Source organism: Sphingomonas sp. BK345 (assembly GCF_014193845.1).
Taxonomy (GTDB): Bacteria; Pseudomonadota; Alphaproteobacteria; order Sphingomonadales; family Sphingomonadaceae; genus Sphingomonas.
Window position 1 is genome coordinate 115,344 of the sequence record NZ_JACHZX010000003.1, and the last position, 108,665, is coordinate 224,008.

The 108,665-nt window shown below is 70.5% G+C and carries 117 protein-coding genes, 1 tRNA gene and 1 riboswitch (2 of these 119 cut by a window edge); of the genes, 59 read left to right on the forward strand and 59 right to left on the reverse strand.

Going from position 1 to position 108,665, the window contains the following annotated elements:
• Together FHY03_RS09890 and thiC are read left to right on the forward strand one after the other, a co-directional pair.
• On the forward strand, nt 1-221 hold the final stretch of the coding sequence (locus FHY03_RS09890; protein ID WP_183922739.1) for a ferritin-like domain-containing protein. 796 nt of this gene lie to the left of the window's left edge; only the last 221 of its 1,017 coding nucleotides appear in the window; its start codon lies beyond the left edge, outside the window; the stop codon is at nt 219-221.
• A gap of 98 nt (nt 222-319) precedes the next feature.
• Nucleotides 320-431: riboswitch (TPP riboswitch) on the forward strand.
• Nucleotides 432-470: 39 nt separating this feature from the next.
• Nucleotides 471-2,396: a phosphomethylpyrimidine synthase ThiC gene (gene thiC / locus FHY03_RS09895; protein ID WP_183922737.1), complete on the forward strand. Its 1,926-nt coding sequence runs from the start codon at nt 471-473 to the stop codon at nt 2,394-2,396.
• 41 nt (nt 2,397-2,437) lie between these two features.
• Here thiC and FHY03_RS09900 read toward each other — a convergent pair whose 3' ends face one another.
• From FHY03_RS09900 to FHY03_RS09925, 6 genes are all read right to left on the reverse strand, one after another.
• Nucleotides 2,438-2,698 (reverse strand): Txe/YoeB family addiction module toxin, encoded by a 261-nt coding sequence (locus tag FHY03_RS09900; protein WP_311721359.1) that lies wholly within the window; start codon nt 2,696-2,698, stop codon nt 2,438-2,440.
• 5 nt (nt 2,699-2,703) lie between these two features.
• A complete protein-coding gene (locus FHY03_RS09905) occupies nt 2,704-2,958 on the reverse strand; it encodes a type II toxin-antitoxin system Phd/YefM family antitoxin (protein WP_183922733.1) in 255 nt (84 codons plus the stop codon).
• A gap of 42 nt (nt 2,959-3,000) precedes the next feature.
• A complete protein-coding gene (ung, locus tag FHY03_RS09910; protein WP_183930543.1) occupies nt 3,001-3,690 on the reverse strand; it encodes a uracil-DNA glycosylase in 690 nt (229 codons plus the stop codon).
• Nucleotide 3,691: 1 nt separating this feature from the next.
• Complete coding sequence (locus FHY03_RS09915) at nt 3,692-3,994, reverse strand: alkylphosphonate utilization protein (RefSeq protein WP_183922729.1); 303 nt, start codon at nt 3,992-3,994, stop codon at nt 3,692-3,694.
• A gap of 229 nt (nt 3,995-4,223) precedes the next feature.
• Entirely contained in the window at nt 4,224-5,795 is a 1,572-nt protein-coding gene (gene purH, locus FHY03_RS09920) for a bifunctional phosphoribosylaminoimidazolecarboxamide formyltransferase/IMP cyclohydrolase (protein WP_183930544.1), read from the reverse strand.
• 58 nt (nt 5,796-5,853) lie between these two features.
• Nucleotides 5,854-6,795, reverse strand: a complete 942-nt coding sequence (locus FHY03_RS09925) for an ABC transporter ATP-binding protein (protein WP_183922725.1) — start codon at nt 6,793-6,795, stop codon at nt 5,854-5,856.
• A 97-nt stretch (nt 6,796-6,892) separates the two neighbouring features.
• On the opposite strand from FHY03_RS09925, the gene FHY03_RS09930 reads away from it, so the two are divergent.
• A complete protein-coding gene (locus FHY03_RS09930) occupies nt 6,893-7,129 on the forward strand; it encodes a zinc-finger domain-containing protein (protein WP_183922723.1) in 237 nt (78 codons plus the stop codon).
• Between the two features lie 320 nt (nt 7,130-7,449).
• Nucleotides 7,450-8,865 carry a metalloprotease TldD gene (tldD, locus tag FHY03_RS09935; RefSeq protein WP_183930546.1) on the forward strand — a complete coding sequence of 472 codons (1,416 nt, stop codon included), beginning with the start codon at nt 7,450-7,452 and terminating at the stop codon, nt 8,863-8,865.
• Between the two features lie 16 nt (nt 8,866-8,881).
• On the opposite strand, the gene FHY03_RS09940 is transcribed toward tldD, so the two are convergent.
• Nucleotides 8,882-9,178 carry a CcdB family protein gene (locus tag FHY03_RS09940; RefSeq protein WP_183930548.1) on the reverse strand — a complete coding sequence of 99 codons (297 nt, stop codon included), beginning with the start codon at nt 9,176-9,178 and terminating at the stop codon, nt 8,882-8,884.
• On the reverse strand, nt 9,178-9,423 hold the full coding sequence (locus FHY03_RS09945; protein WP_183922716.1) for a type II toxin-antitoxin system CcdA family antitoxin: 246 nt from the start codon (nt 9,421-9,423) through the stop codon (nt 9,178-9,180). Before FHY03_RS09945 ends, FHY03_RS09940 begins: the two co-directional genes overlap by 1 nt.
• A 52-nt stretch (nt 9,424-9,475) precedes the next feature.
• On the opposite strand from FHY03_RS09945, the gene FHY03_RS09950 reads away from it, so the two are divergent.
• The 6 genes from FHY03_RS09950 to FHY03_RS09970 all read left to right on the forward strand — a co-directional run bounded on the left by FHY03_RS09950 (nt 9,476) and on the right by FHY03_RS09970 (nt 13,100).
• Nucleotides 9,476-10,027 (forward strand): pyridoxamine 5'-phosphate oxidase family protein, encoded by a 552-nt coding sequence (locus tag FHY03_RS09950; protein WP_183930550.1) that lies wholly within the window; start codon nt 9,476-9,478, stop codon nt 10,025-10,027.
• Entirely contained in the window at nt 10,027-10,227 is a 201-nt protein-coding gene (locus tag FHY03_RS09955; protein WP_183930552.1) for a DUF2007 domain-containing protein, read from the forward strand. The genes FHY03_RS09950 and FHY03_RS09955 overlap by 1 nt, the downstream gene beginning before the upstream one ends.
• Nucleotides 10,228-10,585: 358 nt before the next feature.
• Nucleotides 10,586-10,924: a P-II family nitrogen regulator gene (locus FHY03_RS09960; RefSeq protein WP_132908565.1), complete on the forward strand. Its 339-nt coding sequence runs from the start codon at nt 10,586-10,588 to the stop codon at nt 10,922-10,924.
• 11 nt (nt 10,925-10,935) lie between these two features.
• Nucleotides 10,936-12,357 carry an ammonium transporter gene (locus FHY03_RS09965; protein ID WP_183922710.1) on the forward strand — a complete coding sequence of 474 codons (1,422 nt, stop codon included), beginning with the start codon at nt 10,936-10,938 and terminating at the stop codon, nt 12,355-12,357.
• 268 nt (nt 12,358-12,625) lie between these two features.
• Nucleotides 12,626-12,760, forward strand: a complete 135-nt coding sequence (locus FHY03_RS21030) for a hypothetical protein (protein ID WP_258046665.1) — start codon at nt 12,626-12,628, stop codon at nt 12,758-12,760.
• A 181-nt stretch (nt 12,761-12,941) separates the two neighbouring features.
• Complete coding sequence (locus FHY03_RS09970) at nt 12,942-13,100, forward strand: hypothetical protein (protein ID WP_183922708.1); 159 nt, start codon at nt 12,942-12,944, stop codon at nt 13,098-13,100.
• A 464-nt stretch (nt 13,101-13,564) separates the two neighbouring features.
• Here FHY03_RS09970 and FHY03_RS09975 read toward each other — a convergent pair whose 3' ends face one another.
• Both FHY03_RS09975 and thrC read right to left on the reverse strand, forming a co-directional pair.
• Nucleotides 13,565-14,434 carry a class I SAM-dependent methyltransferase gene (locus tag FHY03_RS09975; RefSeq protein ID WP_183930554.1) on the reverse strand — a complete coding sequence of 290 codons (870 nt, stop codon included), beginning with the start codon at nt 14,432-14,434 and terminating at the stop codon, nt 13,565-13,567.
• A gap of 8 nt (nt 14,435-14,442) precedes the next feature.
• Nucleotides 14,443-15,840 (reverse strand): threonine synthase, encoded by a 1,398-nt coding sequence (gene thrC, locus FHY03_RS09980; protein WP_183922704.1) that lies wholly within the window; start codon nt 15,838-15,840, stop codon nt 14,443-14,445.
• Nucleotides 15,841-15,937: 97 nt separating this feature from the next.
• Between thrC and FHY03_RS09985 the strand changes: the two genes are divergently transcribed.
• Nucleotides 15,938-17,164, forward strand: a complete 1,227-nt coding sequence (locus tag FHY03_RS09985; protein WP_183930556.1) for a cyclopropane-fatty-acyl-phospholipid synthase family protein — start codon at nt 15,938-15,940, stop codon at nt 17,162-17,164.
• A 112-nt stretch (nt 17,165-17,276) separates the two neighbouring features.
• On the opposite strand, the gene FHY03_RS09990 is transcribed toward FHY03_RS09985, so the two are convergent.
• Complete coding sequence (locus FHY03_RS09990) at nt 17,277-17,711, reverse strand: EF-hand domain-containing protein (RefSeq protein WP_183930558.1); 435 nt, start codon at nt 17,709-17,711, stop codon at nt 17,277-17,279.
• Nucleotides 17,712-17,828: 117 nt separating this feature from the next.
• Between FHY03_RS09990 and FHY03_RS09995 the strand changes: the two genes are divergently transcribed.
• On the forward strand, nt 17,829-19,046 hold the full coding sequence (locus FHY03_RS09995) for an argininosuccinate synthase (RefSeq protein WP_183922698.1): 1,218 nt from the start codon (nt 17,829-17,831) through the stop codon (nt 19,044-19,046).
• Between the two features lie 272 nt (nt 19,047-19,318).
• Here the strand turns inward: FHY03_RS09995 and FHY03_RS10000 are convergent, their stop codons facing one another.
• Both FHY03_RS10000 and FHY03_RS10005 read right to left on the reverse strand, forming a co-directional pair.
• Nucleotides 19,319-20,353, reverse strand: a complete 1,035-nt coding sequence (locus FHY03_RS10000) for a GGDEF domain-containing protein (RefSeq protein ID WP_183930560.1) — start codon at nt 20,351-20,353, stop codon at nt 19,319-19,321.
• Between the two features lie 162 nt (nt 20,354-20,515).
• On the reverse strand, nt 20,516-21,058 hold the full coding sequence (locus FHY03_RS10005; RefSeq protein ID WP_183930562.1) for a peroxiredoxin: 543 nt from the start codon (nt 21,056-21,058) through the stop codon (nt 20,516-20,518).
• Between the two features lie 367 nt (nt 21,059-21,425).
• Here FHY03_RS10005 and crtY point away from each other — a divergent pair, with 367 nt between their 5' ends.
• The gene (gene crtY, locus FHY03_RS10010; RefSeq protein WP_183930564.1) at nt 21,426-22,586 is read left to right on the forward strand and encodes a lycopene beta-cyclase CrtY; all 1,161 of its coding nucleotides are present in this window, start codon (nt 21,426-21,428) and stop codon (nt 22,584-22,586) included.
• Complete coding sequence (locus tag FHY03_RS10015; RefSeq protein WP_183922690.1) at nt 22,583-24,055, forward strand: phytoene desaturase; 1,473 nt, start codon at nt 22,583-22,585, stop codon at nt 24,053-24,055. Before crtY ends, FHY03_RS10015 begins: the two co-directional genes overlap by 4 nt.
• A 279-nt stretch (nt 24,056-24,334) precedes the next feature.
• Here the strand turns inward: FHY03_RS10015 and FHY03_RS10020 are convergent, their stop codons facing one another.
• Nucleotides 24,335-24,679 carry a hypothetical protein gene (locus FHY03_RS10020; RefSeq protein ID WP_183930566.1) on the reverse strand — a complete coding sequence of 115 codons (345 nt, stop codon included), beginning with the start codon at nt 24,677-24,679 and terminating at the stop codon, nt 24,335-24,337.
• 106 nt (nt 24,680-24,785) lie between these two features.
• Between FHY03_RS10020 and FHY03_RS10025 the strand changes: the two genes are divergently transcribed.
• The 4 genes from FHY03_RS10025 (at nt 24,786) to FHY03_RS10040 (ending at nt 27,302) form a co-directional block, all read left to right on the forward strand.
• Nucleotides 24,786-25,184 (forward strand): hypothetical protein, encoded by a 399-nt coding sequence (locus FHY03_RS10025; protein ID WP_183922686.1) that lies wholly within the window; start codon nt 24,786-24,788, stop codon nt 25,182-25,184.
• Between the two features lie 60 nt (nt 25,185-25,244).
• Nucleotides 25,245-25,826, forward strand: coding sequence for a TIGR00730 family Rossman fold protein (locus FHY03_RS10030; protein WP_183930568.1), 582 nt, complete (start codon nt 25,245-25,247; stop codon nt 25,824-25,826).
• Nucleotides 25,827-25,836: 10 nt separating this feature from the next.
• Nucleotides 25,837-26,787: a phytoene/squalene synthase family protein gene (locus FHY03_RS10035; protein WP_183930570.1), complete on the forward strand. Its 951-nt coding sequence runs from the start codon at nt 25,837-25,839 to the stop codon at nt 26,785-26,787.
• A 131-nt stretch (nt 26,788-26,918) separates the two neighbouring features.
• The gene (locus FHY03_RS10040) at nt 26,919-27,302 is read left to right on the forward strand and encodes a hypothetical protein (protein WP_183922680.1); all 384 of its coding nucleotides are present in this window, start codon (nt 26,919-26,921) and stop codon (nt 27,300-27,302) included.
• 22 nt (nt 27,303-27,324) lie between these two features.
• Here FHY03_RS10040 and FHY03_RS10045 read toward each other — a convergent pair whose 3' ends face one another.
• From FHY03_RS10045 to FHY03_RS10055, 3 genes are all read right to left on the reverse strand, one after another.
• A complete protein-coding gene (locus FHY03_RS10045) occupies nt 27,325-27,699 on the reverse strand; it encodes a Rap1a/Tai family immunity protein (protein ID WP_183922678.1) in 375 nt (124 codons plus the stop codon).
• Nucleotides 27,696-28,472, reverse strand: coding sequence for a hypothetical protein (locus FHY03_RS10050; protein ID WP_183930572.1), 777 nt, complete (start codon nt 28,470-28,472; stop codon nt 27,696-27,698). Before FHY03_RS10050 ends, FHY03_RS10045 begins: the two co-directional genes overlap by 4 nt.
• Before the next feature lie 89 nt (nt 28,473-28,561).
• Entirely contained in the window at nt 28,562-28,873 is a 312-nt protein-coding gene (locus tag FHY03_RS10055; RefSeq protein ID WP_183922676.1) for a hypothetical protein, read from the reverse strand.
• A gap of 247 nt (nt 28,874-29,120) precedes the next feature.
• Between FHY03_RS10055 and FHY03_RS10060 the strand changes: the two genes are divergently transcribed.
• Both FHY03_RS10060 and FHY03_RS10065 read left to right on the forward strand, forming a co-directional pair.
• Nucleotides 29,121-30,467 (forward strand): TldD/PmbA family protein, encoded by a 1,347-nt coding sequence (locus tag FHY03_RS10060; protein ID WP_183930574.1) that lies wholly within the window; start codon nt 29,121-29,123, stop codon nt 30,465-30,467.
• The gene (locus FHY03_RS10065) at nt 30,460-31,254 is read left to right on the forward strand and encodes a 3'(2'),5'-bisphosphate nucleotidase CysQ (RefSeq protein ID WP_183930576.1); all 795 of its coding nucleotides are present in this window, start codon (nt 30,460-30,462) and stop codon (nt 31,252-31,254) included. Before FHY03_RS10060 ends, FHY03_RS10065 begins: the two co-directional genes overlap by 8 nt.
• Nucleotides 31,255-31,440: 186 nt before the next feature.
• On the opposite strand, the gene FHY03_RS10070 is transcribed toward FHY03_RS10065, so the two are convergent.
• The 4 genes from FHY03_RS10070 to gnd are packed head-to-tail and all read right to left on the reverse strand — an operon-like array spanning nt 31,441 to nt 34,341.
• Nucleotides 31,441-31,767 (reverse strand): hypothetical protein, encoded by a 327-nt coding sequence (locus FHY03_RS10070; protein ID WP_183922670.1) that lies wholly within the window; start codon nt 31,765-31,767, stop codon nt 31,441-31,443.
• Between the two features lie 25 nt (nt 31,768-31,792).
• Nucleotides 31,793-32,545: an HAD-IIB family hydrolase gene (locus FHY03_RS10075; RefSeq protein WP_183922668.1), complete on the reverse strand. Its 753-nt coding sequence runs from the start codon at nt 32,543-32,545 to the stop codon at nt 31,793-31,795.
• Entirely contained in the window at nt 32,546-33,352 is an 807-nt protein-coding gene (locus FHY03_RS10080; RefSeq protein ID WP_183930578.1) for a Cof-type HAD-IIB family hydrolase, read from the reverse strand.
• A complete protein-coding gene (gene gnd / locus FHY03_RS10085) occupies nt 33,352-34,341 on the reverse strand; it encodes a phosphogluconate dehydrogenase (NAD(+)-dependent, decarboxylating) (protein ID WP_183930580.1) in 990 nt (329 codons plus the stop codon). The genes FHY03_RS10080 and gnd overlap by 1 nt, the downstream gene beginning before the upstream one ends.
• 92 nt (nt 34,342-34,433) lie before the next feature.
• Between gnd and wecB the strand changes: the two genes are divergently transcribed.
• Together wecB and FHY03_RS10095 are read left to right on the forward strand one after the other, a co-directional pair.
• Nucleotides 34,434-35,576: a non-hydrolyzing UDP-N-acetylglucosamine 2-epimerase gene (gene wecB / locus FHY03_RS10090; protein WP_183922662.1), complete on the forward strand. Its 1,143-nt coding sequence runs from the start codon at nt 34,434-34,436 to the stop codon at nt 35,574-35,576.
• A gap of 116 nt (nt 35,577-35,692) precedes the next feature.
• On the forward strand, nt 35,693-36,472 hold the full coding sequence (locus FHY03_RS10095) for a sulfite exporter TauE/SafE family protein (protein WP_311721360.1): 780 nt from the start codon (nt 35,693-35,695) through the stop codon (nt 36,470-36,472).
• Nucleotides 36,473-36,509: 37 nt separating this feature from the next.
• Here the strand turns inward: FHY03_RS10095 and FHY03_RS10100 are convergent, their stop codons facing one another.
• The 4 genes from FHY03_RS10100 to FHY03_RS10115 form a co-directional block, all read right to left on the reverse strand.
• Nucleotides 36,510-37,310, reverse strand: a complete 801-nt coding sequence (locus FHY03_RS10100) for a glutaminyl-peptide cyclotransferase (RefSeq protein ID WP_183930584.1) — start codon at nt 37,308-37,310, stop codon at nt 36,510-36,512.
• A gap of 65 nt (nt 37,311-37,375) precedes the next feature.
• Nucleotides 37,376-37,717: a ferredoxin FdxA gene (fdxA, locus tag FHY03_RS10105; protein WP_183922656.1), complete on the reverse strand. Its 342-nt coding sequence runs from the start codon at nt 37,715-37,717 to the stop codon at nt 37,376-37,378.
• A gap of 54 nt (nt 37,718-37,771) precedes the next feature.
• A complete protein-coding gene (locus FHY03_RS10110) occupies nt 37,772-38,062 on the reverse strand; it encodes an RNA-binding S4 domain-containing protein (RefSeq protein ID WP_183930586.1) in 291 nt (96 codons plus the stop codon).
• 14 nt (nt 38,063-38,076) lie between these two features.
• Entirely contained in the window at nt 38,077-40,572 is a 2,496-nt protein-coding gene (locus tag FHY03_RS10115; protein ID WP_183930588.1) for a helicase-related protein, read from the reverse strand.
• Nucleotides 40,573-40,774: 202 nt separating this feature from the next.
• On the opposite strand from FHY03_RS10115, the gene FHY03_RS10120 reads away from it, so the two are divergent.
• A complete protein-coding gene (locus FHY03_RS10120; RefSeq protein ID WP_183930590.1) occupies nt 40,775-42,244 on the forward strand; it encodes a M23 family metallopeptidase in 1,470 nt (489 codons plus the stop codon).
• A 19-nt stretch (nt 42,245-42,263) separates the two neighbouring features.
• Here FHY03_RS10120 and FHY03_RS10125 read toward each other — a convergent pair whose 3' ends face one another.
• Entirely contained in the window at nt 42,264-42,620 is a 357-nt protein-coding gene (locus tag FHY03_RS10125; RefSeq protein WP_183922650.1) for a hypothetical protein, read from the reverse strand.
• 129 nt (nt 42,621-42,749) lie between these two features.
• Between FHY03_RS10125 and FHY03_RS10130 the strand changes: the two genes are divergently transcribed.
• On the forward strand, nt 42,750-44,213 hold the full coding sequence (locus tag FHY03_RS10130; protein WP_183922648.1) for a S41 family peptidase: 1,464 nt from the start codon (nt 42,750-42,752) through the stop codon (nt 44,211-44,213).
• Nucleotides 44,214-44,227: 14 nt separating this feature from the next.
• On the opposite strand, the gene FHY03_RS10135 is transcribed toward FHY03_RS10130, so the two are convergent.
• Both FHY03_RS10135 and FHY03_RS10140 read right to left on the reverse strand, forming a co-directional pair.
• The gene (locus FHY03_RS10135) at nt 44,228-44,755 is read right to left on the reverse strand and encodes a DUF177 domain-containing protein (RefSeq protein ID WP_183922646.1); all 528 of its coding nucleotides are present in this window, start codon (nt 44,753-44,755) and stop codon (nt 44,228-44,230) included.
• Nucleotides 44,752-45,273: a ubiquinol-cytochrome C chaperone family protein gene (locus FHY03_RS10140; protein ID WP_409314183.1), complete on the reverse strand. Its 522-nt coding sequence runs from the start codon at nt 45,271-45,273 to the stop codon at nt 44,752-44,754. Before FHY03_RS10140 ends, FHY03_RS10135 begins: the two co-directional genes overlap by 4 nt.
• 132 nt (nt 45,274-45,405) lie before the next feature.
• Here FHY03_RS10140 and FHY03_RS10145 point away from each other — a divergent pair, with 132 nt between their 5' ends.
• From FHY03_RS10145 to FHY03_RS10180, 8 genes are all read left to right on the forward strand, one after another.
• The gene (locus FHY03_RS10145) at nt 45,406-45,879 is read left to right on the forward strand and encodes an outer membrane protein assembly factor BamE (RefSeq protein ID WP_183922642.1); all 474 of its coding nucleotides are present in this window, start codon (nt 45,406-45,408) and stop codon (nt 45,877-45,879) included.
• 322 nt (nt 45,880-46,201) lie between these two features.
• Nucleotides 46,202-47,527: a glycosyl transferase family protein gene (locus tag FHY03_RS10150; RefSeq protein WP_183930592.1), complete on the forward strand. Its 1,326-nt coding sequence runs from the start codon at nt 46,202-46,204 to the stop codon at nt 47,525-47,527.
• Nucleotides 47,524-48,555: a hypothetical protein gene (locus tag FHY03_RS10155; protein ID WP_183930594.1), complete on the forward strand. Its 1,032-nt coding sequence runs from the start codon at nt 47,524-47,526 to the stop codon at nt 48,553-48,555. The genes FHY03_RS10150 and FHY03_RS10155 overlap by 4 nt, the downstream gene beginning before the upstream one ends.
• A gap of 55 nt (nt 48,556-48,610) precedes the next feature.
• The gene (locus tag FHY03_RS10160; protein WP_183922636.1) at nt 48,611-49,525 is read left to right on the forward strand and encodes a sulfite exporter TauE/SafE family protein; all 915 of its coding nucleotides are present in this window, start codon (nt 48,611-48,613) and stop codon (nt 49,523-49,525) included.
• Complete coding sequence (locus FHY03_RS10165; RefSeq protein ID WP_183922634.1) at nt 49,522-50,286, forward strand: TIGR02186 family protein; 765 nt, start codon at nt 49,522-49,524, stop codon at nt 50,284-50,286. Before FHY03_RS10160 ends, FHY03_RS10165 begins: the two co-directional genes overlap by 4 nt.
• A gap of 78 nt (nt 50,287-50,364) precedes the next feature.
• Nucleotides 50,365-52,047, forward strand: a complete 1,683-nt coding sequence (locus tag FHY03_RS10170) for an ATP-binding protein (RefSeq protein ID WP_183930596.1) — start codon at nt 50,365-50,367, stop codon at nt 52,045-52,047.
• 86 nt (nt 52,048-52,133) lie between these two features.
• Nucleotides 52,134-53,108: an aspartyl protease family protein gene (locus FHY03_RS10175; RefSeq protein ID WP_183930598.1), complete on the forward strand. Its 975-nt coding sequence runs from the start codon at nt 52,134-52,136 to the stop codon at nt 53,106-53,108.
• 61 nt (nt 53,109-53,169) lie between these two features.
• Complete coding sequence (locus FHY03_RS10180) at nt 53,170-54,579, forward strand: M20/M25/M40 family metallo-hydrolase (protein ID WP_409314185.1); 1,410 nt, start codon at nt 53,170-53,172, stop codon at nt 54,577-54,579.
• A gap of 201 nt (nt 54,580-54,780) precedes the next feature.
• Here the strand turns inward: FHY03_RS10180 and FHY03_RS10185 are convergent, their stop codons facing one another.
• The 10 genes from FHY03_RS10185 to FHY03_RS10230 all read right to left on the reverse strand — a co-directional run bounded on the left by FHY03_RS10185 (nt 54,781) and on the right by FHY03_RS10230 (nt 61,059).
• On the reverse strand, nt 54,781-55,419 hold the full coding sequence (locus tag FHY03_RS10185; protein ID WP_183922625.1) for a cell wall hydrolase: 639 nt from the start codon (nt 55,417-55,419) through the stop codon (nt 54,781-54,783).
• Nucleotides 55,420-55,591: 172 nt separating this feature from the next.
• Nucleotides 55,592-55,927, reverse strand: coding sequence for a DUF1491 family protein (locus FHY03_RS10190; protein WP_183922622.1), 336 nt, complete (start codon nt 55,925-55,927; stop codon nt 55,592-55,594).
• On the reverse strand, nt 55,924-56,385 hold the full coding sequence (locus tag FHY03_RS10195) for a PaaI family thioesterase (RefSeq protein ID WP_183922619.1): 462 nt from the start codon (nt 56,383-56,385) through the stop codon (nt 55,924-55,926). Before FHY03_RS10195 ends, FHY03_RS10190 begins: the two co-directional genes overlap by 4 nt.
• Complete coding sequence (locus tag FHY03_RS21035; RefSeq protein WP_183922617.1) at nt 56,372-56,842, reverse strand: PTS sugar transporter subunit IIA; 471 nt, start codon at nt 56,840-56,842, stop codon at nt 56,372-56,374. The genes FHY03_RS10195 and FHY03_RS21035 overlap by 14 nt, the downstream gene beginning before the upstream one ends.
• A gap of 31 nt (nt 56,843-56,873) precedes the next feature.
• Nucleotides 56,874-57,464, reverse strand: a complete 591-nt coding sequence (gene hpf, locus FHY03_RS10205) for a ribosome hibernation-promoting factor, HPF/YfiA family (RefSeq protein ID WP_183922615.1) — start codon at nt 57,462-57,464, stop codon at nt 56,874-56,876.
• 54 nt (nt 57,465-57,518) lie between these two features.
• On the reverse strand, nt 57,519-58,214 hold the full coding sequence (gene dnaQ / locus FHY03_RS10210) for a DNA polymerase III subunit epsilon (RefSeq protein WP_183922613.1): 696 nt from the start codon (nt 58,212-58,214) through the stop codon (nt 57,519-57,521).
• An 8-nt stretch (nt 58,215-58,222) separates the two neighbouring features.
• Entirely contained in the window at nt 58,223-58,816 is a 594-nt protein-coding gene (gene coaE / locus FHY03_RS10215; protein ID WP_183922611.1) for a dephospho-CoA kinase, read from the reverse strand.
• Nucleotides 58,817-58,823: 7 nt separating this feature from the next.
• Entirely contained in the window at nt 58,824-59,639 is an 816-nt protein-coding gene (locus FHY03_RS10220) for a shikimate dehydrogenase (protein ID WP_183930600.1), read from the reverse strand.
• Nucleotides 59,636-60,223, reverse strand: a complete 588-nt coding sequence (locus FHY03_RS10225) for a nucleoside triphosphate pyrophosphatase (protein WP_183922607.1) — start codon at nt 60,221-60,223, stop codon at nt 59,636-59,638. The genes FHY03_RS10220 and FHY03_RS10225 overlap by 4 nt, the downstream gene beginning before the upstream one ends.
• 5 nt (nt 60,224-60,228) lie before the next feature.
• Nucleotides 60,229-61,059, reverse strand: a complete 831-nt coding sequence (locus FHY03_RS10230) for a pyruvate, water dikinase regulatory protein (protein WP_132908428.1) — start codon at nt 61,057-61,059, stop codon at nt 60,229-60,231.
• 24 nt (nt 61,060-61,083) lie between these two features.
• Here FHY03_RS10230 and FHY03_RS10235 point away from each other — a divergent pair, with 24 nt between their 5' ends.
• The 8 genes from FHY03_RS10235 to ribA all read left to right on the forward strand — a co-directional run bounded on the left by FHY03_RS10235 (nt 61,084) and on the right by ribA (nt 67,938).
• The gene (locus FHY03_RS10235; RefSeq protein ID WP_183922605.1) at nt 61,084-61,356 is read left to right on the forward strand and encodes a hypothetical protein; all 273 of its coding nucleotides are present in this window, start codon (nt 61,084-61,086) and stop codon (nt 61,354-61,356) included.
• Between the two features lie 38 nt (nt 61,357-61,394).
• On the forward strand, nt 61,395-62,420 hold the full coding sequence (gene hemE, locus FHY03_RS10240) for a uroporphyrinogen decarboxylase (RefSeq protein ID WP_409314194.1): 1,026 nt from the start codon (nt 61,395-61,397) through the stop codon (nt 62,418-62,420).
• Nucleotides 62,421-62,435: 15 nt separating this feature from the next.
• Complete coding sequence (locus FHY03_RS10245) at nt 62,436-62,891, forward strand: CopD family protein (protein ID WP_183931305.1); 456 nt, start codon at nt 62,436-62,438, stop codon at nt 62,889-62,891.
• Nucleotides 62,892-63,049: 158 nt separating this feature from the next.
• Nucleotides 63,050-64,306 carry a transcription termination factor Rho gene (gene rho / locus FHY03_RS10250; protein ID WP_183922599.1) on the forward strand — a complete coding sequence of 419 codons (1,257 nt, stop codon included), beginning with the start codon at nt 63,050-63,052 and terminating at the stop codon, nt 64,304-64,306.
• 154 nt (nt 64,307-64,460) lie between these two features.
• Nucleotides 64,461-65,177 carry a TerC family protein gene (locus FHY03_RS10255; protein ID WP_183922981.1) on the forward strand — a complete coding sequence of 239 codons (717 nt, stop codon included), beginning with the start codon at nt 64,461-64,463 and terminating at the stop codon, nt 65,175-65,177.
• Between the two features lie 73 nt (nt 65,178-65,250).
• A complete protein-coding gene (locus FHY03_RS10260) occupies nt 65,251-65,859 on the forward strand; it encodes an outer membrane lipoprotein carrier protein LolA (protein WP_183930604.1) in 609 nt (202 codons plus the stop codon).
• A 226-nt stretch (nt 65,860-66,085) separates the two neighbouring features.
• Entirely contained in the window at nt 66,086-66,868 is a 783-nt protein-coding gene (locus tag FHY03_RS10265) for an exodeoxyribonuclease III (RefSeq protein WP_409314187.1), read from the forward strand.
• 47 nt (nt 66,869-66,915) lie between these two features.
• Nucleotides 66,916-67,938, forward strand: a complete 1,023-nt coding sequence (ribA, locus tag FHY03_RS10270) for a GTP cyclohydrolase II (protein ID WP_183922979.1) — start codon at nt 66,916-66,918, stop codon at nt 67,936-67,938.
• Between the two features lie 220 nt (nt 67,939-68,158).
• Here ribA and FHY03_RS10275 read toward each other — a convergent pair whose 3' ends face one another.
• On the reverse strand, nt 68,159-69,376 hold the full coding sequence (locus FHY03_RS10275; RefSeq protein WP_183930609.1) for a UbiH/UbiF/VisC/COQ6 family ubiquinone biosynthesis hydroxylase: 1,218 nt from the start codon (nt 69,374-69,376) through the stop codon (nt 68,159-68,161).
• A 116-nt stretch (nt 69,377-69,492) separates the two neighbouring features.
• On the opposite strand from FHY03_RS10275, the gene FHY03_RS10280 reads away from it, so the two are divergent.
• A complete protein-coding gene (locus FHY03_RS10280) occupies nt 69,493-71,799 on the forward strand; it encodes a DNA translocase FtsK 4TM domain-containing protein (RefSeq protein ID WP_183930611.1) in 2,307 nt (768 codons plus the stop codon).
• Nucleotides 71,800-71,977: 178 nt separating this feature from the next.
• Here the strand turns inward: FHY03_RS10280 and FHY03_RS10285 are convergent, their stop codons facing one another.
• On the reverse strand, nt 71,978-74,386 hold the full coding sequence (locus FHY03_RS10285) for a ligase-associated DNA damage response DEXH box helicase (RefSeq protein WP_183930613.1): 2,409 nt from the start codon (nt 74,384-74,386) through the stop codon (nt 71,978-71,980).
• A gap of 83 nt (nt 74,387-74,469) precedes the next feature.
• Nucleotides 74,470-74,649 (reverse strand): hypothetical protein, encoded by a 180-nt coding sequence (locus FHY03_RS10290; protein WP_183922580.1) that lies wholly within the window; start codon nt 74,647-74,649, stop codon nt 74,470-74,472.
• 79 nt (nt 74,650-74,728) lie between these two features.
• Between FHY03_RS10290 and FHY03_RS10295 the strand changes: the two genes are divergently transcribed.
• The 3 genes from FHY03_RS10295 (at nt 74,729) to FHY03_RS10305 (ending at nt 78,540) form a co-directional block, all read left to right on the forward strand.
• A complete protein-coding gene (locus FHY03_RS10295; protein ID WP_183922578.1) occupies nt 74,729-75,739 on the forward strand; it encodes a ligase-associated DNA damage response exonuclease in 1,011 nt (336 codons plus the stop codon).
• 123 nt (nt 75,740-75,862) lie between these two features.
• Nucleotides 75,863-77,506, forward strand: coding sequence for a S10 family peptidase (locus tag FHY03_RS10300; RefSeq protein WP_183922577.1), 1,644 nt, complete (start codon nt 75,863-75,865; stop codon nt 77,504-77,506).
• 224 nt (nt 77,507-77,730) lie between these two features.
• Entirely contained in the window at nt 77,731-78,540 is an 810-nt protein-coding gene (locus tag FHY03_RS10305) for a S1/P1 nuclease (protein ID WP_183922575.1), read from the forward strand.
• A gap of 1 nt (nt 78,541) precedes the next feature.
• Here the strand turns inward: FHY03_RS10305 and FHY03_RS10310 are convergent, their stop codons facing one another.
• Together FHY03_RS10310 and mgtE are read right to left on the reverse strand one after the other, a co-directional pair.
• The gene (locus tag FHY03_RS10310; RefSeq protein WP_183930615.1) at nt 78,542-78,949 is read right to left on the reverse strand and encodes a DUF1489 family protein; all 408 of its coding nucleotides are present in this window, start codon (nt 78,947-78,949) and stop codon (nt 78,542-78,544) included.
• Nucleotides 78,950-78,966: 17 nt separating this feature from the next.
• A complete protein-coding gene (mgtE, locus tag FHY03_RS10315; RefSeq protein ID WP_183922571.1) occupies nt 78,967-80,370 on the reverse strand; it encodes a magnesium transporter in 1,404 nt (467 codons plus the stop codon).
• 113 nt (nt 80,371-80,483) lie between these two features.
• Between mgtE and FHY03_RS10320 the strand changes: the two genes are divergently transcribed.
• On the forward strand, nt 80,484-80,939 hold the full coding sequence (locus FHY03_RS10320; protein ID WP_183922568.1) for a peptidylprolyl isomerase: 456 nt from the start codon (nt 80,484-80,486) through the stop codon (nt 80,937-80,939).
• A 255-nt stretch (nt 80,940-81,194) separates the two neighbouring features.
• Here the strand turns inward: FHY03_RS10320 and FHY03_RS10325 are convergent, their stop codons facing one another.
• Nucleotides 81,195-82,079: a LysR substrate-binding domain-containing protein gene (locus tag FHY03_RS10325; RefSeq protein ID WP_183922566.1), complete on the reverse strand. Its 885-nt coding sequence runs from the start codon at nt 82,077-82,079 to the stop codon at nt 81,195-81,197.
• A gap of 307 nt (nt 82,080-82,386) precedes the next feature.
• Between FHY03_RS10325 and FHY03_RS10330 the strand changes: the two genes are divergently transcribed.
• The gene (locus tag FHY03_RS10330) at nt 82,387-84,681 is read left to right on the forward strand and encodes a CDC48 family AAA ATPase (RefSeq protein WP_183930617.1); all 2,295 of its coding nucleotides are present in this window, start codon (nt 82,387-82,389) and stop codon (nt 84,679-84,681) included.
• Nucleotides 84,682-84,827: 146 nt separating this feature from the next.
• On the opposite strand, the gene FHY03_RS10335 is transcribed toward FHY03_RS10330, so the two are convergent.
• On the reverse strand, nt 84,828-85,163 hold the full coding sequence (locus FHY03_RS10335; RefSeq protein WP_183922562.1) for an antibiotic biosynthesis monooxygenase: 336 nt from the start codon (nt 85,161-85,163) through the stop codon (nt 84,828-84,830).
• A 151-nt stretch (nt 85,164-85,314) separates the two neighbouring features.
• Here FHY03_RS10335 and FHY03_RS10340 point away from each other — a divergent pair, with 151 nt between their 5' ends.
• Nucleotides 85,315-85,929, forward strand: a complete 615-nt coding sequence (locus FHY03_RS10340; protein WP_183922560.1) for a class I SAM-dependent methyltransferase — start codon at nt 85,315-85,317, stop codon at nt 85,927-85,929.
• Nucleotides 85,930-86,138: 209 nt separating this feature from the next.
• On the opposite strand, the gene FHY03_RS10345 is transcribed toward FHY03_RS10340, so the two are convergent.
• The 3 genes from FHY03_RS10345 to FHY03_RS10355 all read right to left on the reverse strand — a co-directional run bounded on the left by FHY03_RS10345 (nt 86,139) and on the right by FHY03_RS10355 (nt 89,886).
• Nucleotides 86,139-87,665, reverse strand: a complete 1,527-nt coding sequence (locus FHY03_RS10345; protein WP_183922558.1) for a peptide chain release factor 3 — start codon at nt 87,663-87,665, stop codon at nt 86,139-86,141.
• 480 nt (nt 87,666-88,145) lie between these two features.
• Nucleotides 88,146-88,823, reverse strand: coding sequence for an RlmE family RNA methyltransferase (locus tag FHY03_RS10350; RefSeq protein ID WP_183930619.1), 678 nt, complete (start codon nt 88,821-88,823; stop codon nt 88,146-88,148).
• Nucleotides 88,824-88,848: 25 nt separating this feature from the next.
• Nucleotides 88,849-89,886 (reverse strand): Ppx/GppA phosphatase family protein, encoded by a 1,038-nt coding sequence (locus FHY03_RS10355; RefSeq protein ID WP_183930621.1) that lies wholly within the window; start codon nt 89,884-89,886, stop codon nt 88,849-88,851.
• A gap of 149 nt (nt 89,887-90,035) precedes the next feature.
• Here FHY03_RS10355 and FHY03_RS10360 point away from each other — a divergent pair.
• Nucleotides 90,036-90,109 (forward strand) — tRNA-Gln (locus tag FHY03_RS10360).
• A gap of 271 nt (nt 90,110-90,380) precedes the next feature.
• Here FHY03_RS10360 and FHY03_RS10365 read toward each other — a convergent pair.
• On the reverse strand, nt 90,381-91,106 hold the full coding sequence (locus FHY03_RS10365) for a hypothetical protein (RefSeq protein ID WP_311721361.1): 726 nt from the start codon (nt 91,104-91,106) through the stop codon (nt 90,381-90,383).
• Between the two features lie 195 nt (nt 91,107-91,301).
• Between FHY03_RS10365 and FHY03_RS10370 the strand changes: the two genes are divergently transcribed.
• Genes FHY03_RS10370 through holA form a run of 4 tightly spaced genes read left to right on the forward strand, consistent with a single transcriptional unit; the run spans nt 91,302 to nt 95,789 of the window.
• Nucleotides 91,302-91,736: a DUF3576 domain-containing protein gene (locus FHY03_RS10370; RefSeq protein WP_183922552.1), complete on the forward strand. Its 435-nt coding sequence runs from the start codon at nt 91,302-91,304 to the stop codon at nt 91,734-91,736.
• 14 nt (nt 91,737-91,750) lie between these two features.
• A complete protein-coding gene (leuS, locus tag FHY03_RS10375; RefSeq protein WP_183930623.1) occupies nt 91,751-94,252 on the forward strand; it encodes a leucine--tRNA ligase in 2,502 nt (833 codons plus the stop codon).
• A complete protein-coding gene (lptE, locus tag FHY03_RS10380) occupies nt 94,249-94,779 on the forward strand; it encodes an LPS assembly lipoprotein LptE (protein WP_183922541.1) in 531 nt (176 codons plus the stop codon). Before leuS ends, lptE begins: the two co-directional genes overlap by 4 nt.
• On the forward strand, nt 94,776-95,789 hold the full coding sequence (gene holA / locus FHY03_RS10385) for a DNA polymerase III subunit delta (protein WP_183930625.1): 1,014 nt from the start codon (nt 94,776-94,778) through the stop codon (nt 95,787-95,789). The genes lptE and holA overlap by 4 nt, the downstream gene beginning before the upstream one ends.
• 314 nt (nt 95,790-96,103) lie before the next feature.
• Here the strand turns inward: holA and FHY03_RS10390 are convergent, their stop codons facing one another.
• From FHY03_RS10390 to FHY03_RS10415, 6 genes are read right to left on the reverse strand one after another with little or no spacing between them, the layout of a single operon-like run.
• A complete protein-coding gene (locus tag FHY03_RS10390) occupies nt 96,104-97,024 on the reverse strand; it encodes a ParB/RepB/Spo0J family partition protein (RefSeq protein ID WP_183930627.1) in 921 nt (306 codons plus the stop codon).
• Nucleotides 97,021-97,803 (reverse strand): ParA family protein, encoded by a 783-nt coding sequence (locus FHY03_RS10395; protein WP_221190119.1) that lies wholly within the window; start codon nt 97,801-97,803, stop codon nt 97,021-97,023. Before FHY03_RS10395 ends, FHY03_RS10390 begins: the two co-directional genes overlap by 4 nt.
• Nucleotides 97,803-98,411, reverse strand: coding sequence for a 16S rRNA (guanine(527)-N(7))-methyltransferase RsmG (rsmG, locus tag FHY03_RS10400; RefSeq protein ID WP_183930629.1), 609 nt, complete (start codon nt 98,409-98,411; stop codon nt 97,803-97,805). Before rsmG ends, FHY03_RS10395 begins: the two co-directional genes overlap by 1 nt.
• Nucleotides 98,408-100,120 carry a tRNA uridine-5-carboxymethylaminomethyl(34) synthesis enzyme MnmG gene (gene mnmG / locus FHY03_RS10405; RefSeq protein ID WP_183930630.1) on the reverse strand — a complete coding sequence of 571 codons (1,713 nt, stop codon included), beginning with the start codon at nt 100,118-100,120 and terminating at the stop codon, nt 98,408-98,410. The genes rsmG and mnmG overlap by 4 nt, the downstream gene beginning before the upstream one ends.
• 10 nt (nt 100,121-100,130) lie before the next feature.
• On the reverse strand, nt 100,131-101,405 hold the full coding sequence (mnmE, locus tag FHY03_RS10410; protein WP_183930632.1) for a tRNA uridine-5-carboxymethylaminomethyl(34) synthesis GTPase MnmE: 1,275 nt from the start codon (nt 101,403-101,405) through the stop codon (nt 100,131-100,133).
• The gene (locus tag FHY03_RS10415) at nt 101,406-101,639 is read right to left on the reverse strand and encodes a DUF6489 family protein (RefSeq protein WP_183922528.1); all 234 of its coding nucleotides are present in this window, start codon (nt 101,637-101,639) and stop codon (nt 101,406-101,408) included. It abuts the gene before it with no gap.
• A gap of 121 nt (nt 101,640-101,760) precedes the next feature.
• On the opposite strand from FHY03_RS10415, the gene FHY03_RS10420 reads away from it, so the two are divergent.
• Nucleotides 101,761-102,453, forward strand: a complete 693-nt coding sequence (locus tag FHY03_RS10420; protein ID WP_183930634.1) for a dienelactone hydrolase family protein — start codon at nt 101,761-101,763, stop codon at nt 102,451-102,453.
• A gap of 7 nt (nt 102,454-102,460) precedes the next feature.
• Here the strand turns inward: FHY03_RS10420 and FHY03_RS10425 are convergent, their stop codons facing one another.
• The gene (locus FHY03_RS10425) at nt 102,461-102,985 is read right to left on the reverse strand and encodes a thiamine phosphate synthase (RefSeq protein WP_260158874.1); all 525 of its coding nucleotides are present in this window, start codon (nt 102,983-102,985) and stop codon (nt 102,461-102,463) included.
• Nucleotides 102,986-103,007: 22 nt separating this feature from the next.
• Here FHY03_RS10425 and FHY03_RS10430 point away from each other — a divergent pair, with 22 nt between their 5' ends.
• Together FHY03_RS10430 and FHY03_RS10435 are read left to right on the forward strand one after the other, a co-directional pair.
• Nucleotides 103,008-103,688 (forward strand): YggS family pyridoxal phosphate-dependent enzyme, encoded by a 681-nt coding sequence (locus FHY03_RS10430; RefSeq protein ID WP_183930636.1) that lies wholly within the window; start codon nt 103,008-103,010, stop codon nt 103,686-103,688.
• Nucleotides 103,685-104,404, forward strand: a complete 720-nt coding sequence (locus tag FHY03_RS10435; RefSeq protein WP_183930638.1) for an HAD family phosphatase — start codon at nt 103,685-103,687, stop codon at nt 104,402-104,404. The genes FHY03_RS10430 and FHY03_RS10435 overlap by 4 nt, the downstream gene beginning before the upstream one ends.
• On the opposite strand, the gene pdeM is transcribed toward FHY03_RS10435, so the two are convergent.
• Nucleotides 104,366-105,043 (reverse strand): ligase-associated DNA damage response endonuclease PdeM, encoded by a 678-nt coding sequence (gene pdeM / locus FHY03_RS10440; protein WP_183930640.1) that lies wholly within the window; start codon nt 105,041-105,043, stop codon nt 104,366-104,368. The genes FHY03_RS10435 and pdeM overlap by 39 nt on opposite strands.
• A 104-nt stretch (nt 105,044-105,147) precedes the next feature.
• On the opposite strand from pdeM, the gene FHY03_RS10445 reads away from it, so the two are divergent.
• The gene (locus FHY03_RS10445) at nt 105,148-105,636 is read left to right on the forward strand and encodes an MmcB family DNA repair protein (RefSeq protein WP_260158875.1); all 489 of its coding nucleotides are present in this window, start codon (nt 105,148-105,150) and stop codon (nt 105,634-105,636) included.
• Between the two features lie 236 nt (nt 105,637-105,872).
• Here the strand turns inward: FHY03_RS10445 and FHY03_RS10450 are convergent, their stop codons facing one another.
• Entirely contained in the window at nt 105,873-106,478 is a 606-nt protein-coding gene (locus tag FHY03_RS10450) for an ankyrin repeat domain-containing protein (RefSeq protein WP_183922514.1), read from the reverse strand.
• Between the two features lie 75 nt (nt 106,479-106,553).
• On the opposite strand from FHY03_RS10450, the gene FHY03_RS10455 reads away from it, so the two are divergent.
• From FHY03_RS10455 to FHY03_RS10465, 3 genes are read left to right on the forward strand one after another with little or no spacing between them, the layout of a single operon-like run.
• Entirely contained in the window at nt 106,554-107,144 is a 591-nt protein-coding gene (locus FHY03_RS10455) for an SCO family protein (protein ID WP_183922512.1), read from the forward strand.
• Nucleotides 107,132-107,575, forward strand: coding sequence for a YcgN family cysteine cluster protein (locus tag FHY03_RS10460; RefSeq protein WP_183922510.1), 444 nt, complete (start codon nt 107,132-107,134; stop codon nt 107,573-107,575). The genes FHY03_RS10455 and FHY03_RS10460 overlap by 13 nt, the downstream gene beginning before the upstream one ends.
• A 7-nt stretch (nt 107,576-107,582) precedes the next feature.
• Nucleotides 107,583-108,305: a YgjP-like metallopeptidase domain-containing protein gene (locus tag FHY03_RS10465; protein WP_311721362.1), complete on the forward strand. Its 723-nt coding sequence runs from the start codon at nt 107,583-107,585 to the stop codon at nt 108,303-108,305.
• Here FHY03_RS10465 and FHY03_RS10470 read toward each other — a convergent pair.
• Nucleotides 108,251-108,665, reverse strand: the 3' portion of a protein-coding gene (locus FHY03_RS10470) for a transglycosylase domain-containing protein (protein WP_183930645.1). 1,775 nt of this gene lie beyond the right edge of the window; 415 of the gene's 2,190 nt are visible here — the last part of the coding sequence; its start codon lies off the right edge, out of view; the stop codon is at nt 108,251-108,253. The genes FHY03_RS10465 and FHY03_RS10470 overlap by 55 nt on opposite strands.

The window sequence follows — 108,665 nt, forward strand, 5'->3', positions numbered from 1 at the left end:
CGCTCGACGGCAGCGCCACGCTCGACGCCGGGATCGCCAACAGCGACGGCACTGCCAATCTCGTGCCGGCCGACTCGAACGCGATCGCCTACAGTCGCTCGTCGGCGCAGGTGCACAACATCGCCTACCTGCGCACCACCGCGGGGATCGGCGGCGGCTTCTTCCCGGCGGGAACGAACAATTCGATCGAGGCGCTGCGCACGTCGGGCGCCACCGCCTGACGCGAACGGCGCCGCGCATCGCGGGGTCGGAGCGAGCGAGGGACGCGTCCGCGAGTGGGACGCGGCCCTTTGCTTGTCCGCTCGATACGGCTATGACGGAGCCTTCCCCGGGGGACCGCCGATGCCGCGGTTGAGAGGAGGGTGGCAACCCTCGACCCGCCGAACCTGATCCGGTTGACACCGGCGTAGGGAGTGGAGCGGCGTCCCCTCGGGCCAACCGTCTTCCCCCACGATGAGAGGAGAAGACGCATGGCCGACGTCCCCGCCCGTACGGAAATCGGTGTCACCACCGGCCCGATCCGCGGCTCGCGCAAGATCCATGTCGGCCCGCTCGGCGTGGCGATGCGGCAGATCCAGCTCGAGCCCGGCTGCGGCGAGCCGCCGCTCAACGTCTACGACACCTCCGGCCCCTACACCGACCCGGCGGCGGCGATCGACATCATGGCGGGCCTGCCCGCGCGCCGCACCGCCTGGATCGAGGCGCGCGGCGATGTCGAGCGCTACGACGCACGCGAGCTGCGCCCCGAGGACAACGGCCAGCTCGGCCCGGACCGCTCGGGCGGGGTGCAGCCCTTCCCCAACGTCAACAAGCGCCCGCTGCGCGCGAGGGCCGGCGCCAACGTCAGCCAGATGCACTATGCGCGCCGCGGCATCATCACGCCCGAGATGGAATATGTCGCCACGCGCGAGAATCTCGGGCGCGAGATGCTGGCGAACTATGTCCGCGACGGCGAGGATTTCGGCGCCGCCATCCCGGATTACGTGACCCCCGAGTTCGTCCGCGACGAGGTGGCGCGGGGGCGCGCGATCATCCCCTCGAACATCAACCACCCCGAGAGCGAGCCGATGGCGATCGGGCGCAACTTCCTGGTGAAGATCAACGCCAACATCGGCAATAGCGCGGTGGCGTCGAACGTCGCCAGCGAGGTCGACAAGCTCGTCTGGTCGATCCGCTGGGGCGCCGACACGGTGATGGACCTCTCCACCGGGCGCAACATCCACGACACGCGCGAGTGGATCATCCGCAACTCGCCCGTGCCGATCGGCACGGTGCCGATCTACCAGGCGCTGGAGAAGGTCGGCGGCGTGGCCGAGGAGCTGACCTGGGAGATCTTCCGCGACACGCTGATCGAGCAGGCCGAGCAGGGCGTCGACTATTTCACCATCCACGCCGGGGTGCGGCTGCCGTACATCCCGATGACCGCCAAGCGCGTGACCGGGATCGTCTCGCGCGGCGGCTCGATCATGGCGAAATGGTGCCTGTCGCATCACAAGGAATCGTTCCTGTACGAGCGGTTCGACGAGATCACCGAGATCATGAAGGCGTATGACATCGCCTATTCGCTCGGCGACGGCCTGCGTCCGGGCAGCATCGCCGACGCCAACGACGAGGCGCAGTTCGCCGAACTCTACACGCTCGGCGAGCTGACCAAGCGCGCCTGGGCACAGGACGTCCAGGTGATGATCGAGGGCCCCGGCCACGTGCCGATGCACAAGATCAAGCAGAACATGGACAAGCAGCTCGAGGCGTGCGGCGAGGCGCCGTTCTACACGCTCGGGCCGCTCACCACCGACATCGCACCGGGCTACGACCATATCACCTCGGGCATCGGCGCGGCGATGATCGGTTGGTACGGCACCGCGATGCTCTGCTACGTCACGCCGAAGGAGCATCTCGGGCTGCCCGACCGCGACGACGTCAAGGTCGGCGTGGTGACCTACAAGCTGGCGGCGCACGCGGCGGACCTCGCCAAGGGGCACCCCGCGGCGAAGCTGCGCGACGACGCGCTGTCGCGGGCGCGCTTCGAGTTCCGCTGGCGCGACCAGTTCAACCTCTCGCTCGATCCCGACACGGCCGAGTCGTACCACGACCAGACGCTCCCCGCGGAGGGCGCGAAGACGGCGCATTTCTGCTCGATGTGCGGGCCGAAGTTCTGCTCGATGAAGATCACGCAGGAGGTTCGGGATTTCGCCGCGTCCCGCGCGGCGAATAGCGACCTGCTGGGAGCAGGTCGCGATCCCGAACCTCGGGACTTCGCGGCGAAGCAGAACGCGCCGGTGGCGAGCTTCGTCGCGGCGGAGGACGCCGAGGCGGGGATGGCGGCGATGAGCGAGCGGTTCAAGGAGACGGGTGGCGAGGTGTATGTCGGCGCGGGCGGGCGCGAGCACGACTGATGCCGGTGCGCGGCCGGATGGCGTCCGGCCGCGGAAAGGTGTCATCGGTAGTGGTAGCGACAGCTCAGTATCTCGAGCGCCTGTGTCGCGCCGCTACCGCTTACCCGGTAGACCAGCCGGTGCTCGCCGCTGATCCGTCGTGACCACCAGCCTCTGAGGCTCTGCTTAAGAGGCTCCGGCTTGCCAAGCCCCTTGAAGGGATGGCGTCTCGCATCCTCGACCAGCGCGTTGATCCGCCGCGCGGTCGCGGCGTCCTCGTCCTGCCACGCGATATAGTCGAGCCACGCGTTACGATCGAACACGATCCTCAAGGACGGAGCAGCTCATGCTCCTCACCCTCGCCAGCGGTGAAGCGAGCGATCCCGTCCAGCAGCCGCCTCGCATTCTCGGGAGAGGAAAGCAGGTGCATCGTCTCCTGCATGCCTTCCCACTCGCTCTGTGCCACCAGCACCACGCCCTCTCCGGCCGGGCGGACGATTTGCAGCGGGGCCTTGTCGGCGACGACCCGGTCAAGCACGGCCTTCAGATTGGCGCGCGTCTCGGACACGGTGAGTGTTTCCATGTCAGCGGCGTACAACATTTTGTACAAACCCGCAATGTGCACTCACCCCGCCCAGTCGATGCGCCCGCGCCCATGCGCCTCCAAGAACGCATTCGCCTGGCTGAACGGCCGCGCGCCGAACCAGCCCTTGTACGCCGACAGCGGCGAGGGATGGGGCGCCCACAGCACCAGGTGGCGCCCTGCCGCGTCGACCTCCCGCACCAGCCCCACCTTGGCCTGCGCGTGCGCGCCCCACAGCAGGAACACCACGGGCTCGTCCCTCGCCGCCACCGCGCGGATCACCGCGTCGGTGAACGCCTCCCAGCCGCGCGAGCGGTGCGAGGCGGCGCGGCCGCTCTCCACCGAGAGCACCGTGTTGAGCAGCAGCACGCCCTGCCGCGCCCAATGTTCGAGCGAGCCGTCGCGCGGCGGCGCGGCGCCGAGATCGCTCGCCAGCTCCTTGTAGATGTTGACGAGGCTGGGCGGCGGCTTGACCCCGGGCGGCACCGAGAAGGCCAGCCCATGCGCCTGGCCCGGCCCGTGATACGGGTCCTGCCCTAGGATCACGACTCGCACCGCCGACAAAGGCGTCAGCTCCAGCGCGCGGAACCGGGCCGCCGCCGGCGGGAAGATCGCCTTGCCCGCCGCCGCCTCGTCGCGCAGGAACGCCTGGAGCGCTCCCATGGTCGGGCATGCCAGCGCCGCGGCGAGCGGCGCCGCCCAGCTGGGATCGAGGCGCGGCGGCCAGCTCATCTCAGCGCTTGCGGACGAACTCGGCGCGCAGCACCAGCCCCCTGATGCCGTCGAACTTGCAGTCGATCTCCTGCGCGTCGCCGGTCAGCCGGATCGACTTGATCAGCGTGCCGCGCTTGAGCGTCTGGCCCGCGCCCTTCACGTCGAGATCCTTGATCAGCGTCACCTGATCGCCGTCCGCCAGCAGGTTGCCGACCGAATCGCGCACCGCCACCGTCGCCGCCGCGGCCTGCTTCTCCGCCAGCGCGGCGGCGCTGACCCACTCGCCGCTCTCCTCGTCGTAGACGTATTCGTCGTCGCTCATCATCTGTCCTCTGCGAGAAGCGCCCCACCGACGATCCCCTATTCCTCCCCTGTAAGGGGAGGTGGCAGGCCGCAGGCCTGACGGAGGGGTGTCACCGGTGGTGAGGTCAGCGACGATCGCCGGCCGGGTCACCCCTCCGTCGCGCTGCGCGCGCCACCTCCCCTTGCAGGGGAGGATCGACGGAGCGCTGCCGGAGGGCCGTTAGAACCTAGCACCTTTACCCACCACCTCAGTGGCGGAAGTGGCGCATCCCGGTGAACACCATCGCCAGCCCGGCGGCGTCGGCGGCGGCGATCACCTCCTCGTCGCGGATCGAGCCGCCCGGCTGGATCACCGCGGTGGCGCCCGCCTCGACCGCTGCCATCAGCCCGTCGGCGAAGGGGAAAAAGGCGTCCGACGCGACCGCCGAGCCGATCGTGCGCGGGCTCGCCCAGCCTGCCTTGTCGGCGGCGTCCTTGGCCTTCCACGCCGCGATCCGCGCCGACTCGAGCCGGTTCATCTGCCCCGCGCCGACACCCGCGGTGGCGCCGTCCTTGGCGTAGACGATCGCGTTGGACTTGACGTGCTTGGCCACCGTCCACGCGAACAGGCAGTCGGCGAGCTCCTGCTCGCTCGGCTGGCGCTTGGTCACCACCTGAAGGTCGGCGCGTGCCACTGCGCCGCGGTCGCGCGACTGGACCAGCCAGCCGCCCGCGATCGACTTGGCGGTCAGCCCGTCGCGGCGCGGGTCGGGCAAAGCGCCGGTGAGCAGCAGCCGCAGATTCTTCTTGCCGGCGAACAGCGCCAGCGCACCCTCGTCGGCGTCGGGAGCGACCACCACCTCGGTGAAGATGCCCGTGATCGCCTCAGCGGTGGCACGATCGAGCGCGCGGTTGACCGCGATGATGCCCCCGAACGCGCTCACCGTGTCGCAGGCGAAGGCGGCCTGATAGGCCTCGGCCAGCGTCGCGGCCGAGGCGACGCCGCACGGGTTGGCGTGCTTGACGATGACGCAGGTCGGCGCCGCCTCGCGGAACTCGGCGACCAGCTCCAGCGCCGCGTCCGCGTCGTTGTAATTGTTATAGCTCAGTGCCTTGCCCTGGACCTGCCGGGCCTGGCCGATGCCCGCGACGCCGTCCGACGACGCGTAGAAGGCAGCCTGCTGGTGCGGGTTCTCGCCGTAGCGCAGCGCCTCGCCGGCGCGGCGCAGCGTCAGCGGCAGCGTGGCGGGGAAGGTCTCGCCCTGATCGCTGCCCGCGAACCAGCGCGCGATCGCGCCGTCATAGCCCGCGGTGAGCGCATAGGCCTTGGCGGCGAGCCGCTTGCGCTCGGCGAGGTCGGTCTCGCCCCGCGCCACCAGCGCGTAATCGGCGGGGTCGGTGACGATGGCGACATAGGCGTGGTTCTTCGCCGCCGAGCGCACCATCGAGGGGCCGCCGATGTCGATATTCTCCACCACCTCGTCGCGCCCCGCGCCCTTGGCGACGGTCTGCTCGAACGGATAGAGGTTGACGACGACGAGGTCGATCGCGCCGATGTCATGCTCGCGCATCGCCTCTGCGTGCGCCGCGTCGTCGCGCACCGCGAGCAGCCCGCCGTGGACCTTGGGGTGGAGCGTCTTGACGCGTCCGTCCATCATCTCGGGGAAGCCGGTGAGGTCGCTGATATCGCACACGTCGAGCCCGGCGTCGCGCAGCGCCTTGGCGGTGCCCCCGGTCGAGACCAGCTCGATTCCCCTGGCGGCGAGCGCGGTGGCGAGGTCGACGATGCCGCTCTTGTCGGAGACGGACAGGAGCGCGCGGCGGATCGGGATGATGCTCATGCGCGCGCGCTTACGCGGGCGGGCGCGGTGGCTCAAGCGTCCGTGGGGGTGATGGCTGCTAGCGCCCGCTCGCCGCGCGGGTCAGGTTGAGGAACACGTCCTCCAGGTCGGGCTCCTTGGTCGAGACGTCGACGATGCCGTAGCCGTCGGCCTGCACCGCGCCGAGCACCTCGCCCGCGTTGACGCGGTCCTTGGCGTAGGTGATCTCCAGCGTGCGCGTGCCCTTCAGCGCGATCTTCCCGAAGCAGGCGTTCTCGGGCACCACCGCGACGTCGCGGTCGACCGTGACCGCGACCACCTTCTCCTGCGCCCTGCCGACCAGCTCGGCGGTCGGCTCGTTGGCGATCACGCGGCCGCCGCTGATGATCGCGATGCGATCGCACAGCTCCTCGGCCTCCTCGAGATAGTGGGTCGTCAGCACCACCGTCACGCCCGCGTCGTTGAGGCTGCGGACATAGGTCCAGAGTTGCTGGCGCAGCTCGATGTCGACGCCCGCGGTCGGTTCGTCGAGCACCAGCACCGGCGGGGCGTGGACCATCGCCTTGGCCACCATCAGCCGCCGCTTCATGCCGCCCGACAGCGTGCGCGCATAGGCATTGGCCTTGTCCTCGAGGTGGACCGCGCGCAGCAGCTCCATCGAGCGCCGCTCCCGCTTGGGCACGCCGTACAGCCCGGCCTGGATCTCCAGCGTCTCCACCGGCGTGAAGAAGGGATCGAACAGGATCTCCTGGTTGACGATCCCGATCGAGGCCTTGGCATTGCGCGGGTGCGCATCGATGTCGAAGCCCCAGATCTCGGCGCTGCCGCTGGTCTTGTTGACCAGCCCGGCGAGGATGTTGATCAGCGTCGACTTGCCCGCGCCGTTGGGGCCGAGCAGCCCGAAGATCGAGCCGCGCGGCACCTCGAAGCTGACCCCGTCGAGCGCGCGCTTGCCCGGCGCGCCACCGACGCCCGCGTAGGTCTTGCACAAGTCCCGGATGGCGATGGCGGCGTCGGTCATGCGCGGGAGGTAGGCGCGCGCGCGGGGCTTGCCAATCCTGCATGGGAGGGATGCGGCGGGATTGTCTCCGGCGGCGGTGCTTGCTAATCGCTCGGCCATGCTGCCGCCGCCCGAACTCGTCCGCGTCTCGCAACCCCGCGTCGCCTGCGACGGCGCGAGCGACATCCCCGGCGGCGCCGCGCTGGGGCACCCGCGCGTGTGGCTGCAGATCGACGAGCATGGCTATGTCGACTGCGGCTATTGCGACCGCCGCTTCGTGCTGATCGGCGGCCCCGCCGACGGCGCCGACCACGGGCAGCTGCCCGACATCTCGGAAGGCGCCAGCCCGCAGTAAGCGGGGTCGGTGTCGCGGGCGTGACGTTTCGAGAGCGCTCGCTTCTTTGTTGGCTGGATGCCGCCACCATCACTGTTCCGTCATCCCGGACTTGTTCCGGGATCCAGAGGTCCGCAAGAGCAACCTCTTAGGCGTGAGCGGCCCCGGTGGATTCCGGAACAGGTCCGGGATGACGGTAGATGATGCGCGTTATAAGCGTCTCGCACCGATCTCGCGGGTGAGGCGGCTGGGGCTAGCCCGAGCATCTAACCATCATCGTCAATGGGCATCGCACCACCTGACGAGTGGCGCCCGACCGGCCGCGCCCCTATCTTACCGTGATGACCGACCCGCGCTCCTTCCTCTACCGCGACACGCTCGACCCCGACGCGGCGCTGCGGCTCACCGCCGCCGCGCTCGATCGCGCCGACGACGGCGAGCTCTACCTGCAATACCGCCGCGCCGAGGCGTTCGGCTTCGACGACGGCCGGCTCAAGACCGCGAGCTACGACACGCACGCGGGCTTCGGGCTGCGCGCGGTGTCGGGCGAAATGACCGCCTTCGCGCACGCCAACGAGCTGAGCGCCGCCGCGATCGAGCGCGCCGCCGCGACGATGCGGCTGATCGATCCCTCGGCGCAGCCGCGCGCCGCCGCGCCCGCGCGCACCAACCAGCGCCGCTACACCGACGCCGACCCGCTCGACCTCGTCCCCTTCGCCGACAAGGTAGCCTTGTGCCAGGCGATCGACGCCGCGGCGCGCGCGCGCGACCCGCGTGTGGCGCAGGTCTCGGTCGGGCTGTCGGGGACATGGAGCGTGGTCGAGATCGTCCGCCCCGACGGCTTCGTCGCCACCGACGTGCGCCCGCTGGTACGGCTCAACGTCTCGATCGTCGCCGAGCAGAACGGGCGGCGCGAGACCGGCAGCTTCGGGCTGGGCGGGCGCTACCTCTACGGTTCGCTGTTCGAGCCCACGACCTGGAACCGCGCGATCGACGAGGCGCTGGCGCAGGCGTTGGTCAATCTCGAGTCGGTCGCCGCGCCCGCGGGCGAGATGACGGTGCTGCTCGGCGCCGGCTGGCCCGGCATCCTGCTCCACGAGGCGATCGGGCACGGCCTGGAGGGCGACTTCAACCGCAAGGGCACCAGCGCCTTCTCGGGACGGATCGGCGAGCGGGTCGCCGCGCCGGGCGTGACGATCGTCGACGACGGTTCGATCCAGGATCGCCGCGGCAGCCTCACCATCGACGACGAGGGCACGCCCACGGCCGAGACGCTGCTGATCGAGGACGGCATCCTGCGCGGCTATATGCAGGACCGGCTCAACGCGCGGCTGATGGGCGTGGCGCCGACCGGCAACGGCCGCCGCGAGAGTTTCGCGCACGCGCCGATGCCGCGCATGACCAACACCTTCATGAAGGCGGGGCAGGACGATCCCGCCGAGCTGCTGTCGCGCGTCAAGCGCGGCATCTTCGCCAAGTCGTTCGGCGGCGGGCAGGTCGACATCGTCTCGGGCAAGTTCGTCTTCTCCTGCACCGAGGCCTATCTGGTCGAGGACGGCCGCATCGGCGCGCCGATCAAGGGCGCGACGCTGATCGGCGACGGGCCAAGCGTGCTGACCAAGGTGCAGGGCGTCGGCACCGACTTCGCGCTCGACGAGGGCGTCGGCATGTGCGGCAAGGGCGGGCAGAGCGTTCCCGCGGGCGTGGGTCAGCCCTCGCTGCTGATCGGCGGACTGACCGTGGGCGGGACGGCGTGATCGGTCGGGTGCGGCGCTAGAAGCCCGAGATCAGCATGTCGAGCGCGGCCTTGATCTCCCACTCCTGACTCGCCGCGGAGCCGACGCGCGTGCCGAGGTGGCGCTGATCGACCGCGCGGAGGAACTGGGTCGCCACTCGGTAGCTACCCTGATCGAGTTCGATCAGTGGGTTCAGCCGGGTGCGCGATACCGCGGGGTCGCCCGCGGGGCGAAGCGGCGCCACCACGCGCGACCCCAGGTCGCGGAGCAGGTCGGACTGGCAGTCGAGCACCAGCCCGCCGCCCTCGATGCGATAGACGTCGAACTGCGCCATCACAGTGCCGGGAGGTGGCTGAGCGGTATCCCATTCTCCTCGATCCAGCGGTTGTGCGCGTCGATCCAGTCGCGATTCTCCTCGCGCCAGCGCGCCTCCAACTCGTGCTTGGTCGCCAGGCGGAGCGCCTGTTCGGTGACGCGCGACATGTTGATCCCGGCGGCACGGGCCGCGGCGAGCACCTCGGCATCGATCGAGAGGTTCACCGCTTTGCGCTTGCCCGCTGGCACGGTCTCGTGTCTCATGTGGCTGGTCTATGCGCATGACTGATGCGCGTCAAACCGGAGCCAGCTTGCCATGGCCGAGTTCTTCCCCGCGCTCACTTCCGAGCATCGCGCCTTCGTCGCGCGCCAGCCGGTGTTCTTCGTCGCCACCGCCGCGGCGGGTGCGCGGATCAATCTGAGCCCCAAGGGCATGGACACGTTCCGCGTGCTGAACGACGCCACCGTCGCCTATCTCGACGTCGCCGGGTCGGGAAACGAGACCAACGCGCACCTGCTCGCCGACGGCCGGATCACGATCATGTTCTGCGCCTTCGACAATCCGGCGCTGATCTTCCGCATCTATGGCCGCGGGCGCGCGGTGCTGCCGCAGGACGCCGAGTGGGATGCGCTCGCCCCCCACTTCACGCTGCTGCCCGGGACGCGGCAGATCTTCGTGGTGGCGGTCGAGCAGGTGCAGATCTCGTGCGGCTGGGGCGTGCCCCACATGGCGTTCGAGCAGGAGCGCGCCACGCTCAACAAGTATCACGCCGCCAACCCCGACTCGGCGCGCTTCGCCAAATTTGCGGTGCGCACCGCGAGCATCGACGGGCTGCCGGTGCGCAACCCCACCGTGGTGCCCGCCTGATGGCGCTGGTGGAGCTCGGCCGCTACGACCGCAACCTCGCCAACATCCTGGTCGGCCGGCTCGAGTCCGAGGGGATCGACGCGCTCGCGTTCGACGGCGGCGCCTCGATCGCGGACGGCAGCTGGCTGCTGATCCCGGTGCGCGTGATGGTGGACGAGGACGATCTCGCCGCGGCGCGCCTCGTGGCGGACGGTGCCTGATTTTTGGGCACGCTTGTGGCGGTGCACAAAAGTTTAACAGTGATTAATGGCACGGGGTGAGCTCCTATCCGACGCTTTCTCCTCGCCTGCTCTCCTGACGACCCTCATCCCACTCCCATCGTCATCCCCGCGCGGGCGAGGATCCAGACACGCCGACGTCGGAGAGCCGACGTCGGAAAATTGAGCTGCTACGTCAGCGTTTATGGATCCCCGCCTCCGCGGGGATGACGAAGGGCGGGGAATGGACGTGACAAACCGCCCGCCAGCCGCCCCGTTGGCCCCCGCTCCAAAGCACCTCTGTCGCCAACTGGCACGCGCTTTGCAGGGCGTCTTTCAGGGTAAACGCAGAGGGGGCGCGATGAAGCTGGTCATAGCGATCATCAAGCCGTTCAAGCTCGACGAGGTGAGGGAAGCGCTCACCGGCGTCGGCGTGGCGGGGATGACGGTGTCGGAGGTGAAGGGATTCGGTCGGCAGAAGGGCCAGACCGAGATTTACCGCGGCGCCGAGTACAGCACCAACATGGTGCCCAAGATCAAGATCGAGATCGTCTGCGGCAGCGACATCGCCGACCGCGTGGTCGAGGCGATCCAGGCCGCGGCCAACACCGGCGCGATCGGCGACGGCAAGATCTTCGTGCTCGACGTCGGCCAGGCGGTGCGGATCCGCACCGGCGAGACCGACGACAGCGCGCTGTGAGGGGGGACGGGATGACACTTTCACGCAAGATCGCCGCCGCGGGGGCGGTGGCGACGATCGCGGCGCTCGCCGCGGCGCCCGCGCTGGCGCAGGCCGCCGGACCGGTGCGCGCGCCCAACGCCGAGCAGATGGCGACGATGGTCAACAAGGGTGACACCACCTGGATGATGATCTCGGCCGTGCTCGTGCTGATGATGTCGGTGCCGGGGCTCGCGCTGTTCTACGGCGGGCTGGTGCGCACCAAGAACATGCTCAGCGTGCTGATGCAGGTGCTGATGATCGTCTGCGTCGCCAGCCTCGTCTGGGTGAGCTGGGGCTACAGCCTCGCCTTCACCGGCGGCAATGCCTTCGTCGGCGGGCTCTCCAAGGCATTCCTCGCGGGCGTCGGCCCCGGCTCGGTCGCGGCGACCTTCAGCAACAACGTCTACATCCCCGAATATGCCTTCATCTGCTTCCAGATGACCTTCGCCTGCATCACGCCGGCGCTGATCGTCGGCGCCTTCGCCGAGCGGGTTAAGTTCACGCCGCTGCTGATCTTCGTCGTGCTGTGGCTGACGATCGTCTATTTCCCGATGGCGCACATGGTGTGGTACTGGGCCGGCCCGGACTTCCTCGCCGACGCGCCGACCGACGCCGGCCTGCTGTACGGCTGGGGGGCGCTCGACTTCGCGGGCGGCACGGTGGTGCACATCAACGCGGGCATCGCCGGCCTGGTCGGCTGCCTCATCATCGGCAAGCGCCACGGCTACAAGAGCGAGCCGATGCCGCCGCACTCGCTGACGATGACGATGATCGGCGCCTCGCTGCTGTGGGTCGGCTGGTTCGGCTTCAACGCGGGCTCGAACCTGGAGGCCAACGGCGCCGCCGCGCTCGCCTTCATCAACACCTTCGTCGCCACCGCGGGCGCCGCGGTGGCCTGGGCGGTGATCGAGCAGGTCGTGCACAAGAAGCCGTCGCTGCTCGGCGGCGTGTCGGGCGCGGTCGCCGGGCTGGTCGCGATCACCCCGGCCGCCGGCTTCGCCGCGCCGATGACGTCGATCATCCTCGGCATGGTGGCGAGCGCGGTGTGCTTCTTCTTCGTCACCACGGTGAAGAACAAGCTCGGCTACGACGACACGCTCGACGTGTTCGGCATCCACTGCGTCGGCGGGATCGTCGGCGCGATCGGCACCGGCATCGTCGCGGCGCCGTCGCTCGGTGGCCAGGGTTGGATCGACTACACCCAGTTCCCTTCGGTCGCGGGCAGCTACGACATCGCCGGGCAGGTGTGGACCCAGATCAAGGCGGTGGTGCTGACGCTGGTGCTGTCGGGCGGCGTCTCGGCGGTGCTGTTCCTCGGACTGAAGGCGACGATGGGGCTGCGTCCCTCGCTCGAGGTCGAGAGCGAGGGGCTCGACATCAACGAGCACGGCGAGCGCGCCTACAATTACTGATGAGATCGCGGGCGGCGCCCCACGCCGCCGCCCGCCCACGACGTTCCTCCTGCGGACGCTCCTCGGCTCGGTATGGCGACATACCGGGCCTTTTTTTCGCTTTCGCAGCAGGCGTGTTCCTCCCCTCGCGGGAGCACGATGAGCATAGCTATGCTGCACCCATGCTGCGCCGCACGATGGTCAAGCTGACGACGGATCGCTATATAAGAGCGTGAGCCGGGCGACCCCGGGAATCGTGGCCCCGGCTCTGCAGAGGAGAGGATGTGCCATGACGACGATCAAACATGTCGGCGAGCAGGGCGCGGTGGTGGTCGGGGCGGCGGCCGCCTTCACCGCTGCCGTCTATCTCGCGCAATTCGCCGCCGACGCGGTGGTGTTCCTGGGCGAGTGGGTGCTGCGCTGAGGGCCGCGCGGTCGGGCGTAGGGAGAAGTCGCGGCTCGGGGAACGGCCTGTTAGGCGTGCATCACGCGTTCCTCAGCGGGCCCCTTCTTCGTCGTCCCCACCTCTGCGAGACCTCTGGAGAAGTAGCTGGCCGGCCGCGACTGATCTGACTCTTTCCCTGTGATGTTGAGGGGGGATGGCGATGGATCAGCGTGGTTTTGCCGAGGCGTTCCCACTGCCGGGATTTGGTCGCGACGCGCGGTTGGAGCGGATCGCCGGGCTGCTCGACTGGGCACCGATCGAGGCGCTGGTGCGGCAGGGCCGACGGATCGTCCGCCGTAACGGGCGGTGGCGACGGTGAAGGAGCAGTTGCTCCAGCAATGCTACGGGCATTTCGATCCCGGCTGCCGCACTGGCAAACCGCAACAAGGTGAGCGGCCGTCTCCGTACAGCCGTCGCGCGCAGCTTCGCGCGCCTCGAGACCGGCCCTCAGGGCTCACCAGAATGCGATACCGCAACCTCCATCGCCGCGGTCTGCTCCTGACATCGCCGCTCTCGCCGACAACCTGCGACGCGCTACCGCCTGACCCAACGCTCTCCGCGCACGAGCTCACGCGCCTACCAACCAGGCACCCGACCAGAGAACTGCCCCCCCGCCACCGCCCAGCATCACGGATAAGGCGCCATGTCGAAGAGGTCTCGCCGGCGCGGGATTGACGGAAAAAAGGAGGTCTCGCGTTCGTCAGGCGAGATGGCGCACGGCACTCGTAAGATGCGGCGTGGCCGGGTGTCCGTTCTAGTCCGATCCGCTCCGCGATCTACTCGCTACCGCGACCAGCGCGCCCAGATCGCGGTCGGCAGTGCCAGCCCGCGCGCTTCCTCGCGCACCGCCAGCTCGCCCGCCTCCACCGTGCCGGGCAGGTCGGCGAAGGCCTGGCGCAGCATCTCGCCGATCGCCAGCGCCGACATGCGCACGGCATAGACGGTGAGAAAGAGGTAGCGCGACTCGGCGTCGAGCAGCCGGCGGCAGTCGGCGATCAGGCCGGGCAGGTCCTCCTCCAGCCGCCACACCTCCCCGGTCGGCCCGCGGCCGTATTTGGGCGGGTCGAGCAGGATACCGTCATAGCGTCGCCCGCGCCGCACCTCGCGCGCGACGAACTTGGCGGCGTCGTCGATCATCCAGCGCACCGGCGCATCGCTCAGCCCCGACAGCAGCGCGTTGCTGCGCGCCGCCTCGACCGACTTCTTCGAGGCGTCGACATGCACCATGCGCGCGCCCTTGCTCGCCAGCGCCAGCGTGCCGACGCCGGTATAGCCGAACAGGTTGAGGCACTCGGGCGAGTCGTTCCCGGAGAGCCGCTCGCGCATCCACGCCCACACCGGCGCCATGTCGGGGAAGAAGCCGAGGTGGCGGAACGGCGTGGTCTGGGCGGTGAAGCGCACCTTGTTCCACGTCAGCGGCCAACCCTCGCGCGGCACCGGCTCGCTGAAGTCCCAGCGGCCGCCGCCCTCCTCGTCGCTGCCCGGCACGAAGGCGCCGTGCGCGCGCCAGTCGTCGCGCGCCGGCGCCCAGAGCGCCTGCGGCTCCGGACGGATGAAGCGGAAGCGGCCGTAGCGCTCCAGCTTGCGTCCGTTCCCCGAGTCGATCAGCCCGTAATCGGCCCAGGGCTCGCCGGTGAGCGTGACCAGCTCCACGCCGCGCCTCAGCCGCGCGGGACGGCGTGCGCCGCGACGTGCGCGCTCACCGCGGCATAGGTGGCGTCGAGCGTGACGCAGCGCTCCTCGCGCTCGAACAGGTCGCCGACGCGCGCCGGCAGCGACGGGCGCACCCCGGTCGCGCGCTCGACCGCGTCGCCGAACTTGGCGGGGTGCGCGGTCGCGAGCGTCACCATCGGCACGTCGGGGGTGAGGTGACGTCGCGCCGCCGCCAGCGCGATCGCGGTGTGCGGGTCGATCACCTGCCCGGCGCGCTCGCAGGCGTGACGCATCGCCAGCGCCATGCCGTCGGGATCGACTCGCTCGCCGGCGAACAGCCCGGCGGCGCCCTCGCGTTGAGCGTTGCTCAGCCGCATCGCGCGCTCCGCCTCGAAGCCGCGCATCTGCGTCGCCAGAGCGCCGCCGTCGCGCCCGCCGAGATCGTACAGCAGCCGCTCGAAATTGCTCGAGACCTGGATGTCCATCGAGGGCGTCGCGGTGGGCACGACCTCGCGGCTGGAATAGTCACCGGTGGTGAGCGCGCGCGCGAGGATGTCGTTGACGTTGGTGGCGACCACCAGCTTCGCCACCGGCAGCCCCATGCGCGCCGCGACATAGCCGGCGAAGACGTCGCCGAAATTGCCGGTCGGCACGCTGAACGCCACCGCGCGCGCCGGCGCGCCGAGCCGCACCGCGGCGTAGAAATAATAGACCACCTGCGCCATCAGCCGCGCCCAGTTGATCGAGTTCACCGCGGAGAGGCGGAAGCGTCCGGCGAAGGCGGCGTCGTTGAACATCGCCTTCACCAGCGCCTGCGCGGTGTCAAAGTCGCCGCGGATCGCGATATTGTGGACGTTGGGCGCGCCCACCGTGGTCATCTGGCGGCGCTGCACGTCGCTCACCCGGCCCTCGGGGTGAAGCATGAAGATGTCGATGCCCGCGCGCCCCGCCACCGCGTCGATCGCGGCCGAGCCGGTGTCGCCGCTGGTCGCACCGATGATCGTGAGATGCTCGGTCGTGCCGGTGAGGAAGCGTTCGAACAGCAGCCCGAGCAGCTGGAGCGCGACGTCCTTGAACGCCAGCGTCGGCCCGTGGAACAGCTCGAGCAGCCACTGGTCGTGGTCGAGCTGGACCAGCGGGGTCACCGCGTCGTGCGCGAACCGGCCGTAAGCGGTGTCGCACAACGCGCGCAGCTCGTCCTCGCTCAGCGCCCCGGCGACGAACGGCGCCATCACCGCCGCCGCGGTCTCGGCGTAGCTCTTGCCCGCCAGTGCGGCGATCTGCTCCTCGGACAGCGTCGGCCAGCTCTCGGGTACGTAGAGACCGCCATCGGCGGCGAGGCCGGCGAGCGTCGCGCCGGCGAAGTCGAGCGTGGGGGCGGTGCCGCGGGTGCTGACGTAGCGCATGGGAAAGGTCGCCTAGAGCGCGGCGCGCGCGGGCGCAACGCTCGCCGACTCACCGAGGCTATGGATTGCGCGATGCAACCTTATTAGCAGAGGTCGCATGGCACTCATCGACGTCTTCCTCAGCCGCGCGATCAAGCGCGGACGCCTCACCCTCACCAAGCCAGACGGCACCACCGCGAGCTTCGGCAGCGACGATCCCGCGCTCAAGCCGGTCGCGATCCGCATCACCGACCGATCGGTGTACCGCGCGCTCGTCGCCGACCCGGCGCTCGGCGCGGGCGAGTCGTTCATGGACGGCAAGCTGATCGTCGAGCAGGGCGACATCCTCGACCTGCTGTTGCTCGCCACCGCGAACAGCCGCTGGGAGAATGGCGTCAACCGGCTGGCCGCCAATCGCTGGCGCACGCTCAAGGGCCAGATCCGCCATCGCCTCACCGGCAACCAGGCCAAGGCGTCGAAGCGCAACGTCGCGCACCACTACGATCTGTCGGATCGGCTGTACGACCTCTTCCTCGACGCCGACAAACAGTACAGCTGCGCCTATTACACCGATCCGACCAACTCGCTCGAGCAGGCGCAGGCCGACAAGAAGGCGCATATCGTCGCCAAGCTGGCACTCACGCCGGTCATGCGCGTGCTTGATATCGGCTGCGGCTGGGGCGGCATGGCGCTCTACATCCACGCCAAGACCGGCGCCGAGGTGCTGGGCATCACGCTCTCCGAGGAGCAACTCAAGGTCGCGCGCCGCCGCGCCGAGGAGGCGGGCGTCGCCGACAAGGTGAAGTTCGAGCTGATCGACTATCGCGCGCTGGAGGGGCCGTTCGACCGGATCGTCTCGGTCGGCATGTTCGAGCATGTCGGCGTGCGCAACTTCCGCACCTATCTCAGCAAGTGCCGCGACCTGCTGACTCCCGACGGGGTGATGCTGCTGCACACGATCGGGCGCGCCGACGGCCCCAACTTCACGGACAAGTTCACCGACAAGTACATCTTCCCGGGCGGCTACATTCCGGCGCTGTCGGAGGTACTACAGGCCAACGAGTTTATCCGCTGGTTCGTCACCGACGTGGAGGTGCTGCGGATGCACTATGCCATGACGCTGCGCGCCTGGTACGAGCGCACCGTCGCCGAGCGCGACGCGATCGTGGCGCTGTACGACGAGCGCTTCTTCCGCATGTGGACCTTCTACCTGGCGGGAGCGATCGTCTCCTTCACCAACGGGCCGCTGGTGAACTACCAGATCCAGTTCAGCCGCGACCGGTTCGGCCTGCCGCTGACGCGCGATTACATGATCGAGGAGGAGCGGCGGCTGCGGGGAAGTTGAGAGCGGTCACCAGGTCCGACCCGTCGTACTCCTGCGTAAGCAGGAGCCCAGGACCGCAAGCGTGACCTCCCGTGACTCTGGGCTCCTGCGGCCGCAGGCGCACGAGACGGCGTCACTTCTTCGGCGCCGCCCCGCCCTTCGCCACCCCGTCCGCCATGGCGCGGGCGCGCGCGGCCTCGGCGGCGTCGACCTTGCCGTCATGGTTGAGGTCGTAGGCCGAGAAGACGGCGCCCATCAGCTGATCCGACTCGGCGCGGCTCAGCCGTCCGTCCTTGTCGAGGTCGCCGCGCGTCATCACCAGCGCCGCGACGCGCTTGGCGTGGACCGCGTCGAGCGTCTTGCCGCGGATCTTCATCTTGGCCATCCGCCCTTCCAGCTCGGCGAGCGAGAGGTAGCCGTCCTTGTTGGTGTCCGAGGCGGCGAACTCAGAATCGAGCTTGGCGGTGGCGGTGGCGCGCGTCTCCTGCCCCATGGCGGCGACCGTCAGCGCCGGCGTGGCGAGCAGCGCGACGAGCGCGGCGGCGAGCGTGGTGTGCGTCCTCAGCATGCGCCGCGGCTTGGCGGCGGGTGCTTGTACGCGCGGTGAACGGTCGCGCGCGGCACCGCCGCGGTTGCCTCGCGCGGCGCGCTCGCGTAGCGCCCGCGCGCGAAAGGAGCCTGCCCCATGACCGACCAGATCAAGCGCGTCGTCCTCGCTTATTCCGGAGGACTCGACACCAGCGTGATCCTGAAATGGCTCCAGACCGAATATCAGTGCGAGGTGGTCACCTTCACCGCCGATCTGGGCCAGGGCGAGGAGCTCGAGCCAGCGCGCGCCAAGGCCGAGCTGATGGGGATTAAGCGCGAGCATATCTTCATCGACGACCTGCGCGAGGAGTTCGTGCGCGACTACGTCTTCCCGATGATGCGGGCCAACGCGCTGTACGAGGGGCTGTACCTGCTCGGCACCTCGATCGCGCGGCCGCTCATCGCCAAGCGCCAGATCGAGATCGCGGCGCAGGTCGGCGCCGACGCGGTGAGCCACGGCGCCACCGGCAAGGGCAACGATCAGGTCCGCTTCGAGCTCGGCTATTACGCGCTCAACCCCGACATCAAGGTGATCGCGCCGTGGCGTGAGTGGGATCTCACCAGCCGCTCCAAGCTGATCGAGTTCGCCGAGGCGCATCAGATCCCGGTGAGCAAGGACAAGCGCGGCGAGGCGCCCTTCTCCACCGACGCCAACCTGCTCCACACCTCGTCCGAGGGGAAGGTGCTGGAGGACCCGTGGGACGAGGTGCCCGATTACGTCTATTCGCGCACCGTCAATCCCGAGGACGCGCCCGACCAGCCCGAGACGATCACGATCGACTTCGAGCGCGGCGACGGCGTGGCGGTGAACGGCGAGGCCTGCTCGCCCGCGACTCTGCTGGCCAAGCTCAACGAACTCGGGCGCAAGCACGGCATCGGTCGGCTCGACTTGGTCGAGAATCGCTTCGTCGGCATGAAGAGCCGCGGCATGTACGAGACGCCGGGCGGCACGATCTACGCACTGGCGCACCGCGGCATCGAGCAGATCACGCTCGATCGCGGCGCCGCGCACCTCAAGGACGAGCTGGCGCCGCGCTACGCCGAGCTGGTCTACAACGGCTTCTGGTTCTCGCCCGAGCGCGAGATGCTGCAGGCCGCGGTCGATCACTCGCAGGCCAAGGTGACCGGCACGGTGCGGCTCAAGCTGTACAAGGGCCAGGCGGTGGTGACCGGGCGCCGTTCGCCGCACTCGCTCTACTCGGAGAAGGTGGTGACCTTCGAGGACGACCAGGGCGCCTATGACCAGCGCGACGCGGCTGGCTTCATCAAGCTCAACGCGCTGCGGCTGCGCCTGCTCGGTCGACGCGATCGGTGACAGGACGAGAGGGGTGAGCGCGGTAGGCGCGTTCCTCCCTCTCGCCACTCCACTTCTCCGTCATCCCGGACTTGTTCCGGGATCTACCGTGCCGCTCGCTTCGACGGCGTTGCTCGAAGGGAATGGTGGATCCCGGGATAAGTCCGGGATGACGGCAGGTGAGGGGCGTTCCGGTTGTGCCTGAGCGATCAAGAGCGTGAGGAGAGGCTTGCGACGGCCACTTCAGAACAGCGAGAGGCCGGCAGCGTCGACGAAGCGAGGCTGAATCCCCGCTACTTCACGATTGTCCGCGCGCGCCCCTGCTCCTTCGCCCGGTAGAGCGCGGCATCCGCGCGCGCCACCAGCGCGGCGCGACCCTCGCTCACCACCCCTTCCGTCACGCCCGCCGAGAAGGAGACGGTGCCGATCGGCTCGCCGGTCTCGCGCACGCGCAGCCGTCGCTCGCCGATATGCGCGCGCACGCGATCGATCCGCGCCGCCGCCTCGTCGGGCGTCACGCCCTCGAACAGCATGGCGAACTCCTCGCCGCCGTACCGTGCCACCAGGCAGCCGCCCTCGTCCGCCAGCGTGCGCGCGACGGTGCGGATCACGCGATCGCCCACCGGGTGGCCGAAGCTGTCGTTGATGCGCTTGAAATGGTCGATGTCGCACATCGCGACGGTCACCCGCGCCCCCGGTGCGAGCGCGGCGAAGGCCTCGTCGAAGGCGCGCCGATTCGGCAGCTCGGTCAACGGGTCGGTGCGCGCCGAGCCGCGCGCCTCGTCCAAGGCAGCGCGGAGCTCCTCGGTCTCGCGGCGCGTGCTCTCCAGCTTGGCCTCGGCGTGCTGGACGCGCTCGATCATCGCCGCGGTGAGCCGGCTGATCTCCTCCACCCCGGCGTCGGCGCCGACGTCGCGCATCTCGGCCGCCGACCGCGCCAGATCGCGACCGAAGTCGTTCGCCTCGGCGTGCGCGGTCCGCACCGTGTCGCCGAAGCCGTCGAGCTGGTGGAGCACGCGCTCGATCATCGCCTCCTGCGTGGCGGCGTCGGCGGTCATCTCGGCGTCGTCGGCGAGCGCCGCGGGCGCCCCGCCCAGCGCGGTGCCGCCGAGCTGCTCGATGTCGCGCGCGGTCAGCCGCACGCCGCCGTCGGTCAGCTCGGCGACGCGGCGCCCGATCAGCCCCTCGGGCTGCGCGATCACGGCATACGCGAAGGCATAATGCGCCGGATCGGGGCTGAGCCGGTGCGCCGACAGGAAGGCGCCGACGCGGGTGAACAGGCGGTCGCCCGCCGTCCCCTGCCGCCCGTCGACCGCCCTGCTCGCCACCCGCTCGCCCCCGATCGGCTCCTGTCGAGCCTCGCCTCGTCCCGACCGGCACGCCCCCACGCGCCGACGGCGCGTCGCCCGCGCGACCCGCCGGACGGGACGCTAGCGCCCGACTCGCTAAGATATGGTGACTCGGCGTTGACCGCGCCGAGTCAGGCGCGATCAGCCCTGCTTGAGCTTCTGCACCGCAGCGAGCGTCAGCGCGACATGCTCGGCAGGGTTCATGTCGTCGTGGACGAAGACGACCTTGCCGTCACGGCCGATGACGTAGCTGGTGCGGCTGGTGACGCTCTTGCCCTTCACCGCACGGCCGAGCGCGACGTCATAGCCTGCCACCACCTTGGGGCCGGCGCTGGCCACGGCGAACTTGCCCGCGCACTCGCTCGACGAGAAACGCTGCAGGTCTTCGACGTTGTCGGCGGACATGCCGATCACGGTCGCGCCCGCGGCGCGGAAGGCGTCGACCTTCTCGGCGAAGGCGCGCGCCTCGGCGTTGCAGCCCGAGGTGAAGGCGGCGGGAAAGAAATACAGCACCACCGGGCCGCGGCGAAGCTGCTCGCGCAGGCTGATCGGCACCACCTTGCCCGCGATCGCGCCGCGGGTGGAGAAATCGGGCGCCGCGGCGCCGGGCTTGAGCGTCGCCGCGGCCGGCACGGCGAAGGTTGTGAGAGCGGCGGTGACGACGGTGAGAACGGCGCGGCGCATGGCGGTCGGCTCCAGCAGGATGAGGCGTCTCCTGTAGCGCGCTCCTGCACGGTAGGACAGGGGCGGCGGCGGGGCTATTCCCGTCAGATCCGTTATCCCGGACTTGACCCGGATACATCCCTTCACACGCGTTGCCGTGGCTACAGCCTCGTTTCGCCGAGGATGTCCCTCTGCACCGCTTGCCCCGGCGCGAGCGACCGCAGCCGGTGACGGCCGCGGCACAACGGATCACGGATCAAATCCGGGATGACGGTGCGGCCGGCGCGCGCGCGCATGACCACCACCCCCTGCCTTCGCCGCCTGCTTCTCTCCCGCCCGGCACCTCACCGGGCTTCCCCGCGCGGCTGCGATAGGTTAGCGCCGGACCATGCCCGCGATTCACAGATGTGACCTGGCGATCGTCGGCGGCGGGCTCGCCGGAGCGCTGATCGCGCTCGCGGTCCACGCGCGCCATCCCCTGATCGACGTGCGGCTGATAGAGGCGGGCGAGGCCATCGGCGGCAACCATCTCTGGTCCTTCTTCGGCGGCGACGTCGCGCGCGCCGACCGCCACCTGATCGCGCCACTGGTGGCGCATGCCTGGCCGAGCTACGACGTGCGCTTCCCCGCGCACGCGCGCCACCTCGCGCAGGCCTATTATTCCGTCCGCTCGACCGGGCTCGACTCGCACGTCCGCGCCACGCTGCCGCGCCGAGCGCTCATGACCGGGCGGCGCGTGCTGGCGTGCAGCCCCACCGCGGTGGTCTTCGCCAACGGCGACCGGCTGACCGCGGCGGGCGTGATCGACGCGCGTGGCGCGGGTGACCTGAGCGCGCTCGACTGCGGCTGGCAGAAGTTCGTTGGCCACGAGTTGCGCGTCGCCGGGGCGCACGGCGTCACCCGCCCGGTGGTGATGGACTCGACCGTGGCGCAGCTCGACGGCTATCGCTTCGTCTACCTGCTGCCCTTCGCTGCCGACCGGCTGCTGGTGGAGGACACCTATTACAGCGACTCGCCCGCGCTCGACGTCGCCGCGGTGGCGGCGCGGGTCGAGCGCTACGCCGCCGATGAGGGGTGGAGCGTCACCGAGACGATCCACCGCGAGCAGGGCGTGCTGCCGGTGGTCTACGGTGGCGATTTCGAGGCTTATTGGCGCGGCGGCGGGAGCAAGCTGGCCAAGGCGGGCGTTCGGGCGGGGCTGTTCCATCCCACCACGGGCTATTCGCTGCCCGACGCGGTGCGGCTGGCGCAGCTGGTCGCGGCGCAGCACGACTTCTCGGGTGCGGCGCTCCACGACCTCACTTACTCCTATGCGGCGCGGCTGTGGGCGGCGCGGCGCTTCTATCGGATGCTCGACCTCATGCTCTTCAAGGCCGCCGACCCCGACCAGCGCTATCGCGTGCTGGAACGCTTCTACCGCCTGCCAGCGCCGTTGGTGGCGCGCTTCTACGCGGCGCGCTCGACCGCGCTCGACAAGGCGCGCGTGTTGAGCGGGCGGCCTCCCGTGCCGCTCGGCCGCGCGATCGCCGCGCTGCGGGGGGCGGCATGACGCGCGCGGTGGTGGTCGGCGCCGGCTTCGGCGGGCTGGCGCTGGCGATCCGGCTGCAATCGGCCGGGGTCGAGACGATCGTGCTGGAGTCACGCGACAAGCCCGGCGGGCGCGCCTATGTGTGGCAGCGCGACGGCTTCACCTTCGACGCCGGGCCGACCGTGATCACCGACCCGGCCTGTCTCGAGGAATTGTGGGCGCTCTCTGGCCAGACCATGGCGAGCGATGTCGCGCTCGAGGCGGTACAGCCCTTCTACCGGCTCAACTGGCCCGACGGCACCAATTTCGACTATACCAACGACGATCAGGTGCTGCACGCCGAGATTGCCAAGCTCAACCCGGCCGACGTCGCCGGCTACGCGCGCTTCCTCGACTATTCCGCGGGCGTGTACCGCGAAGGCTATGAGAAGCTGGGCCATGTCGCCTTCCTCGACTTCGCGTCGATGATCAAGGCGGCGCCGGCGCTGGCGAAATACCAGGCGTGGCGCTCGGTCTACTCGATCGTCTCCAAGTTCGTGGCCGACGAGCGGCTGCGCCAGGCGCTGTCGTTCCACACCTTGCTGGTGGGCGGCAACCCAATGACGACCAGTGCGATCTACGCGCTGATCCACAAGCTGGAGCGCGACGGCGGCGTGTGGTTCGCACGTGGCGGCACCAACCGGCTGATCGCGGGCATGGTGGCGCTGTTCGAGCGGCTCGGCGGCACACTGCGGCTGAACGACGCGGTGACGCGGATCGAGACGCTGGGCGACCGCGTCACCGCGGTGGAGACCGCCAGCGGCTGGAACACCCCGACCGACATGCTCGCCGCCAACGCCGACATCCTCCACGTCTACCGCGACCTGCTGCCCGGCTCGGGCGCGGCGAAGCGGACCGCGGCGAAGCTCGAGCGCAAACGCTACTCGCCCTCGCTGTTCGTGGTGCACTTCGGGATCAAGGGCACCTGGCCCGGCATCCCGCACCACATGATCCTGTTCGGCCCGCGCTATAAGGGGCTGCTCGACGACATCTACGACCACGGCGTGCTGAGCGAGGACTTCTCGCTCTATCTCCACCACCCGACCGTGACCGACCCGAGCCTCGCGCCCGAGGGCTGCTCGACCTTCTACGCGCTCGCGCCGGTGCCGCACATGGGCAAGTACACCGGCGACTGGGAGACGGTGCGCCCGATCCTGGAACAGCGCATCCTCGACGAGGTCGGGCGCCGGCTGATCCCGGACATCCACGACCGCATCGTTACGAAGTTCAGCTACGCGCCGACCGACTTCGCGGCGGACCTCAACGCGCATCTCGGCAGCGCCTTCTCGCTCGAGCCGGTGCTGACGCAGAGCGCCTATTTCCGCGTCCACAACCGCGACGACGCGATCCCCAACCTGTATTTCGTCGGCGCCGGCACGCATCCGGGCGCAGGCATCCCCGGCGTGGTGGGCAGCGCCAAGGCGACGGCGGCGCTGATGCTGGGGCGGTAGCGCGTCGCGCGGCGAAGTAGACGGCTTCTCAGACGAGTAGCGCGGCTCCGCGATGGTGCGGAGCGCCGCGCCGCGGTTCGATGCGGCGAGCGGCCGCGCGCGAATGTTGAGAAAGTTGAGCCTCCGGGAGCCTGCGACGGTCGAATGTTGAGTCGCATGCCCCGGCTCAGCGAGACCCGCGCCGGGGGCACGCGGCTGCCGCGTGGGAGCAGGTAGATCGTGGACCGGACGGAGCATCGCCCGGCGATGTAACGCGGCTATCTGTGCGTAGGACAGCGCTCACGGCCGCTCGCCGCGCGTCCTTCGTTGCGTGATCGACGCTCGATCCCACCAGGCGCGATCGAGCAGCAGCGCGATCCGCGCGTCGGCGTCGGTGCCGTAGCGTACCAGCACCGCCGGCCAGCCACGATAATGGTCGGTCTCCCAGAAGGTGGCGGGATCGGTCTCGATCAGCACCTCTTTCTCGATCAGCGCGACGTGGAGCACGAAGCTCGCGCGGTCGGGTGCCGTCGTGGCCGCGAGCATCTTGCCGCGCAGCAGCAGCGCCGGCTTGCCGTAGCTGGTGCCGAGCACCACCCCGGGCAGCGCGAGCCCGGTCGCGACGACATCGTTCCAGTCCCTCATGGCGCGTCTCTCCCGGGCGAAACATAGGCCGACTGCCCCGATCTGGCGACGTCACAGTGACGAGCGCCGCCGCATCTGCTTCGCTGCGCGAATGAGGGAGATCGTGATGCCCGCGACCCTGTTGCTCGCGGGCTTGCTGACAACCGCCGCCGCGCCGCCGCCGCGCTGCGGCGCGCACGCCGTCACGGTAGAGACGATGCGCGCGCTGCCGGCGGCGGCGCGGCTCGAGCTGTCGCGCCATCTCGCGCCCGGCGGCATCGCCGACGCGGGGCAGCGCCATGACGCGATCGACGTCCGCCACCCCGGCGTGCCGCGCCATCGCTTCGTCCGCGCCGAGCGACGGGGAGACGAATGGGTCGTCCGCTACGAGTCGGGCGGTATCGCCACGCGGTGGGACAGTGTCACGCTGGTGCCCGTCGTCGCCGAAGGCCGTCCGCCGCGCTACGTCGCGCGCGCGGGTGATCGCTGCCCGTCCCCGCTCGCCACGACGGCATCACGCCGCTGACCGCGGTGCCGGCCGCGCACGCCATTGCCCCTAGCTCGCGCTTCCCCTAGCGCTCGCGGCATGAAGCGCCTCGCCATCTATTGCGGCTCCGCCACTCCCGCCGACCCCTTCTACCTCGAGCTCGCGCGCGAGGTCGGCCGCATGCTCGCCGAGCGCGGCGTCGGGGTGGTCTACGGTGGCGGGCGGCTCGGGCTGATGGGCGCGATCGCCGACTCGGCGCTGGCGGCGGGGGGCGAGGTGATCGGGGTGATCCCGCAGGCGCTGGTCGACGCCGAGGTGGCGCATCGCGGGCTCAGCGAACTCCACGTCGTGCCCGGCATGCACCAGCGCAAGCAGCTCTTCACCGACCTCGCCGACGGCTTCGTGACGCTGCCCGGCGGCACCGGCACGATGGACGAGCTGTGGGAGGCGCTGAGCTGGGCGCAGCTCGGCTATCACGCCGACCCGGTGGGCCTGCTCAACGCGCGCGGCTATTACGACGAGCTCGTCGCTTTCTGGGCGAAGATGGGCGAGGTCGGCTTCCTGCGCGCGCAGCACCGCGAGCTGCTGATCGTCGGCGAGACGCTGGAGCAGCTGCTCGACGCCATGGCGGCGCACGCGCCGACCCAGCCGATCGTCCGCATGGCCGCCAGCGACCTGTGAGCGGCCGACTGTGACCGACTCGCGCGCCGCGCTGGTGGCGACGGCGCGCGAGTCGATCGCGCGCGGCTCGAAGAGCTTCGCCGCGGCCTCGCAGCTGTTCGCGCCTGACGTGCGCGAGCGCGCCTGGCTGCTCTACGCCTGGTGCCGCCGCTGCGACGATCTCGTCGACGGGCAGGACCACGGCCATGACCGCCACGCGGTCGCCGACGCGCCGGCGCGAGTCGCCGTGGTCCGCCGGCTGAGCGCCACCGCGCTGGCGGCCGAGCCGACCGGCGACCCCGCGTTCGACGCGCTCGGCGTGGTCGCGCGCGAGACGCGGCTGCCGCACCGCTTCGTCACCGATCTGATCGACGGCTTCCAACTCGACGCCGACGACTGGCGCCCGCGCTCCGAGGCCGACCTGTACCGTTACTGCTACCATGTCGCCGGCGCGGTCGGCTGCATGATGGCGGTGGTGATGGGGGTGCCGCCCGAGGACGAGGCGACGCTCGACCGCGCCTGCGACCTCGGCCTCGCCTTTCAGCTCGCCAATATTGCCCGCGACATCGAGGAAGACGATCGCGTGGCGCGCTGCTACCTCCCCGACGAGTGGCTCGCCGAGATGGACGTGCCGCCCGGGCAGCACATGAAGCCGCCGTTCCGCGACCGCCTGGTGGTGCTGGCGCGGCGACTGGCGACTCGCGCCGAGCTGCACGAGGCGAGCGCGCGGGTGGGTACCAAGGCGCTGTCCTACCGCTCGGCCTGGGCGGTGCTGGCGGCGGCGGGGATCTACGGCGACATCGCGCGGCGCGTGGCGGCCCGGGGGGCGCATGCGTGGGACCATCGCGTCACCACGAGCAAGCGCGAGAAGCTCGCATGGATCGCGCGCGCGGCCTGGCAGGCGGCGCGGCGGCACCGGATCACCGACACGCCGCGCGATCCGCGGCTGTGGACACGGCCGCGATCATCGCCTCTCACGTAGCGCCGAGCCGTGCTCCGACGCACGCTCGAGCCCAAAACCACGTGCGTCATCGCGAGGCGGAAGGCCCTCCTACCGTTGCGCAACCAACACGGGCGCGGGTCATTGATCGAGGTGAGAGGAGACCACGCCCGATGACGAGATTCGCCCTGATCGCCCCCGTCGCTGCCCTCGCGCTGGCCGCCTGCGGCGACCGCGTCGAGCAACATGCCGACCGCACCGGCAACGCCATCGCAGGAGAAATCGGCGCCGCCGCGGACAATGTCGCCGCCAGCGTCGACTCGCTGACCGACACGATGGCGAACCAGGTCGATGGCGTCGCGGCGCGCTCGCTCGACCGCGCCGCCGACCGGATCGACGACGCCTCGCGCCGGCTCGAGAGCGACGTGCGCCGCCACGCCGACCGTGCGCGCGATCGCGCCGGCGACGCGCTCAACGACGCGGGCGAGCGGCTACGCGACCGCGACGCGCCCGCAGATCACCGAGCCGAGGCCCCCACCGCCGATGAGCGGCGCTGAGACGCCTCAGCCACATGCCGCGTCACCGCCGCTTGCGGGTCGGCTTGGCTTTCGACTTGGGCTGCGGTTTCGGCGCGGCCTTGCACGGGAAGGCTTCCTTGAGGCCCTGGCGCACCACGAAGGCGGGCGCTGCGCTCGACTTCTTCCCCTGCTTCCGCAGATATCTGCGCGCCGCCGCGGTGACCGCGACGTTGGAGCTGCGGTCCGGCGCTGGGCAGATCTGGCGCGCGCTCGACAACGCGTCGAAGGCGGCGAGCATATAGCCGGTGCAGAAGTCGGCGGTGGGATCGTCGTCTTTGCCGCGGCAGAGCTCGACCAGCTGCGGCGTCGTCAGCGAGCTGACCACCACCGGCCGGTCCGCCGCGGCCAGCAGCGCCGCGAGCAGCAGCGCGCTCATCGCGCGGCGCCCGCCCCGGTCGCGTCACCAGCGGCGGCGAGGTAGGGTAGCAGCCGCACGCGCGGGAAGATCTCGTCGAGCGGCTTCACGTCGGGCGTGATGTAGACGATGCCGCCGCGCTTCTCGAACTGCGGGCGCAGCTTGCCGTTGTAGAAGCGCGCGCCGACGTTGATGCAGCCGAACGAGATGCGATTGTCCTCGGGCGAGGGCGACAGCAGCCGCTCGACGCGATGCTCGTTCTTGTGGAGGCTGGTAACGACGTGCATCGCCACCGCGTTGGCATAGTCGACCCACAGCACGCGCTGGCGCCCGAAGGCGCGGCCGAATTTGGTGACGAAGCGGCCGGCGGGCGTGGTGCGCTCGGCCGGGCCGATATCGTCGAGGTTCTTGGCGCCGACCCCAGGCGTAGAATCGTCGCCGATGCCGACGCCGAGCAGGACCGGCGTCTCGCCGAGGAAGTCGCCGTTGGCGGCGAAGAGATACAGCGTCGCCGCGGGCTTATCGATCACCGCATAGGGCAGCTTGCCGTTGTCGTGCGCGGCGCCGACCCAGGCGATCAGCCGCTCGGCGTTCTCCGACCGCGGCATCACCGGTGCCGGCTCGACCGGCACCGCGACGGGCTTGGCCACCTTCGCGCCCTTGCGGGCCGGCTTCTTCGCCGTCGGCTTGGAAGCTCCGGCCTTGGCGGTCGCCTGCTTGCGCGCGGACGATGCCTGTGGCGCAGCGAACGCCGTACCCGACAACGCCAGCGCTGCGAGGGCCGCGACGATCATGCGACCCGCGCCGCGGGACGGACGGTCGGCCATATCGATGATGGTCGGCCGTGCCGCCCGGCGACGCGCGCGCATCGTATCGTCGTGGATCAGCCGCGCGGGCGACGCGCGCGCTGCTGCTGGAGCTGCTGCATCTGCTGCTCCGACGCGTCGACACGGGTGCCGAGCTGATCGATCCGCTGGCTGTTCTGCTGCGCCTGGGCGGCAGCGGCCTGTGCCTGGGTGAGCGCCTGGCCCGAGGTGCCCTCGACCGTGCGCAGTCGACCGTCGAGGCCGTCGATACGCTGGTTTACCGTGGCGATCTGGTCACGGACGAAGCCTTTGGAGGCGCAGCCGCCGAGCCCGACGGCGCCGACGGCGATCAGCGTCAGGGCCGTGACGCGGGGAAGGTTCGAACGCATCTACTTACCTCTCGTACCAAAATGGACAGATAGCGCGAATGCGCACGAGCAGGAGAACGTTCCGGCGCCTGAACGAAACGTTAATAGATGGTAAACGGCGCGGTGACCCGAGGCGGGACAGGTGCCGTGACGAGGGTCGGGCCGACCTGTTCAACATGAGTCGGGCGGCGGGCTCGCATCCATTCCGCGGCACAAGGCGTTGGCCGAGGACTAGTCACCGAGCGGATCGCGGACCTACATCACTCTCATGCTTACCCCCGATCAGGCGCAGGAGCGCGCCACCGACATCGTCCGACGCGCCCGCGCGGCAGGCGCCGACGCCGCCGACGCGGTGTTCGCCGCCAACGCCTCGAGCGAGGTGTCGGTGCGACTCGGCGCGCTCGAGGATGTCGGCCGGTCGGAGGGCGCCGACCTGGGCCTGCGGGTTTTCGTCGGCCAGCGCTCGGCGAGCGTCTCTACATCCGATCTCTCGCCCGAGTCGCTCACCATCCTGGTCGAGCGCGCGGTGGCGATGGCGCGCGAGGCGCCGGAGGATCGCTGGGCCGGGCTCGCACCCGAGTCGCGGCTGCTGCACGGCGCCGCGCCGCTGCTCGACCTCGCCGATCGCGACGAACCCGATCTCCCGGCGCTGCGCGACGCCGCCGCGCGCGCGGAGGCGGCGGCGCGCGCCGTCGACGGCGTCACCAACAGCGAGGGCGCGGGCGCGGCCTGGGGGCGAAGCGTCTGGGCGCTCGCCACCAGCCACGGCTTCGCCGGCGCCTATGAGGCGACCAGCCACACGCTCTCCGCCAGCGTGATCGCGGGCACGGGCGGCGCGATGCAGCGCGACTACGGCTTCCACGCCACCCGCCATCGCGCGCACCTCGACTCGCCCGAGGCGATCGGCGCGCTGGCAGGCGAGCGCGCCGCGGCGCGGGTCGGCGCCGGGCGCGCGCCGAGCGGCGCCATGCCGGTGGTGTTCGACCCGCGCGTCGGCGCGAGCCTGCTCAGCCATCTCAGCGGCGCCATCTCGGGCAGCGCGGTGACGCGGCGCACCAGCTTCCTGCTCGACTCGCTCGGTACCGCGATCCTGCCCGCAGGCATCAACGTGATCGATGACCCGCACCGCCCGCACGGGCTGCGCTCGCGCCCGTTCGACGGCGAGGGGCTGCCGGTCTCCCCCGTGGCGATCGTCAGCGACGGGATGCTCGAGACGTGGCTGCTCGACAGCGCCTCGGCGCGCCAGCTCGGGCTCGAGCCGACCGGTCACGCCTCGCGCGGCATCGCCGGCGCGCCGGGCGTGACGACGAGCAACCTCTACATGGAGGCGGGCCACGTGCCGGTGGAGACGCTGATCGAGGACATCGTCGAGGGGATCTACGTCACCGAGCTGATCGGACAGGGGGTCAACCCCGTCACCGGCGACTACAGCCGCGGCGCCGCCGGCTTCCTGATCGAGCGCGGCGCGCTCGGCCGGCCAGTGATCGAATTCACCATCGCGGGCAATCTGAAGGACATGTTCCGCGCGCTGACGCCGGCGAACGATCTCGTCTTCCGCCACGGCGTCAACGTGCCGACGCTGCGGATCGAGGGCATGACGGTGGCGGGTGGCTGACGCCGCGCTGGCCGACGCGGTCGCGGCGATCGCGCGCGAAGCCGGGCAGATGGCGTTCGCGCGCTGGCGCACCGATTTCGCGCGGTGGGAGAAGGCGCCGGGCAGCCCGGTGTGCGAGGTCGACATCGACGTCGATCGCATGCTCCACGCACGGCTCGGCGCGCTGCTGCCCGACGCGGGCTGGCTCTCCGAGGAAACCGCCGACCGCCCCGACCGGCTCGCGCGCGAGCGGGTCTGGGTAGTCGACCCCATCGACGGCACGCGCGACTATATCCGCGGGCGCGCCGGCTGGTGCGTCTCGGTCGCATTGGTCGAGCACGGCCGGCCGGTGATCGGCGTGCTCGACGCGCCCGCGCGCGGCGAGGTGTGGCGCGCGCGCGCCGGCGCGGGCGCGACCGTGGCGCGCGACGACGGCAAGCGCTTCGACCTCGCGGCGGGCGACCGCCGCGACTTCGAGGGCGCGCGCGTGCCGGTGGACGCTTTGCCCAAGACCGATCGCACCTTGGTCGCGGTGGAGAAGCCCAACTCGATCGCGCTGCGCATCGCGATGGTGGCGAGCGACCGCGCCGATCTCGTCGCGACGCTGCGCTGGGGCAATGAATGGGACATCGCCGCGGCGGTGCTGGTGGCGAGCGAGGCCGGCGCGACGGTGAGCGACGCGCTCGGCGCGCCGATCCTGTTCAACAAGCCCGACCCGCGCGCCTATGGCGTGCTGGTGACCGCGCCGGGCATCCACGCCGCCTCGGTGAAGCATCTCGCCGGGCGGGCGCGCGCGGTGATCGGGTAACGGCCGTCGGGCTGGTCCGCTAAGCGCGACGAGACGTCCCGACCTACACTGCCGTCATCCCGGACTTGGTCCGGGATCCACTCCTCCGCAAGAGCGAACCCTGCAGAGCACGCGGAACGGTGGATCCCGGGCCAAGTCCGGGATGACGGTTGAAAGCGGGAGGACGGTCGCGCCTGTTCGCCCGCCTTACCGCCGCTGGTCGCGCCGGTGCATCGGGCGCCAGCGTACTGCGGCGCAGATCACGGTCGGCCAGAACAGCGTGTTGATCACGTCCGGGATCGTGTCCCACCAGCGCCACGAATGATAGTGGAGCCGGTCGAGCACCTCGTTGCCGAGCTCGGCCAGCGCCACCACCGTCAGCGGCACGAAGGTGCCGAGCGAGCGTCGCGTCACCAACCGGGCCAGGATCAGCACCGCCATACCGGCGTGGATGTGCAGCACCGTGTCGGTGGTGCCGGTGCCGTCGCCGATCCACTGGATGACGCGCGCGTACAGCGCGGGCACGTCGATCATCGCGCGCGCCTCGCTGAGGCCGCGCTCAGCCCTGCTTCTGGCACGCGACGATCGCGGTCACCACGCTGATCGTCTCCTGCGGGTCGCGCACGCGGACGCAGTCCACGCCCGCCTCGTGCGCCGGATAGTCGTTGCCGCCCGGGAAAATCGCGTCGCCGATGAAGAGCATCTCGCCGAGCTGGATGCCGCTCTCCGCTGCCAGCTTGCGCAGGCCATAGCCCTTGTCGACGCCCTCGCGGGTGATGTCGATCGAGGTGGCGCCGCCCATGTTGATCGCCAACCCCGGCAGCCGCTGCCGCAGGTCCGCCTGGATCACCTTGCGCTTGGCGAAGTCGGGGTCCCAGCTCTCCTTCGCCTCGAGCGGGGCCTGCTGGCCAAGCGCGGAGAAGGTGATCTGGCTGCCGCGGTCCTCGATCCGCTCGCCCCAGGTCTGCTCGGGGACGAAGCCGGTCGCCTCGAGCGACTGGCCGAAGGCAGTGATGATCTTCTGCTTCTCGGCGTCGTCGAACAGCTCGGCGTAGATCGTCTTCCACGCGCCGTCGCGGTGGACGTACAGCTTGGTGCCGGTGGTCGGCATCAGCCACAGCCGGTCGCGGTCGGCGCGCTCGGGCAGACGACTCGCCACCTGCTTCTCGAACTGCGGCCAGTCGCCGCCCGAGATCACCGCGACGTCGGCCACCGTCAGCAGATCCGCCAGCGTCTCGCCCATGTCGTCCTTGAGCGCCTGTTTGCTGAGCGCGAGGGTGCCGTCGAGATCGAAGGCGACGAGCTTCTTCATTCAATGTCTCCGCGGCAGAACAATCGTTTCGATCGCGTGCGCTACGCCATCCTGGTCGTTTGCGCGAGTCACCTGGCGCGCCGCCTGTCTCACCGCCTCGGGCGCGTTGCCCATCGCGATCGGCAGGCCAGCGCGGCGCAGCATCGGCAGGTCGTTGGCCTGGTCGCCGATCGCGGCCGTGTCCTCCAGCGCGATGCCGAGCGCGCAGCTGAGCGCGGCGATGCCGTCGCCCTTGTTGGCGCCCTTGGCGGTGACGTCGAGGTAATAGACCTGCGACTGCGCCACCGTGGCGCGATCGCCGATCGCGGTGTGGACGCGCGCGTAGAGCGCGTGGAGCATCGCCTCGTCGTCACTGACGAAGGTGAGCTTGTCGGCGCGGTCGAGCAGCGCGCCGAGGTCCTCCGCCACCACCGGCTCCTGCGCCGAGCTGCGCCGCTCGCTGGCGGTGTGCGGCCCATCGGGGTCGGTGGCATACCAGCGATCGTCGGCGAACAGCCAGGTGTCGACCTCGAACTCGGCCGCGATCGCCAGCGCCTCGCGCGCGACATCGACGGGCAGCGTCTCGTGGTGGACGATCGTGCCGTCCCGCCGAAAGACGATGCCGCCGTTGAAGGCGGCGACGTCGCCGTCGAAGCCGAGCTGGTCGAGCAGCGGCCGGATGCCCGACATCGGCCGCGCGCTGATCAGCGTAAAGGCGACGCCCTCGTCCCGCAGCTGCTTCACCGCGGCGATGGTCGCCGGGGTGAGCTGCTTCTCCTTGTCGACGAGCGTGCCGTCGACGTCGGACACCAGCAATCGGATCGGCATTATTGCGGCATCTCGACGTGGCCGCCGAAGCCGAAGCGCATCGCCGACAGCGCCTTCTCACCGAACGTATGCTCGACGCGGCTGCGATAGCGCGCGAACAGCGCTGTGGTGAGGACGTTGACCGGCACCGCCTCCTCCATCGCCGCCTCGATCGTCCACTGGCCCTCGCCCGAATCGGCGACGTTGCCGCTGAACTTCTCGAGGTGCGGGTCGCTCGCCAGCGCCTGCGCGGTGAGGTCGAGCAGCCAGGACGAGATCACGCTGCCGCGCCGCCACACCTCGGCGATGTCGGCGAGGTTGAGGTCGTAGCGCTCGTCTTCGGGCAGTTTCTCCGATGCCTTGCCCTTGAGCACGTCGAAGCCCTCGGCATAGGCCTGCATCAGACCGTACTCGATGCCGTTGTGGATCATCTTGACGAAATGGCCCGCGCCGGCCGGGCCGGCGTGGATGTAGCCGCGCTCGGCGCGGTCATCGATGCCCTCGGCGCGGCCGCGCGTGCGCTCGATCGTGCCCGCGCCTGGCGCGAGCGCGGAGAAGACCGGGTCGAGATCGCGCACGACCTGGTCGGGGCCGCCGATCATCATGCAATAGCCGCGCTCCAGCCCCCACACACCGCCCGAGGTGCCGACGTCGACGTAGTGGACGTCCTTCTCGGCGAGCGCCTTGGCGCGGCGGATGTCGTCCTTGTAGAAGCTGTTGCCGCCGTCGATCACGACCTCGCCCGCGCTCGCGCCGCCGGCGATCTGCTCGATCACGCCGTCGGTCACCGCGCCGTGCGGCAGCATCACCCACCAGATCGCGGCGGCGCCGCCTTCCTGGCAGCGCGCGCGCGCCTCGTGGAGCGAGGCGGCGGCGATCGCGCCGGCGTCGGCGAGTTTGGCGACCGCGTCGGTGTCGCGGTCATAGGCGACGATCTCATGCCCCGCCTGCATCAGGCGGCGCGCCATGTTGCCGCCCATCCGGCCGAGGCCGATCATCACCAGTCGCATTCTGCTACCCTCCTCGCTCGCCGCTGAATCGCGCGGCACGGCCGCTAGGTTCCGCGCCGCAGCATGTCCGCCTCCCGCTACAATGGGGAAACATGTGCGCGGCGCCCTGCATCCTGCTCCTATTCGGCACCCGACCCGAGGCGATCAAGATGGCACCGGTGATCGCTGCCCTGCGCCCTCACGCGGCGTTGACGGTGCGCGTCGCGGTGACCGGCCAGCACCGCGAGCTGCTCGACCAGGCGCTCGATGCATTGGGACTGGTGCCCGACGTCGATCTCGACCTGATGCGCGCAAGGCAACCGCATCGCACCCTGCTCGGGGCGATGATCGACTCGGTCGCGGCGCTGCTCGAGGCGGAGCAGCCGGCGCGGCTGGTGGTGCAGGGTGACACCTCCAGCGCCTGGGCGGGGGCGATGGCGGCCAACCTGTGCGGCGTGCCCGTCGCGCATGTCGAGGCGGGGCTCCGCAGCGGCGACCTCGCCGCGCCGCGCCCGGAGGAGGGCTGGCGCAGGGCGATCACCGCGGTGGCGGACTGCCACTTCGCGCCCACCGCCACCGCCGCCGCCGCGCTCGCCGCCGAGAACGTGCCGCTGGGGGCGATACACGTCTTCGGCAATAGCGGTATCGACTCGCTCCTCGCCATGGCCGCCCGCGTCGCCGCGACGCCGTCGCTCGGGGCTTCGGTGGCGTCCTTCGTCGCCGCAGCGGGCAGGCGCCGGATCGTGATCGTCACGGTGCATCGGCGCGAGAAGAATGCGGCCGCGATGGCCAGCGTGGCGCGGGCGGTGTCGCTCCTGGCGCGGCGCGACGACGTCGCAGTGGCGCTGCCCACGCACCCGGCGCCACAGGCGCTCGCGCTGGCGCGGCTGCTGGCGCGCGAGCCGGGGGTGACGGTGCTGCCGTCGCTCGACTATCCCGCGATGGTGCGGTTGCTCGGCCTGAGCCACCTGCTGCTCACCGACTCGGGCGGGCTGCAGGAAGAGGCGCCCGCGCTCGACCTGCCCGTGCTGGTATTGCGCGACACCACCGAGCGGCCGGAGGGGATCGCAGCGGGTTGCGCGCGCCTGGTCGGGACCAATCCGGCGCACATCGTCGCGGCGGCGACCCGACTGCTCGACGACCCGGCCGCGCATGCGGCGATGGCGCGCGCGCGCAATCCCTTCGGCGACGGCCGCGCCGGCGAGCGCATCGCGGCGATCCTCGCGCGCCTGCACGCCGGCAACGCGCGCGACTAACCCCGATGCGCCCGCCGCCACGGCGGCCCCAAGCATTTCTGCGCTTGCCGCGCGCCCCTCCGGCGTCGCACATCGGGCGCGATGACGCCGGGACATGCGATGGGGGTACGCGCGACGTGGACTGGCTGAGCACGCTCGCGGGCTTCCTGGTGGGCGCCATCGTCGGACTGACCGGCGTGGGCGGCGGCTCGCTGATGTCGCCGGTGCTGATCCTGCTGTTCGGGGTGGCGCCCGCCACCGCGGTCGGCACCGACCTGTGGTTCGCCGCGATCACCAAGCTGGTCGGCGGCGCGGTGCATCACCGCCGCGACAATGCCGACTGGACGGTGGTGCGTCGGCTCTGCCTCGGCAGCCTGCCCGCGGTCGCCGTCACGCTGTGGTGGCTGTGGAGCCATCACGAGCGCGCCGAGAGCGGCGGCCTGATCGTACGCGTGCTCGGCGCGACCCTGGTGATCTCGGCGCTGCTCACCCCTTTCCGCGCCGCACTGGCACGCCGTTTCGCGCGGCGCGAGGGCCCGCGCACCGAGGCGCTGCTGCGCTACCAGCCGGCGCTGACGGTCGCGGCGGGCGCGCTGCTCGGCACGCTGATCACACTGACGTCGGTGGGCGCGGGCGCGCTCGGGGCGACGCTGCTGCTGCTGCTCTACCCCTTCCGGCTCACCGCCAAGAAGCTCGTGGGGACGGATATCCTCCACGCCGTACCGGTCGCGCTGCTCGGCGGGATCGGCCACGCGCTGATCGGCAACATCGACCTGCACCTGCTCGGCGCCTTGCTGCTCGGCTCGATCCCCGGCGTGGTCCTGGGCGCGCAGCTGACCGACCGGCTGCCCGAGCGGATCGTCACGCCGCTGCTCGCGGTGGTGCTGCTGATCGTGGGCGTGCGGCTGCTGGCCTGAGCCCCGCTCCGGGCGATCGCGGCGACGCGTCCGGCCCTCAGCGCGGCAGCCGGATCTCGAACAAGGTCGGCCAGCGCTTGCCGGTGACGAACAGCCGGCGCTTGGCGGCGTCCCAGGCGATGCCGTTGGCGACCGCCTCGGGGTCGCGCGCGCCCACCTCGGCGACGATCGCGCGCAGGTCGATCACCTCCGTGACGCGCCCGCTCGCCGGATCGATCCGCACGACCATCGGCTGGTGCCAGACGTTGGCGAGAATCGCGCCCTCGACCCACTCGAGCTCGTTCAGCTGGTCGACCGGCTGACCCATATAGGTCACCTTGAGCGTCCGCCTCACCGCCAGCGTGACCGGATCGTGGAAGGTCAGCGTCGCGCTGCCGTCGGAGCGGATCAGCGCGGTACGATCGCTCGTCAGCCCCCAGCCCTCGCCGCTGTAGCGTGCGGTGCCGAGCGGTCGCAGCGTCGTCGCCGCCCAGCGATGCGCGATCCCATCGTGCCAGGTGAGGCTGACGAGCTGGTCCTTCCACGCCGCCAGTCCCTCGCCGAACTGCGCCGGCGGGATGACCGCGCGCTTCACCGCCTTGCCGGTGGCGAGCTCGACTCGGCGGACGTCGGAGCGGCCCTCGAGGCCGACGCTCTCGTAGAGTGCGCCACCGTGCCAGATCAGCCCCTCGGTGAAAGCCTCACGATCGTGTGGGAAGCGCGCGATGACGGTCGGCACCACCACCGGCGGCCGCGCCTCGGCGGCGGCGGGCGCCGCCTGCGGCGCGGGCACGGCAGGCGCCGCGGCGGTGAGCGGAAGAAACAGCGCGAGGAGCACGGGGGCGGGCCAGCGGGTCATCGTCGCAGCGGTACGCTTGCGCGTTGCGGCCGGCAATCGCGCACGTTCCTCGGGCTCGCCGCGACTCAGTCGCCCTTGCCGGGTTCGGGCGAGAAGAATTTGTCGAACTTGCCGTCCTGACCCTTGAACGAATCAGCGTCGGGCGGGGTCTGGTCGAGCTTGCGCGTGACGTTCGGCCATTGCGCCGAGAAGGTGTTGTTCAGCTCGAGCCACTGCTCCAGCCCGCTCTCGGTGTCGGGCAGGATCGCCTCGGCCGGGCATTCCGGCTCGCACACGCCGCAGTCGATACACTCGGACGGGTTGATGACGAGCATGTTCTCGCCCTCGTAGAAACAGTCGACCGGGCAGACCTCCACGCAGTCCATGTACTTGCAGCGGATGCACGCGTCGGTGACGACGTAGGTCATGATCGGGATATCCTCGCTTCTCGCGCGCCGCTTTTGCGCCGCATCACGCCCGCGTCAACGCTCCAGCGCGGGTTGCGAGCCGTTCTCGCCCTCGCCGGTGACCAGTTCCTGGTAGCAGGCCTGTGCCTCGGGCGCGGGACCGCGCCGCCCCGGCAAGGCCTCGACGCGCAGCACGCGCACCCGTCCGGCGTGAAAGAAGGTGAGGATGTTGCCGACGCGTACCGGCGCGTGCGCGCGGTCGATCGCGCGGCCGTCGATGCGCAGCCGACCGTCGCACGCCAGCGCCTGTGCGACGTCACGCGTCTTGGCGAGGCGGGTGAACCACAGATACCGGTCGAGCCGCATCGCCTCGCCGCCGCTCAACGCCGCACCAGCTCGGCGAGCGCGGCGAAGGCATTGTCGGGCGCGGGCCGCGACTCGCGCGCGCGGGCACGGCCGCGCCAGACATAGAGCGGCGGCCCCTCGGTGCTGACGGACGCGGGACGGAAGCCGAGCTCGGCCATCAGCCGCGCGATCGTCGCCGGCTCGAGCCCGATCGACACCGCCAGCGCGGGATCGGGTGCGAAGGGGGCGCGGCCGTCGACGGCACGCGCGTCGTGCGCGGCGCGCGCGACCCGCTCGACCAGGTCGATCCGCACCGCCTGCGTGCCGAGCGGGCGATACCCCATCAGCGGCACCGCGCCCGCGCTGCCGCGCGGCAGCGTCGTCGCGCCGGCGCGCGGCAGCGGGGGCGGCGGCGTCCCCGCCGCGGCGAGCAAGGCGCGGCGCCACGCCTGCGCGCCGGGCTTGAGCAGCCGCGGATCGAACAGGTCGAGCGCGCCGATCGTCACGCCCTGGCGCCGCAGCCAGTGGCGGTCGCCCGCGCTGAGCGACTCGATCGCGGCGCGGAGCGGCAGCCGCTCGGCGAACCCCCCGCCGCTCTCCAGCGCCGCCGCGACGCTGCGCAGTGCCGGGCTCGCGGCTGGCGCGCGCGCCGCCTCCGCCGCCACCGCGACGCTGCGCAGCGCGCGACCGATCGCCGCCGTGAGCCACGCGCGTAGCCGGATCGCGATCGACTCGCGCACCGCGGGATCGAGACAGTCGAGCGCCGGGTCGAGCGCGAGCTGTGGGCGCGCCAGCGACGCCCCGCGCTTGAGCCGCGCCACCGCCAGCCCGTCCGCGAGGATCACGCCGTCGTCGTCGAGCGCGAAGCCCGTATCGTCGCGCGCGACGAGCGCGTCGGCGCGGCGCCGCCGCTCGGCACCCAGCCGTTTCTCCGCGGTGGCGAGCAGCAGCCGCTTGTCCGAGGCGGTGGCGTCGGGCGCGACGACGAAGCGGAAGCCTTCCAGCCGTCCGATCGCGTGGGTGTCGATCGTGACCTCGCCCTCGGCGTCGATCTCGACCGGCAGCGCGCCCACGCCGCTGCCGATCTTCTTGGCCAGCGCGGTGGTGCGCTTGTCGACGAAGCGCTGGGTGAGCTTCTCGTGGAGCGCGTCGGACAGCCGCTCCTCCACCGCCAGCGTCCGCGCCGCCCAGTGCTGTGGGTCAGCCAGCCAATCGGGGCGCTGCGCGATATAGGCCCAGCTGCGAATCGCCGCGATCCGCCCGGCGATCGTCTCGACGTCGCCCTCGACGCGGTCGAGCCGGGCCACCTCGTCGGCGAACCACTGGTGCGGCACGTGTCCTTGCGCGAGATAGCCGAACACGCGGCCGACGAAGCGCGCGTGCGGGTCGATGCCGAGCTTGGCGAAATCGGGGATGCCGCACGCCGCCCACAGCCGAGCGACATTGCCGCGCGCGCGGTCGCGCACGCCCGCCTCCTCGGCGAGCCGCTTGAGCACCCTGAGGTCGGTCGCCTCGGGGGCGGCGCGCAGCCGCTCGTGATCGGGGCGGCGCGCGAGCGAGGCGAGCAGCGCGTCGATCGAGGAGAGGTCGGGCGTGCCGTCGCGCCAGTAGAGCCAGTCGAGCCGCGGGAAGCGATGCGCCTCGATCGCGGCCACTTCCTCGGGCTCGAACGCCTCGGGCCCCTCCTCGGTGAGCCCGCCGAAGGTGCCGTCGCGCTGGTGGCGCCCGGCGCGGCCCGCGATCTGCGCCATCTCGGCGACGGTGAGGCGGCGGCGCTGCTGGCCGTCAAACTTGGACAGGCCGGCGAAGGCGACGTGGCCGACGTCGAGGTTGAGCCCCATGCCGATCGCGTCGGTGGCGACGAGATAGTCGACCTCGCCCGCCTGGAACATCGCCACCTGCGCGTTGCGCGTGCGCGGGGACAGCGCGCCCATCACCACCGCGGCGCCGCCGCGCAGCCGGCGCAGCATCTCGGCGGTGGCATAGACTTCCTCGGCCGAGAAGGTGACGATCGCGGAGCGCCGCGGCAGCCGCGACAGCTTCTTGGCGCCGGCGTAGCTCAGCGTGGAGAAGCGCGGCCGCTCCACGATCTCCGCCTCGGGCACCAGCGCGCGCAGCACCGGGCGCAACGCCTCCGAGCCGAGGATCATCGTCTCCTCGCGTCCGCGCGCGCGCAGCAGGCGATCGGTGAACACATGGCCACGCTCGCGGTCGGCGCCGAGCTGCGCCTCATCGAGCGCGACGAAGGCCACGTCGCGCTCCAGCGGCAGGCTCTCGGCGGTGCACAGGAACCAGCGTGCGTCCCTGGGGACGATGCGCTCCTCGCCGGTGATCAGCGCCACCCGCTCCGGTCCCTTGATCGCGACCACGCGATCGTACACCTCGCGGGCCAGCAGCCGCAGCGGAAAGCCGATCATGCCGCTGGCGTGCGCGCACATGCGCTCGATCGCGAGATGCGTCTTGCCGGTGTTGGTCGGACCCAGCACCGCGATCACGCGCGAGCTGTCGTGCGGGCGAGGGGTGAGCGACATGACCCAGACTACATCGGGTCTGTGCCGGCGGTATGCAATCGCGCTCAGTCTCCGGCGCGGCCCGCCGCCGGACACCACCGGCCCGCCGCAGCGATCGCCGCGGCGGGGCGCGGTTAATTTGACTTTAGCACCTCTTCTCCACAACGCTCGCACCCAAGCGCCGGGGGGTAGGTTCGGCGCGTGACGGAAGGCGGCGGCCGGCGTGTTCTTGCGCGACGATCAGGGCATGGAGCTGGCAGGCGCCGGCGGACGCGGCAGCGGTCGCGCGTTCGGACGCCAGCTGGTACCGCTTGCCGAGCGCGGCGCGCTCGATCGCGCCCGCGTGGCGCTGGCGCACACCGACTGGATCCCCGACCTCGGCCAGGACATCGGCAGCCGCACCTGGTGGCGCGGCCTCGCCACCTGCGCGGCGCTGTGCTGGGGGGCGTGGCAGCTCAACCCCGGCCTGCCCGCGATCACCGGTGACCGCGCCGTGCCGGGCGACCGCGCCAGCCTGGAGGAGGCGCGCACCCAGGGGATCGCGCCGCTCGCGCTCGGTGCCACCACCGGGCGGCGCATGGCGGCGACCGCGCTGGTGCGCCCGCTCGCCGAGACTCCCGAGCGCCCGCAGATCGAGCTCAGCGCAGCCCTCGCCGACGGCGACACGCTGCGCACCGCCTTGCAGCGCGCCGGGGTCGGCGGCGGCGAGGCCGGGCGGATCGCGGGTCTGGTCGGCGACGCGGTGGCGATCGATTCGCTCAAGCCGGGCACGGTGCTGGCGCTGACGCTCGGCCGCCGTCCGACCAAGTTCCAGCCGCGCCCGCTCGAGCGGCTCGCCTTCCGCGCGGCCTTCGATCTCAAGCTGGTGGTGCAACGCGCCGGCGAGGGGCTGGTGCTCGACCGCCAGTTGATCGCGATCGACCGTACCCCGCTCCACGTCACCGGCACGGTCGGCGCCGGACTCTACCGCTCGGCGCGCGCCGCGGGCGTGCCCGCGCGCGTGGTCGAGACCTACATCAAGGCGATCGCGGCGCAGCTGCCGATCGGGCAGCTCGCCAGCGACGACCGCTTCGATATCGTCGCCGACCAGGCGCGCGCCGCCACCGGCGAGGTCGAGGTGGGTCAGCTGCAATATGCCGGGCTGGCGCACGGCCGCCGCCAGCTGCGGCTGGTGCGCTGGGGCGACAAGGACGGGGAAGGCGGGCAGATGCTCGATCCCTCGGGCACCATCGAGCGGCGCGGCGCGATGGGGATGCCGGTCGCGGGGCGGATCACCTCCACCTACGGGATGCGGATGCACCCGCTGCTCGGCTTCATGCGGATGCACAAGGGCACCGACATCGGCGCGCCCTACGGCAGCCCGATCTACGCCGCGGTCGACGGCGTCGTGCAGTTCGCCGGGCGTGCCGGCGGCTACGGCAATTTCATCAAGCTGGCGCACGGCGGCGGGCTCGTCACCGGCTACGGCCATATGAGCCGCTTCGCGGTGGCGCAGGGCGCCCGCGTGCGGCGCGGGCAGGTGATCGGCTATGTCGGCTCGACTGGTATCTCGACCGGGCCGCACCTCCACTGGGAGGTCTGGAAGAACGGCCAGACGGTGAATCCGCGCACGCTGTCGCTCTCGAGCGTGCAGACGCTGCCGGCCGAGACGATCCGCGCGATGCGCGCCAAGATCGCCCGGCTGATCGGATAGCCGCGCGCCGGCCGACGGCTCAGCCGGTCGCGCTGCGCCCCGCGATCGCGCGCACGTCGGTCACGGTGGCGGTGCCCGAATCGTCCAGCGTGATCAGCCAGGCGGACTGGTCGTCGCAGGTGGCGACCCAGGCGGCCTTGCCCGCGATCGGGTCGGTCGGCACGGAGCGGTCGACCTGCTGGCACGAGCGGCCCGCGTCACGGATCGCACGGAACAGCGCGACGTTGCGCTCCTTCTCGTTGAGCGCCTGCATCTTCGCGACGTAGTCGCCGCGCGACGGCGCCGCGGCGGCCTGGTTGGCGGTCTCGCCACCGCCGCAACCGGCGAGCGCGAGCAGGACGGGGAGGGCGAGCGGGAGGAATGGGCGCGCGGTCATGGCGGCACGCTAGCAGATCGCGGCGCGATGGCGCCAGTCTGGGGCGTTCTCCACCGTGGCCGCCCGGCGGCGCCATATACAAGTAGCTGGCGTCACGATACGAATGACGTAAGTTCGTAGGAGTAAGTGATGCGTACACCGCGGTGGGTGGGGGCGCTCGCGCTGGCAGGGATGCTGGCGGGGTGCGGCGGCGGCGATGATCGTGGCAGCGTTGCCGCGCCGGGCGGCGGATCGGCCGCCGTGGGCGGCGGCACCGGCAGCAGCGGGAGCAGCGGGAGCACCGGCGGCTGCACGCTGCGCGCGCGGCAGGACTGGGCGTTCTCCATCCTCAACGAATGGTATCGGTACCCCGAGCTGCTCGCGAGCAACGTCAACCCGGGCAGCTACACCACGCTCGACGACTATGTCGACGCGCTCACCGCACCGGCGCGGGCGCAGAACCGCGATCGTTACTTCACTTATGTCACCTCGGCCTCGGCCGATGCGGCCTATTATGCCTCGGGCAGGACCGCCGGCCTCGGCGTGCGGCTCGCGCTGACCGCGAGCAACCGGCTGTTCGTACGCGAGGCGTTCGAGGACACGCCCGCGTTCGCCGCCGGCATCGATCGCGGCACCGAGATCCTCGCGGTCGGGACTTCCACCGCCAACCTCCGCGACGTCAGCGACATCATCGCCAAGAACGATTATGACGCGCTCAACGCGCCGTTCGACGACACGACGCCGGGCAGCGCGCGCGTGTTGCGAGTCAGCGACGCCGCCGGAACGCGGGTGGTGACGCTAACGACCGCCAATTACTCGCTGGCACCGTTGTCATCGCGCTACGGCGCGAAGGTGCTCGACTCGGGGGGGCGCAAGGTCGGCTACATCAACCTGCGCACCTTCATCGCCAGCGCCGACGACCAGCTGCGCAGCGCCTTCGCCACCTTCCGCTCGCAGGGCGTGACCGACCTTGTGATCGACCTGCGCTACAACGGCGGCGGACTGCTCGCCACCGCCGAGACCTTCACCGACCTGCTCGGCGGAGGACGCTCGACCTCGGACGTGCAGGCCTACACCAGCTATCGTCCGTCCAAGTCGAGCCAAGACCGGATCCGCTATTTCCGCCAGGAAGCGCAGGCGATCGCGCCCACGCGCGTCGCGTTCATCGGCACTGGTTCGACCGCCTCGGCGAGCGAATATGTGATCAACGCGCTGATCCCCTACCTCCACGGCAACGTCGCGCTCATCGGCAGCAATACCTACGGCAAGCCGGTCGGCCAGATCCCGTTCGACAATCCGTCATGCACCGACGACCGGCTGCTCGCGGTTTCGCTCGCGCTGCAGAATTCCGCGCGACAGGGCGATTACTTCAACGGCCTCGCGACCAAGGTCGAGGCGAGCTGCCAGGCGGACGACGACGTCTCCCACGCGCTCGGCGACCCCGCCGAACTCTCGCTGCGCACCGCGCTCGACTATATCGCCGGGCGAAGCTGCACCCCGATCGGCACGAGCGCGAGTGCGAGCCGCTCGACTCAGCTGTTCGCGCCGGCCAACCGGCCGTTGACCGTGGCACACCCGAACGCGGCGCAGCGCGACCAGCCCGGCCTGTTCTGATCCTCCGGGGCGGCTCAGTCCTTCGGCGCGGCGAGCTTGGCCTTGAGCCCGGCGAGCGCGCCGAAGGGGCCCGCCTCTTCCTCGCTCAGCACGCCCGCCTCGCGCAGCACCAGCTCGGCGCGCGGGCTGCGCGGGAACGGATCGAGCGCCAGCGCCATCGTCTCCGCGGCGACCTCGCCGAGGTCGACCCCGCCGCCCTCGAGCTCGACCGTGTCGATCGAGTCGCTGCCGAGCTCGATCTCGTCGTCGCCGCCAGCACCCGGCGCGACGAAGCGCAGCGCGACCGGCTCGTCGATCATCGCCGGCAGCGGGTCGCCCGTGACCGAGCAGGCCTGCACCACCGCGGCGCGCACGGTGCCGCGCACCAGCACGCCCGCGGGATCGCGCCGCACCGCGAACGCACCCTCGAGCCGCTCGACCCCGACCAGGTCGAAGCGGAGCGCCAGCGCGGCGCGCTCCTCGGCGTCGGCCGTGATCGTCACGGTGCGATCCTCACCGCCGATCGTGTCGAGCCGCTCCAAGCGCGAGAATTCGGTCGTCACGCCATTCGTCCTTCCATCAGTTCGGGCACGCCGAGCAGGTCGAGGTCGCGGCGCAGCGCCTTGAGCTCGCCGCGCACATGCGCCAGCGCGGCGGCGTCGGGCGCGGCGCCGCGGTAGAGGTTGCGGACCAGCGCGGCGTCCAGCGCGCCGTCCTCCGGAGCGGCCAGCCCCTCCCGGTAGACGCCGAGCCGCCCGCCCAGCATGCCCATCATCTTGCCGACGTGCTTGCCCACGACCATGTCGCCGAAGCCGATCTGGCGCACCTGCGCGTCCATGTCGTCGACGAAGCGCTCGGTCAGCCGCACCGAGGCGTCGGTGCCGTCGGGTGCCTGTTCGAGCCGCAGCAGCACCATCGCCAGTACCGCCGCGACCATGTCGAAGCGGCCGTCGAGCGTGTCGGGCACCGCGCCCTCCAGATACCAATGCGGCTGGCGCGCGCGCGCCACCACCGCGTCGTACAGCGGCAACGCCTCGTCCCGCGGCCCGCGCCGCCGCAGCCACCCACTCAACCAACCCACCTGACGCTCTTCCTCTCGACCGACCGGCGCGACGCTTGTCTCGCCCCGCGCGGCGGCATATTGAGGCGCGAGGCCGCAATGTCCACGCGCGCGTGCCGCGCGGGCAAGCGGCTGGGTTTCCGCGGAGTATCGATGCGCCCCCTTCTTTCTCTCGCTTTGGCTGCCGGCGTGCTCGCCGCCGGGTGCACGCCGCTGCGCTCGCACCAGGGCTATATCGTCGACGCCGACCTGGTGAACTCGATACAGCCCGGAGTCGACAACCGCCAGTCGGTGCTCGCCACGCTCGGTACGCCCAGCTTCGCGAGTCAGTTCAACCAGGGCGACTGGTATTACGTCTCGCGCGACAGCCGCAATCTCGCCTTCACCCCGCCCAAGCCGCGCGACCAGCTGACGATGCAGATCAGCTTCGATCAGGCCGGCAACGTCACCACGGTGCGCAAGTCGGGGATCGACCAGGTCGTCTCACTCAAGCCCGACGGCAAGACGACCCCGACCCTGGGTCGCAAGCGCGGGTTCTTCCAGGACCTGTTCGGCAATATCGGAACGGTCGGCGCGGCGGGTGCGGGCGGCGGCGGCGGCCCGGGCGGCGGCAGCACCGGTCCCTGATCTCGCCGTCGCGGGCTGCGCTCATGTGATCCCGCGCCGCCATGGTCGAGCGAGGCACCTACAAGACTCGGGTGTCTAGCGAGTCTACGAGCCCGACATCCCTCACCCGCGGTTCGGCCGCGTCGCCACGAACGCCGCGACGCGGCCAGTACCGGCTTGGGGTCGGCACCGGTCCCGAAAGGGGGAAAGGGACCGCGGCGGCTAACGCGCGCCCGGTCGCTTTGTTCGCCACGGTTAACGCTTTCTCGCGAGCGTTGCCGATCGGCCACAGGCCCGAGAGAAAATTTGCCGCAGATCAAGGATGCGCTGTCGGGGGACAGCGATGACGGCGCTCGGCCTGATCGATCGTGGCGCGGTCGAGACGACGATCTTCGCCGCGGCCGTGCTCTTCGTGCTGGGCTTGGACGATGTGCTGCTCGACCTGATCGCGGCGTCGGTACGACGCGCCGATGCGCCCGTCCTCACTTTGGCGGGCGTGCGGCACCTCCGCTTCGCGGTGCTCATTCCCGCGTGGCAGGAGGAACAGGTGATCGGGGCGATGCTGCGAGCGACGCTCGCGCGCTACGATCATCCTTGTTACCGCCTTTATGTCGGCTGTTACCCGAACGATCCCGCCACCGCCGACGCGGTGCGAACGGTCGATGACCCGCGTGTCCGTCTGGTGGTGGGAGACCAGGACGGCCCGACCACGAAGGCCGACTGTCTCAATCAGCTGTGGCAGGCGCTCACCGCCGAGGCGGCGTGGCGCCCCGACGCGGTGGTGCTTCATGACGCCGAGGACATGGTCCACCCGCTCGAGCTGCGCGTGGCCGAGCAGGCGTTGCGCAGCGCGGTGCTGGTCCAGCTGCCGGTGCTGCCGCTGATCGATCCGGCGCGACATTGGGTGACCGGCCACTACGCCGACGAGTTCGCCGAGACGCACGCGCGCGACCTCGTGGCGCGCGCCGCGCTCGGCGCCGCGCTGCCGCTCGCCGGGGTGGGCTGCGCGATCCGTCACGACGCGCTGGAGCGGCTCGCCGGCGTCACCGGTCTGCCGTTCGCGGCGGACAGCCTCACCGAGGACTATGAGCTGGGGCTTCGCGCCGCCTCGCTCGGAATGGCGGTGCGGTTCGTGCGCCAACGCGACCCCGGCGGCGGACTGATCGCGACCCGCGCCTACTTCCCCGATACGCTGACGCACGCGGTGCGGCAGAAAGCGCGCTGGATCGGCGGCATCGCGCTCGCCGGCTGGGACCGGACCGGGTGGGGTGCACCGCGCGCGGCCGAACGCTGGATGCGCTGGCGCGACCGCAGGGCGCCGCTCGCCGCCACCGCGGTGGCGACGGCCTATCTCGCGGCGACGCTCGCCGCGGTGGGCCTGCTAGGTCACCATTGGCGCGGTGACTCACCGCCGGCGGCGGGCCATGGCCTCCGTGCGCTTCTCGCGGTCAACGCGGTCCTGCTCGGCTGGCGGCTGATCGCACGCGCTCGGCTCACCGCAGCGGCCTATGGCTGGCGCGAAGGGTTGCGCGCGCTGCCGCGGATCGCGGTCGCCAATGCGGTGCTGATCCTGTCCGCGGGACGCGCGCTGCGGCTCCACGTCGCGGCCCTGCGCGGCGCGCCGCCGCGATGGGACAAGACCGCGCATCGGTTCCCGGACCTGCCATGAGTAAGGGCCGCGCGCTGCGCTGCTGGGGTCTGCTGCTCGCGCTCTGGGTGAGCGCGCGCGCGGCGTGGCTGTGGCGCGACGGTGTGGTGCCGCGGCGATCGGCGGCGATGGTGGCGTCGACGGGCAATCGCCCGCCCGGCGCATTGTCCCTCGCCTACCGACGAGCAGCCGCGACCGCGCGCGTAGCGACCCACCCGCCGATACCCGCGTCCGACGTTCGCCCCGGCCACGCCTCTGCGGCACGGCCGCTGACGTCACCTCGGCCACCACGTCCATCGAGGCTGATCGCCGCCGCGGAGCGTGCGACACCAGAAGGGCCGATGCCGCTCACCGGATCCACCATGGCGATCGGCCCGTCGTCCGAGCGACGGAGAGCGCCGATCACCGTTGGCAGCGCCGTCCCTGAGGACGCCGCGCTGACGCCTCGCTGGTCGCAGACCGGCTGGCTGCTGCTTCGCGGTGGTGCGACGACGAGCACTGCCGCGCCCCAACTGGGCGGGGCACAGCTGGGCGTTCGGCTCGCCCGGGGGATCGACGACGAGGGACGACTCGCGGCCTCGCTGCGGCTGGTGTCGGCGCTTCAGGCGCACGAGCGCGAGGCGATCGCGGCGATCGAGTGGCATCCGCGTGCGCTGCCGCTCCGGGTGCTGGCCGAGCGCCGCGTCGGTGTCGCCGGGCTGCGCGGCGGCTGGGGTCTCGGCGTTGCCGGCGGCGTCAGCGACAGGACGCTGAGTCACGGCGCCCTGCTCGACGGCTATGTCCAGGCCGGCGTGATCGAGCGGCGCGGCGGCTACGCCGACGGTGCGGTGAGCCTCGAGCAGCCCGTGACGCGGCGCGGCGAGGCGACATTGCGGCTCGGTCTGGGAGCCTGGGGCGCGGCGCAGCGCGCCGCCGAGCGGCTCGACGTCGGCCCGACCGCGACGCTGCGGCTCGGGCGCGCCCGCGCGACGCTGGCGTGGCGCGCGCGGGTCGCCGGCGACGCGCGGCCGGGCTCGGGCGCGGCGCTCACGATCGGGATCGATCATTAGCGCGGGAACGCGCGGTGGCGTCGGCGCGCCGAACCGGCTAGCGGCTGGGAACGCCATGGACATCTACCTGCCGATCGCGAATCTGTCGGTGAACGCGCTCGTGATGATCGCGCTCGGCGCGGGCGTCGGGCTGCTCTCGGGCATGTTCGGGGTCGGCGGCGGTTTCCTCACCACCCCGCTGCTGATCGTCTACGGCATCCCGCCCACTGTCGCCGCTGCCTCGGCCGCCACGCAGGTGACGGGCGCCAGCGTCTCGGGAGTGTTCGCGCACTTCCGCCGCAACGGCGTCGACACGCGCATGGGCACGGTGCTGGTGATCGGCGGCGTGCTCGGCTCGCTGTTCGGCGCCTGGCTGTTCCGGCTGCTCCAGCGCTGGGGACAGATCGATACCACGATCGCGATCACCTATGTGCTGCTGCTCGGGTCGATCGGGCTGCTGATGCTGCGCGAGGCGGTGAGCGCGATTTTGGTGGCGCGCGGTCGCCGCACCGCGCCGCCGCGCCGCCGCCGCCACCACCCGTTGGTCGCGTCGCTGCCGTTCCGGATGCGTTTCTACGCCTCGGGCCTCTACATCTCGCCGCTGGCGCCGCTGCTGCTCGGCTTCTTCACCGGCATCCTGACGATCCTGCTCGGGGTCGGCGGCGGCTTCGTGCTGGTCCCCGCCATGATCTACCTGCTCGGCATGGCGACCTCGGTGGTGGTCGGCACCAGCCTGTTCCAGATCCTGTTCGTCACCGCCGCCGCGACGATGGTCCACGCCACCACGACGCGCGCGGTCGACATCGTGCTCGCCGCGCTGCTGCTGGTCGGTTCGGTGGTCGGCGCGCAGGTCGGCGCCCGCTTCGCCGCACGCGCCAAGCCGGAATATCTCCGCCTCGCGCTGGCGCTCATGGTGCTGCTGGTGGCGGGGCGGATCGCGCTGGGGCTCGGCTGGCGCCCCGACGAGATCTACGCGGTGGAGCTGTCGTGAGGCGCGCCACCTGGGCGCTGGCCCTCGCCGCGCCGCTGCTCACCGCGCAGAGCAAGCCGGTGCTGGTGCCCGACGTGTCGCAGCGCGACATCGAGATCGCGTACAGCTTCACCGGTGCCGAGCTGCTGCTGTTCGGCGCGATCCTCTATCCCGGCGGCCGCGTGCCGACCGGCGAGCGCCCCGCCGACATCGTCATCGTGGTGAAGGGGCCGACCCAGTCGATCACGATCCGCGAGAAGGAGAAGGTGGCAGGCATCTGGGTCAATGCGGGGCGGCTGCGCTATCGCTCGGCGCCGTCCTTCTACGCGCTGGCATCGTCGCGCCCGCTCGGCCAGCTGGTCGACGCGCGCACCCGCGCGATCTACGAGCTCGGGCTCGACAGCCTGCAGCTCTCGCCCGCCTCCGCCGCGCCGACCGAGGTGCAGGACCGTTTCACCCGCGGGCTGGTCGAGCAGCGCCGCCGCGCCGGGCTGTTCTACGAGGCGCCGGGCGCGGTCGAGATCACCGACGGCGTGCTGTACCGCGCGCGAGTCGCGATCCCGGCGCGTGTGCCGGTCGGGCGCTTCACCGCCGAGACCTTCCTGATCCGCGACGGCCGCGTGCTCGCCGCCGCGGTGCGCGACATCGACATCCGCAAATCGGGCTTCGAGCGCTTCGTCGCCGCCGCGGCGCAGCGCCACGAGATTCTCTACGGCTTGGCGGCGGTGGCGCTGTCGGTGCTGCTCGGATGGGCCGCGGGACGCTTCGCGCAGCGCGCCTGAGACGCCCGCCTCCATCCTATCTTTACGAAGCTGCCGTACCGCTGGCCTCCGCGGAATCGCAGGGAAAAGCAGCTTCATATGAACGACATCGTCGGCCAGGGCGAGTTCCGCGCGGCGCTCGCCGCCGCCTTCCCGGATGCGCCGCTCGCGGCGCCCTCGCCCGTGGGCCCGGAGCCGCTCGGCTATGTGCTCGAGATCGCGGGCGGGCAGGGCGAGCTGGTGCTTGATTCGCCCTCGCTCGCGGCGCTCGCCGGCCACCCCGACCCGCTGGTCGCCAGCGCCGGACAGGTCGGCGGTCAGCTCAAGGTGCGCGCCGGCGCGATGTGGCTGGTGGCGACGGTGCGGACGGTGCGGCTGGCGCGCGGCCAGGCCGACCAGGTGATCGCCGCGATCGACTTCATCGGCGAGGGCGAGGTCGAGCGGCTGACCGGCCACCTCCACCATTTCCGCCGCGGCGTCACCGCCTTCCCGCTGCCGGGCGCGGAGGTGTTCGCGGTGACCGGCGCCGACCTCGAGCAGGTCCACGCCGCCTCGGGTCGCGCTGCGATCGCGATCGGCACCGTTCACCCGACCCGTGACGTGCGCGCCTCGCTGTACGTCGACTCGCTGCTCGGCAAGCATTTTGCGCTGCTCGGCTCGACCGGCACCGGCAAGTCGACCGCCGCGGCGCTGATCCTCCACCGCCTGTGCCGGTTGGCGCCGCAGGCGCACGTGGTGATGATCGATCCCCACGGTGAATATGGCGCCGCCTTCGCCGACGAGGGCGCGCTGTTCGACGTCTCGAACCTGCAGATGCCCTATTGGCTTATGAACTTCGAGGAGCATTGCGAGGTGCTGCTCACCAGCGCCGGAGCGGAGCGCCAGGTCGACGCCGACATCCTCGCCAAATGCCTGCTCGCCGCGCGCGGCAAGAGCCGGCTCGGGCAGGAGATCGCGCGCCTCACCGTCGATGCACCGATCCCCTATCTGCTCAGCGACCTCACCCAGATCCTGCAGCAGGAAATGGGCAAGATGGACCGCGCCGGCGACACCGCGCCCTACCTGCGGCTCAAGAACAAGCTCGACGAGCTCAAGGCCGACCCGCGCTACGGCTTCATGTTCTCAGGGCTTCTGGTGGCGGACACGATGGCGGCCTTCGTGCAGCGCATCTTCCGCTTCTGCGGCGACGGCAAGCCGATCTCGATCATCGACGTCTCGGGCGTGCCGAGCGAGATCACAGCGGTGGTGGTGGCGGTGCTCAGCCGCATGGTGTTCGACTTCGCGATCTGGTCGAGGGCCGAGCCGCAGCGTCCGATCCTGCTCGTCTGCGAGGAGGCGCACCGCTACGTCCCCGCCGGTCGCGAGGAACGCACCGCGGTGGGCCGGATCCTCGGCCGCATCGCCAAGGAGGGGCGCAAGTACGGCGTGTCGCTGGGGCTGGTGACGCAGCGTCCGTCCGACCTCGCCGAGGGCGTGCTCTCGCAGTGCGGCACGATCATCTCGATGCGGCTCAACAACGAGCGCGACCAGGCGTTCGTCCGCGCCGCCATGCCCGAGGGCGCGCGCGGCTTCCTCGATGCCTTGCCCGCGCTCCGCAACCGCGAGGCGATCGTGTGCGGCGAGGGCGTGGCCATCCCGATCCGTGTCGCCTTCGACACGCTGGAGGAGGGCAAGCGACCCGCCTCCGACGATCCGGTCTTCTCGGAGCTGTGGCGCGACGGCGGCGGCGAGGAACAGATCGTCGCGCGCACGATCCAGCGCTGGCGCGGACAGGGACGCTGAGCATCGGGGCGACCGCTGCCCCGCGCCATCTCAGCCGTCGGTATCTCCGCTGGCGCTGCGTCCGGATCGGGCGTACCATCGCCGCCATGGAGAGGTGGCTCGCGCTCATGCTGGCCAGCATCGCCCTGCCGGCGTCGGCGCAGGCGGGGGCGCCCGCCCCTGCGCCGACGGCGGCACTCGGGGTCGTCCCGGTGACGCTTCCCGACGACCTGCCCGCCGATGCCGGCGACGCGCTCGACTTTCTCACCGCCGAGGATCGCATGACCGTGCCGGTCGAGATCGCCGGTGCGGGCCCCTTCCCCTTCATCATCGACACCGGCGCGCAGCGCAGCGTGATCTCGCGCCAGCTCGCCGCGCACCTCGGCCTCGCCACCGGGCGCCGCGTGCGCGTGGTCGCGATGGCGGGGACGAGCGACGTCGACACCGCGATCCTCCCCACCCTGTCGGTGAGCCCAAAGCCGGTCGCGCGGGTCGGCGGCGAACGGATCGAGGCGCCGATGTTCGAGGCGCGTCACCTCGGCGCTCCAGGCATGCTCGGGATCGACACGTTGCAGGGCCAGGCGCTGACGATCGACTTCGACGCGCAGCGGATGCAGGTCACGCCGTCGAGCCGGCGCGAGCGGCTGAAGCGAGAACCCGGCGAGATCGTGATCCAGGCGCGCAGCCTGTTCGGTCAGCTCGTCGTCACCAGCGCCACGGTCGCGGGGCGGCGCGTTCGGGTGGTGCTCGACACCGGCACCAGCGTCAGCCTCGGCAATCTCGCGCTGCGTCGCCTGCTCTCCGGACGACGCGGCGAGACCACGGTGCTGACCAGCGTGCTCGGGGTGCAGCTCGCCGCCGATTACGCGCTGCTGCCCGAGATGACGCTGGGGCCCGCCAAGATCCGCGCGCTGCCGATCGCCTTCGCCGACGCCGCGCCGTTCCGCGTCTTCGGCATCGAGGACAAGCCCGCGCTGATGCTCGGCATGGACGCGCTGCGCCTGTTCCGCCGCGTCCACATCGATTTCGCCAACCGCGAGCTGCGCCTGCTCCTGCCGCGCGACCTGCGCCGCAGCGGCTGAGCCCCGTTGCGCCCCGACCGCTTCGCTGCGAGGCTGGCCGCGGACGAACGAGGGAGGATCGATGCGCGGGATCGGGATGGCGGCGCTGCTCGCCGGGCTGCTGGCGGGAACAACGACAGGCGGCGCCGTCGCGGCGCAAACGCAACCGGACGAAAAGGCGTTCTTCGATCTCTACCGCGAGATGGTCGAAACCAACACGGTGGTCAACGTCGGCAGCTGCACCCAGGCGGCCGAGCAGGTCGCGGCGCGGCTGAAGCGCGCGGGCTATGCCGACTCGGACGTGACGCTCTTCTCCACCCCGGAGCACCCGAAGGACGGCGGCGTCGTCGCGGTGCTACGTGGCAGCGACGCGGCGCTGAAGCCGATGCTGCTGCTCGGCCATCTCGACGTGGTCGAGGCCAAGCGTGCCGACTGGCAGCGCGACCCCTTCAAGCTCGTCGAGGAGGGCGGTTATTATTACGCGCGCGGCGCGGTCGATGACAAAGCGATGGCGGCGATCTGGGCCGACGCGATGGTGCGCTTCCGGCAGCAGAACTATAGTCCCAAGCGCACGATCAAGCTGGCGCTGACCTGCGGCGAGGAGACCACCTTCGCCTTCAACGGCGCGCAGTGGCTGGCGCAGCACCGCCCCGAGCTGATCGCGGCCGAGTTCGCGCTCAACGAGGGCGGCGGCGGGCGGCTCGACGCGCAGGGCAAGCGCCAGCTGCTGGCGGTGCAGGTCGGCGAGAAGGCGGCGCAGAACTTCACCTTCCTGGCGACCAACCCGGGCGGGCACAGCTCCACGCCGGTGCCGGACAATGCGATCTACGAGCTCGCCGACGCGATCAAGGCGGTGCAGAACTACGAGTTCCCGGTGCGGTTCACCGATACGACCCGCGCCTACTTCACCGCGACCGCGCAGCGGGTCGGCGGCGAGCAGGCGGCAGCGATCACGCGCCTGCTGGTCAACCCGCAGGACCGCGCCGCGGACGTGATCGTCAGCCGCGACAAGGTGATGCACTCGACGCTTCGGACCACCTGCGTGGCGACGCTGCTGAGCGCGGGTCATGCCGAGAACGCGCTGCCGCAGCGCGCCACCGCGAACGTCAACTGCCGCATCTTCCCGGGTGAGACGGTCGACGGCACGCTCGCCAAGCTGCGCGCGCTGGCGGGAAGCAAGGTGACCGTCACCGCCAACCAGCCGATCCGCCCCACCGCGGTGCCGCCGACGCTCGATCCGAAGATCATCGGCCCCATGGAGGCGCTCGCGAAAAAGCATTTCCCCGGCGTGCCGCTGCTGCCGACGATGTCGACCGGGGCGACCGACGGCGTGTTCCTCGAGGCGATCGGCATCCCGGTCTACGGCGTGCCGGGAACCTTCCTTGATCCCGATTTCAACGGCGTGCACGGGCTTGACGAGCGCATCCGCGTCGAGTCGCTCTATGCCGCGCGCGATTATCTGTTCGATCTCACCAAGGCGTACGCGGGCTGACGGCCACAAGAGCAAGCGACACGCCGTCAACGCATCACCCGGCGAAGGCCGGGGTCCAGCTTGGAGGGCCGTGGTGAGACCCACATCTGTTCCGTAGCTGGACTCCGGCTTTCGCCGGGGTGACGAAGTCGTTGGGGGTTACCTGGCTCGATCAGCGAGGTCCGGAAACGCTCACCCCATCACTCGCAAGCGCAACGGCGCTCAGCGGAAGAAGACGTGGTTGCCAATCGAGGCGACGCGCTGACCGGCGGCGCGGCCGGTGCTGCGGTGGTGAAAGTAGAGCGCGTTCGACGCGTCGGTCTCCCACGCGTCCTTCATCGCGACCTTGGCCACCGCCATCGCGGTGCGCCAGTCGTCGTTCGACGGTGCCGCGGGCATCACGCCGCCGCGCACGAAGGAGAACTGGCCCTTCTGGGTGATGACGTCGCACACGCTGCCGCCGAAACGGCGCGACTTGGTGCGGTTGAGGATCACCTCGGCGACCGCGAGCTGACCGCTCAGCGGTTCACCGCGCGACTCGAAATAGATCGCGCCGGCGAGGCAGCGCATGTCCTCGTCGGTGTTCGACGGGATCGACTGATCCGCGACCGCCGCGGCGAGGGTGGGGTAAGCGACCTGCTCGTCCGCCTGCTCGGCAGCGGCTTGGTCGAGAATCTGGTCGGCGCTATCGGGCGCCGGCGCCGCCGTCGCGGGAACCGCGTCGGTGACGGCGAGCTGACTCGCGGTGACCCCTGGGAGCGTCGGCACTTCGGCGGCGAGGCCGGGCGCGCTCTGCAGGGCCAGCGAGACGATCGAGGCAGTGAACGCTGCGAAAGCGGCAGCGCGGGAACCTAATGGCATTCCACGTCTTGTCTGTGCGGTGGGTACGCGGGAACGGTCGCTGAACCAGCGTTAGCTGCTCAAAAGACCGACCGGGTGCCCCCCCGACTGCGTCACCGTTCGGGATCGCACCCCGCATCGGCACAACGCCTGTTGTCGATCCCATCTCGCTACGGGCGAGGGGTTAACAGCGTCAATCGACCAGCATCGTTTCAGCGACGAACCGTTCGGCGTCCGGGACGTCCAGTTCGATCACCCACAGGTCGGGGTCACGACGCCGTCGCAAACGCCAATAGTCCTCGACTGCGGCCGAGTCGCCGTCGCTGGGACCGGCGGCGATCAGCACGTCGCGGTCGTCGATCCCGCGCATCCGCTCCACCGCGCGCAGCGAGCGGCCCTCGCACAACAGCACCAGCACCGCACCCGACTGCGCCTCGCCCGAGGCGCGCACCACCGCCATGCCGCCGCCGTCATTGACTCGCCTGAGCAGCGCGCCGACCGCGAGATGGGTAGGCAACCGCGCGCTCATGCCGCCGGCGCCGCATAGCCGGGCAGGCTGGCGAGCGCGATCCGCGAGCGCATGAAGGTACCGGTGCCGCGCGCCACCTCCTCGCCGTCGACTGCGATCAATCGCGCCTCGGCGACGAAGACACGGCGCTGCCCGCTGACCCAGCGCCCCTCCGCCACCACCTCGCCCTCGCCGAGCGGGCGCGTGAGCAGCAGGCTGAACTGGGTGGTGAGCAGGAAACGATCGGTCACCAGGCTGTTGCACGCATAGAAGGCGGCATCGTCGAGCATCTTGAAATAGCTGGTGCCGTGCGCCGCGCCGGCGGCGTGGAAGTGGCGCTGGTCGACGCGGAAACGGATCCGCGCCACGCCGGGCTCCGGGATCTCGAGCCGCGACTCGAACAGACGGTTGATCGGGGCCGCCGCGTACAGCGACTCGAGCGCGCGGTGATGCGCTGCGGCCCCCTCAGGCGGCGTCACGCGTATCGTCCGCGGTGAGCAGCGCGTAGATCGCGTCGGGCGAACCCGCGCCGCGCAGCTTGGCGACCAGGGTACGGTCGCGGAAGCGCCGCGCCACGCGAGCCAGCGCCTTGAGATGCTTCCCGCCGGCATGAGGCGGCGACAGCATGGCCACCACCACGTCGACCGCGACGTCGTCGACCGCGGCAAAGCCGAGCGGCTGCGCCAGCCGCGCCACGATCAGCGCGACCCGCTGCATGCCGGCGAGCCGCGCGTGCGGGATCGCGACGCCGCCGCCGAACCCGGTCGAGCCCTCCTTCTCGCGCGCGGCCAGCCCCTCCGCGATCGCGCGCGCGTCCAGCCCGACCCAGGGCGCGGCGAGCGTGCCGAGTTGGGTGAAAAGGGCCTTCTTCGTCGCCGCGGGCAATCCCACGACGACGAGCTCGGGGACGAGCAGGTCGCTCAGGTCAGTCGCCATGATCGATGCGAGGTAGGTGGCCGCGCGCGCCTCAGCCAGCGCGCTGCGGCTCAACCCATCCGATCGTGCCGTCCCCGCGGCGATAGACCATGTTGTACGAGCCCGTGCCGGCGTTGCGGAACAGCAGCGCCTGGGTGTTGCGCAGGTCGAGCATCATCACCGCGTCGGAGACGCTTGCCTCGGGCACATCGACGCGGGTCTCGGCGATCACCAGCGGCGCGTCGCCGGCTTCCTCCTCGTCCGCCGACTCGGCGAACAGCGTGTAGCCGGCGTTGTCGTAGCCGTTGCGCTCCTGCTCTGCCTCGACCGCGGCGTGGGCAGGCGTGCGATCCTTGAGCCGGCGGACGTAGCGCCGCAGCTGCTTCTCGATCTTCTCGGCGGCGCCGTCGAATGACAGATGCGCGTCATGCGCGTCGTGACGCCCCTTCAGCACCAGCCCGCGCGTCACATGCGCGACGATGTCACAGGTGAAGCCGTTGTCATGCGGACCCTTGCCGAAGGTGGTCTCGGCCGAGATGGCGCGCGCGAAATATTTGTCAGCGATACCCTGGAGCCGGTCCTGCACATGGGCCTTCAGCGCGTCGCCGATCGCCACCTGGTGACCTGATATCCGGATATCCATCATTTCTTCTCCATCGTTGCCGGTCGAGCCCCTGCCCGGCTGGTGCTAAGCGCGTCATCCGGACGCGTCGGCCCCCCACAGGGGTTCTTTGACCCCCTTCAGAAACGCGGCATGCGCGGCCAGTTCCGCCGCATTCGCCGAAAAGAGCCGCGGCGGACGCGCGCGCGCCGGCGCCGGCGCGCTGCTGGCGGTCGCGGCGGTCACCATGATCGGCTCGCTCACCAGCCCGAGGCCGATCTGCCGCCCGCCCTGGAGCTCGACATAGACCTGCGCGAGCAGCTGCGCGTCGAGCAACGCGCCGTGCAGCACGCGGTGCGAGCGATCGATGCCGTAGCGGTTGCACAGCGCGTCGAGCGTGTGCTTGGCGCCGGGGTGGCGCGTGCGTGCGAGCTGGAGCGTGTCGACCATGCGCGAGCGGCACACCGCGGTGCGGCCGCAGCGCTCGAGCTCGCCGTTGAGGAAGGAGAAGTCGAACCCCGCGTTGTGCGCGATCAGCGGTGCGTCGCCGATGAATTCGAGCAACGCCTCGACGCCGAGCGCGAACACCGGGTGCTTGGAGAGGAAGTCGATGCGAAGCCCGTGAATCCGCGCGGCCTCCTCGGGCATGTCGCGCTCGGGATGGAAATAGGCGTGGAAGGTGCGCCCGGTCTCGCAGCGATTGACCAGCTCGACGCAGCCGATCTCCACCATCCGGTCGCCGCCGACGAAGCTCAGCCCCGTGGTCTCGGTATCGAAGACGATCTCGCGCATGCGCAGCGTTATCGACCCACCGCGGCGCGGGCGCAAGCGATCAGGCGCAGCACCGCCGCACGCGTCTCGGCGAGCGGCACGTCGGTGGCGATCACCGCGTCGGCACGCGCGCGCTTCTCCGCGTCGGGCAGCTGGCGCGCGAGGATCGAGTCGAGCTTGGCCGCGGTCATGCCCGGTCGCGCCAGCGTGCGCTCGCGCTGCACTGCCGGGGCCGCGGACACCACCGCGACCTGATCGACCGCGGCATCGCCGCCGGTCTCGAAGAGCAGCGGAACGTCGAGCACCACCAACGGCGCGTCGGCGTGGCGCGCGAGAAAGGCGGCGCGCTCGGCCGCGACCGCGGGGTGGACGATCGCCTCCAAGTCGCGCAGCGCGACTTCGTCCCCCAGCACGGCGGCGCCGAGCGCGGCTCGGTCCACCCCTGCCGCGCTGGTGGTCCCCGGAAAGCGCGCGGCGATCGCCGCGACCAGCGCGCCGCCCGGACCCTGCAGGCGGTGGACGACCGCGTCGGCGTCGAACACGGGCACGCCCGCCTCGGCGAACATCCGCGCCACCGTGGTCTTGCCCATGCCGATCGAGCCGGTGAGTCCGAGCACGATCATCGCGCGCTCACGCGAGCAGCAGGTCGCGCAGTTCGTCGTCGCGCTCGCGCGGCGGCGCGGCGCCGAAGAACAGCTCGAAGGCGAGCGCGGCCTGGCCGATCAGCATCTCCAGCCCATCGACCGTATCGAGCCCGCGCGCCCGCGCGGCGGCGAGCAGCGGGGTCTCCAGTGGTGCGTAGACGATGTCGTAGACAATCGCGTCCTCGGGCAGCGGGTCCAGGTCGAGCGTCAGCGGCGGCTGGCCGGCCATGCCGAGCGCACTGGTATTGACCAGCAGCGCGGTGTCGGGGCGCAGCCGCGCCTCAAGCGGCAGTGCGTCGCCCTTCAGACCGAAGCCGGCGAGCAGCGCGGCGGCCTTGAGCGGGGTACGATTGAGCAGGGTCACCCGCCCTGCCCCTACCTTGGACAGGGCGAACAATACCGCGCGCGCCGCACCGCCCGCGCCAACCACCGTCACCGGCGCGCCTGCGAGATCGAGGTCGGCGATCGGCGAGAGGAATCCCGCGGCGTCGGTGTTGGTCGCGGCGAGCGCTCCCGACTGGTCGCGAAACACGGTGTTGGCGGCGCCGATCGAGCCGCGCACCCCGCCGGGATCGGGCACATGGTCGAGCGCCGCCACCTTGTGCGGCACGGTGACGTTGCAGCCGCGCCAGTGGGGATCGCGCGCGCGGGCCGCGAAGAAGCGGCCGAGATCGTCCGCGACCACCTGCTCGGCACGATAGTCGCCGGCGATCCCCAGCGCCTCCAGCCAGAAACGGTGGATCAGCGGTGACTTGGAGTGAGCGATCGGGTCGCCGATCACCTCGGCATAGGGTGTCGTCACGTCGGTAGCACCTCGCGCGTGCGGAGATAGTCGAGCACCGGCAGCAGCGGCATGCCGAGGACGGTGAACTGGCTGCCTGACACCTTGGCGAAGAGCTGCACGCCCGGTCCCTCGATGCGGTAGCAGCCGACACAGCCGGCGATCGCGGGCCATTCGGCGTCGAGGTAGGTCTCGATGAACGCGTCGGACAGCCGCCGTACGATGATCCGCGCGGCGTCGACCACGCGCCACACCGGCCGGCCGTTCTCCGCGACCACCGCGGCGCTGACCAGATCGTGGTGGCGCCCCGACATGCGGCGGAGATGATCGCGCGCCTCGTCGCGTGAGGTCGGCTTGTCGAGCACGCTGCCGTCGTCGAGCACCGCGAGACTGTCGGAACCCAGCACCAGCGCGCCGGGGTGACGGGCGGAGACCTTCAGCGCCTTCAATTCGGCGAGCGCGTCGGCGAGGTCGCGCGGGCGCGCCCCCGCCATCGCCGCCTTAAGCGCGGCCTCGTCGGCGTACGCCGGCTCGGCGGTGAAGGGGACGCCAGCGGCGGACAGCATGGCGGTGCGCGAGGCGCTCTGCGAGGCGAGGATCAGCATGTCGGTCAGTCCGTGGTGCGCGTGGCGGTGCCGCGGCGCTCGTTGACCAACGCGATGATCGCCGCCGCGGTCTCCTCGATCGAGCGTCGCGTGACGTCGATCACGGGCCAGCCATTGTCGGCGAAGATGCGCCGCGCGAAGGCGATCTCGCGCGCCACCGCGTCCTGGTCGACATAGTCGGTCTCGGGCGCCTGGTTGAGCGAGAGCAGCCGGTTGCGCCGCACCTGGATCAGTCGGTCGGCGCTGGTGGTCAGCCCCACCACCAAGGGATAGTCGAGCGCGAACAGCGAGGCAGGCGGCGGGCTCTCCACCACGATCGGGATATTGGCGGTCTTGTAGCCGCGGTTGGCAAGATAGATCGAGGTCGGCGTCTTGGACGAGCGGCTCACCCCGGCGAGGACGATATCGGCCTCCTCCCAGTCCTCGTGCGCGATCCCGTCGTCGTGCGCGATGGTGAACTGGATCGCGTCGACGCGCGCGAAATAGGCGGCGTCGAGCACGTGCTGACGGCCCGGGCGCGCCTTGGCCTGCTGGCCGAGCAGCATCGACAGCGCGTCGTTGACCGGGTCGAGCGGCGCCACCGTCGGCAGGCCCAGCGCGCGGCAGCGATTCTCCAGCGCGGCGCGGGTCACCGGGTTCACCAGCGTGAACACCACCAGCCCGGGATTCTGTGCGATCTCCTGGAGGATGCGGTCGAGGTGCATCTCGGTGCGCACCATCGGCCAGAAGTGCCGCACCGTCTCGACGTCGTCATATTGCGCCAGCGCCGCCTTGGCGATGTTCTCCAGCGTCTCGCCGGTGGAATCGGAGAGCAGATGGAGGTGGAGGCGCACCATCCTCAGCCGCCTGGGGATCGAACTGTGGACAACATGGTGACGGGCGCTAGCGCAACTCGCTCGCGCCGCCAAGCGAGCGCGGCGGCGGTGGATGAATCCGATTCCATCCACAATCTCGTCCGCAGCCGCGATGTTCCTCCACAGCCTGTGGATAGCGGGGACGAGGCGTGCCGAATCGCTGACGCCGCGTCGGTCTCGCGCGGTCAAGCTGTTGGCATTTCCGGTGACGGCGGATTAAGCCACCGCAACCCACGCGCCATCCGCATCAACAACCTTCTTCGAGATTCTATTATCTGAAGGGGGCGAGGACGATCTCACCCGTGCCCACTCCCGCGATCGAGACCATCAAACCGCTGTTGCGCACGCTGCGCGGCGAGCGACAGGACAGACCGCCGCTGTGGCTGATGCGCCAGGCCGGGCGCTACCTCCCCGAATATCGCGCTCTGCGGGCCGAGAAGGGCGGCTTCCTCGCGCTCGCGACCGATCCGGAGGCCGCGGCCGAAGTGACACTTCAGCCGATTCGCCGTTTCGGCTTCGACGGGGCGATCCTCTTCTCCGACATCCTGATGGTGCCCTGGGCGCTCGGACAGGAGCTCAGCTTCGGTGCCGGCGAGGGGCCGCGGCTCGCGCCCGCGCTGGTCGACGCCACCTTGGGCTCGCTCGCGGCGGCACCGGCGCGGCTCGTCCCGGTCTACGCGACAGTGCGCCGCGTTGCCGCGCAACTGTCGCCCGCGACCACTTTCCTCGGGTTCGCCGGCTCACCCTGGACGGTGGCGACCTACATGGTCGCGGGCCAGGGCAGCCGCGATCAGGAAGAGACCCGGCTGTTCGCCTATCGCGACCCCGCGGCCTTCACCGCGATCATCGACGCGGTGGTCGCGCTCACGATCGACTATCTCGCCGCGCAGCTCGACGCCGGGGTCGAGGCAGTGCAGCTGTTCGACAGCTGGGCGGGCAGCCTCTCGCCCGAACAGTTCGAGCGTTGGGTGATCGCACCCAACCGCGCCGTCGTAGACGGCCTGCGCGCGCGGCGGCCGAACGCGACGATCATCGGCTTTCCCAAGGGCGCGGGCGGCAAGCTCCCGGCCTATGCCGCGGGCACCGCGGTCGACGCGATCGGGCTCGACGAGACGGTCGACCCGGCCTGGGCCGACCGCGTGCTGCCGCCCGGGTTGCCGGTGCAGGGCAACCTCGACCCGCTCGCGCTGCGCGTCGGCGGCGCCGCGCTCGACCGCGGGATCGACCGCGTGCTCGCCGCCTTTCCCGAGCGGCCCCACGTGTTCAACCTGGGCCACGGCATCGGCCAGCACACGCCGGTGGCGCACGTGGAGCATCTGGTCGCGCGCGTCCGCGGCGCGTAAGGGCGAGGCATGAACATGGCGGGTTTTCTCGGCGCGACCTATGATTGGGTGAAGGCGGCGCACCTCATCTTCGTGATCTTCTGGATGGCGGGAATGTTCATGCTGCCGCGCTATCTCGTCTACCATCAGGAGGGTCTCGCCGATCCGGCCGAGTCGACGCGATGGGTCGAGCGCGAGGGCAAGCTGCGCGCAATCATCCTTACCCCGGCGATGATCCTGGTGTGGGTGCTCGGCATCGCGCTCGCGCTCAACGCCGGCATCGCCGACGGTACGCCGGGGCTCGGCTGGCTTCACGCCAAGATCGCGCTGGTCGTACTGCTGTCGGGCTATCACGGCTGGGCGGTGGGCTATGCGCGCAAGCTCGCCGCGGGTCGTGCCACGCTCTCCAACCGCGCGCTGCGGCTGGTCAACGAGGTACCCGCGATCGCCGCGGTGCTGATCGTCATCCTGGTGATCGTGAAGCCGTTCTGAGCCGCGCGCGCCGGCTTGACTAAGCCGCGCCCGACTCTTACCTCGCGGCTACGGCGCGACCGGTCCCGGTCTCCCGCCTCCTCTACAGCTTCGTATCTCGAGCGTATTCTTCGCCGACCGAGCTTCCCCCCACTCCCGAGCACATCGGACACGTCTACATGCATCTCAAGGATTTGAAGAAGAAGGCCCCGGCCGACCTCGTGCAGCTCGCCGAGGAACTCGGGGTCGAGGGCGCGTCGACGCTGCGCAAGCAGGATCTGATGTTCGCCATCCTCAAGGTCCAGGCCGAGAACGGCGAGCAGATCATGGGCGAGGGCACGATCGAGGTGCTGCCCGACGGCTTCGGCTTCCTCCGCTCGGCGCAGGCCAATTATCTCGCCGGTCCGGACGACATCTACGTCAGCCCCAATCAGGTGCGGAAGCACGGCCTGCGCACCGGCGACACGGTCGAGGGCGAGATCCGCGGGCCCAAGGACGGCGAGCGCTATTTCGCCTTGGTGAAGATCACCCAGGTTAATTTCGAGGACCCCGACCGGGTCCGCCACCGCGTCAACTTCGACAATCTCACGCCGCTCTACCCCGATGAGCGGCTCAAGATGGAGATCGAGGACCCGACGATCAAAGACCGGTCGGGCCGCGTGCTCGACGTCGTCGTGCCGATCGGCAAGGGCCAGCGCTGCCTCATCGTCGCCCCGCCGCGCGTCGGCAAGACGATCATGATGCAGAACATCGCGCGCGCGATCAGCCACAACCACCCCGAGGTGTTCCTGCTGGTGCTGTTGATCGACGAGCGGCCCGAGGAAGTCACCGACATGTCGCGCACGGTCAACGGTGAGGTGGTCTCGTCCACTTTCGACGAGCCGGCGACGCGCCACGTGCAGGTCGCCGAGATGGTGATCGAGAAGGCCAAGCGCCTGGTCGAGCACAAGAAGGACGTGGTGATCCTGCTCGACAACATCACCCGCCTCGGCCGCGCCTACAACACCGTGGTGCCCTCGTCGGGCAAGGTGCTGACCGGCGGCGTCGACGCCAACGCGCTGCAGCGCCCCAAGCGCTTCTTCGGCGCGGCGCGCAACATCGAGGAGGGCGGCAGCCTCACCATCATCTCGACCTCGCTGATCGACACCGGCAGCCGCATGGACGAGGTGATCTTCGAGGAGTTCAAGGGCACCGGCAATGCCGAGATCGTGCTGGACCGCAAGGTCGCCGACAAGCGCATCTTCCCCGCGATCGACGTCGGCAAGTCCGGGACGCGCAAGGAGGAGCTGCTGGTCGAGAAGGACAAGCTCAGCAAGATGTGGGTGCTGCGCCGCATCCTGATGCAGATGGGGACTGTCGACGCGATGGAGTTCCTGCTCGGGAAGATGAAGGATTCCAAGACCAACGACGATTTCTTCGACTCGATGAACCAGTGAACCGCCCCCGCGCTCGCCGCCTTCAGCGGCGGGCGTGACAGGCGGTTGGGAGCGCCGGCGGGTCAGCAGTCGGTAACTTTTCGCGGGCGGTGCGTTGGTTCAACGTGCCGCCCGCTCGTATCTTCAGGGGAGTGACGTCGTGAGCCTGATCGCCATGCTGGCCGCCGCGGGGGCGGCCGTCGCACCGCAAGGACCCGGCTCGCTCGGCGACATCTGGCAGCATATCGTCGCCGACTTCTCGAACCTGAGCGACCCGGCCGCGCTGGCCGCCTTCGGCTCGGTGCTGATGATCGACCTGGTGCTGGCGGGCGACAATGCGATCGTGGTCGGCGCGCTGGCCGCCGGCCTGCCCTCTGATCAGCGCAAGAAGGTGATCCTGATCGGCATCGGCGCCGCGCTGGTGCTGCGCATCTTCTTCGCGCTGATCGTCACCTGGCTGATGGGGATCGTCGGGCTGATCTTCGCCGGCGGCCTGCTGCTGCTGTGGGTGAGCTGGAAGTTCTGGCGCGAGATCCGCGCCGGCGGCCACCAGCCGGACGCCGAGGGCAACGGCGACGCCGCCGTCGCGCCCGCGCGCAGCTTCGTCGGCGCGGCCTGGGCGGTGGCGGTGGCGGACGTGTCGATGAGCCTCGACAACGTGCTCGCCGTGGCGGGCGCGGCGCGCGAGCATCCCGGCATCCTCGTCGTCGGCCTGCTGCTGTCGGTCGCGCTGATGGGGCTGGCGGCGAACTTCATCGCGCGGATCATCGATCGCTACCGTTGGATCGCCTATGTCGGCCTGGCCGTCATCCTCTTCGTCGCGGGCAAGATGATCTACGAGGGCTGGGTCGGCGCCGAGAACACACCGGGCATCGCCTCGCTGCTCGGCTAGTCGTATGGCGCCGGGTTCACGGCGCGTTCAACGCCTCCGCGGCACCATGGGCCTGTCTGACAACGGAGTGACGATGCGTACTTTCCTCGTGCCGCTGACCGCGATCGCGATGGTCGCCGCACCGGCCGCCGCGCAGGGCAACGATCTCGCCGCGGTGCAACGTTTCCTGGCCGCGGCGGAAACGATGACAGCCAATTTCAGCCAGACCGACCGCAACGGTCGCGTGCTGACCGGCGTGCTGACGCTCAAGAAGCCGGGCAAGATCCGCTTCCAATATGAGAAGGGCGTGCCGCTGCTCATCGTGAGCGATGGCAAGGCGTTCACCTTCATCGATTATTCGGTGAAGCAGGTGCAGCGCTGGCCGATCGGCAACTCGCCCCTCGGCGTGCTGATCGATCCCAGCCGCGATATCTCACGCTATGCCAAGGTCGTGCCGTCGCCCAACCCCGACGTGCTCTCGGTGGAAGCGAACGACCCCAAGCATCCCGAGTTCGGGCGGATCACGATGGTGTTCGCGCGCGACGCCGCCGCGCCGGCGGGGCTGATGCTGCAGGGCTGGGTCGCGCTCGACAGCCAGGGCAATCGCACGACGATCCGGCTGAGCGGACAGAAGTTCAACGCGCCGGTGAGCGACAGCGCGTTCCGCTGGACCGACCCGCGCCGCCAGGGTCGCAGCGGCTGACAAATTTCTACAATCCGTTCATCTGACTGACAGCTTAATTGTCCTAAATAAGGGTTGTGGGGGCGGACGCCTCGGGGATTTTCCCCCTGTTGCCCTGAGCCCTTCTCCCCCGCTTGCGTGATGAACGCTGTGTCGGCCCTCGCTCCATGCCCCCGGAGCGGGGGCCTTTCACGTTCCGGCCGGCGAGGTGTTTGCGCGACGCGATCGACCGCCTATGTCGCGCGGCGTGAAGATCGTCTCCTGGAACATCAACTCGGTCCGCTTCCGCCTCGACATCGTCGAGCGCTTCCTGCGTGAGGCCGCCCCCGACATCCTGTGCCTGCAGGAGACCAAGGTGATCGACGCCGATTTCCCAGTCGCTGGATTTCACGCGCTCGGCTACGACCATGTCCTGCTCAACGGGCAGCGCATGCACCACGGCGTCGCGATCATCAGCCGCGTGCCGATCGAGGCGGACGAGCGGCTAGACTGGCAGGCCAATCGCGAGGCGCGGCACCTCGGCGTGCAGCTGCCTGGCGGGGTGCGGCTTGAGAACGTCTATGTTCCGGCCGGCGGCGACGTTCCCGACCGCGAGGTCAATCCGAAGTTCGGGCAGAAGCTCGACTTCGTCGAGCGCATGACGCGCTGGTCCGAGACGCTCGACGTGCCCACCATCCTCACCGGCGACTTCAACATCGCGCCGCTGCCGAGTGACGTGTGGAGCCATAAGGCGCTGCTCAAGGTGGTAAGTCACACGCCGATCGAGGTCGAGGCACTCGAGCGGCTGCGCGAGTCGAACGACTGGGTCGATCTCGGCCGCCACTTCCATCCCGCCCCGGCCCGGCTGCACACCTGGTGGAGCTATCGCTCGCCCGACTGGACCAAGAACGACCGCGGCCGCCGGCTCGACCATATGTGGGCCACCGCCGACGTCGCGCGCACCGCCACGGCGCACACTGTCTTCGAGCCGTGCCGCAGCTGGCTCAAGCCGAGCGACCACGTCCCGATCATGACCGAGTTCGCTTGGTGAGCCAGGCCAGCGCCGACCCGCGCGACGCCGCACGCGCGATCGACGCGATGCGGCGTGGGTGGCCGATCGCGCTCCACGCGCCGGGCGAGCCGCCGCTGGTGCTGCTCGCGATAGAGACCGCCGACGCCGCGCGGCTCGCCGCCTTCGCGCCCGACGAGGACTATGCCGTGCTGATCTCAGCCGGGCGGGCGGAGACGCTGACGCTGACCAACCAGCGCGCCGCCGCAGCGCCAGACCAGCCGGTGCTGATCGAGCGAGCGCCGTGGTTCGACATGGCGCTCGCCACCGCGCTGGCCGACCCGCAGCTCGATCTCGCCACCCCGCTCAAGGGGCCGTTCCGCACCGCCGCGCTCGCGAGCCCCGTCGCGGGCGCCGCGGCGCTGCGGCTGGCGCGGGTGGCCGGGCTGCTCCCCGCCTTCTTCACCGGCGGGGTCGAGCCAGCGGTGGCGATCGACGTCGCCGCGGTCGACGCGCACGAGGATGCGACCCGCCTCTCGATCGCGGTGCGCGCTCGGCTGCCGGTGGCGCAGGCCGAGGACGCCGAGATCGTCGCCTTCCGCTCGCCCGAGAGCGCCGACGAGCATGTTGCATTGCTGATCGGCCAGCCGAGCGGCGCACCGCCGCTGGTGCGGCTGCACAGCGAATGCCTGACCGGCGACGTGCTCGGGAGCCTGAAGTGCGACTGCGGTCCTCAGCTGGATGCTGCGATCCACCGCATCCGTGACGCCGGCTGGGGCATCCTGCTCTACCTGCGACAGGAGGGGCGCGGCATCGGGCTGGTCAACAAGCTTCGCGCCTATGCGCTGCAGGATCAGGGCTATGACACGGTCGACGCCAACACGCGGCTCGGCTTCGCGGTGGACGCGCGCGACTTCGGCGTGGCGGCGCGGATGCTGGTGCTGCTCGGACAGGAGCGCGTGCGCTTGCTGACGAATAATCCGGCGAAGGTTGCGGGGCTCGAGGCGGCGGGGGTGAGCGTGGTGGAGCGGGTGCCGCACGCACTGCCCGCCAACCCGCACAACGCGCGCTATCTCGCGACCAAGCGCGATCGGACCGGGCATCAGTTCTGACGGTGTAGGGTGCGTTCAAGTTGATTCACGCGAGGACGCGAAGAGGAATTAGGTGTTCGCACGCGGAGGCGCGGAGGCGCAGAGAGGTCACGCCCGGCCGCGCAGCGGCCAGACCGACACCATAGGTTGATGGTCAGGTTGCGTTGACGCGCGAGGCAGCTCCGCGCCTCCGCGTGAACCAATCTCCTTCGCGTCTTCGCATGAGCCGATCAGCAGCCGCTCACACCGTCGCGCCCATCAGCAGCTTGGGCAGATCCCCGCTCTCGCCGCGCGCCTCGCTCATGAAGCGGTCCTTAAGCGGTGGGATGCGGTCGACCGCGCTGATCCCGAAGCGGCGCACCGCGCTCGCGGCCTTGCCGGGGATGCCGAACAGCCGCGTCAGCGTGTCGGTCGCCGCCGCCACCATGAAGGTGTCGAGCCCGCGCCACGCCTCGTAGCGGCGCAGCAGTTGCGCGTCGCCTGCGTCGAGCCCGAGCCGGCGGCCCTCGACCAGCACCTCGACCAGCGCGGCGACGTCGCGATAGCCGAGGTTCACTCCCTGCCCCGCGATCGGATGGATGCCGTGCGCCGCGTCGCCCACCAGCACCAGCCGCGTGTCGGTCACACGCGCGGCATGGTGGAAGCCGAGCGGGTAGCTCGCGCGCGGGCTGGCGTGCGCCAGCGCGCCGAGGAAGCCTCCCATGCGCTGCTCCACCTCGGCGAGGAAGCCGCGGTCGCCGAGCTTGAGCATGCCCGCCGCCTGATCCGCCGCGACCGTCCACACGATCGCCGAGCGGTGGCCGACCTCGTCGTCGGGCAGCGGCAGCAGCGCGAACGGCCCGGCGGGATAGAAGATCTCGTAGGCGACGTTCTCATGGCTGCGCTCGTGGTGGAACGCGCCGACGATCGCGGCGTGATTATATTGCCACCGTGCGACCGCGATCCCCGCCGCCTCTCGCGTCGGCGACTGGCGCCCCTCGGCGGCGACGAGCAGGTCGGCGGTGACGGTACGTCCGTCGGACAGCGTCGCGCGCACGCCGCCCTGGTCGCGCTCCACCGCGGTCGCCCGCGTGTTCATGCGCAGGTCGACCAGCGGCGCGGCGGACACCGCCTCGTACAAGGCGCGGCGGAGCAGCCGGTTCTCGTACATCGTGCCGAGCGCGGCGTCGTCGGCAGCGGGGACGAAGTCGAGCTTGCCCGGCGCCAGCCCGTCGCTCACGCGGATGTGGCGGATCGGGCAGCCCTTGCCCCGCAGCGCCTCCCCCACCCCGATGGCATCGAGCATGCGATGGCTCGCGCTGGCGACCGCTGAGGCACGCCCGTCGAAGCCGGCGGCGAGCATCACGGCGGGGTCGGCCGGATCGACCACGATCGCGGAAAGGCCGTGGCGGTCGAGCGCGACCGCGAGCGCGCTGCCGACCAGCCCGCCGCCGAGGATGAGCACGTCTGCATGGTCCATGGCGCCCGCCCTACAGGGTCGCGCGCGGACGGGGAAGGGCGGGTCTCTTGACGCGGACTCGCGCTGGGCGGACAATGTACGCTGGGCATTTCAGACATCGCTGAGGACGGGAACAGATGGCGAGCAGGGCCGACGCGCCGCTGTGGCGCGAGACGGTGAAGGCGGGGGCGCTGCGCAGCGGTGCGCTGATCGTCGCGGTGGCGCTGGTCGCGCTGACGCTGGCGATGGCGCTCGCGCTCGCCAGCTATCGCCCGAGCGACGCCGCCTTCAACACCGCCGCGGGCGGCGTCGCAGGCAATTTGCTGGGCGCGCCCGGCGCCTGGTTCGCCGATCTCGCGCTCACGCTGTTCGGGCCCGCGGTGGCGCTGCTGCTGCCGGTGCCGCCGCTGGTGGCGGCGCGGCTGTGGCGCGAGCAGCCCGCGGGCGCGTGGCCGCGGATGCTGCGCGGCACCGCCGTGGCGGTGGCGCTGATGGCGGTGGCGCTCGGCTGCGCCGCACCCGGCGCGGTGCCCGCGCTGCCGTTCGGCTGGGGCGGCGCGGTTGGGCTCGGCGTGGTCGCTTCGACGCGCTGGGCGCTCGGACTGGTCGGCGACGCGCCGGTACGCTGGTGGGGTGTGGTCGCGCTCGGCGTGGTGAGCGGCATCGGCGGCGCCTTCCTGTGGGGCCGCAGCCTCGAGATCGATTTCGCCCGGCTCGCCCCACGCGGCGGGCTGCGCCGCGCGCGCGGCGACGCGGACGAGGCGTTCGATGAGGCGGACGCCCCGTTTGAGCGCGACGAGGTACCAGCGCTGGCGCGTCGCCCCGCGCCGCGCGCCGTGGCGGAGCCCAGCGACCGCCCCGCCCCGGTCATCAGTGAGCGCACGCTGGCACCCTCCGCGGCGGCGCCCAAACCGCAGCAGCGGCTCGACCTGCGCGACAGTTACACCTTGCCCGGGCTCGACCTGCTCACCCCCGCCCCCGCCAACCAGAGCAACCCGATCGACAAGGCCGCGCTGGAGCGCAACGCGCGGCTGCTCGAGACCGTGCTCGACGACTTCAACGTCAAGGGCAACATCACCGAGGTCCGCCCGGGCCCGGTCGTGACGATGTACGAGCTCGAGCCCGCGCCGGGGATCAAGGCGACTCGCGTGATCTCGCTTGCCGACGACATCGCGCGCAACATGTCGGCGATCTCGGCGCGCGTCGCGACCATCCCGGGGCGGACCGTGATCGGCATCGAGCTGCCCAATGCCAGGCGCGAGATGGTGTCGCTCCACGAGCTGGTGGCGAGCCAGGCATTCGAGGACCAGTCGGCGCAGCTCCCCGTGATCCTCGGCAAGAACATCGCGGGCGATCCCGTCATCGCCGATCTCGCGCCGATGCCGCACCTGCTCGTCGCGGGCACGACCGGATCGGGCAAGTCGGTCGGGCTCAACGGCATGATCCTGTCGCTGCTGTACCGGCTGACGCCGGACCAGTGCCGCATGATCATGATCGACCCGAAGATGCTCGAGCTGAGCATGTACGACGACATCCCGCACCTGCTCTCGCCTGTCGTCACCGATCCGGCCAAGGCGGTGCGCGCGCTCAAATGGGCGGTCGAGACGATGGAGGATCGCTACCGCCAGATGTCGTCGGTCGGCGTGCGCAGTCTCGCCTCGTTCAACGAGAAGGTGCGGGCGGCGCGGGCCAAGGGCGCGCCGCTCGGTCGCCGCGTGCAGACTGGCTATGGCGAGAACGGCCAGCCGGTCTACGAGGAGGAGCAGCTCGACTATGACGTGCTGCCGCAGATCGTCGTCATCGTCGACGAGCTCGCCGACCTGATGATGACCGCGGGCAAGGAAGTCGAGTTCCTGATCCAGCGGCTGGCGCAAAAGGCGCGCGCCGCGGGCATCCACCTGATCATGGCGACGCAGCGCCCCTCGGTCGACGTCATCACCGGCGTGATCAAGGCCAACCTGCCGACGCGCATCTCCTTCCACGTCACCAGCAAGATCGACTCGCGCACGATCCTCGGCGAGCAGGGGGCGGAGCAGCTGCTCGGCCGCGGCGACATGCTCTACATGCCCGGCGGCAAGGGCATCGTCCGCGTCCACGGCCCGTTCGTCAGCGACGACGAGGTGCGCGCGGTGACCGATCACTGGCGCGCGCAGGGCCAGCCCGACTACATCGAGTCGGTCACCGAGGAGCCGGCCGAGAGCTTCGCGCTGGAGGGCGCGCCGACCGGCGAGGACTCGGCCGAGGACCAGCAATATCGCGCCGCGGTGGCGATCGTGTGCGGCAGCCAGAAGGCGTCGACCTCGTGGCTCCAGCGCCAGCTGCGCATCGGCTACAATTCGGCGGCGCGGCTGATCGAGCGGATGGAGAAGGAGGGCGTGGTGAGCCGGCCGGACCATGTCGGGCGGCGCGAGGTGCTGCGCGATACCGACGGGAACCAGGTGTGAGCGAGATCCTCCCCGCTCGCGGGGAGGGGGACCAGCCGTAGGCTGGTGGAGGGGGGGGGGGTCCGCGAACGGGCCGGTTCGCGTGCGAAGAGCCCCCTCCACCACGCCGCTGCGCGACGCGGTCCCCCTCCCCGCGAGCGGGGAGGATCGGCAGGGCTTCTCCCTATCCACTCCCCCCTCAATCTACCCGCATCGCCTCCGCCGCTAGGGCCTCGGCCTCGATCAGCAGCGAGTCGTCGGCGCTGCCCGTCGCCACCTTCTCGCGCCCGATCAGCGTCAGCACCGGCACCGCCAGCGGCGTGACGCGCGGCAGGTCGACGTGGACCATCGTGTCGGCGGCTCGGTCGAGCAGGTCGGCGAGCCGGCCGACGTCGGTCATCCGCGCGCGCGCGTCGGCCCAGGCCGCCTGGAGCAGCACGTGGCCGGGCTCATACTGGCGCAGCACGTCGTAGATCAGGTCGGTCGAGAATGTCACCTGCCGCCCGGTCTTGCGCTTGCCGGGATGCTGTCGCTCGACCAGCCCGCCGATCACCGCCACCTCGCGGAAGGCACGCTTGAGCAGGTGCGAGCGCTCGACCCATTCGACGAACTCATGCTCGAGGATATCGGCCGAGAACAGCGCGGCCGGTTCGGTCACGCGCTCCAGCCCGTAGCAGGCGATCGCATAGTCGTTGGCGACGAAGCCGAGCGGCTTGAGCCCGAGCGTTTCCATTCTCTTGGTCACCAGCATGCCGAGCGACTGGTGCGCGTTCCAGCCCTCGAAGCTGTACGCGACCATGTAATGCCGCCCCTCGCGCGGGAAGGTCTCGACCAGCAGTTGCTCGGGCGCGGGCAGGGTCGAGCGGCGCGACTGGATCTCGAGCCAGTCGCGCACGTCGGCGGGAAAGCGGTGCCACTCGCCCGGCTCGGCGAGGAAGCGCCGCACGCGCGAGGCGAGATTGGTCGAGAGCGGCATGCGGCTGCCGCCGTAGGTGGGGATCCGCGCCGGGCGGCTGGTGGCGCGGACGATCAGGTCCTCGGTGTCGATCTTCTCGACCTCGAGGCTCAGCCCCGCGAAGAAGAAGGTGTCGCCGTGGCTCAGCGTCGCGGCGAACCCCTCCTCCACCTTGCCGAGCGCGCGGCCGTTGCGGAAGCGCACCTTGAGCATCGTCGCCTCGACGATGATCCCGGCGTTCAGCCTGTGCTGCGCGACGAAGCGCGGGTGGCTGACGCGCCAGGTCCCGTCGGCGTCCTGGGTCAGCCGCTTGAAGCGGTCATAGGCCTTGAGCGAGTAGCCGCCGTCGCGGATGAAGCCGAGCACGCGCTCGAACAGCTCGTCGCTCAGTGCGGAATAGGGCAGCGCCGAGCGCACCTCGGCCAGCATCGCGCGCTGGTCGAACGGCGCCGCGCAGGCGCAGGCCATCAGATGCTGGGCCAGCACGTCGAGCGCGCCCATGCGGAACACGTCGGCGTCGAGCTCGCCCGCCTCGACCGCGTCGAGCGCGGCGCGCGCCTCGAGATATTCGAAGCGGTTGCCCGGCACGACGATCGCCTCGCTCGGTACGTCGAGGCGGTGGTTGCTGCGCCCGATCCGCTGCAGCAGCCGCGACGAGCCCTTGGGCGCGCCCATCTGAATTACGCAGTCGACGTCTCCCCAGTCGACACCGAGGTCGAGGCTGGCGGTCGCCACCAGAGCGCGCAGCCGCCCCGCCGCCATCGCGCCCTCCACCTTGCGGCGCGCCTCCTTCTCAAGGCTGCCGTGGTGAATCCCGATCGGCAACTGCATCGCATTGGCCTTCCACAGGTCCTGGAAGATCAGCTCGGCGAGGCTGCGGGTGTTGCAGAAGACGATCGAGGTCCTGTGCGTCTCGATCTCGGCCATCACCTGCTCGGCGGCGTAGCGGCCGGAATGGCCCGCCCAGGGCACCCGGTCCTCGGGCAGCAGGATGGCGATGTCGGGGTCGGGGCCGGGCTCGCCCTCGACCAGCGCGACCTGGTCGATGTCGCCGTCGGGGGCGAGCCAGGCGCGATAGCCGTCCGGGTCAGCGACCGTGGCGGAGAGCGCGACGCGGCGGCACGCCGGCGCGATCGTCTGCAACCGCGCCATACACAACGACAGCAGGTCGCCGCGCTTGCCGGTGGCGAAGGCGTGAACCTCGTCGACCACGATCGTGCGCAGCCCGGCGAACATGGTGAAGCTGTCGGGATAGCTCAGCAGCAGCGACAGCGACTCGGGCGTGGTCAGCAGGATCTGCGGCGGGCGCACGCGTTGCCGCGCCTTGCGGTCGGACGGCGTGTCGCCGGTGCGGGTCTCGACGCGGATGTCGGCGCCCATCTCGTCGATCGGCGTGACCAGATTGCGCTGGATGTCGACCGCCAGCGCCTTGAGCGGCGAGACGTAGAGCGTGTGCAGCCCCTCGCTCGGCGACTCGATCAGCTCGGCGAGCGTCGGCAGGAAGCCGGCGAGCGTCTTGCCCGCACCGGTCGCGGCGATCAGCAGCGCGTGGCGGCCCGCGCGCGCCTCGTCGAGCATGGCGAGCTGGTGCCGGCGCGGATGCCACCCGCGGCGCGCGAACCAGTCGGAGAGGAGCGGGGGGGGCGCGGCCAAGGTCCGTGAGATGTAGCGACGCGCGGGGGTGGGGCAAGGTGCTCGGGCGGTCCGCCTCCTGCCCCCCGCCGCCTATCACCGCATCATGGCGTGCGCGCGCGATCCTCGGCCGACTGTTCCTTGTACAGCGCGCGCGTCGCCTCCTCGGTGCGCGCCTCCTCGTGGCGGCTGCGACGATTGCGCAGGATCGCAAAGAGCAATGCCGCGACCAGGATGATCGGCCCGGCGATTACCACGAAGCTCCACAGGCCATCACCCGCCATGTCACTCTCCGTCCGCTGTTTCTTGCCCCCGCCAACGTCCCCGCGATGAACTTCGATCCGCCGCCGCGGTTGTTCCGCCATGGCGACCCGCGCACCGACGCTCGGCGACTGGCTCGAGCCGCACCCCAACGGCATCTACGTGCGCCCGGCCGATGCCTGGATCGATCCGTCCACGCCCGAGCCGCGCGCGCTCGTCACCCATGGCCATGCCGACCACGCGCGCGGCGGCCATGGCGAGGTCTGGGCCACCCCTGAGACGCTCGCGATCATGGCGGCGCGCTACGGCGAGCAGATCGGGCGCCCGGTCGCCTACGGCGAGACGATCCGGCTGGGCGAGGTCGAGGTTGGTTTCGTTCCCGCGGGCCATGTGCTCGGCTCGGCGCAGATCGTGCTCGACCATCGCGGCGAGCGGGTCGTCGTCTCCGGTGATTACAAGCGCCGTGCCGACCCGACCTGCGCCGCGTTCGAGCCGGTGGCGTGCGACGTCTTCGTCACCGAGGCGACCTTCGGCCTGCCTGTCTTCCGTCACCCCGACACCGGCGACGAGATCGACAAACTGCTCGAGCGGCTCCACGCCAACCCGGAGCGCTGCATCGTCGTCGGCGCCTACGCGCTGGGGAAGGCGCAGCGGGTGATCGCCGAGTTGCGCGCGCGCGGGCATGCGGCGCCGATCTACCTGCACGGCGCGCTCCAGCGGCTATGCGACCTGTACGAGGAACTGGGCGTGCGGCTGGGCGAGCTGCGCCCCGCCACCGGGACGTCGAAGGCCGAGATGGCGGGGCATGTCGTGATGTGCCCTCCCTCGGCGCTCAACGACCGCTGGGCCCGTCGTCTGCCCGACCCGATCACCGCGATGGCGAGCGGCTGGATGCGGGTGCGCCAGCGCGCGCGGCAGAAGAACGTCGAGCTGCCGCTGATCCTCTCCGACCACGCCGACTGGGACGAGCTGACCGCGACGCTGGCCGAGATCGCGCCCAAGGAGGTGTGGGTGACACATGGCCGGGAGGAGGCGCTGGTGCACTGGTGCATGACGCGCCAGATCCGCGCGCGCGCGCTCGCCCTCTCCGGCTTCGAGGACGAGGACGACTGACGAGGCCCGGGCCGCGCGCTCGCAGGTCTCGGCGCTGGTTTGCCGCGCGCTAGCCGCTCGTGCTTGCCCCTGCCCTCCTCTGCCGATTAGACAGCGAGGCTCACATAAAATTAGGGGATTATCATGCGCCTCGGTCTCGCCACCGCCCTGCTCGCCGCCGTCGCGCTGCCCGCCGCCGCGCAGGACAAGGATGCCGCTCCTTCCAAGCAGTCCGCCAAGACCAATGCCGAGGCGCAGAAGGCGGCGGTCGAGGGAGCCTATGCCAACGCGCCGGTCGACGAGCGCGAGGAGCGCTCCAAGGGCGCGGTGACGGTCGGCGGCCGCAAGCTCGGCTATACCGCCACCGCCGGCACGCTGACGCTGCGCGACCTGGAGGGCAAGCCGACCGCCTCGATGTTCTACACCGCCTACACGCTCGACGGCACCAAGCCGGGCACGAAGCGACCGATCACCTTCTTCTACAACGGCGGGCCGGGCAGCCCGACCTTCTGGCTCCACATGGGCTCGTTCGCGCCGGTGCGGCTGCAGACCGGCAACCCCGAGTTCATCCGGCCTGCGCCCTATGACTTCGGCCCCAACCCCTACACCCTGCTCGACAAGACCGACATGGTCTTCCTCGACGCGATCGGCGCGGGCTATTCTCGCCCGCTCGGCGACATGAAGCCGGGCGCCTTCTACGGCGTCGACGAGGACGCCGACGCCTTCGCCAAGGCGATCCTGCGCTACGCCACCAAATACGGCCGGTGGAACTCGCCCAAGTTCATCTTCGGCGAGAGCTACGGCACGTTGCGCTCGGGCGCACTGGCCTATCAGCTGCAGGACCGCGGCATGGCGCTCAACGGCGTGGTGCTGCTCAGCTCGATCATGAACTACGGCTATCGCCAGCCCGGGCTCGACCAGGTCTATCTCAACTACCTGCCGAGCTACGCCGCCACCGCCTGGTATCATAACCGTCTGGCCAACCGACCCGCCGACGTGGCGACCATCGTCCAGCAGGCGCGCGACTTCGCGGTGGGGCCGTACATGTCGGCGCTCGCCAAGGGGCAGAACATCTCCGACGCCGAGCGCGACCAGGTGGCGCAGCGGATGAGCGAGCTCATCGGCCTGTCGCCCGACTTCATCCGCCGGGCCAACCTGCGGATCGACCTGCCGCGCTTCCAGAAGGAGCTGCTGCGCGGCACGCGCCAGACGGTCGGCCGCTTCGACTCGCGCTACATCGGCACCGACAGCGATGCCGCGGGTGAGCGCCCGGAGACCGACGTGTCGTCGGACGCGATCTCGGGCGCGTTCATCGCCACCTTCACCGACTATGTGACCCACCAGCTCGGCTACAAGACCGACATGCCCTACCGTCTGTCCGCACGCGACGCCGCGGGCTGGACGTGGAACTGGAAGCACGAGTCGCCGCTGCGCGGGGCGGGGCCGCAGAACAACCCCAACACCGCGATCGACCTGGCCGCGGCGATGCGCGCCAACCCCTATCTCCAGGTGCTGTCGATGAACGGCTGGTACGACATGGCCACGCCCTTCTTCGGCACCGAGAACGATCTCGGCCATATGATGCTCGAGCCGGGACAGCGCGGGAACCTGCGCTTCACCTATTACCCTTCCGGCCATATGGCCTATCTCAATCCCGAGGCGCTGGTGGCGATGAAGCGCGATCTCTCGGCCTGGTACGACCGCGCGCTCGCCGTGGCGCGCTCGGACACGCCGCCGGCGCGCGGGTCGGTGTCGGCGGCGGAGGGGCCCGGGTCGTCGCCCAATTGAGGCGGGCGCCGTCCCTAGGTTCCGCTGCCGTCATCCTGAGCTTGTCTCAGGATCCACCGTGCCGCGCGAGCGGCGGTCGCTGGGTGCCCCGCACCGTGGATCCTGAAGCGAGCTCAGGATGACGCTGTCAGGGAGGAGGCGAGTCACGGCACTGGCCCGCTAACCTCCTGCTCACGCCCGCAAAGCACATTTACTAAGCTCTTAACCATGGGCAGAGGCGGCGCATGCCTGCCCTGCCCTCGCGCGCGCTCGTCGCGCTCCTCGCCGCGCTCGCGGCCACCCTGCCAAGCCCTGCCCTCGCCTGGGGCAAGACCGGCCATCGCGTCGTCGCGCAGATCGCCGACGGGCGCCTCACCCCGCGCACGCGCCAGGCGGTGAAGGCCATTCTGGGCGTCGAGACGCTCGCCGAGGCGGCGAACTGGCCCGACACGATGAAGTCGAACCCGTCGCCGTTCTGGCAGCGCCAGGCGTCGCCGTGGCATTACGTCACCGTGCCCGCGGGCAAGATCTACGCCGACGTCGGCGCCCCGCCAGAGGGCGACGCGGTCACTGCGCTCACCCGCTTCAGCGCCACGCTGCGCGACCCGCGCGCGGCGCTCGCCGAGCGGCAGGCCGCGCTGCGCTTCGTCGTCCACATCGTCGGTGATCTTCACCAGCCGCTCCACACCGGCGACGGTACCGACCGCGGCGGCAACGATCGCAAGGTCACCTTCTTCGGCCGCGCTACCAACCTCCACTCGGTGTGGGACTCCGCTTTGGTGGACGATGAGCAGCTCTCTTTCACCGAGCTGTCGGCGTGGCTCGGCGCGCGGGTCACCCCGCCCGACGCACGCGCCTGGGCGGTCACCGATCCGCGCGTCTGGATTGCCGAGAGCGCCGCGCTGCGCGATCGGATCTATCCCGCGGCGGGGCAGGACACGCTGTCCTACGCCTATGTCTACGAGAACACGCCGCGCATGGAGCTCCAGCTGGAGAAAGGCGGGGTCCGGCTCGCCGCCTATCTCAACGAGCTGTTCGCCGCACGTCGCCGCTGACTCAGAGCAGCGCCAGCGCGCTCAGCTCGGCCGCGAGCGCCGCGGGCAGCGCAGCGATCCCCTCCCCCGCCGCGCCGCCGAGATCGACCGGCGCGTCGCCCGCCTCGAGATAGCGCCAGCCCTGGTGCGCGCGGCGCGGCAGCGCCAGCACGAGCCGCAGCTCGGGATCGATGTGGATCGCCACGCGCCCACCCTCGGCCTCGCCGAAGCGCAGGATCGGCGAGCGCGCCACCAGCTGGTGCTTGATGATCCAGTAGAGCGAGCCCTGCCCCGCCACTTCCTCGTGGCGCTTGGGCAGGTACCGGGTGGTGAGAAACACGGGTCCGGCGGCGGCACGCGCGCGAAGGCGCTCGGCGAGCAGGTCAACGCTCGCCGCGCCGAACGCGACCTTGGTGAGATGGAGCGGCATTCTCTCGCCGATGTGGGTCAGCCGCCCAGCCCCCACAAGGTCGCGAGCCCGAGGAAGGAGAGGAAGCCGCCGGTGTCCGTCAGCGTGGTGACGAACACCGCGGACGACACCGCGGGGTCGATGCGGAAACGGTCCAGCGTCACCGGCACCAGCACGCCGCCGAGCCCGGCGAGCAGGTTGTTGATCACCATCGCCAGCGCCATCACCAGCGACAGCTGCTCGTCGCCGTAGACGATGTAGCTGCCCAGCCCGACGAGACAGCCGAGCGTCGCGCCGTTGACCGCGGCGATGCGCAACTCGCGCACGATCATCCGCGCGGTGTTGGTGTCGGTCAGCTGGTTGGTCGCGATCGCACGCACCACCACCGCGAGCGTCTGCGTCCCGGCGTTGCCGCCCATGCCCGAGACGATCGGCATCAGCACCGCCAGCACCGCGTAGCGCGCGATCGCGCCCTGGAAGAGCCCCACCACCGACGCCGCCAGCATCGCGGTGGCGAGATTCACCACCAGCCAGGTCAGCCGGGTTTTCACGGTGAGCCGGATCGGCTCGTTGATGTCGCCCTCGCCCGCGCCGGAGAGCAGCAGCGTGTCCTCGCCGGCTTCCTGCTGGATGATATGGACCACGTCATCCACGGTGATCATGCCGACCAGCCGCCCCGCACCGTCGACCACCGCGGCGGAGATCAGCGCATATTTCTGGAAGCGGAGCGCGACCTCCTCCTGGTCCATATCGACCGGGATCAGCGTCTGCTCGCGCTGCATCACGTCGGCGATCGCGACCGAACGCGGCGCGCGCAGCACCCAGCTCAGCATGCAGGTGCCGACCGGGCGATGCGCCGGATCGACGACATAGATCTCCCAGAAGTCGGTGGTCAGCCCGTCGTCGCGGCGCAGATAGTCGAGCGCGTCGCCCACCGTCCAATGTTCCGGCACTGCGATCAGGTCGCGCTGCATCAGGCGGCCGGCGGATTCCTCGGGGTAGGACAGCGCCTCCTCGATCGCGGCGCGATCGTCCGGCTCCATCGCGCGGAGGACCTCGCGCTGGTCCTCCGGCTCCATGTCCTCGATGATCGCGACCGCGTCGTCGGTGTCGAGCTCGCTCGCGATGTCCGCCACCTGGCGGGCGTCGAGCGCGTCGATCAGGCTCTCGCGGACATAATCGTTCATCTCCGCGAACACGTCGGCGTCGACCAGGTCGGCGATCGCGGCGGCGAGGTCGCGGCGGCAGTTCTCGGGGGTGAGCTCGAAGAGGTCGGCGATGTCGGCGGGGTGGAGCGGCTCGACGAGCGCGTGCGCTTCGGCGACGTCGCCGGCCTGCACCGCGTCGATCACCGCGCGGACGAACTCGGGCTTGAGCCGGTCGTCCTCGTCCATCCGGTCGTCGGCGGCCTCGATCGGATCGGCCAGCTCGCTCTCGCTCATGCGCCGCCGTCTCCTGTTGGTGCCGGACCGCACCGCCCTACCGCGCGTTCGCACCATTTGCCAGCCGCGCGCCCAGCCACTAACGCGCCCGCATCGTACCGAAAGGATCTTCCATGGCCGATACTTACTCAACGCTGACGATGACGCTCGAGGGCGGCGACGTGACCATCCGCCTGCGCCCCGATCTGGCGCCGGAGCATGTCGCGCGCATCGCCGAGCTGGCCAATGACGGCTTCTACGATGGCGTCGTGTTCCACCGCGTCATTCCGGGCTTCATGGCGCAGGGCGGTGACCCGACCGGCACCGGCATGCACGGCTCGGACAAGCCCAACCTCAAGCAGGAGTTCAGCAAGGAGCCGCACGTGCGTGGCACCTGCTCGATGGCGCGGACGATGGACCCGAACTCGGCCAACTCGCAGTTCTTCATCTGCTTCGACGACGCGCGCTTCCTCGACGGCCAGTATACCGTCTGGGGCGAGGTGACCGAGGGCATGGAGCTGATCGACGCACTGCCCAAGGGCGAGCCGCCGGCGAACCCGGGCAAGATCGTGTCGATGAAGGCGGCCTAAGGTCCTCTTCGCGCGAAAGGGGGGCGTGATGGGCGGTGACGCGCCATCGCGCTCTCTGTCCTGTCGGGCGGCGCCCTTCCTTGCGCCCTTTTCCGTCATCCCCGCGAAGGCGGGGATCCAGACGTGCTGCGGTTGCGGCTCGGACCGCGACGATAACGCATCTGGTTTCCTGCCTTCGCAGGAATGACGGTGGTTGGGGTGCCTAAGATGATGATCGGGGGGGAGGCGAGCGCCTCTATCGTAGTCTCTCCCCCCTCACTCCTGCCGCAGCGTCCGGATCAGCCAATCGCGGAACAGCCGCACCGGCTTGGTCTGCAGCGCGCGCGGGCGGCAGGCGAACCAATAGCTGTATGGGCTGGTGACATCGATGTCGAAGAGTCGCGCCAGCCGCGGATCGTTGGCGTCCTGGAAGTGGTTCTCGTGCATGAAGGCGATTCCGAGCCCCTGCGCCGCCGCCTCGAGGATCAGTGCGCCCGAGTCGAAATAGTCGATCGCGACCGACTCGACCGCCGGCACCCCGGCGGCCTGCGCCCAGGCGGCATAGGTGTCGGGCATGTCGCGGTGGAGCAGGATGGTGTGCCCTTCCAGCTGGTCGGGCGAGCGCAGTGGGCGCGGCCCCTCCAGCAGCGAGCGGGCGCCGATCGGATAGACCATGTTGCGGTCGAGCCGCTCCGAGTAGAGCAACGGGTCGACGTCGCGCGCCACCACGATCACCGCGTCGAGCCCTTCGCCCAGCCGCCCCAGCGCGTTGCCGCCGGTATCGATGTCGAGGTGAAGCTCGGGATGCGCGGTGCGCAGCTCGCCCAGGCGCGGGAACAGCCGCTGCGACGCGTAGAGCGGCAGCACGCCGAGACGCAGCCGCAGCACCTCGCTGCCGCTGGTCATCGAGTCGATCGCGTCGGACAGGCCGTCGAGCACGGGTGCGATCGCGGCCAGCAGCCGCTCACCGTCGGCATTGGGCACCATCGCCTGGTGACGCCGGTCGAACAGCGGGCGTGTGAGAAAGCGCTCCAACGTCTGGATGCGGCGACTGAGCGCGGGTGGGGAGAGCGCCAGCTCCTGCGCCGCGGCCTTGATCGAGCCCAGGCGAGCGACGGCGACGAACGCCTCGATCGCGGTTAGGGGCGGCAGGCGGCGCATGGGCGATTCAACTTCGGTCCTGCGCCGGATGATGGGGCGCGCACGCCTCGGCGCAAGCGTGCGAACGGGCTCGAATGCATTTTATGCAACTATAGCGCTATCATTCGCACTTGCACAATGGTTTGTTGCCGCGCATTTAAAGCGTGCCTTTCAGGCATCCTCTCCTAAAAACTTTCATAGGCCGCTCCTCGTTGAGCGGCCTTTTTTTCGTCTGCGTCAGGCCCGTAGCGGCGAGTGTCGCTCTCGCAATCCGGAACCCTGGCCCTATCTCCTGCGCTCGACCGCGCGAGCGAGGAAGGGCAGCAGGATGGCGGACGCCGAACCCCGGGTGATCAAATTGCAGGTGGCGAACGCACGCCCCGAGGACAGCGGTCGCGGCATCGCGCATCTGCCGCGCTCGGTGCTCTCCGCACTGGGGCTGACCGACGGCGACGTGGTCGAGGTCGTCGGCAAGAAGACGACCCCCGCGCGAGCCGTCGGCCCTTATGCCGAGGACGAGGGGCTCGAGATCATCCGGATCGACGGACTCCAGCGCGCCAACGCCGGCGTCGGCTCGGGTGACTTCGTCGAGGTGCGCCGCGTCGAGAGCAAGGCCGCGACCCGAGTCGTCTTCGCGCCGGCGCAGCAGAACCTGCGCTTGCAGGGCTCGACGACGGCGCTCAAGCGCACCTTCTTCGGCCGGCCCCTGTGCGCGGGCGACGTCGTCGCCACCGCCGGGCATCAGCGCGTCCCGAACATGCCGCCGGGCATGGAGCGTTACATCAATGCGCCCGCCTACGCCTTGCAAGAGATCCGCCTCTCGGTGGTCTCGGCCAGTCCCAAGGGCGTGGTCCATATCGACGAGAATACCGAGATCGAGCTCCGGCCTGAATATGAGGAGCCCGAGGCGGCGCGTCGCGCCGACGTCACCTACGACGACATCGGCGGCATGGCGGCGACGATCGACCAGCTTCGCGAGATGGTCGAGCTGCCGCTGCGCTATCCCGAGCTGTTCCAGCGCCTCGGCGTCGATCCGCCCAAGGGGGTGCTGCTGCACGGCCCGCCCGGCACCGGCAAGACGCGGCTGGCGCGCGCGGTGGCGAACGAGTCGGACGCGCAGTTCTTCCTGATCAACGGTCCCGAGATCATGGGCTCCGCCTATGGTGAGTCGGAGCAGAGGCTGCGCAGCGTGTTCGAGGAGGCGACGAAGGCAGCGCCCTCGATCGTCTTCATCGACGAGATCGACTCGATCGCGCCCAAGCGCGGTCAGGTCTCGGGCGAGGCGGAGAAGCGTGTCGTCGCGCAGCTGCTGACGCTGATGGACGGGCTGGAGGCGCGCGCCAACGTGGTGATCATCGCCGCGACCAACCGCCCCGAAGCGATCGACGAGGCGCTGCGCCGGCCCGGCCGATTCGACCGCGAGATCATCGTCGGCGTGCCCGACGAGCGCGGCCGGCGCGAGATCCTCGGCATCCACACCCGCGGCATGCCGCTGGGCGACAAGGTCGACCTCGACGAGCTGGCGCGGACTACCTTCGGCTTCGTCGGCGCCGACCTCGCCGCGCTGACGCGCGAGGCGGCGATCGAGGCGGTGCGGCGGATCATGCCGCGGCTCAACCTCGAGGATCGCAGCATCCCGCCCGAGGTGCTCGACACGCTGGCGGTGACGCGCGAGGACTTCATGGGCGCGATCAAGCGAGTCCAGCCTTCGGCGATGCGCGAGGTGATGGTACAGGCGCCGACCACGCAGTGGAGCGACGTCGGCGGCCTCGACGACGCGCAGATGCGGCTCAAGGAAGGAGTCGAGCTGCCGCTCAAGGATCCCGACGCGTTCCGCCGGCTCGGCATTCGCCCGGCCAAGGGCTTCCTGCTCTACGGGCCGCCGGGCACCGGCAAGACCTTGCTCGCCAAGGCGGTGGCGCGCGAGGCGGAGGCGAACTTCATCGCCACCAAGTCGAGCGATCTGCTGAGCAAATGGTATGGCGAGAGCGAGCAGCAGATCGCCCGGCTGTTCCAGCGCGCACGCCAGGTGGCGCCCTGCGTGATCTTCATCGACGAGCTCGACAGCCTCGTCCCCGCGCGCGGTGGCGGACTGGGTGAGCCGCAGGTGACCGAGCGCGTGGTGAACACCATCCTCGCCGAGATGGACGGTTTGGAGGAGCTGCAATCGGTCGTGGTGATCGGCGCGACCAACCGGCCCAACTTGGTCGACCCGGCGCTGCTGCGACCGGGGCGGTTCGACGAGCTGATCTATGTCGGCGTGCCGGACCAGTCCGGACGGCGGCGGATCCTGTCAATCCAGACGCAGAAGATGCCGCTCGCCGACGACGTCGACCTCGACGCGGTGGCGCGTCGCACCGAGCGTTTCACGGGTGCCGATCTGGAGGATGTGGTGCGTCGCGCCGGCCTGATCGCGCTGCGCGAGTCGCTCGAGTCGCGGCAGGTGACCGCGGCGCACTTCGACCGCGCACTGGAGGAGAGCCGCGCCAGCGTCACGCCGGAGGTAGAACGAGACTATGAGCAGATGGCGTCCCGGCTGAAGCAGGACGCGAATGCGATCCAGCCGATCGGCTTCATCGCGCCCGGCCAGCTCACCCCTCGCGGGCCGAAAGGGACGGACTAACGGATAAATCCTCCCCGGAACGGGGAGGGGGCCGCCCGGCGCAGCCGGGTGGTGGAGGGGGTTCTCCAAGCAGCGCGACGGCCGCGGACAGCCCCCTCCACCACGCCCTAAGGGCGCGGTCCCCCTCCCCGCCGAGCGGGGGGATCTCACTCGCTCGCTGCCGCCCAGCGATACTCCCGCGTTACCGTCGCTACCGTCACCGCGTAATCGTCATACCAGCGCTCCCGCCCCCGCTCACGCGTCGCGGCATGTTCGGGATGGTCGCGCCACGCGACCGCACTCGCCTCGTCGGCCCAGTAGCTCAGCGTGATCCCCAGCCCGTCCGCGTCGCGCACACTGTCGACTCCTCGATAGCCAGGCTGCGCCGCCGCGAGCGCGTCCATCTGCGCCGCCGCCGCGGCATAGCCCGCCTCGTCGCGGCCGTTGCGGTGCGAGACGAACGTCACCACCACCTGCCCGACCCGCTCGCCGCCGTCCCGCATTCGCCCGCTCCCGCTGCGCCAACGGCCGGGCGAATAGGCGCTTGGGGGCGGGCCGCAACCCCGCTATGGCAACCGCCGCGCTTGCAAGGCGTTCGTCATCGTGGTGACACGCGTCTGTCACCGTTAGGGTTCGGGAGCGACATCTTTCCACATGCCTAGTTCGACCAACGCCATGCGGCGCAACCGCAGCAGAGCCGCCGGCGTGCCCGGTCCCTGGCAGATGTTCTTCACCGGGTTCCTCAAGCACCCCGTGATGGTCGGGTCGATCATCCCTTCATCGGACCGGCTGATCGCCAAGATGCTCGGCCCGGTCGACTGGGCGAACTGCAAGCTCTTCGTCGAATACGGCCCCGGCGTCGGCACCTTCTGCCGCCCGATCCTCGAGAAAATGGCCCCGGACGCGACGCTGATCGCGATCGACACCAACCCCGACTTCATTCGGTATCTCAACCACACGATCACCGACTCGCGCTTCGTCGCGGTCCACGGGTCGGCCGCGGATGTCGAGTCGATCGTCCGCGAGCACGGCCATGAGGCTGCAGACTATGTCCTCTCCGGCCTGCCCTTCTCGACGCTGCCCGATGGAGTCGGCCCCGCGATCGCGGCGGCGACGCAGCGCGTGATCCGCACCGGCGGCGCTTTCCTGGTGTACCAGTTCAGCCCCAAGGTCCGCGACTTCATCGCGCCGCACTTCCCGCGCATCGATCACGACATGGAATGGTGGAACGTACCGCCGGCGCAGCTCTACTGGGGCTGGAAGGACTGACGCGGGCGGGCACGCCCGAGCCTTTGCTCTCGAAGACGTCATCCTGAACTCGTTTCAGGATCCACCCGTCCGCGAGCGCCACCGGTGCTTGAGTATGCGGCGCGGTGGATCCTGAGACGAGCTCACGATGGCGGCGGGTGGCGTGGGCGGTCGCGCCGAATCACGCACGCCCCCGCGCCGACGATGGCTTCACGTGGAACGCGCCGCGCTCACCGCTCCCGCGTCGCGGCGAAGCGCACTTTTGAGTAACGATCGGCGATATAGCCGACTTCCCATGCGCTCTTCGCCAGGAACACCGGATTGCCGTCGCGGTCCTTCGCCATCGCACCGCGGTTGAGGTCCATGAAGTCCTTGAGCGCGGCAGGATCCTCCGCCGACACCCAGCGCGCGGTATCGAACGGCGCCGGCTCCAGCGCCGCCGCCACCTTATATTCCACCTCGAGCCGCGACAGCAGCACCTCGAGCTGGAGCTGCCCCACCACGCCGATGATCCAGTTGGATCCGATCTCGGGGTAGAAGACCTGCGTCACGCCCTCTTCGGCCATGTCGTCGAGCGCCTTGCGCAGCTGCTTGGTCTTGGTCGGGTCCTTGAGCTGAACGCGGCGCAGGATCTCGGGGGCGAAGTTGGGCAGCCCGGTGAAGCGCACGTCGGCGCGCTCGCTCAGCGTATCGCCCACGCGCAGCGTGCCGTGATTCGGGATGCCGATGATGTCGCCCGGGAAGGCCTCGTCCGCCACCTCGCGGTTCTGCGCGAAGAACAGGATCGGTGAATGGACCGCGATCGGCTTGCCGTGGCCCGTCGGCGTCAGCTTCATGCCGCGCTTGAACGTGCCCGAGCACAGCCGCATGAACGCGATGCGGTCGCGGTGGTTGGGGTCCATGTTGGCCTGGACCTTGAACACGAAGCCAGTGACCTCGTCGTTCTCGGGCGCGACCGGCGCTGGCTCGGCGGGCTGCGGACGCGGCGGGGGCGCGTGCTCGGCCAGCGCCGCGATCAGCTGCGCGACGCCGAAGTCCTTGAGCGCCGAGCCGAAATAGACCGGGGTGAGGTCGCCGTGGCGGTATGCTTCGGGGTCGAAGGCGGGATAGCCGATCTGCGCGAGCTCGATCTCCTCCTGCCAGCGCTCGGACAGCGCGGGCGAGTCCTCGACCGTGCCGAGGAAGGCCCGGCTGTCGCCCTCTGGCCGGCTGATCCGGTTCGACGCGAGGTCGAGCACGCCCTCGAACTCGCCCCCCATGCCGATCGGCCAGCTCATCGGCGACACGTCGAGCGCGAGCATGTCGGCGATCTCGTCGAGCAATTCGAACACCGGCCGCCCCTCGCGATCGACCTTGTTGACGAAGGTGATGATCGGCACCGAGCGCAGCCGGCACACCTCGAACAATTTGCGCGTCTGCGGCTCGATCCCCTTGGCCGCGTCGATCACCATCACCGCCGAGTCGACCGCGGTGAGCGTGCGATAGGTATCCTCCGAGAAGTCCTCGTGCCCCGGCGTGTCGAGCAGGTTGAAGGTGATGCCGTCATGCTCGAACGTCATCACCGAGGAGGTGACCGAGATACCGCGCTGCTGCTCGATCTTCATCCAGTCCGAGCGCGCGCGCCGGTTCTGCCCTCGCGCCTTGACCTCGCCGGCGAGATGGATCGCGCCGCCGAAGTACAGCAACTTCTCGGTCAGCGTGGTCTTGCCCGCGTCGGGGTGGGAGATGATCGCGAAGGTGCGGCGGGGGGAGGTCATTGCGGGGGTCCGGATCGGGGCGCGCGCGGCGCGAATGTTGAGAAAGTTGAGTCGCTGAACGGTGTCGGGCTCTGGCGGAAGCGCGAATGTTGAGTCGGTGGCGGATGGGCGGCGGTGGCAGGAAGGGGCGGTGAGGCGAGGGAGCGCCCCGCGGCGGGTCTCGATAGCAAAGCGCGGCGATGTGGGACAGGGGCGGCACGGTGGATGGCTGGCGCGCGCTTGTCTCCGTCGCGGCGGCGCTTCGAGACGAGACTTCGACAGGCTCAGCCTCTCCTCAGCGCGAACGGTCAGAGTGTGTCGCCACGGATGTTGAGGCGGCACAGCTCCGCTTCTCCGTGCTCCGCTCCCCCGTTCGTGCCGAGGAGCCGCTGAGCTCGTCGAAGCGGCGTCCCGAAGCACTTCGCGCGCTGATACGAGCGCGAGCTTAGGCTGTGCGCCTGGGGGGCTCCCACGGATGAACGGGCGCGCCTGCCGCCACCCTCACTCCTCCGCCGGCTCGCCGCGACCCTTGAACCCCTGCGCCACCACGAACCACTCGACCGATCCCTTGCGGCTCGCGGGCGGCTTGGCGTGCTTCACCGCGGTGAAATTGCGCTTCATTTCCGCCACCAGCGCCGAATCGGCGCCGCCCGCGAACACCTTGGCGACGAAGGTCCCGCCCGGCCGCAGCACGTCTATCGCGAAGGCGAGCGCGGTCTCCACCAGCGCCATGGTGCGCAGCGCGTCGGTCTGCGGGTGCCCGACCGTGTTGGCGGCCATGTCGGACAGCACCAGATCGGGCGCGCCGCCCAGCGCGGCCATCAGCTCGCCCGGCGCTTCATCGGCCATGAAGTCCATCTCGAAGATGGTGACGCCGTCGATCGGGTCGACCGGCAGCAGGTCGATCCCCACCACCGCGGCGCCCGGCGCCTGGCGCCGCACCACCTGGCTCCACCCCCCCGGCGCGATCCCGAGATCGACCACGCGCTTCACGCCCTTGAGCAGCCCGAACCGCTCGTCCAGCTCGATCAGCTTATAGGCTGCGCGGCTGCGATAGCCCTCGGCCTTGGCGCGGCGGACATAGGGGTCGTTGAGCTGGCGCTCGAGCCAGCGGGTGGATTGCTCGCTGCGGTTGCGCGCGGTCTTGACGCGTTGGCGTCCCGCTCCCGTGCCCCTCACGCGTCGCTAGGTCCCATCACGTGAGTCACGCCTCGGTCTCCATCAGCCGGCGCAGGATACCCTCGCGGATGCCGCGGTCGGCGACGCCGAGCCGCTCCGCCGGCCACAGGTCGAGGATTCCCTCGAGGATGGCGCAGCCCGCCACCACGAGGTCGGCGCGCTCGCGACCGATACAGGGCAGCTGCGCGCGCTCACCCAGCGACATCGCCGCCAGCTCCTGGCTGATCTGGCGCATCGCCGCGGCCGGCGCGATCAGCCCGTCGACCTGCGAGCGATCGTAGCGCTCCAGGCCCAGGTGGACGCTGGCGAGCGTCGTCACCGTGCCCGAGGTGCCGAGCAGCCGCGGCGGTGTCGCCGGGCGCGGCAGCCGCGCGGCAAAGGGCGCGAAGCTCTCCGCCACCAGCGCGCGCATCCGCTTGTAGGCGCGCTCCCGCTCCTCGGCCGACGCGCCGCCGCCCGCGCTCTCGGTGAGCGAGACGACGCCCCAGGGCGCGGAATGCCAGTCGCGCACCACCGGCACGGTGGTGTCGGCGTCGATCAGCACCAGCTCGGTCGAGCCGCCGCCGATGTCGAACACCAGAGCCGGGCCGGTTCCCGGTTCGAGCAGGGCGTGGCAGCCGAGCACGGCCAGCCGTGCCTCTTCCTCCGCCGAGATGATGTCGAGGTGGATGCCGGTCTCGGCGCGGACGCGCGCGATGAAGTCGGTGCCGTTGCTGGCGCGGCGGCAGGCCTCCGTCGCGACCGAGCGCGCCAGCGTGACGTTGCGGCGGCGGAGCTTGTCGGCGCAGACACGCAGCGCGGCGATGGTGCGCTCGATCGCCGCGTCGGACAGAGCGCCGTTGTGCGCCAGCCCCTCGCCGAGTCGGACGATGCGCGAGAAGGCGTCGACCACCGCGAAGCCGTCGCCGTGCGGGCGTGCGATCAGCAGCCGGCAATTGTTGGTGCCGAGGTCGAGCGCGGCATAATGCCGCGCGCCGCCGCGCGCGGGACGCGGCTGGGGTCGGGCCGAACGGGCAGGGTCGTCTCCCTGCCGGCGCGGCAATTGGGCGGGGAAGTCCACCATTGCCGTCTGACTCTCTCATCTCTTCCGGACGCGACCCGCGCGCGACGCGCGATCACCCGGTGCTTGATGGTAACGCTACACGCTGCGGCGACGAGCGGCAAGGCGGCCATTGACAGCGCCGCGTGCGCCTTCTAGTTGCGCCCCCCTGTTGCCCCGTCGTCTAACGGCAAGACTACGGACTCTGACTCCGTCAATCGTGGTTCGAATCCACGCGGGGCATCCAGTTACCTGACGGCCGACGTGATGATGCGCTGATACCGCCTGTCAGGGCGAGCGCGCGAGCGATCGAGCGTTGCCTTAACGCAACATCAGCGCTTGAGTGCAACATCAGCAAGCCCGGCCGCGTGGCTCCCGTCGCTACTGGTCAGATGCGGCGCGGGATGCGACGGCGGTCTGATGGTGGGCCTGCGAGCGGACGGCTCATCGCCGGCGCGGAAGGACGGCGACGCTCGAGCGCAGCACAGGCCGACGCGTAACCGACCCCATCGGTCACTTCAGAACCGGAACGCCGTCCCCACGTACACCGCCTGGCTGTCGCGGCGCTCGTCGTCGATCCGGGTCAGCCGGTCGCGCTCGCTCTTCAGTCGCATGCCCGCGGTCAGATCGAGGTTGCGGGTGAGCGAGTAGCTGCCGCCGACGTCGAGCGAGTAGGATTGCGGCTCGGCCACGGCGCGTGCGGCACCCGGCAAGGCGCGGTCGCTGCTGGCGCTGACGCGCCCGGTCCACTTGCTCGCCGAGTAGCTGAGCGCGACGTCGGCGGCCTCGCGCCCGCCCGGCAGCGCGCCGAGATCGACCTTGGCGAGATCGCCCGAGACGGCGAAGCGCTTCCACCCCACCGCGACCCCGAGATTGTACGCGATTGGCGCGACCCCGACGGTGGCGGGCGTCGCCGAGACGAGCCTTGCCTCGTCGCGCGCGGTCGCCGACGAGCGCGCGCGGACCGCGACGGTGACGGCGCGATTGCCGCTGCGCGACTCGGATGGGGTGAAGCGAAAACCGCTGGCGTCGAGCCCGCCGCGCGCGAACAGCGCCGCGAGCTTGGGGTCGGCGGCTGACGGTGTGAACGATCCCGCGAGTCGCGGCAGCCCGGCGTCGCGGCGCGCCGACTTGGGCGCCGCGTCGGGAGCCCCCATCGCGGGCACAGCCAGCAGCGCGGCGACCAATGTGGCCCCCGAGACACATGCTGCGATGTGGCGTCCTGCGGCCACGATCTCGTCCACCCCTTTTATGCCCGGCGAGTCTGCACGCCGGCCTCTGGAGCGGGCGTAACAGGATTCCGTTCCTTGTCCATCGGGCCGCTGGCTCTTTTCGGAAACTCTGTTGCACTATGTCCACAATGAGGCGCGCTTGCCCGGCGACAGGGCGGCGGGTAGAGCAGGCGCGATACCCCGTTTTCGCCCTGAAGGACCTTGCCGATGCTCCGCCCCTCGCGCCTCGCGGTTGGCCTGTTCGCCGCCCTTGCCCTGTCCGCCTGCGGCGGCAAGGCGGCGCGCCCCGAGGGTGACCTCGCCGCGTCCAAGGTCACCACGATCGGCGTCAACAGCTACCTGTGGCGCGCCTCGCTCGACACGCTCAGCTTCATGCCGCTGCTGCAGACCGACTCGAACGGCGGTGTCATCGTCACCGACTGGTACGTCAACCCGCAGGTGCCGACCGAGCGGATGAAGGTGACCGTCTCGATCCTCGACCAGGATCTGCGCGCCGACGCCGTCCGCGTCGCCGCGCTGCGCGAGATCAGCCGCGGCGGCCAGTGGATCGCGGCGCCGGTCGAGGCCGCGACGACGCAGAAGCTCGAGGACATTATCCTCACCCGCGCGCGCGACCTGCGTCGCGGCGCGATCACCGGCTGAGGCACCGACCCACGATGGCGTCACGCTTCAACGCGCTCAAGGCCGACACGCACTGGCAGCAGGTGTGGGACGAGTCGCATACCTTCTCGGCGCGCGACGACAGCCCCAAGCCGCGCAGCTACGTGCTCGAGATGTTCCCCTATCCCTCGGGGAAGATCCACATGGGGCACGTGCGCAACTACACGATGGGCGACGTGCTCGCGCGCTTCCGGCGGATGACGGGGCATGAGGTGCTCCACCCGATGGGGTGGGACGCCTTCGGCATGCCGGCCGAGAATGCCGCGATGGAGAAGAAGGTCCATCCCGGCGAGTGGACCCGCCAGAATATCGCGGCGATGAAGGCGCAGCTCAAGCGGCTCGGCTTCGCGCTCGACTGGTCGCGCGAGCTCGCCACCTGTGACCCGAGCTATTACGGCCACGAACAGGCGCTGTTCCTCGACTTCTACCGCGCCGGCCTGGTTTATCGCAAGGAATCGGCGGTCAACTGGGACCCGGTCGATATGACCGTGCTCGCCAACGAGCAGGTGATCGACGGGCGCGGCTGGCGCTCGGGCGCGCTGGTCGAGAAGCGCAAGCTGTCGCAATGGTTCCTGCGCATCACGCGCTTCGCCGACGAGCTGCTCGACGGCCTCGGTTCGCTCGAGCATTGGCCCGACAAGGTCCGGCTGATGCAGGAGAATTGGATCGGCAAGAGCCAGGGGCTGCAGTTCCGCTTCGCCCTGAGCGACGGCGACAGCGTCGAGGTCTTCACCACCCGGCCGGACACGATCTTCGGCGCCAGCTTCGTCGCGGTCGCGGCGGACCATCCGATCGCGCAGGCGCTCGCCGCGCGCGATCCCGCGGCCGCCGCCTTCATCGAGCGCTGCAAGCAGGGCGGCACCACCGCGGCCGAGCTCGAGACGCAGGAGAAGCTGGGCTACGACACCGGCCTCACCGCGGCGCACCCGCTCGGCGCGGGCGAGCTGCCGGTGTACATCGCCAACTTCGTGTTGATGGACTATGGCACCGGCGCGGTCTTCGGCGTGCCCGCGCATGACCAGCGCGACTTTGAGTTCGCGAGCAAATACGGGCTACCCATCCGGCGCGTCGTCGCCGACGGCGAGCGCACCGATCCCGCCTTCGACGGCAGCGAGGCCTATACCGGCCCGGGCATGCTGGTGAACTCGCACTTCCTCGACGGCCTCGCGGTGGAGGAGGCCAAGCGCGTCGTGATCGAGCGCGCCGAGCGCGAGGGCTGGGGGCAGGGCTCCACGGTGTACCGCCTGCGCGACTGGGGCGTCAGCCGCCAGCGCTACTGGGGCACGCCGATCCCGATCATCCACTGCGCCGCCTGCGGCGAGGTCGCGGTGCCGCGCGAGCAATTGCCGGTGGCGCTGCCCGAGGACGTCAGCTTCGACGTGCCGGGCAACCCGCTCGAGCGCCACCCGACATGGAAGCATGTCGACTGCCCGCAGTGCGGCGGCGACGCGTTGCGCGACACCGATACGCTCGACACTTTCGCGGACTCGTCCTGGTATTTCATCCGCTTCGCCAGCCAGCCCGAGGATCGCCCGTTCGACCGCGAACAGGCCGAGCGGTGGCTGCCGGTGGGGCAATATATCGGCGGGGTCGAGCATGCGATCCTCCACCTGCTCTACGCGCGCTTCTGGACGCGCGCGCTGCGCCACGTCGGGCTGATCGACCTGGCCGAGCCGTTCACCGGGCTGTTCACCCAGGGGATGGTGACGCACGAGACCTACAAGGCGCCGGACGGCCGCTGGCTCGCGCCCGAGGAGATCGGCGGCGGCGTCGAGCTCGCCACCGGCGGGCCCGTGACGGTCGGCCGCGTCGAGAAGATGTCCAAGTCTAAGAAGAACACGGTCGACCCGGCGCCGATCGTGGATCAATATGGCGCGGACGCGGTGCGCTGGTTCATGCTCTCCGACTCGCCGCCCGAGCGCGACCTGGAATGGAGCGAGAACGGCATCGAGGGTGCGTGGCGCTTCGTCCAGCGGCTGTGGCGGCTGTTCGACGCGCTGGGCGAGGGCGCGGCCGGCGAGGGTACGGACGCCGCGCTCGACCGCAAGCTCCACCAGACGATCGCGGGGGTCGCCGCCGACGTCGAGGCGCTGTCGTTCAACAAGGCGGTGGCCAAGCTGTACGAGCTCGTCAACGCGATCGAGAAAGCGGCGCCCTCGGCCTCGCGCGACGGCGCGGTGCGCACGCTCGTTCAGTTGGTCGCGCCGATGGTGCCGCACATCGCCGAGGAGGCCTGGGCGCTGCTCGGCGGCCAGGGGCTGGTGGCCGACGCGCCCTGGCCAGCGGTCGATCCCGTGCTGCTGGTAGAGGACGAGGTCACCGTCGCGATCCAGGTCAACGGCAAGCTGCGCGACACGCTGACGCTGCCGAAAGGGCTCGCGCGCGAGGACGTCGAGGCCGCGGCGCTCGCCAACGACAAGGTGGCGCGACTGCTCGAGGGGCGTGTGCCGCGCAAGGTGATCGTGGTGCCCGACCGGCTGGTCAACGTCGTCGCATGACCCGCGCGCTGCCCGGCTTCTTCCTGCCCGGCCTGATCGTGCCGCTGTCGCTCGCGCTGGCGGGCTGTGGGCTCAAGCCGCTCTACGCCGGGGGCACGTCCGGCCCGGTCGCGGCGACGCTGGGCAGCGTCGACGTGGCGCCAATCCAGGGGAAATCGGGCTGGCTGATGGCCAACGCGCTGCGCGACCGGCTCGGGGCGATGGGGCAGGGCGGCAGCGCCGCCAGATACCGGCTCACCGTACGGCTCGACGATGATATCGTCGGCCTCGGCACGCGGACCGACGATTCGATCGCGCGCGAGCGGCGGACCTTGCGTGCGCGCTACCAGCTGATCGACGCCGCGCAGGGCACGGTGGTGGTCGACGCCACCGCGGGCTCGGATGCGGGGATCGACGTGGTCGGCTCGGAATATGCCACGATCGCCGCCGAGAACACCGCGCTGGAGCGACTGTCCGAGACGGTGGCCGACCAGATCGTGGCGCGGCTGGCGCTCTATGCGCGGCGGACGCAGCCGCCGGCACCATGAAGGCGACCGAGGCGCGGCTCATCGCCGCGCTCGACCGGCCACCGGCGGACCTCCGCCTCTATCTACTCCACGGTCCCGACGAGGCGACCGCCCAGGCCCATGTCGCGCGCTTGGGGCGGGCCCTGGGGCAGGGCGCTGAGCGCGTCGATCTCGATGGTGCGACGCTGCGCAGCGATCCGGCGCGTCTCAGCGACGAGGCGGCGGCGATCTCACTGTTCGGCGATCCTCGCTACATCCGCGTCACCGGCGCGGGCGAGGAGGTGCTCGAGGCGATCGCCGCGTTGCTCGATCTCGAGCGGGCGGGCAACCCGGTCGTGGTGATCGCGCCGTCGGTCAAGGCGACCGGCAAGCTGGTCAAGGCAGCGATCGACTCGGATCGCGCGCTCGCCTTCGCCTGTTATCCCCCCAACGCGCGCGACGCGGCCGCGGTCGTGGCCGAGCTGGGCCGCTCGGAGGGGCTGCGGATCGCGCCCACCGCCGTGCAGCGCATCGTCCGCGCGAGCGACGGCGATCGCGCGGTGATGGCGCGCGAGGTGGAGAAGCTCGCGCTCTACCTCGACGCCGCGCCGGATCGCCCTGCCGACGCCGACGAGGAGGCGCTCGACGCGATCGGTGCCGATATCGCCGAGGGGGAGATCGGCGACGTGGTGCTCGCCGTGACCGGCGGCGACGTACCCGCGCTGGTCGAGGGGCTGCGGCGGATGGCTGGGGCGGACAGCTCGCCGATCCCGCTGCTGCGCGCGCTCGGTCGGCGACTGCTGTCGCTCGCGGACATGCGCGCGGCGATCGACTCGGGCGAGGGGGTCGATCAGGTGATGAAGCGGCACCGCGTCTTCTGGCGCGAGGAGGCCAGCACCGCGACCGCGCTGCGGCGCTGGCGCGTGCCGGCGCTCGCGGCGGCGCTCGCGGCGGCACGGCGCACCGAGCGCGAGGTGATCGCCGCAGGGCCGGCCGGACGCGTGGTGATGGAGACCTTCCTGCTGCGGCTTGCGCAGCGGGTGGCGCGCTAGGGGAGGCGTGGGCCGCGGTAGCGGGGCGGGCGGGGATGGCGCACGGGCCGCTCCGCCATCCGAACCAAACCTCGCGGCGCGCATGCGGTCGTCTAGCGCATCATCCCCACGTTCGATGCACGAGCGTGCTCCTGCCCGGCCGGGAGCCCAGCGATCCGAACGTTTTCCGGGCCCCCTGGGCTCCGGCGTCCGCTGGCGCGAGCTTCAGCCTTAAGGGATCAAACCGACGTGCTGCGGGCGCTGAGTCCGCGGCGATGGCTCCGGCGCTCAACGGAGCCTGGTGGGAGTTGAATGGCGCGAATGAGGCGCCTCGATCAGATCCGTTCGCCGCTCAGCCGCTGGCACACCATGTCGAGTTGCTCCAGCGAGCTATAATCGAGCGTGATCGAGCCGCGGCCGTCCTCGTTGAACGCGATATGCACCTTGAGCCCGAGCAGGTCGGCGAGCTGGTTCTCCAGCGCGGCGATATCGGCGCTACCCCCACTCGTCGGCGCCATCGCGCGCGCGCCGCCGGGGGTCGTGCGGGGCGCCGCGCTGCCACCGCGCTTGTCGGAACTGGCGAGCTTCTCGGTCTGGCGGACCGAGAGACCCTGTGTCACGACCTGATCGGCCAGTGCGATAGGGTCCTCTGCGCTGACCATCGCACGCGCATGCCCCATCGTCAGGGTGCCGCTCACGACGCGCGACTGGACCTCATCGGGCAGGTCGAGCAGGCGAAGCAGATTGGCGACGTGGCTGCGCGACTTGTGCACCGCGCGGGCGAGCGCGTCCTGCGTGTGGCCGAACTCGTCGATCAGCCGCTGATAGGCGCGCGCCTCCTCGATCGCGTTGAGATCCTGCCGCTGGATATTCTCCAGCAGTGCGATCTGCAGCGTCTCGCTGTCGCTATATTCGCGGACGACGACCGGCACCTCATGCAGGCGGGCGCGCTGCGCCGCGCGCCAGCGGCGCTCGCCCGCGACGATCTGATAGTCGTGACCGTGCGGGCGCACGATGATCGGCTGGATCACGCCGCGTTCTGCGATTGAGGCGGCGAGCTCATCGAGCGCGGCCTCGTCGAAGTGGCGTCGCGGCTGCTCCGGGTGCGGCGCGATCGCCGAGACCGGAATCATCCGCACCGCGCCACGCGCCGGCGCCTCGCCGGCGTCACGCTCGTCCTGCGCCACGTCACCCAGCAGGGCGTTCAGCCCGCGCCCGAGACCGCTGCGCGCGCGTCGCGCTCCTGCATCACTCATGCTGCTACATTCTCCTCTCGCGGCAGACGCTGGATCAGCTCACGCGCCAGTGCGATATAAGCTTCCGAGCCGCTACAGCGATGATCATAGATCAGCGCCGGCAGGCCATGGCTCGGCGCCTCCGACAAGCGGACGTTGCGGGGTATAACGGTGTCGAACACAACCTTGCCGAGCACTGCCCGCACGTCCGCCGAGACCTGCTCGGTAAGCCGGTTGCGACGATCGTACATCGTGAGCGCCACGCCCAGGATCGAGAGCGAGGGATTGAAGCGCGATCGGATCCGCTCGACCGTGTTGAGCAGCTGGCTGAGCCCCTCGAGCGCGAAGAACTCGCACTGGAGCGGAACAAGGAGCGCGTCGGCCGCTACCATCGCGTTGATCGTGAGTAGGCCGAGCGAGGGTGGGCAGTCGATCAGCACGACATCCCAGCTCCGGTCGGCGCAATCGATCGCGCGGCGGAGGCGGTGCGTGCGATCACTCGACTCGACGAGCTCGATCTCGGCACCCGACAGGTCGACGGTCGCGGGAATGACGTCGAGCTGAGGGATACCACTCGGTACTGCTGCCTCGGCCAGCCCGGCGTCGTCGAGCAGTACGTCATAGGTCGAGCGCTCGCGCTGCGCCTGCGCGATGCCAAGCCCAGTGGAAGCATTTCCCTGAGGGTCGAGATCAATCAGCAAGACCCGATGGCCAGAGGCGGCCAAGGCCGTCGCGACGTTGATCGCGCTGGTAGTTTTCCCGACGCCGCCCTTCTGATTGGCAATGGCGATGCAGAACATCAGACAGATACTCCGTCAGCGATGACGATGAGTGATTCAGCGTCAGTGAGACTGTGTTCCACGTGGAACACACCCTGCCATCGAGAGCGAGCGAGATCAATCTCGGCGGCACCGCTGCGGCCACGCGGTAGAACGAGCCGCGTGCTCGCGTCGCGGAGGTGGCGGGTCATGCCGAGGAGATCCTCGAGAGAGGCGACTGCGCGCGCTGAGATCACCGCGAACAGGTGAGGGGGGAGGGTCTCGGCTCTACCCCTCACAACGTTCACGTTGGTGAGTCCAAGCTCGCTGACGGCGGCGGTGAGAAACTCGACGCGCCTGGCGCGCGGTTCGACCAGGGTGACCGATCGCTCACTCAGCAGCGCGATGACCATACCGGGGAAGCCGGCTCCGGTGCCGACGTCCAGCCAGTCGCCCGTGCGTCCGGCAAGGAGAAGAAGCTGGGCGGAATCGAGCAGATGGCGTGACCACGTCGTCGCCACGGACGAGGGGGCGATCAGATTCTGTCTCGCGTTTTCCTCGATCACCAGCGCCCCGAAGCGATCAAGCCGTCGCGCCGCGGCCTCGTCAAAGCGGGTGACGACCCAAGCCCGCGCTTCTTCCTCGGTCATGCGCTTTTCCGTGCGTGCAGCCAAAGAGCCGACAACGCCGCGGGTGTAATACCCCGCACCCGGGACGCCTCGTCCAAGGTCGTCGGGCGTGCGATGCTCAGACGTTCGATCATCTCTGTAGAAAGGCCGGGTACGGCGTGCAGCGTCTCGGGCGACGGAATGGTGACATCGCGATCGGCGCGCATTCTGGCGATCTCCGCGGTCTGTCGCTCGAGATAGGGTGCGTAGCGCGCGTCTTCCTCGACCTCGCGATACACGTCGGGATCGATCTCCCGTCGGTCTCCGGCTCTGGCACGAACGCGCATCTCCTGCCGCCGCTCGAACGATGCACGCCGCTGCTCCCGTACCGCTCCCGCCGCGACACCGAGCCCGGTGAGCCGCGTCTCCGCGTTGTCCGCCCTCAACGCGAGACGGTACTCGGCGCGCGCAGTGAGCATCCGGTAGGGTTCACTTACACCCTGCAGCACCAGATCATCTACCATGACTCCCATATAGCCGGCCGCGCGATCACAGACGAAGGAGTCGAGCGAGAGCGCGTGCGCTGCCGCGTTGAGTCCGGCGATCAAACCCTGTGCGGCGGCTTCCTCATATCCCGTGCTCCCGTTGATCTGACCCGCACAGAACAGACCGGGAAGGTCGTGCAGCCCCAGTCGGTGATCCAGTGAGCGTGGATCGAGATGATCATATTCGACCGCATAGCCGTAGGTGGTGATGCGGGCACGTTCGAGCCCGGCGATCGTCGCGATCAGCCGCTCCTGAATGCCGCGCGAGAGCGAGGTCGAGATGCCATTGGGGTAGATGACGTGATCATCCAACCCTTCAGGCTCAAGGAAGATCTGGTGTCCGTCGCGGTCGCCGAAGCGGTGCACCTTGTCCTCGATCGACGGGCAGTACCGCGGGCCGCCACCCTCGATCGCACCGGCGAAGAGGGGAGAGTCAGAAAGCCCGGCGCGAATGACGTCGTGCCCACGCTCGTTGGTGCGCGTGATCGCGCAGGAGAGCTGGGGCAGGAACCGGCGAGGGCATGGCAGAAACGACATGCGCCACATGTCTTCGTCGGTCGATTGACGTTCGAGCCGGCTCCAGTCGATCGTTCGACCGTCGAGCCGCGGGGGTGTTCCCGTCTTCAATCGCGTGATCGGAAGATCCATCGAGCGGAATTGCTGGCTCAACCGATGACTCGGCCGTTCGTCGATGCGCCCGCCGTCAAGCCGCTCGGTCCCCCGAAAGAGCCGCCCACCGAGGAACGTGCCGGTAGCAATCACCACGGCGCGACCTCGAACCGAAAGACCGCTGTCAAACCGAACGCCGGCGATCGAGCCGCCTATCGTCTCCAACTCGATCGCCTCGTCTTCGATGATCGTCAGCGAGGCGTACTCACGAAGCTGCGCCTGGACCGATCCTCGGTATAGTCGTCGATCGGCTTGAACCCTAGGTCCCTGTACCGCGAGGCCTTTAGACCGGTTGAGCATTCTTCGATGGATCGTGGCATCGTCGGCAGCGACGCCCATCAGGCCGTCCAAGGCATCGATCTCGCGGACCAGATGCCCCTTGCCGACGCCACCGATCGACGGGTTACATGACATGACGCCGATCTGCGCGGCACGTTGTGTGACGAGAAGGACTGCTGCACCGCGGCGCGCGGCGGCTGCGGCGGCTTCGGTGCCGGCGTGACCGCCGCCGACCACCACAACATCATAGTGTTTCACGTGGAACAACTCATTTGCCGAGGCAGAAGCGTCCGAACAGCGCGTCTAGCATCGCCTCGGTCGCCTCCAGTCCCACTAGACCTGCGAGGCGCCGTCGCGCAACGCGCAATTCCTCCGCGCTTACGAGCGGATCGGTGTGATGCAGTGAGCGCGTGAGCGCGCTAGCGATGTCGTTGACTGCGCCCCGCTGCGCTTCTCGTAAGGCAATCTCGGAAGTGAGCGCCAGCTGTTCGCGCCCCGTTGCGGCAAGGAACTCCCACAGACGGTCGATTGATTCAGGCCAGTGTGTCGACACAGAGATGTCTGCGTTGCGGCTGAGCGCCAAATCGGCCTTGGCCGCCACCCGTACCGCACCTGGCGGCGCTGAACCGCTTTCGCCGAGCCACAGGATGACGTCGGCCCGAGCACTCAGCGCGCGCGCACGTTCGACACCGATCTGCTCCACAACGTTTTCAGTGGCATCGGTGAGCCCCGCGGTGTCACACAGACGATAGGGTATCCCCGCGCGGATCACTTGTGCCTCGATTACGTCGCGGGTTGTACCGGCGATCGGCGTCACGATCGCCGCGTCCCGACCAAGGAGCGCATTGAACAGGGATGACTTGCCCGCATTCGGCGGCCCGGCAAGTACTACCATTAAGCCATCGCGCAGCCGCTCTACCGTCGGTTGCGCGAGCAACCCGACCATCTCGTCACGTACGGCCATGACGATCGCGCGCCACGCATCGGCGTGGCCGCCGCTCACGTCCGCCTCTTCGTCATAGTCGATCGCGGCCTCAACTATGGCAGCTGCATCGCTGAGCGCGCGCATCCAGCGAGCGAGCGTCTCGCCCAGTCCGCCGTCACTTGCCGCCAGCGCGGCACGCCGCTGATCCTCGGTCTCTGCTTCGAGCAGGTCGGCGAGCCCCTCCGCCTGATGGAGGTCGATCCGACCGTTCGTCAGGGCTCGGCGCGTGAACTCGCCCGGTCTGGCCTGACGGAGTTTTGGCTGAGCGGCGAGCGCGGCGCCGACGGCCGCGACTACCGCCCGGCCGCCATGAAGATGTAGCTCGACGAGGTCCTCACCCGTCGCGCTGTTTGGCCCGGGGAACACCAGCACCAACGCGCGGTCCAGCGGAGTGCCGTCGCCGCCGCGCAGTGTTCGCACGCCGGCGCGACGGGGTGGGGGCAGCGCCCCCGCCAGCACCGCTGCCGCCGCCCGCGCGTCGCGACCGCTGACTCGCATGACCGCGATCGCCGCGGGCGGCGCGCCGCTCGACAGCGCGTAGATCGTGTCATCGCCCACTCAGCCCGACTTGCCGTTGTTGGCTACGAAAAGCTGGCGCCAGAAATCCATTCCAGCGTCGCCCACGGGGGTCCAGCTGCGCATCATCGCCGCCACGGTCTCGGGCGCGACGCGGCCGTCGAGTGCCTCGCGCATGCGCGAGAGGTACAGATCGTGCAGCGGAGTAAGATCGGGCAGGCCCATCATCCGGCGCGCCTCCTCGGGGGTGCAGTCGAGCTCGATCGTCACCTTCATCGCCGCGGCTCCTTGAGCGCGCCCGATGGGCGCGATAGCGTGGCGCCGCTTATGCCCGGGATCGTCGAGGCTCCGCAATGTCCGCGGGGCAGCGCGCCGGGCGCCAGGAGAGAGCCCCCGCATGACCGCCCTCGCTACCATCACCGCGCTCGACGGCGGTGACATGCCCGCCTATCGCGCCGATCCCGCCGGCACGCCGCGCGGCGCGATCGTCGTGATCCAGGAGATCTTCGGTATCAACGCGGGTATCCGCCGCAAGTGCGACACGCTGGCGGAGGCCGGCTATCTCGCCGTCGCGCCCGATCTGTTCTGGCGGATCACGCCGGGGATCGAGCTCGATCCCGATGTCGCGCCCGAGATGGAGCGCGCGCTGTCGCTGATGGGCGATTTCGATCAGGACGGTGGCGTCCGCGACATCGAGGCGGCGATCCGCTACGCGCGCGCCGAGAGCGGCAGGAAGGTCGGTGCGGTCGGCTACTGCCTGGGCGGTCGCCTGGCCTATATGACCGCGGCCCGCACCGACATCGACGCCAGCGTCGGCTATTATGCGGTGGGGATCGACGGTCTGCTCGGCGAGAAGCATGCGATCGCACGCCCGCTGCTGCTTCATATCGCCGGCGCGGACGGGTTCGTCGACGCGACGACGCAGCGGGCGATGCACGAGGGGCTCGACGATCACCCGCGCGTGACGCTCTATGACTATGCCGGCGAGGATCACGGCTTCGCGACCGAGTTCGGCCAGCGTCGCTCGAACGCCGCCGCCGAGCTGGCGGACGAGCGTACGGCCGCCTTCTTCGCCGAACATATCGGCTAAGGCGCGCTCAGCCGGTGGGCCTGCCCCAAGCGTCGATTGCGGCATAGCCGGCGAAGCCGAGCGCGCGCAGCCGGCGGTGATAGCGGCGCTCGTCGACCCCGCCGAGCGCGATCGCCGCGACGGGCAGCCCGCGCGCGATGGCGGCGGCGCGGAGCGGACCCAGCGCGCGCGCGCCTGGGTGCGATCGCGTGGCGAAAACGGGTGAGACGAAGACGAGCGTCGCGCCCGCCCGAAACCCCGCGATGGCTTCGCGACGCGTATGCGCGGGCCAGGTCACCAGCCCAGGTCCGCGCCGTCCGTGACGTCCGCGCTCGCCGCGGAAGCGGGGCGCGCCCGCGCGCACCAGTACCAGCCCGCGGCGGCGCGCCACTGCCGCGACCCGCGCGAAGAGCCGCGCTCGCTCGGGCGTGGGAGTGGCGTGATGGCGAAAGACGATCCCGCCGCCGCGCGGCAGCCGCTCCAGCGCGCGCCATAACGCCTCGCCCTGGCGCTCGTCGGTCATCAACCAGCGGTCGGGGTGGCGGGCACGCATCGCGCCACCTATAGCGCGGGGCATGATCCAGGACGACCTCTCCCGCGACGCCGAGGCGCGGCTCGCCGCGGTGCGCGACCGTATGGCGCATGCCGCCCGCGTCGCGAGACGCGCGCCGGCCTACGTGACGCTGATCGCGGTATCGAAGACGCATGACGCCGCGGCGATCCGCCCGCTGCTCGTCGCCGGGGTCCGCGACTTCGGCGAGAACCGCGTCCAGGAGGCGCAGGCGAAATGGCCGGGGCTGCGCGAGGACTATCCCGACGCGCGACTCCATCTCATCGGGCAGCTGCAGTCGAACAAGGCCGCCGATGCGGTCGCGCTGGCGGACGCGATCCACTCGGTCGACCGGCCCTCGTTGGTCGAGGCGCTGGCGCGCGCGATTGCGGCGCAGGGCCGTGCGCCCGACTGTTTCCTCCAGGTCAATATTGGCGCCGAGCCGCAGAAGGGCGGCTGCGCGATCGCGGAGCTGCCCGCGCTGCTGCGCCAGGCGCGCGACGCCGGCCTGCCGGTCGCCGGATTGATGTGCATCCCGCCCGCCGAGATCGAGCCGGCGCCCTATCTCGCGCTCTGTGCCAAGCTCGCGCGCGACCTCGACCTGAAGGGACTGAGCATGGGCATGTCCGACGATCTCGAGACCGCGGTGACGCTGGGCGCCACGTACGTGCGAGTCGGCTCGGCGCTGTTCGGGGCGCGGCGATGAGCGCCGCGTCGCCAATCGAGGCGCTGCTGTTCGATTTCGACGGCGTGCTGATCGAGAGCGAGGCGAGTGGCAACCGCCACCTCGCCGATTATCTCACCGCTGCTGGCCATCCGACCTCGCCCGAGCAGGCGATGGCGCAGTTCATGGGTCTGTCCGGCACCGACTTCACCGGCGCGGTGGAGCGCTGGATCGGGCGCCCGCTGCCCGCGGACTTCCGCGCCGCGCGCCAGGCCGAGGACGAGCGTTGCCTGATCGAGGGGATCGCCGAGGTAGCGGGGGCGGCGGCGTTCGTGCGGTCGCTACCCGCCGAGCTGCCGCGTGCGGTGGTGTCGTCGAGCCGCGTGCGCTGGATCCGCACGCACCTCCAGCATCTCGGATTGCTCGAGTCATTCGGTGGCCATCTCTATTCCGGCGCGGAGCATGTCGCACGCGGCAAGCCCGCGCCCGATCTTTACTGGCATGGCGCGGCCCGGCTGGGCGTGCCGATCGAGCGCTGCGCGGTGATCGAGGACTCGCCCGTCGGCGCGACCGGGGCGGTGGCGAGCGGCGCCTATGTCATCGGGCTGGTCGCGGCGTCGCATTGCGGGCCCGATCACGCCGAGCGGCTCCGCGCGATCGGGGTCGACGCGATCGCACGCGACTATGACGAGGTCGCCGCGCTGCTGAACCGGCTGCGCTCAGGCGGCGAGCGGGAAGCGCAGCAGCCGATCGGGTAGAGCGACCAGTGCCTCGGCGGGACCACCCGCGGCGCGGACGATCTCGGGATGGGTCGCGTCGAGGCCGCCGGTGAGCGCCCCGAAGGCGGGAAGGATCAGCTTGCGCGGGCCGGCGATGAAACAGCGCCGCGCCACCAGCTTGCCGCGCACGCGCACGCGCAGCTTCGGATGGAAATGGCCCGACAGTTCGGGCCGCGTCTCGCCGCGCGCCGCCTCGTGGCGCAGCACGACCCCGTCCACCAGCGCCTCGTCGGCCGTCTCGCCGCCGCAGCGGTCGACGTAGACACGGTCGTGGTTGCCCGTGATCCAGGTCCAGCGCGTCGCGGCGGTGAGGCGGGTGAGCAGGGCGCGGGCGTCGGCGGGGAGGCGGTCGCATCCCTCGACGTCGTGGAAGCTGTCGCCCAGGCACCACAATTCCGCCGGCGCGAGCGAGTCGACCAGCGCGGCCAGGTCGGTCAGGGTCGCGATCGAGTCATAGGGTGGCAGCATCTGCCCGCCGCGCGCATACCAGCTCGCTTTCTCGAGGTGCAGGTCGGCCACCAGCAGCGCACGTCGCGCCGGCCAGTAGAGCGCGCCTTGCGGCAGCGCGCACCAGTCGTGCCCGGCGAAGGCGAGAGCGGCGAACGGAACGGGAACCATCGCGTCGTCCATGCCCGAGGCGGCGCGCGCGTTCAACCACTTGCATGCACCCGCCGACGCTTCGGGGCTTTGCCAGCGTTCGCGGGATGTTCTATCATGGGCGCATGCTCACCACACCCGAATCCTGCGTCGACGCACCCGGTGCGATGTGTGCCGCCGATGTCGCGCGCGGCGTGACGCGGATGCTGCTGCGCCACGAACTCACCGCGATCGCCGAGGTGCCGCTGGATGGCGGACGGCGCGCCGATCTGATGGCGCTCGACCAGCGCGGGCAGCTGGTGATCGTCGAGATCAAGGTGTCGCGCGCCGACCTGCTCGGCGACGCCAAGTGGCAGGACTATCTCGCGCACTGCGACCGCTTCTACTGGGCGGTGCCGGCCGGGTTCGACGCCGCGCCGATCGACGGCGCCGCCTTCCTGCCCGAGCGTACCGGGCTGATCGTCGCTGACCGCTACGACGCCGCGATCGTGCGGGAGGCGCGGACCGAGCCGTTGCCTGCGCACGTGCGCAAGCGCTGCACGCTCGCCTTCGCGCGCCGCGCCGCGCGCCGGCTGATCGCGGCGCACGATCCCGAGGCGGTGCAGGGCTTCTGAGCCGCGGATGCCGGGGTCGCGAGCGTCACCGGTCGGCCGTCGACCCTCAGCGCACGCGCGCTCTTCCGTCATCCCGACTTGTGCCAAGCCCTCCCGTCCGCGCCCCTACAGGCTGGTGGGTCCGTGGCACCGTGGATCCCGGAACAAGTCCGGGACGACGCAAGGAGGGAAGGGCGGGGGCGGCGCCGCGTCCCGGCCGATGGGCCGACGAACGCCCTCGCGCCCCGCTCCGCCGCTCACATCCGCGGGCCGGCCACCGCACGCTGGGTCTTGGCCGGCGTCTCGTCGAGCACCTTGGCGATCGCGGTCGAGCGCGTGTCGCGCTTGGCATAGTCGCGCGCGGACATGCCCGCGACATTGTCGGGCTGGTCCGGGTTGCCTCCTGCCGCCAGCACCGCGCGTACCAGGGACAGATCGCGGCGCTGCACCGCGCGGATCAGCGGGGTCTCGCCGCTGCCGTCGGCGAGATTGGCATTGGCCTTGGCGTTGGCGAGGATCTGCACCATCTCGGGCTGTCCGGCCTGGACCGCGAGCATCATCGGGGTCTCGCCCTCGCGATCGCGCAGATTGGGATCGGCCCCCTTGGCGAGCAGGTAACGTAGATAGGCCGAGTCACCGCGCTTGACCACGATGTGGAGCGCGCCCTCGCCGGTGGTGACATCGCGCGTGTTGATGATCGTCTGGCCGGGCTGGTCGAGCGTCGCGATCACCGCATTGCCGTCGCCCTTCCGGATCGATTCGAGGAATTTGTAGCTCTGCGACTGCTGCTGCGCCGCGGCGGGGAGGGGGAGGGTGCCGAGCGGGAGCAACAGCGCGGCGGCGGGGAGCAGGCGGCGGATCATGGGTCGGGCGGTCTCGCGTCGGCGGAGCGGAAAGGGTTGCGGGCAGCGCTATAACCCATCACATCTGCCGCCACCATGAACATGCGTCGTCACCTCGCCGCCGCGCTCGCGCTCGGGCTGGCCGGAGCGGCCGCGGGCTGCTCGAGTGAGCCGGCCGCGACCCCGCCGCTCGCCGGCGCGCGCATCGGCGGTGCCTTCGCGCTGACCGACCAGGACGGGCGCGCGCGGACCGACCGCGACTTCGCCGGCCAGTACCGCATCGTCTATTTCGGCTATACCTTCTGCCCCGACGTCTGCCCCACCGACGTGCAGAACATCGCCGCGGGGCTGCGGCTGATCGAGAAGAGCGACCCCGCACTGGCCGCGCGGATCACGCCGATCTTCGTCACGGTCGACCCCGCGCGCGACACGCCCGCCGCGCTCAAGCGCTTCGTCTCGGCCTTCCACCCGCGGCTGGTGGGGTTGACCGGCACGCCGCAGCAGATCGCCGCCGCGACGAAGACCTTCGGCATCTATTACGCCCGCGGCAAGGGCAATGAGGACGGCTATCTGATGGACCATAGCCGCCAGATCTATCTGTTCGATCCGCAGGGCAAGCCGCTGGCACTGCTGCCCGAGGGGCCGCCGCAGGCGATCGCCGAAGAGGTGACGCGATGGGCGCGCTGACGGGGCGTTTCTGGGAGGACGTGCCGCTCGACCGGCTCGACCGCGCGCAATGGGAGGCACTGTGCGACGGCTGCGGCAAATGCTGCCTGCACAAGCTGGAGGACGAGGACACCGGCGAGCTGGTCGCCACCAACGTCGCCTGCCGCCTGCTCGACCGACGCAGCGGGCAATGTTCCAACTATCGCCACCGCCGCGCCTATGTGAGCGAGTGCGTGCGGCTGACGACGAGCAACGTCGACTCGATCGACTGGCTGCCCTCGACCTGCGCCTATCGCCTGCGCGCCAACGGCGAAGCGCTGCCCGACTGGCATTATCTCGTCAGCGGCGACCGCGAGGCGGTGCACCGTGCGGGCGAGTCGGTGCGCGGCTGGACGATCAGCGAGGACGACGCGGGCGACCTCGAGCATCATATCGTCGACCGGGAGCTGTGATCCGGCGGTGACCGGCGCGACGATCCCCGCGGACTCGATCGAGCTGGTCCGTAACGCGCGCGCGCGGCGGACGAAGCTCTCGTTCGATCCGACCAGCGGGCGCGTGCGGCTAACGCTGCCGCCGCGCGCCTCCGCCGCCAAGGCGCTGGCCTGGGCGGTCGGGCAACGCGCCTGGCTCGACGCGCAGCGCGCGCTGCTGCCGCAGCCGCGACCATTCGTGCCCGGCGCGACGCTGGAGGTCGACGACGCGGCGCTGACGATCGTCTGGCAAGAGAAAGCACCGCGGCTGCCGCGGGTCGAGGGCGACCTGCTCACCGTCGGCGGCCCGGCCGAGATGGTCGAGCGGCGCGTCGCGGCATGGCTGCGGCGCGCCGCGCTGGCGCTGCTCGAAAAGGATACCGCGCATTATGCCGCGCTCGCCGGCGTGACGGTCAGCGCGGTGAGCGTCGGCGACCCGCGCGGGCGCTGGGGCAGCTGCGCGCACCACGGCGCGATCCGCTACAGCTGGCGGCTGGTGCTGGCGCCGCGCGCGGTGCGCCGCGCCACCGCGGCGCACGAGGTGGCGCACCGCGTCCACATGGATCATTCGCCGCGCTTCCACGCTCTGGTCGCCCAACTCTACGGACGCGACCCCGCGCCCGAGCGCGCCTGGCTACGCGCCAACGGCGCCGCGCTTCATTGGTACGGGCGATCGCCCGACGGGTCGCCTGAGGTCGCGCGCGGCGGCTGAGCGCGCGGCGGGGCGCGGTCGCGGCCCTGATCGCGCTGGGGCCGACCGGTCACTCGATCGAGCCAGTCCTGGTCGAGCCTCTGCGCCGGCGCCTGTGGCGGCGCGTCACGCGGGTCGGCACCGTCATCCTGTCCGGCATCGTCCTCGCGCCCGCGCGGCACCGGCTGCACCACCGGCCGCTCGGGGCCGAACACCGGCGCCTGCGGCTCGGCCGGTGCACCCGGATCGATCGCGAGGCCGTCGTCGCCGACGAAGCTGCTGTTGTCGGGCGCGCCATAATAGCTTTCGGCGTCGGGCTCGAGCTGCGCCTCGGGCAGCGTCACCTGCGTGTCGAACTGCTCGATCGGGCGATTGGCTACC

Excerpts from the sequence above, each read along its gene's own strand:
- thiC (WP_183922737.1), top strand. The coding sequence starts at position 471 with ATGGCCGACGTCCCCGCCCGTACGGAAATCGGTGTCACCACCGGCCCG.
- FHY03_RS09905 (WP_183922733.1), bottom strand. The coding sequence starts at position 2,958 with ATGGAAACACTCACCGTGTCCGAGACGCGCGCCAATCTGAAGGCCGTG.
- ung (WP_183930543.1), bottom strand. The coding sequence starts at position 3,690 with ATGAGCTGGCCGCCGCGCCTCGATCCCAGCTGGGCGGCGCCGCTCGCC.
- FHY03_RS09915 (WP_183922729.1), bottom strand. The coding sequence starts at position 3,994 with ATGAGCGACGACGAATACGTCTACGACGAGGAGAGCGGCGAGTGGGTC.
- purH (WP_183930544.1), bottom strand. The coding sequence starts at position 5,795 with ATGAGCATCATCCCGATCCGCCGCGCGCTCCTGTCCGTCTCCGACAAG.
- FHY03_RS09925 (WP_183922725.1), bottom strand. The coding sequence starts at position 6,795 with ATGACCGACGCCGCCATCGCCATCCGGGACTTGTGCAAGACCTACGCG.
- FHY03_RS09930 (WP_183922723.1), top strand. The coding sequence starts at position 6,893 with ATGCTGCCGCCGCCCGAACTCGTCCGCGTCTCGCAACCCCGCGTCGCC.
- tldD (WP_183930546.1), top strand. The coding sequence starts at position 7,450 with ATGACCGACCCGCGCTCCTTCCTCTACCGCGACACGCTCGACCCCGAC.
- FHY03_RS09940 (WP_183930548.1), bottom strand. The coding sequence starts at position 9,178 with ATGGCGCAGTTCGACGTCTATCGCATCGAGGGCGGCGGGCTGGTGCTC.
- FHY03_RS09945 (WP_183922716.1), bottom strand. The coding sequence starts at position 9,423 with ATGAGACACGAGACCGTGCCAGCGGGCAAGCGCAAAGCGGTGAACCTC.
- FHY03_RS09950 (WP_183930550.1), top strand. The coding sequence starts at position 9,476 with ATGGCCGAGTTCTTCCCCGCGCTCACTTCCGAGCATCGCGCCTTCGTC.
- FHY03_RS09955 (WP_183930552.1), top strand. The coding sequence starts at position 10,027 with ATGGCGCTGGTGGAGCTCGGCCGCTACGACCGCAACCTCGCCAACATC.
- FHY03_RS09960 (WP_132908565.1), top strand. The coding sequence starts at position 10,586 with ATGAAGCTGGTCATAGCGATCATCAAGCCGTTCAAGCTCGACGAGGTG.
- FHY03_RS09965 (WP_183922710.1), top strand. The coding sequence starts at position 10,936 with ATGACACTTTCACGCAAGATCGCCGCCGCGGGGGCGGTGGCGACGATC.
- FHY03_RS21030 (WP_258046665.1), top strand. The coding sequence starts at position 12,626 with ATGACGACGATCAAACATGTCGGCGAGCAGGGCGCGGTGGTGGTCGGG.
- FHY03_RS09970 (WP_183922708.1), top strand. The coding sequence starts at position 12,942 with ATGGATCAGCGTGGTTTTGCCGAGGCGTTCCCACTGCCGGGATTTGGT.
- thrC (WP_183922704.1), bottom strand. The coding sequence starts at position 15,840 with ATGCGCTACGTCAGCACCCGCGGCACCGCCCCCACGCTCGACTTCGCC.
- FHY03_RS09985 (WP_183930556.1), top strand. The coding sequence starts at position 15,938 with ATGGCACTCATCGACGTCTTCCTCAGCCGCGCGATCAAGCGCGGACGC.
- FHY03_RS09990 (WP_183930558.1), bottom strand. The coding sequence starts at position 17,711 with ATGCTGAGGACGCACACCACGCTCGCCGCCGCGCTCGTCGCGCTGCTC.
- FHY03_RS09995 (WP_183922698.1), top strand. The coding sequence starts at position 17,829 with ATGACCGACCAGATCAAGCGCGTCGTCCTCGCTTATTCCGGAGGACTC.
- FHY03_RS10005 (WP_183930562.1), bottom strand. The coding sequence starts at position 21,058 with ATGCGCCGCGCCGTTCTCACCGTCGTCACCGCCGCTCTCACAACCTTC.
- crtY (WP_183930564.1), top strand. The coding sequence starts at position 21,426 with ATGCCCGCGATTCACAGATGTGACCTGGCGATCGTCGGCGGCGGGCTC.
- FHY03_RS10015 (WP_183922690.1), top strand. The coding sequence starts at position 22,583 with ATGACGCGCGCGGTGGTGGTCGGCGCCGGCTTCGGCGGGCTGGCGCTG.
- FHY03_RS10020 (WP_183930566.1), bottom strand. The coding sequence starts at position 24,679 with ATGAGGGACTGGAACGATGTCGTCGCGACCGGGCTCGCGCTGCCCGGG.
- FHY03_RS10025 (WP_183922686.1), top strand. The coding sequence starts at position 24,786 with ATGCCCGCGACCCTGTTGCTCGCGGGCTTGCTGACAACCGCCGCCGCG.
- FHY03_RS10030 (WP_183930568.1), top strand. The coding sequence starts at position 25,245 with ATGAAGCGCCTCGCCATCTATTGCGGCTCCGCCACTCCCGCCGACCCC.
- FHY03_RS10040 (WP_183922680.1), top strand. The coding sequence starts at position 26,919 with ATGACGAGATTCGCCCTGATCGCCCCCGTCGCTGCCCTCGCGCTGGCC.
- FHY03_RS10045 (WP_183922678.1), bottom strand. The coding sequence starts at position 27,699 with ATGAGCGCGCTGCTGCTCGCGGCGCTGCTGGCCGCGGCGGACCGGCCG.
- FHY03_RS10050 (WP_183930572.1), bottom strand. The coding sequence starts at position 28,472 with ATGATCGTCGCGGCCCTCGCAGCGCTGGCGTTGTCGGGTACGGCGTTC.
- FHY03_RS10055 (WP_183922676.1), bottom strand. The coding sequence starts at position 28,873 with ATGCGTTCGAACCTTCCCCGCGTCACGGCCCTGACGCTGATCGCCGTC.
- FHY03_RS10060 (WP_183930574.1), top strand. The coding sequence starts at position 29,121 with ATGCTTACCCCCGATCAGGCGCAGGAGCGCGCCACCGACATCGTCCGA.
- FHY03_RS10070 (WP_183922670.1), bottom strand. The coding sequence starts at position 31,767 with ATGATCGACGTGCCCGCGCTGTACGCGCGCGTCATCCAGTGGATCGGC.
- FHY03_RS10075 (WP_183922668.1), bottom strand. The coding sequence starts at position 32,545 with ATGAAGAAGCTCGTCGCCTTCGATCTCGACGGCACCCTCGCGCTCAGC.
- FHY03_RS10080 (WP_183930578.1), bottom strand. The coding sequence starts at position 33,352 with ATGCCGATCCGATTGCTGGTGTCCGACGTCGACGGCACGCTCGTCGAC.
- gnd (WP_183930580.1), bottom strand. The coding sequence starts at position 34,341 with ATGCGACTGGTGATGATCGGCCTCGGCCGGATGGGCGGCAACATGGCG.
- wecB (WP_183922662.1), top strand. The coding sequence starts at position 34,434 with ATGTGCGCGGCGCCCTGCATCCTGCTCCTATTCGGCACCCGACCCGAG.
- FHY03_RS10100 (WP_183930584.1), bottom strand. The coding sequence starts at position 37,310 with ATGACCCGCTGGCCCGCCCCCGTGCTCCTCGCGCTGTTTCTTCCGCTC.
- fdxA (WP_183922656.1), bottom strand. The coding sequence starts at position 37,717 with ATGACCTACGTCGTCACCGACGCGTGCATCCGCTGCAAGTACATGGAC.
- FHY03_RS10110 (WP_183930586.1), bottom strand. The coding sequence starts at position 38,062 with ATGCGGCTCGACCGGTATCTGTGGTTCACCCGCCTCGCCAAGACGCGT.
- FHY03_RS10115 (WP_183930588.1), bottom strand. The coding sequence starts at position 40,572 with ATGTCGCTCACCCCTCGCCCGCACGACAGCTCGCGCGTGATCGCGGTG.
- FHY03_RS10125 (WP_183922650.1), bottom strand. The coding sequence starts at position 42,620 with ATGACCGCGCGCCCATTCCTCCCGCTCGCCCTCCCCGTCCTGCTCGCG.
- FHY03_RS10130 (WP_183922648.1), top strand. The coding sequence starts at position 42,750 with ATGCGTACACCGCGGTGGGTGGGGGCGCTCGCGCTGGCAGGGATGCTG.
- FHY03_RS10145 (WP_183922642.1), top strand. The coding sequence starts at position 45,406 with ATGCGCCCCCTTCTTTCTCTCGCTTTGGCTGCCGGCGTGCTCGCCGCC.
- FHY03_RS10150 (WP_183930592.1), top strand. The coding sequence starts at position 46,202 with ATGACGGCGCTCGGCCTGATCGATCGTGGCGCGGTCGAGACGACGATC.
- FHY03_RS10155 (WP_183930594.1), top strand. The coding sequence starts at position 47,524 with ATGAGTAAGGGCCGCGCGCTGCGCTGCTGGGGTCTGCTGCTCGCGCTC.
- FHY03_RS10160 (WP_183922636.1), top strand. The coding sequence starts at position 48,611 with ATGGACATCTACCTGCCGATCGCGAATCTGTCGGTGAACGCGCTCGTG.
- FHY03_RS10170 (WP_183930596.1), top strand. The coding sequence starts at position 50,365 with ATGAACGACATCGTCGGCCAGGGCGAGTTCCGCGCGGCGCTCGCCGCC.
- FHY03_RS10175 (WP_183930598.1), top strand. The coding sequence starts at position 52,134 with ATGGAGAGGTGGCTCGCGCTCATGCTGGCCAGCATCGCCCTGCCGGCG.
- FHY03_RS10180 (WP_409314185.1), top strand. The coding sequence starts at position 53,170 with ATGCGCGGGATCGGGATGGCGGCGCTGCTCGCCGGGCTGCTGGCGGGA.
- FHY03_RS10185 (WP_183922625.1), bottom strand. The coding sequence starts at position 55,419 with ATGCCATTAGGTTCCCGCGCTGCCGCTTTCGCAGCGTTCACTGCCTCG.
- FHY03_RS10190 (WP_183922622.1), bottom strand. The coding sequence starts at position 55,927 with ATGAGCGCGCGGTTGCCTACCCATCTCGCGGTCGGCGCGCTGCTCAGG.
- FHY03_RS21035 (WP_183922617.1), bottom strand. The coding sequence starts at position 56,842 with ATGGCGACTGACCTGAGCGACCTGCTCGTCCCCGAGCTCGTCGTCGTG.
- hpf (WP_183922615.1), bottom strand. The coding sequence starts at position 57,464 with ATGGATATCCGGATATCAGGTCACCAGGTGGCGATCGGCGACGCGCTG.
- dnaQ (WP_183922613.1), bottom strand. The coding sequence starts at position 58,214 with ATGCGCGAGATCGTCTTCGATACCGAGACCACGGGGCTGAGCTTCGTC.
- coaE (WP_183922611.1), bottom strand. The coding sequence starts at position 58,816 with ATGATCGTGCTCGGACTCACCGGCTCGATCGGCATGGGCAAGACCACG.
- FHY03_RS10225 (WP_183922607.1), bottom strand. The coding sequence starts at position 60,223 with ATGCTGATCCTCGCCTCGCAGAGCGCCTCGCGCACCGCCATGCTGTCC.
- FHY03_RS10230 (WP_132908428.1), bottom strand. The coding sequence starts at position 61,059 with ATGGTGCGCCTCCACCTCCATCTGCTCTCCGATTCCACCGGCGAGACG.
- FHY03_RS10245 (WP_183931305.1), top strand. The coding sequence starts at position 62,436 with ATGGCGGGTTTTCTCGGCGCGACCTATGATTGGGTGAAGGCGGCGCAC.
- rho (WP_183922599.1), top strand. The coding sequence starts at position 63,050 with ATGCATCTCAAGGATTTGAAGAAGAAGGCCCCGGCCGACCTCGTGCAG.
- FHY03_RS10255 (WP_183922981.1), top strand. The coding sequence starts at position 64,461 with ATGCTGGCCGCCGCGGGGGCGGCCGTCGCACCGCAAGGACCCGGCTCG.
- FHY03_RS10260 (WP_183930604.1), top strand. The coding sequence starts at position 65,251 with ATGCGTACTTTCCTCGTGCCGCTGACCGCGATCGCGATGGTCGCCGCA.
- ribA (WP_183922979.1), top strand. The coding sequence starts at position 66,916 with ATGCGGCGTGGGTGGCCGATCGCGCTCCACGCGCCGGGCGAGCCGCCG.
- FHY03_RS10275 (WP_183930609.1), bottom strand. The coding sequence starts at position 69,376 with ATGGACCATGCAGACGTGCTCATCCTCGGCGGCGGGCTGGTCGGCAGC.
- FHY03_RS10280 (WP_183930611.1), top strand. The coding sequence starts at position 69,493 with ATGGCGAGCAGGGCCGACGCGCCGCTGTGGCGCGAGACGGTGAAGGCG.
- FHY03_RS10290 (WP_183922580.1), bottom strand. The coding sequence starts at position 74,649 with ATGGCGGGTGATGGCCTGTGGAGCTTCGTGGTAATCGCCGGGCCGATC.
- FHY03_RS10295 (WP_183922578.1), top strand. The coding sequence starts at position 74,729 with ATGGCGACCCGCGCACCGACGCTCGGCGACTGGCTCGAGCCGCACCCC.
- FHY03_RS10300 (WP_183922577.1), top strand. The coding sequence starts at position 75,863 with ATGCGCCTCGGTCTCGCCACCGCCCTGCTCGCCGCCGTCGCGCTGCCC.
- FHY03_RS10305 (WP_183922575.1), top strand. The coding sequence starts at position 77,731 with ATGCCTGCCCTGCCCTCGCGCGCGCTCGTCGCGCTCCTCGCCGCGCTC.
- FHY03_RS10310 (WP_183930615.1), bottom strand. The coding sequence starts at position 78,949 with ATGCCGCTCCATCTCACCAAGGTCGCGTTCGGCGCGGCGAGCGTTGAC.
- mgtE (WP_183922571.1), bottom strand. The coding sequence starts at position 80,370 with ATGAGCGAGAGCGAGCTGGCCGATCCGATCGAGGCCGCCGACGACCGG.
- FHY03_RS10320 (WP_183922568.1), top strand. The coding sequence starts at position 80,484 with ATGGCCGATACTTACTCAACGCTGACGATGACGCTCGAGGGCGGCGAC.
- FHY03_RS10325 (WP_183922566.1), bottom strand. The coding sequence starts at position 82,079 with ATGCGCCGCCTGCCGCCCCTAACCGCGATCGAGGCGTTCGTCGCCGTC.
- FHY03_RS10330 (WP_183930617.1), top strand. The coding sequence starts at position 82,387 with ATGGCGGACGCCGAACCCCGGGTGATCAAATTGCAGGTGGCGAACGCA.
- FHY03_RS10335 (WP_183922562.1), bottom strand. The coding sequence starts at position 85,163 with ATGCGGGACGGCGGCGAGCGGGTCGGGCAGGTGGTGGTGACGTTCGTC.
- FHY03_RS10340 (WP_183922560.1), top strand. The coding sequence starts at position 85,315 with ATGCCTAGTTCGACCAACGCCATGCGGCGCAACCGCAGCAGAGCCGCC.
- FHY03_RS10345 (WP_183922558.1), bottom strand. The coding sequence starts at position 87,665 with ATGACCTCCCCCCGCCGCACCTTCGCGATCATCTCCCACCCCGACGCG.
- FHY03_RS10355 (WP_183930621.1), bottom strand. The coding sequence starts at position 89,886 with ATGGTGGACTTCCCCGCCCAATTGCCGCGCCGGCAGGGAGACGACCCT.
- FHY03_RS10370 (WP_183922552.1), top strand. The coding sequence starts at position 91,302 with ATGCTCCGCCCCTCGCGCCTCGCGGTTGGCCTGTTCGCCGCCCTTGCC.
- leuS (WP_183930623.1), top strand. The coding sequence starts at position 91,751 with ATGGCGTCACGCTTCAACGCGCTCAAGGCCGACACGCACTGGCAGCAG.
- lptE (WP_183922541.1), top strand. The coding sequence starts at position 94,249 with ATGACCCGCGCGCTGCCCGGCTTCTTCCTGCCCGGCCTGATCGTGCCG.
- holA (WP_183930625.1), top strand. The coding sequence starts at position 94,776 with ATGAAGGCGACCGAGGCGCGGCTCATCGCCGCGCTCGACCGGCCACCG.
- FHY03_RS10390 (WP_183930627.1), bottom strand. The coding sequence starts at position 97,024 with ATGAGTGATGCAGGAGCGCGACGCGCGCGCAGCGGTCTCGGGCGCGGG.
- FHY03_RS10395 (WP_221190119.1), bottom strand. The coding sequence starts at position 97,803 with ATGTTCTGCATCGCCATTGCCAATCAGAAGGGCGGCGTCGGGAAAACT.
- rsmG (WP_183930629.1), bottom strand. The coding sequence starts at position 98,411 with ATGACCGAGGAAGAAGCGCGGGCTTGGGTCGTCACCCGCTTTGACGAG.
- FHY03_RS10415 (WP_183922528.1), bottom strand. The coding sequence starts at position 101,639 with ATGAAGGTGACGATCGAGCTCGACTGCACCCCCGAGGAGGCGCGCCGG.
- FHY03_RS10420 (WP_183930634.1), top strand. The coding sequence starts at position 101,761 with ATGACCGCCCTCGCTACCATCACCGCGCTCGACGGCGGTGACATGCCC.
- FHY03_RS10425 (WP_260158874.1), bottom strand. The coding sequence starts at position 102,985 with ATGCGTGCCCGCCACCCCGACCGCTGGTTGATGACCGACGAGCGCCAG.
- FHY03_RS10430 (WP_183930636.1), top strand. The coding sequence starts at position 103,008 with ATGATCCAGGACGACCTCTCCCGCGACGCCGAGGCGCGGCTCGCCGCG.
- FHY03_RS10435 (WP_183930638.1), top strand. The coding sequence starts at position 103,685 with ATGAGCGCCGCGTCGCCAATCGAGGCGCTGCTGTTCGATTTCGACGGC.
- pdeM (WP_183930640.1), bottom strand. The coding sequence starts at position 105,043 with ATGGTTCCCGTTCCGTTCGCCGCTCTCGCCTTCGCCGGGCACGACTGG.
- FHY03_RS10445 (WP_260158875.1), top strand. The coding sequence starts at position 105,148 with ATGCTCACCACACCCGAATCCTGCGTCGACGCACCCGGTGCGATGTGT.
- FHY03_RS10450 (WP_183922514.1), bottom strand. The coding sequence starts at position 106,478 with ATGATCCGCCGCCTGCTCCCCGCCGCCGCGCTGTTGCTCCCGCTCGGC.
- FHY03_RS10455 (WP_183922512.1), top strand. The coding sequence starts at position 106,554 with ATGAACATGCGTCGTCACCTCGCCGCCGCGCTCGCGCTCGGGCTGGCC.
- FHY03_RS10460 (WP_183922510.1), top strand. The coding sequence starts at position 107,132 with ATGGGCGCGCTGACGGGGCGTTTCTGGGAGGACGTGCCGCTCGACCGG.